Source organism: Gracilibacillus sp. YIM 98692, assembly GCF_010993965.1.
GTDB lineage: Bacteria > Bacillota > Bacilli > Bacillales > Amphibacillaceae > Gracilibacillus.
In genome coordinates, this window is the sequence record NZ_WIXM01000003.1 from 173,015 (window position 1) to 273,216 (window position 100,202).

The window sequence follows — 100,202 nt, forward strand, 5'->3', positions numbered from 1 at the left end:
CCAATAATTTTGTCCATTTCCATATAAAAAGTATGGACCATGAAAAGCTGGCAAATTAACCATAAAAATTCCAAATATCGCAAATCCTCTTGCCGCATCAATCCAAGGCAATCGTTGATGATTCGAAAAGGGTCTGACTGAACTCATTTACTTTTCCCCCTATTCAGTTAATTCTTTATACAGTTTATCTTATTCAATTGCTAAAAACTAGTATATTTTCAAATAATTATCTTTAACTTGTTTTCACACTCTTTATGACGATTCATAAAATAATTATGGAACAATGTTTGAGGTTAGGATGATGTATGATGCCAGCGGTTGTCGGTGCAGTAAAAGTAATCAATATAGGCTCTTCCAGCATTTTTCATATTGGGGATGTCTATAAAATGCAACCATACACCCAAGCAAAAACGTTTGCTGGTGGTGGATCGTTTAATACAGGTGATGGTATTCGCATACAATTAAAGAATGCACAAACTCAAATGATCGATGACGATAAGTTCGATCAAAATATAACTGGAGTTTAGTAGGTGATATATGTGCAATTAACCGTTCATCAATCCATTTATATCCATTTGCTTAAAGTAGAGAATGTAACTAATTCGTCTGTCCTGCAGATCGGAAGCTCTGGGAAAATGCAAGCTCTATCGCAGCTTTACAATACTGGTGAATTCGAAACGCTTGCAGAAGAGGCTGAAATTGAAGGTGCCCAAGAACCGTTAGTACCTCTATCTCCAACGTAAAGAAAAAAGGAATAAGGAGTGAAATAAATGAATGATCAAAATTTGTATTATTATCTCTCTCAATTACAACAACAAATGAACCAATTACACGATCATATAAACTCCTTAGAGGCCAGATTAAAGCAAATAGAGCAGTCTTCATCAAATAAAACAAATATTGAAAAGCTTGAATACCATTTTGATCAATTAAAAATCGAACGATTAGATGGTACCCTTCACATTGGCGTAACTCCTGATGAATTACAACAAATGGATGATTTCTCTCTCCCACTTCAGCAATCCATGCCTCCAACGATACAAGAGGAAATCAATCAGTACATGGAAAATGAAATACCATCCTACATCCAAGAATTAGAACAAGAATACCAACATAGTTTAGATAACCAATTTCGCCAAGCCTTAATCGATGATATCAAAAAACAGTTACCGCAGCGGATCGAATATTATCAACAAGCGAATATGCCTCCAAATCAATTACATCAGCATGTTACTTCCAATGTGAAAAATGAGATGATTCAAGGACTAAGAAAATGGTTTACTCAACATTCTAAAAAGGAGTAAGGTAATTATGAAATACGATGTCCATAATTGGAACTTAGAAGTTGGAAACATTTCTATTGTAGGTGTTTCTAGTTCTTCTTTATTTTTAGTCGGTGACAGTCATGAAATCAAACTTTCTTCTCAATTTGATACACCTCCTGAATCCTACATTGTTGGTGCACAGGTACCATTAGCAGAACCTGAAAACCAAGGAGCAGCAAATAATGAAACAACACCGGACAGCTAAAGTCAATGCCATAAAAGTTACCGGGTTATCTCGTAGTTCAATTTTCCATATAGGAGATGTCCATACAATAGAACCTGAATTAGATGCTCTGGCCGTTCAGAAAGAAGGTGGTATTTCTTCTGATAAAGGATTTGAATTAGAGAAATTTCCAATTTTCCAACGCGAATTCATTCACCTATCAGAGCAAGACGATGTTATTCAGACGACAACTCATCACCATCCATTTATTCGTACTAATAAAATGAATATAATGGCGGCATCTGCATCTGCTATTTTACAAATTGGCAATAGCAAACAAGTGAATGCTGAAGCTAAGGTTAAACATATTCGTATTATAAAAGAAGAAGAAAACTCTCCTTAAAAGAAAGGATGTGATTTGTTTGCCATCGATTGTTGGTCCGATAAAAATTAATAGTGTTGGAGGAGGCGTCGTCAATTTTGGGGACAGCTTCTATTTATCGCCAAAAAGTGCGTCAAAATCAGCTTCTGGGGCTGGAGGTAATAACACCGGTGATTTTACCAACACCAATACTGGTTTTAATATTACCAATGCAGTTGATCCTGATGCAGTTGATCAAATCGTAGGTGGTAATGCCTAAGGAGGGAAGTATTCTCTCCTTTGGCACTACATTTCTACAAGTAATCCTTTATCAAAAAAGTATAGATATTTCTCACAAACTGGTTGTTCCCATATCTCTTCAATAGCTTTGGCATATAATTCTATTTGAACCAAATATCTTTGCTTTAAACTTTCCTCTGTCATGTTATCAGATAACTGGTCTGTTTTATAATCTAACAAAATCCAACCATCATCTGTTTTAATCAGACAATCCACAACCCCTTGCAAAAAAATCCGTTCTTGCTGTTCATCCGACCAAGAAGGGTATACCTCTTTGGCAGGTAATGTCAAGCTGAAGGGAATTTCTCTTTCCACGTGTTTAGCTGTTGAAAATCTTTTACCAATATCTGTTTCAAAGAATTGTACAATTCCTGACATGTCAATAGCTTCTGCCTCATCCTCTGTTAGTAGCTCTTGTTGCTCTAATTGAGAAACAAATTCTATCACATCTATTTGATCCCATTGTTCTTTTCGAGGTATATGTTGCATTACTGTGTGCATAGCAGTTCCAATTTCTGCTTTTGACAATGTCTTTTCTTGTTGCATAAACTGTGGTCTCTTTCTTATAGGCGCTCGAAATGGTTCAATCAACTGGGCATCGCTATACATATCTTTCACTTCATACTGGCGTTTCATCTCTGTTACTGTTTGTTTAGCACGGTAAAAAGACGCGTCAGAGTATGGATATTTATAATTAAGCTTTTCATCCACTACTTCTTGCAGTGTTGAATTGTTTAACACCAGTGGCTTCCATTCATGAATCGCATTTGCTAATTCATCAATTGTTTGTCTAGTTGTTTCATCAATTTTATGAAATACACTACTATGTATTCGAGCTACATTCCAAATGGATGAATCCTTTAACAAATCTGTTGAACTAATAGACGCAAATGAATCACTTCGTAATAGCTCTCCATGCTGATGACGGATTAATGCCGCTCCTACCCAATCCAAATAAGACAATGATTCTAATCGATAATAGGACGGTAATACCCACTTGTTATCATTTAAAACACGTTCCCATTTCTTTTTCTTTTTTTCTAGGGAGGTGACTGTACCTATTAGTACAAGCTTCTCTTTTGCACGAGTTAGGGCAACATATAACACTCTCATTTCTTCGGCAAGCATTTCTCTATACATCTCTTCTTTAAAAGCATGATATATAAGAGTTGGATACATAATACGCTTTATAGGATCAATATATTTAGTGGCAAAGCCTAATTCTTTATGCAGTAAGTATTTCTGTCTTATATCTTGTTTATTAAATTCTTTGTTTAAACCGCCGACGATTACAAGTGGAAATTCTAATCCTTTACTCTTGTGGATGGTCATAATACGAACAACATCTTCTTGCTCCCCTAGTGCTTTTGCGGCACCTAAATCTTCACCTTTCTCCTCCATTCTCTCAATGAAACGCAAGAATCGGAATAATCCACGAAAAGATGTAGATTCATAACTTTTTGCTCTATCATATAAGGCTCTTAAATTGGCTTGACGTTGTCTGCCTCCAGGAACGCCTCCAACAAAGTCATAATAACCTGTCTCCTGATATATTTGCCAAATCAATTCTGATAAAGATCCTTGTCTTGCTTCAGAACGCCAAATGTTCAATCGGCTTAAAAACAATTCCAGACTACTTAATTTAGACTTATCTTGACTGCTATGCTTTCTTACATATGATTTTAAAGCTTCATAGTAAGTGGCCTGTTTGTTAGCTAAGCGAATTTCTGCTAAATCATTCTCATCTAATCCTACAATAGGGGATTTCAGTACAGAAGCTAGTGGAATATCTTGTCTAGGATTATCCACTACCTTCAATAAGCTTAACATTACTTGAATTTCAATCGCTTCTAAATACCCTGAAGATAGCTCTGCATAAACTGGAATTCCTTGTTTTTTAAACTCTTCCATAATAGTTGGAGCCCAAGTCATGGATCGAAGCAATATCACGATATCACGAAATTCTGCTTTTCTTGGTAATGCAGTTTTTTTATCTACTACCTCTATCGCTTCTTGCTCTTTATTACCAATCCATTGATTAATTTTGTCAGCATAAGCTCTTGCTTCTAATTGTGCTTTTTCAAGTTCATCAAGGCTGTCTTTTTCTTCGTCATTCAACGATTCTTTTTCTGACTCATGAAGTTCTTGATCGATGATGATACACTCCGCCTCAGGATTGGTAATTGGATACTGTTTAAAATCCATATTCCCATATACAAGTTCAGCATCTTGATCATATTCTAAGTCACCGATTTCTTTATCAAAAAGTTGTCTAAAAATAAAGTTGGCAGCATCTAATACTTGTTCACGACTTCTGAAATTTTTCGCCAAGTCAATCCGATAACCTCTATGCGCCTCTTTCGCAAAGCGGTTATATTTATCAATAAATAAAGTAGGCTCTGCATGGCGAAAACGATAAATGCTTTGTTTAACATCCCCTACCATAAACATGTTGCCTTGATAACTTTTGTCCGAAATGGAAGTCAATATAGTTTCTTGCACAATGTTTGTATCCTGGTATTCATCCACCATAATCTCTTTATATTTTTTTTGTAAATCGATCGCAACAGATGATGGTGTTTGTTCATCTTTGTCTTCTAACAAAATTTCCAAGGCAAAGTGTTCGAGGTCTGCAAAATCTACTATTCCTTTTTCTTTTTTCGCCTCTTGATAAGATTGCTTAAATGTCTTGATCATTTCCGTTAAATGTTTCACTGTTGGATATAATTGTTCCATATCTTTTAGATGATGCGTCAAATCTCTACTAAACCAATCGTTGCTTATATTGCTCCATCTGTCCTTTACTTCTTTTCTTAATTCTTTTACTTTTTCCTTCTTTTCTTCTGCACAATCCACTTTTTTTCGAGATAGTGGTTTAAACTTGCTGCTTTGAAAAACTTTTCTTGACTCTTCCCATGAGATTTGAATAGCACCACGTGCTTGTTGAATCATTTCCATATCCATATCTAAAGCATCCGCATAATGATATGGACCATCACTTTCACGAGTTACCTTTAATGCTTCTTCTATTTGTTGTTCCATTACTTCCAGTTGTCTAGTGACTTCTCTTTTTAGAATAGACAGCCATGGGAGATGAAGTTCTTCTGTCATCTCATCCACTTTATATATGTGAACCATTTGATCAAGCCAATGATCTGGATTTGGATGTTGTATGGAAAACTCATACATTTTGAGTATTAAACTTTCCACTTCCCTATCACTTCGGTCATTAGAAAAACGATCAACTACTTGAAAAAAAGCTTCTTGTTTCATTAGATCATCTGTTCCATACCAGGTTTCAAATAACTCCTCCATTACTTCTTGTCTAATGAGATCTGCTTCCAACTCATCTGCAATACGAAAGTTTGGATCTATGTCTACTTCATAGGCATATTTCCGCACTAATTCCATACAAAAAGCATGGAGAGTAGAAATCGAAGCATGTTGCAGCAATGATAATTGTTTTTTCAAATGATTTGATGTTGGTTGATTTGCTAATGCTTCTTCTAATGCTGTCCCAATACGACTTCGCATTTCTTGAGCTGCCGCATTGGTAAACGTTACAACAAGTAAAGAATCTATATCTACTGGTTTTTCTTTATTTAAAAGCTTTTGAATAATCCGTTCTACTAATACTGCTGTTTTACCAGACCCTGCAGCTGCTGCAACTAAAATATCCTGACCGGATTGATATATCGCTTCCTCTTGTTCTTGTGTCCACTGTGGCATTAGACTTCACCTCTTTTTACAAGCTCCATGATTTCCTCATCACTTAACTCCTTTAATTTTCGATAATTATTTTCTGTTAAAGTTGGATCGAATTGACACACGGAGCGATAGGAACAAAACTCGCAAGCGGTTTGCTGCTTTTGTTGAAATGGGTTTAACTTTACTTCTCCTTCTGTAATCGCAACACCTGCGTGTTCCATAAGCGTCCGAATATAAGATTGAAGCTGTGCAAAAGTATCTGATTCTGCTACTTTTGAATATTTATAAAATGCTCCCTTTTTATTTAAACCGACCGGAACAATATTACTTCTACCAGACTCAAGAGAGGTATCCATCATTTTAGCTACATCTTCTTGCTCTAATAAAAGACCTTTCATTTTAAATTTCTTAAATAACTCTTGCTCTATCTGTTCTTCGGCCATCAGATCATTAGCTGACAGCATGGGATTATGCACATGGAAATAAAGCACTCCTGCAGGTGAAGCTTGTACACCCAACCATTGTTCAGCATTATTAAGTACTACATCTAAATAGGCCAACATTTGCAACGCTAAGCCATAGTATACTTCGGATAAACTTAAACCTTTAGCACTGGATTTATAATCTATAATTCTTAAGAATAACTGTTCATTCTGTGTAGCTTGATCGACTCGGTCGATTCGTCCTCTTAACAACAAGGTGTAATCATTTGGCAATTCGATGCGTAAAGGATCTAGTTGATTGGCATAACCAAATCCTACTTCTAAGCCAACAGGTGCAAATTGACTATTCCTTGCTTGTTTACTTAGTACAAGCGTCGCACGTGCAATAATACTCTCTAATTTCTTTTGAATATACTGATAGCGATTGGAACTGTGCAAGATTTGATGTTGTAATATGGGTGATAACTGTCTTATTGCTCGATTTGCATAACGCCTGGCCTCATCATCATAAATACTTGAAAAATCACGCTCATCTTTTTGTATCCATTCTGTGATTTGTTTTAGGGCTTCGTGAAATAATTGTCCAATATCTGGTGCGTCTAATTTATATTGTCTACGTTCTTCTAAACCTAGGCTATATCGAGCAAAATGCTGATAAGAACAACGATGATACATTTCAAGTCTTGAAACACTGGCCCTTAGTTCCTTATCGTGCATTTCATTAACTGTTTGTTTCGCTAAATTAACAGGTTTATTTTGATAGAACAAACTTTGCAACACACTTTGATTTATCTTTTGATCTTTTGATTGACTCACATACCAATTCAATACATGATTCCAAATTGGATCAATTGGATAACCTCGTAATTTCCTAGCTAGCTGTGCTGTTAGAGCCCCCCTCGTTTTTTTAGGTGTGGTAACAAATCGACTAGCCTCTGTCATTTCTTCAGGGTCTTGCAAAATGATTCGTTCCTTTTGATTAGGAAATAACTCAATCACTCTTTTAATTAAAGGAGAAGGGACTTTTTGTTTGCCTTCTTCATTACTAATTGGATAACTAATATATAAATATTCAGATGGTAAAGTGAATGCTAAATAAACATAAAACCAATCATCAAGTAATTGTTGCTTACTTCCTTCTGCTAATCGAATCCCATTGTCCGCAAGCAACATTCTTTCTTCTTCTGAGATGAGACCATCACTACTTGGCTTCATTGGCCAAATTCCTTCATTTACTCCTAATAGCAACGCACATTTGATTCCTTGCATTCTTGAGCGGTCAATGGATCCAGTCACAACATGATCGACACTTGGTGGCACGTGAGAAAATTGCAACGACTCAAATCCAGATTCCATTATATTACGGAATCTTTTCATATCTATTTTTTCTTCTCCAGCTACTTCGGTCAGCTCCTCGAGCAATTGTATAACCGCTTCCCACACTTGATCTTGCTCTCTGCCTTTTTCAACTCGACCCTCTTCATCATAAAGTTGTCTAATTGTTTCAAGTTGTGTCGGAACTCCTATTTGCTCTAACCATGTAAACAAGGCAATTGCTTTATCCTTGATTGTATCTGCATTTCTTAATTCTTGATCAACACTTTCAAGGGTATGCGCTACTTGTCTTCGATAAGCATTAATTCTTTTTTGGATGTCTAATTCTTTATCTGTTTGCGCTTGCTGATCGAAGCCTTTAAAGCGCTGAAACACCCAATCTTTTTCATCTAGCCACTGCCTTCGTCCACGAACTCCATATTCAAGCACATAATTTTCTAATTCATCAATTGCTTCTTGGTTTAACTGTGCTTCCCCCGCTGGTAAGAAGCCAGTTTTCAACACTCGAAACACCGCGTCATAACGCCAATTCCCTTCTACTATATCTAACAGTGAACGAATGCATTCAATAAGCGGATGATTTAACATCGTTCTTTTGTCATCTACAAAGACAGGGATTTGATATTCTTGAAATATGGTTGTCACTAAATCGTGATATACATCTGGCTCTCGTAATAGGATAGCAATATCCTTATAACGATAATCCTCATCCCTTACTAATCTCAAAATTTCTTGTGCCGCACCCTCTACTTCAGCACGCGGGTGAACTGCTTCTGCCATCTGTACCGGTGCTTTTTTATCAAAAGGCACAGCTGGCCGACTATCGAAGTATACATCTAAATGAGTAAAAGGATCACCATCTATATCTTCTACCGAAAGCTTTAGCATATCTGTTGGAATCAGCCATTTTTGCGACATCTGTTTTAATTGTGAATATGTTTCTTTCGTTTGGTAAAATAAATCAAGGGTGGAAGGATTAACATTTTCTGCTTGATCGATAGTTAACGTAACCGTTACATTTTTTGCATTTTTCAACATTGCCTCTATTACAACAAGTTCATGAGGGGTAAAACGGTGGAAACCATCTATGTATATCTCTGTTTCCTCTAAAAAATCAGTGTTTTCTAGCTTTTCTGTAAGCAGCTGTAATTGATCTTCGCTATCAATGTAGGCTTCTTGTAACGCATGATTCAGTTGTTCATAAATATAATACAAATCATCTAACTTATGATGTAAAGCTTTTTCGCTAATAGATTGATGGCGAAATTGATCCAGATGTGTTAATTGTTCTGTTAACACATCTGGTGTAACACAATATCTTTTAAACTCTGTTATCATATCTTCCAATTGTTCGATAAACCCTTGCTTTTCAACCGCTTTTTGAAACACTTTCCAATCTGCTGTTCGCTGATCCACGATCTTTCTTAGCATCATTTGAATACCAGTGGATGTAATAAACTTTTTCGTAGCTCCTCCCTTTTGTTGCAGGACTCGCCATGCTAGTCTTGAAAAACTATACACCTGAGCGCGGATGGAACCATTCACTTCACTGCTATTTAATAAACGATATTCTTGTTGAAACGTCATTTGATCAGGAACTAAATAAATGATTGGAGGTCCTTGAGGGTTTTGACGAAGCTTTGTTTTAATTTCTTCTAAGCAAAAATCACTTTTGTTTGAAGTAGCTTGACCTATCACAAAACGTAGCAATTTCATCCACCTTCTTTTCTGCCCTTTTTCCCTATGTATCTAACCTAACCATACCAAACAAACGTTCTTTTGTCAAAAAATAAAAATAGTTACCGTTATGAATAAAGGTAACTATCAAGTAAACGCTTACTAACTATTTGACGAATTGAAAGTTCATTTGCTCCATAGGCCAATATCTAATATCTACTTTTCCGACAACGGTTTCTTGATCTATAAATCCTATTTTTCGACTATCATAGCTTTTTTTTCTATTATCACCTAAAACAAACAATTTCCCTTCTGGTACAACTGTTTTCCCTGTCAACTCTTCTAATGTGAAATCATTGGTCAACAGCCCTTCATCCGGGTTACGATATGGCTCTAAATAAGTTTCTTCTATCGATTCCCCATTTAAATAAAGCATATCATCTTGATAAGCAACGTGATCTCCAGGCTTTCCAATCACTCTCTTCACATAGTCTTCTTCTTTATTTGCATGAAAGACAATGACATCAAATCTTTCTATTTCCTTTAAATCATAGACTATTTTATTAACCATTAACAAATTTCCATCGAATAATGTAGGCTCCATAGACTTTCCATTTACTACATAGCTTGCAAATAAGTAAGAACGGAATAAGAAAGTAAGCAATGTAGCAATAAGAACAATTCGAACGATAGATATCCATTTTTTCTTTTTCATTCCCGCTCACTCCAAAGGGTCTTCTTTATTAACTAATTTACCCCATACGGAAATCATTTAATCCGTTTATTTCCATTTTTTTTATTTAAGCTTTTATTTTGTAATCTTTTCTCTATAAATTTACCAATCACCCAAAAAATTAATATGCAAACACCCACCACAATGGTTTTAACTGGATTTTGTGCAAAAGATACAATGCTATTTCCTATATATGCTACGGTGAAAATCATCACTGCTTTTCCTAGTAATACGGCAAGCACAAACTGATACAAGCTAACAGCGGATAAACCTGCAACTAAATTGATAATCGCTGAAGGGGAAAAAGGAAAACATAACAAAAGGAATAGCGGACCAAACCCATGACGTTCTAGCCAATTCATTACCTTCGACACTTGTTTATTTTTTCGAATCCATTTAAATAGGCGAATATCTTTAAAACGTCTCACTATAATAAATACAAGAACGGCTCCTGCACTAGCCCCAGTCCAAGACAAGAAAAATCCTTCCAGCAACCCATAAGCTGCTGCATTTGTCATCACAAATACGACTAGTGGTAAAAAAGGTAAAAATGCTTCCAAAAAAGGCAAGAAAAAACCCGGAATGGGACCTAAACTTTCATAGCTTTTTAGCAAAAAGTTGACCAGTTGATCATATTCATTTGCTTCAATTAATTCCTTTATCTCTTCTATATCTATATTATCTATGTTTGCAATATTATATGAATACATCCACTTAAAAACTCCTTAGAAACTGAAATTGATTTAGTTGTTCCTCTTTTATTTTAATAAAATTTCTCGCTTTTTCATAATTTTTCACTTGTTTTCCCTTATTTAAACACGACCATTATTTTCAAAACATATTTTTGTTGTATTTTTGTGCTTTTCTGCATATAATAGAACACACGTTCTTAAAGAGGAGGATATAGCTGTTGCGGTATTTAAATGATTATGAATGGAAATTAGCTTCACGTTTTCTCTTTTTATCGCTGGCATTACGTGTTATTAAATACGATTTAGAAAAACTTCAGCAGTTATCACCATTTAAAATTAACGAAATATATATAGATTTATTCCAACAGGTAGAACAATATGCAATAAAAGAAAGAAGAAAACTGCGCCAAAAAATGCAACAAGAAAAAATGCAAGTCATGACACTTGAAAAAAATGAATCTTTCACCTCTTACTTATTTATTTGTAAAGGGAAAGAAGAAACACGCAACTATTTTAATCCGGCAATTCGAAAAAAGGTAGAACAAATCTTAAAAGAATTAGTTTCTCAAGTTACCGGACTAGAAAAACAGCAAAAGATCAAATGAAGTTATAAAGTGAGACTTCCATCAGTGGAGGTCTTACGGACGATTGTTCATCATGATAAACGAGGTTGGGGCATAAGTAGTTTATTCATAGGAAAATCCGAACGATTTGAGCTGAACCCCAAAAGTTAAACCTAAAATTTAACTTTTTGGGGTCACCATAATTCACTCGAATCAGTTCGGATTTATGTTTATTGAAAATGAGTAAACAATACTTCGCTCCAGCGGGCACGGCTTTACATACTCAGAATGCAAAAACCGCTTTGCTGCGAGATCTTCAGCCCGCGTTAGTTCCACTATGGACTTAAAAAATGAGTGGTACATAGTATAATAAAATCTAAGGCTTTCGCTATATTGGGCGAAAAGCCAAGATTTCTTTACCACGGAGTCTTCGTATTTTGACTACGCTTAGTATTTGCGTTTAAATTTTTATTGATTCAATGTTCACCTTTTGAATAGGCTATTTTTATTTTGTCCCATTCTCTTTGACTATCGAAATTGCTTCTCTTTTTTGTATAGCTTTTCTGCAATAAATGGAGAAGATTGCAGCAAGTCCTCCATTTTGTTATTTAATAAGTAACGATATTGTGCAGTACGATAAAGCTGATTAATTAAAGTTGCATAAGAGGCTTCTATAATAATACTGCGCCCATTTCTAAAAACAATTCGACATTTACGTTTTGCTATATTATCGACCTGTTTGACATGTGTATGAGCAATCCAGGTACATGTTTTCTTTAAAGGGGATTCGGTTGGGAAAAAATACATACCACTTAAACGATCAATGGCAATAGGAGGTTTGTGTGTAATCCCGCTTAAAATGCGTGATCCTTCAATTAAACCTCGCAAGCTAATGCCGAACTCATGGCAAGTCATATCCATCACTTTTTGTGCACTCCAAGTTGTTTGATAGTCATCCTCTTGGTTGTATTCCATCACATTCGTAAAGAACTGACCGTCTTTTTTCTTTCCAATTACCGCTAATGTCCTCGGACTTACTTCATTTGCTGCTTTCAATAGTTGAGACATTTTTCCATTCCTCCCAAAAAAAGTTTTATTAAGAACAACTATAATGTAACAGCAATCACTAAAAACTGATATAAAAACCCCTAAAATGCATGGTTATTTGAATGATTTTTTTCTATTTTCAAAAAATTTGTTATAATTTTTACAAAAGAGGCCACTGAGTGACTGTTTTTTAAAAAATTTGAATCCAATTTTTTGAAGAAGGGACGATTTATATGTGGAAAGAATGGTTTATGAAAAAGAAAAAGCATCATCAGGAAAAATATCCGGTTAAAGATATTTCCTATCATGAGTTAAAGAGAGCCATTCGAACGTTTAGTAAAGATTTACCTCCTAAAATCCCTTTAAAAGTCATTATTAATGATGATCTATCGATTGACTATACGTTACTTGCCCCAATACTGAAAGCAATACCGAAGGACACATTTTATATGTCAAAAGAAACCTATGAAATATTTGAAGAAAAAGATTTACCTATAGCTATTGCTCTGGATCAAGTACAGCAGGCAGTTGATCAATATTTAGCACAAAAAAATGAATTACCGGTAATTGATCATGACCCATATCAAAAAGTAAATTTTTTTAAACTAGAACAGCTGCAGCTCATTCAAGAAAGACCAGACATGGATTTTTACATTACCGATCAAGAAAACTTAGTCACAACAAAAAAACCACAGTCATAACACTGTGGTTCAACCTTGTTATGCATGATATACTATTTGCTCCCACCTGCGATCCCCATCTTCTATAGTGGTCGATACTTTATCTAACAAATGGCGCAACTGTGTAAGTGTCTGATTTAACTTACGTTGCATGGACTCCACTTCCTCTGCTGATTGATTTATTTTGTCCTGAACAAACCAATCCATAATCAAACCGTCCAAAAAATAATCAGCAAATGTTAACCCACCTGAAATTTGAATGTTTGAATTAAAGGATTGCCCAATATCATCTAATTCATGGGAAAACTTACGTAATAACCGTTGTGCTTGATGTGTGGCATACTGTGCCTCATCTATGTGGCTATGCTTGATTGATGTAGATATTAATCCACCACCAAACATATCCACTGTCCCCCAGTTTTTCGCTTTATCTAAAGATGTCATGGCATCAGATAACGCAGATGATACTTGATCCCCAACCTCTAAAGCCTCTTGAATTTCCTTTTTGTCATCCTGTAAATTCCCGATTTGCTCCAGCAATGCTAAGGCTTCTTTTCCACTATCCGTATCCTTATCAAGTAAAGCATCATATTTTTCATGTAAGAGTTCTTGATAACGCACCTCGGGATTTCCTAAATCCCTAATCTGATCGTCTAATGTATGCAAATCCTCTTCTACATCCGCAACAGATGCTTTAATCTCCTGAAACTGTAAGTGTGCCCTTGCCGCTTCTTGTTTTTCTTTATCTACCTTTTCTAATTTTTTGCCTGTAAGGGTGTAAAACATATTGGTTACACTAAAACTTTCTAATTTTTCTACATCAACATTTTCTTTTTGTAAGGATTCATATCTTTCTTGCATCTGCGGCCTCAACCGCTTTAAATCCTCAACTAGTGCATTACGCTCAGTTTTCAGTCTCTTTAATTTTTTCATGTTTTCTTGTTCCGTTACTAACTTTTTATAAAATTCTTCCATTACCATCACCTCTAATGTATATACGGTTGAGGTTAGGAATTTGTTTCAGTATCCGCTATAGTATCTAAAATTCGATTCATTCGCTCCTGAATCGGGGGATGTGAATAACGTAAAGCTTTTATAAGAGGTAATGGTTTTATGTCTGTTTTAGATTGCTCTGCAAGCTGTCTATAGCTGTCCAACGCTGGTTGTAAATCTTCTGTATGGCTAATAGCATATTCGTCTGCTGCTATTTCCATTTGACGTGAAATATACAATGAAAAAGGCTGAACTAGCATGGAAACAATAGATGTTATAAATAAAAGCTTTAGTATAACTTTAAAACTTGGCATACTAGGAAAATTGTCTTGTTTAATCCATCGCTTAGATAACTTTTGTATAAATAAAAGTAAAGCTAAGCTGAACATTAAGTATAAACTAATTCCCCAATACACATGTTTATATAAGTAATGACCAATCTCATGGGCAACAATAAATAAAATTTCATTGGTATCCATTCCCTCTGTTGTAGTATCCCATAATACAATTCGGGCATGTCCGAAAATACCTGTCACATAGGCATTATATGTAGACACTTTTTCGCTTTTATTAACAGTCAGCAATGTCACATCTTCTAACCCTGCTTGGTCAGTTAAGTCTTCAATGGAATTTCGCAGTTCGCCAGTTTCCAATACTTGGAATTCATCAAATAATGGGTCAACCCAAACTGGTTGAATATACATAAAAAAAACAACAACTGGAATAGACAGCAGCCAAAACCTCCACCCCCATGTAGATTGCCATTTTTTCATACAGATCCTAGCAACTAAAATAATACTAAACAAAGCGATCCAAAATAAAACCGTGCTTATCATGGTATCTAGTATCCAAGATAAGAAGGACTGTGTTCGAATCCCTTCTCTAGTCGAAAATGAAAACCAACCAACACGAAAAGGGAGACGCAGCATAAAATCAAGTAAGATAATCGTTGTCACGAACCAAAGCGTACGGATAAATTCTGAGGAAAAACGATAAACCCATTGATATAAAGACGTTTTCTTTAACATGACATAAATAATGATGACATCAAGTGGCCATAGTGCAAAATATAAAGCATGAGAAAGTGCACCATACCGTGTGTCATCGAATGTTTCTAAAGGGTACAAGTAATAAAAATAGACAAATAAAACAAGAATATATACACCATAACCATAAAGCACTTTTTTCAATTGTCATCTTCCCATCTGTTGGTAACTTACCAATTTCGTATAAAGAGAGTCTTCCATCAGTGGGGGGCTTCATCCCCATTGATAGTTCGCGAAACTTAACAGGGTGTTAGCGTCCATTTTCCCCACTTATCCTTCTTTCATTATGTTAAGAAGCGGGGTCTTACGGACGATTGTTCACCGTGATAAAGTAAACTGACTTGTTTGAAAAAACCTCTTTCCTGCTTAATAAATGAGAGCTAAGAAATCTTCTTTTGTAATTCTTCCTAAATAGTGAGTAACATCTAAACCTTCTAAAGCCTTATCCATTACTGTCCGATTATATCGAACACCGATTAAACGATTTTCAATATCTGTTACATCTCCTACTCCAAAGAAATCACCATATATTTTACAATTCTCAATGAACCCTTTTTGAACGTCTAGGCGGACATCCACAAGTCCTCCATCAAATTTATGAGAGTGTTGAATATTGAATTTTGGAGACTTCCCATAGTTCCATTCCCATTTTTGATAACGCTCTTTCGACAACTCATGGATATTTGCACAATCTTCTTCTGTGAGTTCATATCGGGGAACATCTTGTACGTCCTCTACTTCAAAAATATGTTTTAGAATATGATTTTTTAATTCAGCCATTGGAAGCTTCTCATCCATAAATTCTGAAATATTCGCTACACGGCTTCGAATAGACTTTATCCCTTTTGATTGGATTTTTTCTGTTTTCACATTAAGAGATTTTACGACATGTTCGATTTCAGAATCATACATTAATGTACCATGACTAAACATACGTCCACGTGTTGTAAATTGAGCATTCCCTGAGATTTTTCTTCCGTCTGCAACCAAGTCATTTCGCCCTTTTAATTCAGCAGGTACACCTAAGGCTTTTAACGCCTCTACTACAGGCTCGGTAAACTTAGCGAAGTTATGAAAGCTGTCTCCATCATCTTTTGTAATAAAACTAAAATTCAAGTTACCTTGGTCGTGGTAAACAGCTCCTCCACCAGAAAGCCTGCGAACAACATGAATACCGTGTTCTTCAACATAGTCTGTATTAATCTCTTCTATTGTATTCTGATTTTTCCCAATAATGATAGATGGTTCGTTTATGTAAAAGAGTAAATATGTATCAGATTCTCCAAATTTGCTTAATACATACTCTTCTATTGCAAGATTGATATGCGGATCTGTTATGCCTTTATTGTCAATAAATTTCATGTTCATTTCACTCCTTTTTCAAGTTCATATTATTCCCATAGTATAAAAGAATAAAATAAAGAAAACAATAAAGGGTTTTTTTGCAAAAAAATTGAATTGTACTAATACAAATGGTTGATTTTTTTGCTTTGTTATAATACAATGAAAGTACAACACAGCTTTTGGAGGGATCATCATGATCAGCATAGTCGAATTCTTTCGTAACATCCCTAGAAAAAAGTGTATCAAATGCGGTCATACAATGACAGAACAAGCAGACTGTTATCACAACGTTTGTGATACCTGTAATGATCCCGCACATTAAACTGTTTAAGTCTTTTACACCCTATATCTTTCGTTTCTTTCATCCTTCTTATCCTGCTAAATAAGGATGAACATTCCCATCCAATTAATCTAGATATATGTGAAAGACGAACACCTGCAGCTATCCACTAGCTGCATTTTTTTATCTTTCATAAAAAATTCAGCCCTTTTCGCATTGTTTCTTGCTTTCTTTCACCATAGAACAAAACTGCGCAATCCGGCTCTTTGGAGAGATTATAATTTAATTTGAACAAAAAAGCAGAGTGATCGACACTCTACTTCTCTAAAAATGCTATTACTTTTTCTGCGGCACTCTCTCCTTGATCGATGCAATCAGGTATACCGATTCCTCGAAATGCACTTCCTGCTGCAAGTATGCCTGGCAGGTGCTCGTACAAGTCGTTTTCTAGCTGATCAACCATCTTTTTATGACCGACACGATATTGTGGCATTCCGTTCTCCCATCTGGATACAATCGAAAAAAGAGGATCTCCATCTATTTTCATGATCTTATTCAAATCATGTAATACAAGCTCTGTTAACTGATGATCCGATAAATGAATAACATCTTCATCACCAGGACGCCCTACATAGCAGCGTAGTAAAGCTTTACCTTTAGGTGCTGCTGTATCCGGCCATTTTTTATGTGTCCAAGTACAAGCTGTGATACGGTAATTACTATTTCTTGAAACAACAAATCCAGTCCCATCAATATCCTCTTTAATGGCGGATTGATCAAAGGCCAAGGCTACATTCGCAACAGAGGTGGCCTTCATATCAGGAAGCTGCTGTATAAATGCATAATCCTTTAATGTTTGCTTTAACACAGACAATGGAGTAGCAAAAATGACAGCATCTGATTGGATCTTTTTGCCATTCGCTAAACTCAATTGATATTTCCCATTATCTCGCATTATATACTCAACAGCCGCATTGGTTTGAATCGCCACACTGTCTAACGCTTCTTGAATAGCTGTTACCAATGTTTCTAGACCACCCTCTATACTATAAAACATACTCTTTTTCTTACCGGATAGCTTTTTCACAGCCGGCAAGGTTTTCTGTAATCCCTTAATTAAACTACCATACTTTTGTTCTAGTTCATAAAATTGTGGAAAAGTTGCCATTAAACTTAAATCGTCTAAATCACCAGCATATATACCAGATAGAAGTGGTTCAATTAGATTTTCAACTACTTCGTCTCCTAATCTATTTCTAAAAAACTTGCCTAACGATTGATCCTCAGCTGTCTCTCCCTTTGGAATAAAGAGATCCATGCCAGCCCGTAGCTTCCCTGGAAAACTAAATAAACTAGAGGATAAAAAAGGACTAATTTTAGTTGGAATACCCATGTGAGAACCTTGCGGCATGGAGTGCAATTGATCGTCTGCTAAAATATATGCCTTCCCAGTTCCGTTTTTCACAAGTTTATCACCTAAACCGACTTCTCTTGCTAATCTTTCTGCGGATTTTTTTCGAATAAGGAAGGAATCTGGCCCACGCTCGATAGTAAATCCGTCTTTTCGTAATGTTTCTATTTTCCCGCCAAGGCGTTGTCCAGATTCCAATAGAGTAACGTGATAAGGAAGGGCCTTACTGCGAATTTCTTTTTGTAAATAATAAGCAGCAGTAAGTCCCGCTATGCCACCACCTATGATTGTAATGTGCTTCATGCAGGATCATTACTTTTACATTTATGGAATACAACATTTGCTAACGTCTCAATAAATATCGGATGAACATTGGGCATTGGTGGCCGGTAATAATTTGCTTCCAGTTCATCGCACACTACTTTACATTCAAAATCGTTATCATAAAGGACCTCTAAATGATCTGCTACAAAGCCAACAGGAGCATATACAAAGGAACGATATCCTTTTTGCTCAAAAAGATCTCTAGTTAAATCTTGTACATCAGGTCCAAGCCATGGATCTGGTGTATTTCCTTCACTTTGCCAACCAATTTCCACATTTTCAACACCTGCTTCTTGCTGAATAAGTTCAGCAGTACGCTCCAATTGTTTTGGATAAGGATCCCCATCCTTCAGAATTTTCTCCGGCAAACTATGAGCAGAAACAACAAGGACCGCTTCTTTCTTTTCTTCTTCACTCATCTTCTCAAACTCACCTTGAATCGCATGCTTCCAATATTCAATAAATCCCGGTGCATCATACCAGCTTTCAACTGATTGAATATCAATGCCATACTTCTCCGCTTCTTCCTGTGCTCTTCCGTTATAAGCTTTCACACTAAATGTGGAATAATGAGGAGCTAATACGATGGAAATAGCTTGATCTATTCCATCATCTGCCATATTTTTTACACCATCTTCAATAAATGGTTCAATGTGCTTCAAGCCTAAATATGCTGCAAATTCTACATCATCTTGCATTTCATTTAATCGATTTTCAATGGCAGAAGCTTGTTCTTTTGTTATACGTGCAAGTGGTGAAATTCCACCTATTGCTTGATATCGTTCCGTTAAGTCATCTAACATTTCCTGAGAAGGTTTTCTACCATGACGAATATGGGTATAATACCTTTCAATATCTGCTTCCTTGTATGGTGTACCATATGCCATGACAAGTAAACCGATTTTTTTCTTTGCCATTTAACCTACATCCTTTCTATGCTCGTTTCGAATAAGTATGAACAAATTCAGTTAATTGCTTTAATCGAGCGGGACTGATTTCAGGTGTGACACCATGACCAAGATTAAAAATATGACTCGGATGCTTTTTCCCCTCGCCAATAATTTGCTTTGTCTTTTCTTCCACAACGTTCCAATCTGCTAACAAAAAGGCTGGATCAAGGTTTCCTTGTAATGCTTTTGTCACATCGAGTTGTCTCGCTTCACTAATAGACATCCGCCAATCAAGACCTATTACATCAACAGGCAAGTGATTCCACTCTTGAATCAGATGACTGGCACCGACACCAAATAAGATGAGTGGTACATTATTTTCTCTTAAAGCCATAAAAATTCTTTCCATAACGGGCTTGATATATGTCCGATAATCTTGAACGTTTAATGCCCCTACCCAAGAGTCAAAGATTTGAATCGCTTGTGCACCAGCCTTTACTTGTGCAGCAACATAAGTAATGGTCATATCTGCTAATTTATCCATTAAGGCAAACCAGGCTTTTGAATCACTATACATGAATGCTTTTGTTTTATGATAATTTTTAGAAGGTCCGCCTTCAATCATATAACTAGCTAATGTAAATGGTGCTCCACTAAAACCAATTAACGGCACTTGAAGCTGTTCCTTTGTTAAAAGTCTGATCGTATCTAATACATAAGGAACATCACTCTCCGGGTCAATGTCTCCTAAGTTTTCTACATCTTTTAACGACGTAATCGGATTGTCAATCACTGGCCCTATACCTGACTTAATTTCAACATCTACTCCTAATGCTGGGAGCGGGGACATAATATCCTTATATAGAACAGCGGCATCTACATTGTACATATCTACTGGTAATTTGGTGACATACGCGCAAAGTTCAGGCTGATGTGTAATTTCAAATAAAGAATATTTCTCTTTTAATTTACGATATTCCTTCTGAGAGCGGCCAGCTTGGCGCATATACCATACAGGTGTATAATCCGTCTCTTCTCCCCAAAATGCTTTTAAAATTGTATCATTAAATTTTACCATGTTTTCACCCTTTTCTTTCATCCTATTCTACTATAAATGCTTTACTTATCCCTGTATAGCATTTCTTTAAAACATTCACTAAATTGTAATTATTATAACTGAAAAATAATTATAAAAACCAAGAAATCAAAAGTCAAACTTAAGGTTCACAACATTCGACTTTTGGCCTAATCGATCAGTTAATGGGTTATAAGGTACGACATAATAATTCCCAGTTCGAAAAAACTGAAGTACATTTAACGTATATGATCCCTTACCTTGCACCTCACCTATGAAAATATCTTCTTCTTCCGTCTGTTCATACACACGGTAGATCACACGATTATCATTCCCAGCAGTCCAATGAAGTTTCCCTTGCATAAGTGCCCATCCTCCAATCGATAACTCAGCCTTTAAATCTGTAATAACAGGTAAATCAATCGGTTTTGGCAAGGACTCCACATTACTAGGCGGAGAGAACGAATCTGCTAAAGGTCTTCGCTTATCGACATCTGTTAATATTGCTTTTGTGAGCTTTGTTGGTGCGACACTACCTGCAGTCAGATAGTTTTGTTCAGTTGCCTTATCAAAACCAATCCATGTCGTCGCAACGTATTGCGGTGTAACTCCTGTAAACCATGCATCTTTTATCTTCCCATGTACTTGCGGGTGTTGTGTCGAACCGGTTTTTCCTGCTAAAGCTTTGGTATAATCACCTGCTTGAGCAGTGCCGCTTATCACCACATCTTCCATCATTTCTATCATATTCCAGGCAACTTGTGGAGAAAATACATCTACTGTCTTTGGCTCTTTTAAAGTTAGCTGTTTATCTTGATCATCATAGATGGCGGCGATACTTGTAGACTCCATCCACTCCCCTTGATGAATGAAAGGACGATAACTTTCCGTCACATCGATTGGTGTTAAACCTGTCTCTAAACCACCAAGTGCAATCGAAAGACCATTATCCGGAAGATCTATATCTAATTTTTCTAAAAAGGTTTTGCTATATCCTATGCCAATTTGATCGAATAGCCATACAGCAGGAGCGTTTTTCGACTGTACCAAAGCCTCATACATGGTAACTTCACCAGCATACTCTCCATCAGCATTTGCTACCTCATAGCCGTTTACTTCTTGCTTCTCATCTGGGAGAAAATCGTATGGCTGATAATCACCTGTTTCCATTGCCGGTCCATACACAGCTATTGGCTTCATAACAGAACCTGGCTGCATGCTGGCATGTACATAATTGGTATCACCTAACTGAAATCGTCTACCGCCAATCAATGCATTTAAATGTCCTGTTTCTTGTTCCATTAAAACAAATGCACCTTGTACTTCATCATTGGAAGCTGGAAAAAAATCATCATTTTGAAAATGTTGATAGGCAATTTTTTGTACCGTAGTGTCCATATACACTTCTATCGTGTATCCACCTCGTTTTAACGCATTTCTACTAAGGTCATAATCCCTTTCTGCCTCCATCAACACATGATCAAGATAATCATCTAACCAAGGATTTCTTTCCTCTTCCATCGGTTTTATTTTCACTGTTTTTTCTTGGTAATCCAATAAGTCTTCTGTTGAAATGACTCCTGCTTTCGCCATCTGTTCAAGAACAAGATCTCTGCGCTGTTTCGCTTTTTTAGGTTCACGATGCGGAGAATAATGATTTGGTGCTTTTACCATACCAGCTAATAACGCTGCTTCATCCACTGTCACATTCTCTATCTTTTTATTAAAATAAAATTTTGCTGCTGTGTTCACACCATATATCCCATGGGCAAAGTACACTTCATTTAAATAAAGCTCTAAAATTTTATCTTTACTATAATTCTGTTCTAAGTATAATGATGCCATCACTTCTTTTGTTTTCCGCATCCATGTCTTATCATTGTGCAAAAATAGATTTTTCGCTAATTGTTGGGTGATCGTACTTGCCCCTTCTACCTTACTCATTGCCAATATATCTCTATAAACAGCACGTGCAACAGCTGGAAAAGAAATACCAGCATGCTCATAAAAGCGTTGATCTTCAATCGATAAAAATGCTTCTTTCAAATGACCCGGCATTTGATCAATCGCAGCATACTCCCGATTTTCGGTATAAAGCTTGCCAATCACTGTTCCATCTTCTGCTACAACTTTTGATGTCTGCGGTAAAATAACTGCTTTTTCATCAAAAACAAAGCGTCCACCGAATAAAATGAATAAATAACCTAATAATGATAAAATAACCATAGAAAATAACATGATAATTATCCATTTATAACGCTTTAAAATAGCAAGCTTTTGTAACACTTCCAAACTGCAACACCACCTTTCTACTATCACTCGACAAAATAACACAATACTTTCATTTTATCACAAATTGATTTCTAATTACGATGTAAAAATGACGCTTGTGTTAAATTTTAATCAGGAAGGAGTGAAGATCAATGAATGGTTATATGACAAATGGGACATATGATTTTTTAGAAAAGTTAAAAGAAAAGCATCCCTCCTATGACATCATGGTAATGCAACAGTCCGACAAATCGATAGCCTATTATGAAGACGCAAAGCCTTCTATTTTCCAAACGAGCCGCAATTATGAAATAGTTATTCAAAAAGGGACATTTTCGAAAGAAGGTTTTGTCGTTCTTAATCATTTACCAGTAACAGATGAAGGTAGACCCATTATTGAAATGCAGTTTAAAAAACGATCTAAAAATATAGAAAACACAGCAGGTTTTCAAGCTTTTCGTCTATTACGACCAAATAGAGGAAATACGTATGTGGTGATGGTGCAATGGTATGACAAGGAAAGCTATATCACTTGGAAAAATTCCAGTTCTTTCAAACAGTCACATAGTAAGAAAGAAAAACCATCATACTTAGCTGGTCCTTCTTATTCCGAAACATTTGTGATGAAAGAAAAAGAGGAGGAATAACATTAAAACTGACTTTCCATATACTAAGCTGTTAAACAGAATTTTAAAAGCTGACCCCTTTTCGAGTCAGCTTTTTTATATCCTTTATTCATCCGCTAATACTTCTTGCTCAAAAAAGTCTTCAAACTGTTCTTGCGGTCGTTCTCCCATGATCCTAGCAGATTCTTCGCCATTTTCAAAATGGACAATCGTAGGAGTTGCTTCTATATTATAAGTATTCCATTCCGGTTCAAATTCTAATAAATTAAGTTTAACTAAATCTATGTCATATTCTTCCGCTAATGGGACAACAACAGGTGTCGTTCTCTGACAATGAGGACATGTTGGACTGTAAAAATATACCGTAACATCTTCTCCATTATCTAGTTTTTCTGCTAAATCCTCTGGAATGATTTGATTTTGATATAATTCATCATCTAACTGATCAATCGTGGCAGAATGCAAAGTAGATTTATTGTAGGGATTACCCTCTGATTGTTGTTTTTTCTGATATTGCACGACAAATGCAAGTGCAGCAAAAATGGCAACCAGCACAAGCACAAAAATAATCATTTTCTTCACTTTGATACTCTCCTTTGTTGAACAACTATAAATATATGAATACTAAAAATAATGATAAATGCTAGGAATGCTAGAAATGGAATCGTGATAAATCCAAAATAATTCACATACGTAGTCGTACACGGCACAAGACCACAAGCTTCTCCAGCAGATTGTAAACTTTTTATATGCTGTATGAGGTAATGATATGTCGACACTACAATCCCTACTCCACTCATAATTAACCCGGGAAAGGCATATCTAATATCCTTTTTATATAGAGCATATCCATATATAACCACCAATGGGTACATTAAAATTCGTTGAACCCAACATAGTTCACATGGAATAAACTTCATGACTTCTGAATAGAACAAGCTCCCAAGTGTTGCCAGAAGACTTTGTCCCCAAATAATAAAAAGCAACGTCTCCATTTTTTGTTTCATTTTAGCAAGCTCCTCTCATCCATATTATACATAGAAGGCCTGTAAAAGAAAATATATTCACCTCCTAAACAAATAGATAATCAGTGGAATGTCACATGATTGTCAGAAAGTATCTTTAAATGTAAAATGAGCAATTTTTATAGAAACACCTTAACTATTGGTTAATAGTAGCTAAATAGTATAGATATCCAACAAATATAATAGAGCAAAAAAAAAGCGTCCTATTAAATAGAACGCTATGTTCACCCTATATATTGATGATATAATTTTTTGGCTTCCGTCATATCCTTCGTACCATGTATTAGAGTTCGCCCGTCTTGAAATAAGACAAATCGATAGTCATCTACAGAAAAAGAAACCAAGTAAGGGTTTTGGAAAATATTTAAACGATTATTTTTTTCCAGAGATTTTGCCACCTGTTGTAAAGAGATCGACTTTCTCCCCTCACCTGGGCGTATTTGTACTGTATTTCTTCCACATAACACTGCTGTTTTCATTTGGTTATGATACGCCAAATTCGGATATGCCCGTTGATCAGAACAAGAAGGACACTCGCTATCCTTTAACTTGTGAACATCAAGTTCCATACGTTCGTTTTTCCACAAATCAAAAGCTATTAATTTATGAGACAATTGATCTTTATCTCCGACTAATAACTTAAATGCCTCAGTCATTTGATGTGCCACTACCATTTGGATAGCAGGACTTATAACTCCAACAGTGTCACAGGTTTCTCCTTCTTTTGGAATATGATCCATTAAGCACTGTAAGCATGGCGTCTCATTAGGAATCACAGTAAAAGTTATCCCGTAGCTGCTGACACAACCACCATAAATCCATGGCTTTTCATGTTTTTGTGTCATATCATTAATGAGAAGCCGAGTATCAAAATTATCAGTTGCATCTATCACTAAATCCACATCCGGAATGATGCTTTCTAATTCATCAACCCCTGCATCTACAGCTTGGGCATCGACTTTTACTTCGCTATTAATCTCAGCAAGTCTTGATTGTGCAGCGATTACTTTAGGAAGCTTGTTCTGAACATCTTTTTCACAAAAAAGCTGTTGTCTTTGCAAATTTGTTTCCTCCACATAATCGCGGTCAATCAAGGTAAGCTTACCAACACCTGCTCTCGCTAAGCATTCCGCACTACTAGAACCAAGAGCTCCAACTCCGACTATTAACACATGACTTTTAGCAAGCTTTTCTTGCCCTTGTTCCCCTATTGGTCGAAATAGTTCTTGTCGATGATAACGGTTAGGAGCCACTGCTGATTCCTTCTTTTGGACTGCTTGCTACAGCATAAGACTTTTTCGCTATTCTTCCAGCTTCATATCCTAATCGACCTGACTCAATCGCAAGTTTCATTGCTTCGGCCATTTTCACAGGATCATTTGCACCTGAAACTGCCGTGTTCAATAATACCCCATCTGCTCCAAGTTCCATAGCATGTGAAGCATCTTTTGGAGAACCAATCCCAGCATCCACAATGACCGGTACATTGGACTGTTCGATAATAAATTGTAAGTTTAATGGATTAATAATCCCTTGGCCAGAACCTATTGGAGAAGCTCCAGGCATGATCGCATGAGCGCCTAATTCCTCTAGTTTTCTAGCTAATACCACATCATCTGACGTATATGGCAGAACCGTGAAACCTTCTTCTAGTAAAATTTCGGTTGCTTTTAATGTTTCTACCGGATCAGGTAATAACGTTTTGTCACATCCGATGACTTCGACTTTGATCATATCACAAAGACCTGATGCATCAGCTAATCTAGCAGTTCGTACTGCTTCATCAGCATTTTTCGCTCCAGCTGTATTTGGTAGAAATTTATATTTCTCTAAATCAAGTTTCTCTAAAAAGTTAGGCTGTTCAGGATCAAATATATTCATACGACGTACTGAAAAAGTAAGTACCTCTGTATCTGAAACATCCACTGCCTTTTTTTGTGTATCAAAATCCGGATATTTTCCTGTTCCTAAAAATAAGCGTGACTGAAATTGATATGAACCAATATTTAACATATAATCATCCACCTCCAACAAAATGTACAATCTCTAATTGATCACCGTCTGAAACTTTGGTTTGCTGGTGATCTCGCTTTTTTAAAATAACTTGATTATGTTCCACAATAAGTGACTTGCCTTGCAGATTTAAATGTTCTAACAATTCTGCAATAGTATCTGGCTGTTGTTCTACTGTAACTTGATCGCCATTTATTTGTAATTGCATGTCATCACACCCTTATACATAAGTGTTTTGTTTACGCTTGATCGAGAAAGCTTCTTGATAGACAGAAGAAATAGCTTTTCCTTCTATTAAATCCGCCATAAATAAGCCAGTGATTGGAGCTAGTAAAATACCATTACGATAATGGCCAGCTGCGATAAATAAACCTTCTACTTCATCAACTTTATCCAAATATGGCAGCTCATCCTTTGTCTGCGGCCTAAATCCTGTCCATACCTTTTCAATCTCGGCATCTTTTATCTCTGGTATTAGATACATCGCTTTATCTAACAAAGAATGAATACCACCAGCGCTGACCTTTTTATCCATTTGATATGGTAATGATGTAGCTCCAATAATCATGTGTCCATCCTTTTTAGGGACTATATAACAGCCCTCCGAGAATATCGTCGCTTCTACTAAAGGTTGATCTGGCCTTACTGAAATGCACTCACCTTTAACTGGGTACATCTCTGTATCCTTTGTAAAATAACGTTGGAAATCCTTCGTCCACACACCAGATGCAAGCACCACTTTTTCTGCATAGAATGTTTCAGACTTGGTAACAACACCAGACACCTTTTCATTCTCTATTAAGAGTTCTTCAACGGAGGTATTTTCTTTTACCTCTGCTCCAAAACTCTCTGCCGCCTTTGCAAAAGCTTTGGTAACATGGATGGCAGACACTTGGCCATCCCCAGGAATATGCAAGGCTCCCTTTATTTGATTCGAGACTTTTTGTTCTCTTGCCATCATGTCATCCGGCGTCAGTACATAAGCTTCTTCACCAAATTGTTTTTGAAAAGCGGCTAACTGCTGAAGATGGTTTAATTGCTCTTCAGTTAGAGCCATTTTATACATGCCTTTTTGGATCAGTTGTATGTCAATACCTGAATATTCAAATAGTTCCTTTTCTATCTGTGGATACAATTGACGGCTTTCTCGAGCAAACTGAAATAAAGGTCCGTCTTGTGTAAATTCCACCTGAGCCCCTAACATCCCTGCTGCTGCACTCGAAGCTCCAGAAGCGACAGAGTCCTTTTCTAAAACTAGGACTTGATAGCCTCTTTTAGCTAGTTGATAGGCTATCGAGCAGCCTATTACGCCACCACCAATAACAATTTGATCATACATTTTTCTCAATGGCATCCCTCTCTCTATTGGTTAAACACTAGGAAGTAATCTTTTGCCGTTTCCACTGGGCTTTTAGCGCTCATAATACCTGACATCACTGCAACGCCGTCTGCACCTGCACTTTGAACAGATTTTATTCGTTCTGCACTGATGCCACCGATTGCCACTACTGGAATAGAGAGCGCTTCGGTTATGGCATGCAACGCCTGAATACCTTGAGGCTTGAGTTGATCTTTTGAAGCTGTTTTATAAATATGACCGAATATAACATAATCAGCTCCTAGACGTTCGGCTTCTATTGCTTCTTCTTTCGAGTGCACTGATTTCCCTATCAATAAATGAGGATATTTTTCTTTAACTAAATCCACTGGAGGACTATGAAATGCAAGCTGAACTCCCTTGCATTCTTTCATATGAGCCACATCAACTCGATCATTAATGATTAGCTTCTTAGGCGATACACCAGCTTGAACAAGACGATTGATGAGCGATATATATTCACTTGCTGTTTTTCGCTTTTCCCTTAAATGAATGTAGTAAACATATGGGTCGATTTCACGGCAAATCGATACCAGTTCTTCTTCCGTATGTCGTCCATCAGAAATCACATGTATACCATGTGCTTGCATGATCTTCCCTCATTTCTATGATCAATGACGATAAAGTGAGACTTACATCAGAGGGGCTTCCCCCCTAATGGTTAGCGAATCTTATCAGGATACTAGCGTCCGTTATCCCCACTCACACTTCTTTTATAATTCTAAGTCTTGAAGTGAAGGGCTTAGGGACAATTGTTCACCGTGATAAACCTTTAAAACATGAAAAAACCACCCATCCAGCAAGGACAAGTGGTTGTTATCGTGAGCTTTAACAGATGATTGATCATCTACGCCACTTCCCTCCGCTGGTGTTAGCCAGATCAGGTTCAAAGGGTCCGAAAAAAACGTTATCGTCTCAGCCACTTTTGGCTCCCCTAGTGTTCCCGTATATTTTTTTCACATAGATATTATAACATAATATCATCAATTTTCAATCAAACCTTTACACAATAAAGAATACTTAGGCTTAGCCAAGCCTTTGGCTACAGCAAAAGCCTTACAACGTTCAAAATATTTTCCAATTTTATGTTTATTTTCATGATTTCAGGGTAGAGATATAATGGAACATAATTGACGAAAGGGTGTTTTTCGAATATGGCACAAGATCAAGAAAAATTACAAGAATTAATCGATGGATTAAACGAAGACTTAGCAAATGAATATGCAGCAACTATTATGTACACATACCATGCATCAGTAGTTTCTGGGTTATACCGTTCCTTATTAAAACCCTTCTTTGAAGATGAAATAAATGATGAAATCGGGCATGCATTATACTTATCCGACAAAATTAAAACATTAGGTGGAACACCAACTACAACTCCAGCGAAAGTCGAGCAACTTACAAATGTACAAGATATGTTAAAAGCAACATTAAAAGCAGAGACTGAAACGATTGAACGTTATGAAAAGCGGAAAGAACAGGCAGATGAGCTTGGTTTTACAGAGCTTGTAGTCAAACTTGAAGATATGATTGCAGATGAAACAAATCATAAAGAAGAAACGGAGCGTTTATTAGCAGATGCTAGCTTCTTTAACTAATGCTCCTTTTCTCCTAAACAGACTTTCACTTTTTTAGGTGAAAGTCTGTTTTTTTTACATGATAAAGGCATAAACTATAAATAAAAGCATGCATTTTATTCCGCATGTTGTTATTATTTAAAAATGTTTTCGTAAAGAGACACTTTTCCATAGATTTATCTCTAAGATAAATCTATAAAACTATGCTATAATGAAAAGAAAAATTTCAGGGGGGGGTTAACCATGCAAGAAGCATTATTTCATGAAATAGATCAATCTTTTGACGATATGGTGAAAATGCGAAGGTATTTACATCAGTATCCAGAGCTTTCCTTTCACGAATACAAAACGGCTTCTTATATTCAAGAGCAATATAAGCAATTAGATATCCCTTTTGAAGCGAATGTGGGCGGAAACGGGGTTGTGGCTACCTTAAAAGGTGGTAAGCCAGGCAAAACGATCGCTTTAAGAGCTGATTTTGATGGATTACCAATTCAAGACGAGAAAAAGGTTGATTATAAATCGAAAGTTGACGGTGTGATGCATGCATGTGCACATGATGGTCATACAACAACTTTACTCACAATAGCACGTGTTTTCAAAAAGTATCAACAAGAACTGCCGGGAACGATTAAATTCATTCACCAGCATGCAGAAGAAGTAGCGCCAGGCGGGGCACAGCCAATGATTGATGATGGTGTTTTGGATGGAGTAGACTATGTGTACGGCACACACCTTTGGACCAATACGCCATACGGTGTTGTTCAATCATCTCGCAAACATTTTATGGCAGCTGCAGATAAGTTTACGATACACATCAAAGGTACTGGAGGCCATGGCGGTATACCACAACAAACAAAAGACCCTATTGTGGTGGGTTCTCAATTAGTTACACATTTACAACAAATTGTGAGCAGAAGAATAGATCCTCTTGAAACAGCGGTGCTTTCGATTGGAACATTTCATGCCGGAAATGCTTATAATGTGATTCCTGATACAGCAAAGATAGAAGGAACAGTGCGTACACTTAACCCATCGGTGCAACAATTTATCATCGATGAAATGGAAAAAATCATCCAAGGGGTTTGCAAGTCTTATGACGTTTCTTATGATTTTAATTATGCTAAAGGGTATCGACCTGTTATCAATCATGAGGAACATGCTGAGCTCATTTTAGATGTTGCGGATCAGTTATCAGAAGTGAATAAAGCTGAGATGATAAGCCCAAGTATGACGGGAGAAGATTTTGCTTATTATCTAGAGCACCGCCCTGGCGCTTTCTTTTTCACTGGAGCGCAAATAAAGGATGGTTTTGTCCCGCATCATCATCCAATGTTTGATTTCGATGAGCGAGCAATGGTGGTTGCAGCGAAAACTTTAATCGGTGCAACATTAAAGGCAAACGAATCATAACAAGAACTGAGAAAGTTCTCCGTAAGATGCTAAACAAGTGCTATTATGGACTGTTTTTATACGTATTTAAAAACGTCATGATAGCACTTGTATCTTTTTTTGATCTGCTTCTCGCTTTAAAATTGTCGTAAGAACCGTTCTATCTTCTATTTCGATCTTCTTCTCATATTAATATCGTCGTGAGAATGGATCTGTCAAATGTTTGTCCTGCTCCTCCGCTTTAAAAACCATGAGAGAAATTAATACTGATAATAGAGCTATCCTATACCTACTGTAAAACAAGTTGGCATCATTAGCCTTTCCATTGTTTTTGCAAATAAGTTGGTATTAAACCATACACAAACATAAGACCTGCAATAGCCATCAGAATAGTCATAAAAATATTTCCAATTACCATAAATAAGACTGTAAAGCCGACTACCTGCCAAAACATCAGTTGTTTCATCCACTTTTGAAACGATTCTTTTCTCACCTTTTCTGAAATCGGGTATAGATCTAACCAGACAATCGTGACATGATGTTTCCACATCGGAGCTATTTGCAACAATGTCATATATAAAAATAACATCGCAAAAATCCATTTTACCCAAGGATTAGGCACATAATAAATCAACAATGCTCCGATAATAAATAAACGCAAGTAAACACCTAAATACTCACCGCTTCTAACAGTGGTTAATCGATATAGATACGTATAACTGCTTGATTGTTTAAAAGGAATCCACGCAGTTAACCATTGTGCAAGCAAATGGCGTTTTTTAACTTGTGTTTCAATATGAGGAACTTCTGTAAACATATTCGCTAATCGATAAAATGAGCGCATACGTAAATAATCTCTCTCGATTAGCAAATCCCAATTTAAAGCTTTTTGTTTCCTTGCAATCCTATAGTTATAACTAAACAATGCTGCCAATAGAATGGTCACCATTACAGTAAATAACATGTCTTGCTTTAAATAGAACAAAATAATGGCTGTAATCAAAGCAAATCGTACTATTTGATCGGTCAAACGTGTTTTAGGGTCACGTTCTCTTAACATCCACCAATTAGCTATAAGACTCCACGCTTTTATAATAAGCAAAATAACTAATAAGAAACCATACGAAAAAGGTTGCCGATTTGGAAATACCGTAAAGAAAAATGGTGCAATAGCTGCCATTACTATAAAGAACAAGTATATTTGTGTGACGTAACTATAGACAAGCGTTCTGACGAAATAACTGATAAGTTGTGTTTCCGCTGGAATCAGAAAAACCACATCAGCACGTTTAAGCAACGTCTGAATAGGATTGTACGTTGTGACTGCGCCTAAAGCAATAGCGATTATCCACACTGAAGGAAAATCGGAAGGGATCGCTTCTAACCATTGTTGATAGTAAACAGACAAAGCAGAAACAATAAAAACCATCGCAATAACCAAATGACCTGTGAAAATATATCGTAAGTAACGACTAAGCTCTTTCGAATGTGCCGCCAGTCGTTCGTAAAATAATTTTTTTGGATCAAGCATAGGAATCGGCTTCCTTTGTTAATTGAATATATAAATCATCAAGGGTCGCTTTAGGACGATTAAAAGCCTCTCTTAACTCTTCCAAGGTTCCTTTTGCACGAATAACTCCATCATGTAAAATAACAAAACGATCACAGTATCGTTCCGCTGTTGCTAAAATATGGGTGGACATCAGTACACCTGCCCCTTGGTCTTTCATTTCTGTCATCAACTGTAAATAAGATTGAATACCAAGCGGATCTAACCCCACAAAAGGCTCGTCTACTATATATAAAGAAGGCTCCACTAAAAATGCACACATGATCATTACTTTTTGTCGCATTCCTTTAGAAAAATGTATTGGAAACCATTTTAATTTGTTTTCTAAACGAAACTCCTTCAATAAAGGAGTGATCCTATTTTGATAAGTTTCCTCTGATAGTTGATAAGCCATTGCTGTCAACCTAAGGTGCTCCTCTAACGTTAATTCATCATAAAGCACAGGCATTTCAGGTATGTATGAGAATTGCTGTCGGTACAATTCAGAACCTTCCTGAAATGTCTTTCCATTTATCTCGACTCTTCCCTTTTTTGCTTGCATTAATCCGATCACATGCTTTATAGTCGTACTTTTCCCTGCACCATTCAAACCAATTAATCCTACGATTTCTTTTGGAAAAACATCGAAAGAAATACCGTGAAGAACATTTTTATGTGTATAACCACCTTCTAATGTATCAATATGCAATAACGGATCCATTTACAAACTTCCCTTCTAAAGCTCTACATGCTAAAATATTACCATTTTATTAGCATTATGCCAAAAATTTAAAGAATAAGCACTTATATTTGGTCCATACTATATGGTGAAGAAGGAAATAGCACAATCGTATAAGTCCAATCATCCTTTCCGATTTCTATATCAGGCTTAAATGTGAGGACAATAAATCTTATAAAAAGCTGAATCTAAATATGGTTCAAATCTTTATAAGGACAAGTGCTACTCCTTCTTTAAAGGCAGGATACTGTTACTTTGTTAACAGTATACCTGCTATTTTTAAAATCCTTTATGAATAGCTAATGTCTGTATATTGCGCTTCTTTTAAATTCTTTATACAATAGACATAACATATGAAGAAAAGGAGCGATTTCATTGACGACACATGAGGATTGTATATTCTGTAAAATTATATGCGGTGATATTCCGTCTGCAAAAGTGTATGAAGACGATCAAGTGTATGCATTTTTAGACATTAGCCAAGTAACGAAAGGTCATACACTTATTATACCGAAAACACATACTAAGAATATTTACGAAACCAATGAAGAAATAGCCTCCGAATTATTTAGTCGTGTTCCAAAAGTAGCAAATGCAATTAAACAGGCATTTACGCCGCAAGGATTGAATATACTAAATAATAATGAGGAATATGCGGGTCAATCTGTCTTTCATATACATATTCATTTAATCCCGCGTTATGATCAAAATGACGGATTTGGCGCCAAATGGATGACAAACGAAAATAAATATACGGCGCAAGACTTAAATGATATCGCCAAAAAAATTGAAGAAAAAATATAAATGAAAATTAGGTTTGATTTACCTAAAAAAAGAGAATGTTATAATATAGAAGGGAGTGTTCGGGATGATCAATACAAAGTCATTGTTTCTAGGAATGTTAGCTGGTAGCGTTGTAAGTGCTGCTGCTACCCTTTTAAGTGCTCCAAAATCCGGAAGTGAGTTAAGATCAGACATTAAACATCAAAGTGATGAAGCGATACATTCTATTAATAAGCTTCGTTCAGAAGGCATGGATTTAAAAGAGCAAATTACTAAAACATCCAAAGAAGGTGCTGCATTAATTAAAGACTTATCTGCTGATGTAAAAGAATCCATCGAATCATGGAAAAAAACGGTAGAACCACATCAAAAAAATATCCAAAAATATCTAACTCAAATTGAAGAAAGCTTAAAAGAATTAGAAGAAAAAACACAAAATCCATCAAATGAATCGTAAAGAAAAACTTGACTTATCGCCAAGTACTGGCGAAAGCCTAAGCTTTTCTTATACTTTTAAAAATTTTAGCTACATCGAATAGGCATTCTGCTAAAATTTTTAATTTTCATAACGTGAAAATAGAAAGGCGACCATGATTTAAAAATGGTCGCCTTTTTGATATTTATAATGTAACAAGAGCAATTCATTTACCATTTCGATGTAGCGCTCTTCTTTTATTAGTGCTTGCATCGTTTTTTCTGGATCTAATTTTGGGGAAAGCTGCCCAACAAAATGTATCAGTAACTTTTCATAATTCATGAATCCCTCTTCCTGATATTCCAGAAATCGATCATAAAGCTCAGCTAGTATGTTCATTAACTCATTATATTCTTGTTCTGTGATATCTTGTTGAAATAGCAAATGGATAAAGGGGTATTGATCCATATCACATATGGAAGTCAACAATTGAATATGAAATTTCTGCTTTTTGACTTCCTTTTCCAATCCCATTGCCTTACCTCCGACTTTCGTTATCACGGTGAACAATTGTCCGTAAGTCCTCCACTTCAAGAGCTAGAATAAGTACAGAAGGATAAGTGATGGATAACGGACGCTAGCACCCTGATAAGTTTCGCTAACTATCAGTGGGGGATACCTCCACTGATAGAAGTCCCTCTTTGTATATTTATACCGTTACAAAGCAGCAGATGTCAATTTTGAAAAATGTAAACGGCTTTTAAAAATTTTTTTTGCAATATCTATTGCATTTTTACATAAAACATACTATAGTCATGAAGTGCCAACAAAAGCAAACAGATTGCTCCACTTTCCTTCTATGATGAATTAGAGGGAATAAAGAGCAATAAATGGATGGACACTAGTAAAGAAAATTATAATCTTAAAAATGATCACGAGTAAGGGGTGAGCTAATGAATTGCTGGGATTCTATTAATGTAATGAAGCAACTCGGCTTTTACCGTAGTATCATACTTTCATTATTATTTGGTTTGCTTTCGTTTATTTTATTATATTTGCCTGCAAGCCTTATACACGGTGATAGTGTAGTGCGAGATCATGGCGTAATCCCTTTAGCAATTGGGTTAGCTTTACTACCACTCATACACAAAGCCCTACACATTTTACCGTTAAAATGTTTTTATAAACATTTAAAAATTGAATGGTTTATTCAAAGAAGAATTTTTCCTGATTTTAAAGTTTGTGAAAATACGAAAACAAGTAAACCAGTATTGCTAGCAGCGTTAATAGCGCCTACTATTTTTATAACCATTCCTTGTATTACAGGTGGCTATATGTTAGAAGGTTATTATCCTTACTTCTTACTATTCGCCTCTGTCAATTTAAGTTTGTCATACATTGACTTTATATATGTTCGCCACCTAATGCGAGCACCAAAAAAATGTGTTATTTCAAATGACGGACAAGGATATGATATATTAATTCAAAGATAACCAACACTTATACCGTGTTGGTTTTTTATATCGTCTATTTTCGAAAATCCATTTATTATCAAAGATCTACTGTTCAAAAGTGTATTTTTTTGTTAAAGTAATGACAAGAGTACAAGGAGGTAAGTATGATGCTTTACGTGTTTGTCTTATTTGCAGTCATTACACTATTTATTTTTAATTCCTTAACATACAAGCTATGTTTACAAACAGAAATGTCCCAAGAGAAACAACCTAATGTTTTTAGAACCATCAACATTTTAATTACCATTTTGCTTATCTCTTCTTACATTGAAGTCATATATACATGATGAAAATGTGGAAAAAGAGTAAAATGTTTTGTTTAAACTGTCTTTTTAAAGCTAATGTATGTTATATTATTTTCGTACCATTAATTAGCAGTAAATGAATTAGGAGTGTATGAATGATGAAAAAACTAGCCATTTCAGTAACACTTGCAGCAAGCGTCTTCACATTAGCCGCTTGTTCACAAGATGACTCAGAAACAGTCGTAGAAACCGCTTCAGGAGATATTACGAAAGAAGAATTTTACCAAGAATTAAAAGCAGCTAACGGAGAAAGTGTCCTGCAACAAATGGTTTTACAAACCATTTTAGAGGATAAATATGAAGTCACTGATGATGAAGTGGATCAAGAGATTGAATCCTATAAAGAACAATATGGAGAGCAATGGGATCAGGTACTAGCTCAAAGCGGTTATGGGAACGAAGATGATTTGAAAGAAGATTTACGCATGAATCTATTGCAAGAAAAAGCAATGCTTGAAAACGTGGAAGTAACGGACGAAGAAATTCAAACACGTTATGATAGAATGCAAACAGATTTAGAAGCTAGTCATATTCTAGTAGACAGTGAAGATACGGCAAATGAAGTACTAGATAAAATTAATAATGGTGAAGACTTTGCAGCATTAGCGGAAGAATATTCTAAAGACACGCAAAGTGCACAGAATGGCGGCAGTCTAAATCAGTTTAGTGCAGGAACAATGGTTCCAGGATTTGAAGATGCTGCTTACAACTTAGAAATCGATGAGATTAGTGAACCTGTTGAAACAGAGCATGGGTTCCATATTATTAAAGTAACAGATCGCATTGAAGTAGAAGATGTGGAACCACTAGAAGACATTAAAGATCAAGTAAAAAGAGAAATTGCACAATCTAAATTTGATCAATCAACAGCACAAACAAAAATGCAAGATCTCATTGATAATGCAAACGTAGATATTAAGATAGAAGAATATCAAGACCTTTTCGAACAACCAACAACAGAAGCTTCAGCTGAGTAAATGGTCGACCCTATCTCCAATAGAGAGATAGGGTTTTTCACTTTTGACTCTTTTTCATATTTCTTAGTTAATTTATTACACAGTTGAACCAAACTGCGTAATAGTACGGGGTGAGTGTATAAACACCGCTACAGAAATATACTTCGCTTTCCGCGGGCACGGCTTCAACTTCCTCGGCAGAACCCCGCTGCCTCCGGGATTTTCAGCTCGTGCTTTTCCCGCAGGAGTCTACGTATATTTCTTCCGCTAATGTGTAGTAAGAATGATGATTTTTCTCATTTAAAACGAACACCAATACAAGCTGTGGAAAAATGCGAGACTCTTATGGGAAAGGAACAGTCTGAAGACCCCTCGGGCGAGCTTTTTGCTCGTGAGGAGGTTGAAGCGTTCCCCACGGCAAAGAAGACACTGTGAAAGCGAGTATTTTTCCACAGCGACGATTAAGCACTCATCTTTAAACGAGTGGGAGGAAAATATTTATTAGTTAATGCACAGTTTATAGATATTGTGTAAGGAGTTTATTTTAAAAAGCAGCAACTATTTATAGAACTACCTTCATTTATTATATTTTTTCAAGATCGGAGTGAGTATATATGGAACAGGGACACTATTTTTATGACCTTATCCCCATTCAGTATCAAATATCAGAAAGTGAAAAGGAGGAAATCCTAAGACAATTTCCCCCTCCTGACTTACCCGAAGAAATTTCATCCTTTAACCTATCTCTTTGCCAAAAAGGAGAAAAGGTACAAACAAGGGTATTATTAAATGATTTCGAAATAAGACAGACCAAAACAAAAAAATCCTTCCTGAAAATAGCTTTTAGTAATCAATCTGGCCATATCCCCGCAAAAATGTGGGACAATAACGGTGAAGTCGACATGATCCATCCATTACTAGAGGAAAAAGGTGTATTTGATATTCAAGGTCATGTAGATGAATTCAATGGGTTTAAAAGTGTTACGGTAACCAATGTTACACCTTGTGATATTGCCATTAATCCTTTTACTTTACTAGCTTATACGAAACAAGATTTACAGTCCTTGACTGTCGAACTATTTGCTTATATAAAAGAGTTAAAAGAGCCGTATCAAACGATTGCAAGGAACGCAATGGAAAAACTTTGGAATGCTTTTCGAATGAGCCCTGCTGCCAAAGGCTTTCACCACAATTATTTAGGCGGATTGTTAAAACATACAATTGGATTAATGCGCTTTTGCCGTTATATTATCGTCTTAGAAGAAAATCCTTTTCGTGCAGTCATGAAACTTATACATAAAGTAGAAACACAATACAAACAAGAAATATGGGAAGCATTAAAGCAAGATGAAGGAAAACCTTCATATGTCTGGAAAGATACAATTGATCATTTATATCATATGTTACAGGGTATGAGTGAACATAAATTTGATACTGTGTCTTATGATGCTATCATGACTAGCATTTTGTTTCATGACATTGGAAAACTAATCGAATATGATTATGCTGGCAGAGATTTAGATATATTTCATTACTTATATCCTACGGCACATTTTGAAAATGCCAATCGAAAACAGGCTGGAATTACCATGGATCCTTTAGGTGTCATGGTTGGGCATATTCCGTATGGGGTTATGTTATTAAATAAAATCATAGAAGACCACCATATAGAGGTAAGTATGGAAAACATTCATTTAATGTCACACTGTATACTATGCCATCATGGGCTTCCAGAATGGGGTAGCGCGGTTCGAAAGCCATTAACGATTGAGGGTTATATCATTCATATCGTTGATTACCTAGACAGCCGCTATGAAAACACAGAAGAAGATCACCTAAAATAACATATAAAATAATGGGGCAAAACCAGCTTGGCCCTTCATAACTATCCTGACATGCATACCTTCGTATTAGAACCATACTGCGCAATAGTAAAATGTAAATGGAGTACGCCTATATCTCCCTGATTTTTGGTTACTGCTATTATGACGCTCCGACAACATACTTCGCTTTCCGTGGGCTCGCCTTCAGCTAACTTGGTAAAGAAAAACCCTTTACCAAGTGGATCTTCAGCTCTCGCTGTCCCACAGGAGTCTCCGTATGTTGTCTACGCTAGTGAGTGGTACGATTTATGATTTGTTTCATTTTTTCATAGGTTTGATGATATTCTCTCACTCAAAACGAGCACCAACCTAAGCTGCGGAAAAATACGAGACTCCTGTGGGAAAGGAACAGTCTGAAGACCCCGCAGGAAGCGTTCTTTGCTTCCGAGAAGGCTGAAGCGTTCCCCACGGAAAGCGAGTGTTTTCCCGCAGCGTCGATTAAGCACTCATTGAAGACGAGTAGGATGAGTTATTGCGTAGTATATGGATATGGCGAAAGCCTTAGTTTTACTTATACTTTGATCTTAAAAATTATTACTACGCCGAGTAACTTCCCTGCTAAAATTTTATACTTTCCTAACGTGCAAAAAAGAAGCTGCCTTAAATGGTCAGCTCACGGTATGTGTGAATGCAACTTTTAAGACAGCCCCTTATGAAGATAGGTGCAGAGATTCGGAGTTTGTCCGAACGGTGGAAAAATATAAAATTTGATGCTTATTACTAAGCTCCTCTAATAGATCAAACATCTCTTTTTTCCGAACAGAGTCAAAATGCACAAATCCATCATCTATTATAAATGGTAAAGACATTGGCCCAGCAATAACTTGACTCACCGCTAACCTTAAGGCAATATACAACTGATCTTTCGTGCCTTGTGACAATTCTTCGATAGTATAGCGTAATCCAGTGTAATCCTCTACTTCTAGCCAATTCTCTTCTTTTAAAGGAATAAGTCTGACATACTGGTTCGATGTCAGTTTGCTAAAAAAAATACTAGCTTGGTCAATTACCTTTGGCATGGTCGTTTGATAAAATTCTTGTTTGGCTTGCTCTAGTTTCTTTCGTGCCACTTGATCAACAGCCCACTTTTTTGCCAGCTGCTGTAAAGCTTCTTGCTTTATAGCATATTGATGCTTCCATTTTGATACATCTTCTTTATTTTCTAACATGCTTAATGCAGACTTTTCATCACTTAGTTGTTGCCTTAAAGATTGAAGATAAGCATTTTTTCGTTTTATATCCTTTTGCAACCGCTCCATTTTTTGTTTTAAAGTGATTTCATTCTCATAATCACCATTTTTCACCTTTTCTATTTCCTGTAATTCCATCCATATTAATAAACTATCACGTAATTGCCATGCTTTTTGATTCAAGGATTGTACCTTATCTATTCTTTCTCCTTTTTCGAGAAAAGCTTCTTCCTCATTGACTTGAGCTAAATCGAAAATAGTTCCAATTTCATCAAGATACGGCTTTTGTTTGTCTAAACAATCGTTTAATTGATCGTTTATCGTTTGCAATCGCTCCTCTAAATGCATGATAGATAGCTTTCGTTGCCTCTCCTGCGATAGTTTTTCATTGATACTATTTAAATTAGCATCAACTTGATCACCTAACATACGAAAGCATAGCTCTTGCTTCTTATTGATGCTGGACTGATAATCGCTAATATCATGATCTATTTTTCGCAGTTTATGGACTTTTTCTTTTAAACTTGTTAACTGTTGATAAAGCTTTGACCAATAAGGTAGATCGATTTGAGCAAGAAATGGAAATTGTTCGACTTGATCTTGTATTTTCTGCTCTAATTGTTGCCCTCTTTGCTTCATAAAAGTAGCTCGTTCCTCTAACTTCAGCTGTTCGATCGAACTTTTTTTCCATTCTTCCGTTATCATTTCTATTTGTCGCTGAATGTGGTGTTGCTTCTCTATTACATTTCTTCGCTTTTCAATATCTTCCTCAGATAACGAATAATTCATGTGTTCACTTGGTTTCAACCATTTTTCTGTTTGACTTTGATACGTATGTATTGCGATACGTTGAAGCCATGACAAGATAAATAAGACAATACTAATGCTCATAAAGCTTAACGAGAACCATGTTATAATGGAAAGAGCAATACCTATCCATAACGTCCAGTCGGAGTACCTGCTAAGCTCTTTCTGATTACATTTCCATTGATGATAACGTTGTTCTTGTTGCTGGGCATTTGTCCTACTCACCCATTTATCAAGGTCATCTTTATACTGATTTAATTGAAGCGGATCTATCTGCTCTTGTTCCCATTCTGCCTTTTCTTTTTGTAAGTAGTCTTGCTTTTCCTTTAATGCTGCTAAATCATGCTGAACATATTGTTTTTCTATGTCTAGTTGTTCTTTTTGTTTTGCTAGATCTGACCATAATTCCTCCAAATGAAATGGAAAACTTGAATGTTGTAGTGATTGCCATTCAAGTGGAATTTGCATCACATCTAGTTTATGTTCGATATCATTTTGTAAAGACTGACGTTTCTGCTTCCAATCCCTGCATTCGTTCTCTTTCTCTTCAATTTCTTCCAAAAGCATCTTTGCTTCGTACAAATGTTGATAAGTAGTTTCTGAAAGAAGGTGCTGTCTTTTTTCGCGTATTTCGGATTCAATTTCCTTTTTATTTTTGTTTAAAAGATTTGCTTCACTTTTTAACGGAAGAAGCAGCTCTTTTAATTGCTGATAACGTTCTAATCCATTAGTAGGAAAAGTCTCTCTGCTATCTAAACGCTTGATATGTTGGCAGATTAAGTAGTATTCTTCCAATAACCTATAATTGGAAAGTTTTTTTTCAATATGTTGAACTTGCGTTTGCAGCTGTTCTACATGCTCTTCTGTTTGATAAATATCGATTTCTAGATTCTGTACATTTTTCCATCTTTGATGATAAGTAGCTTCTTCTTGTTTTGAAGCTGATAGCTGTTGTTTTAAATACTTCATTTCCTCAAACAATTGATTAATTTCCGGCTTTTTCCCAAATGGTTTAAAAAGATCTCCAGTTCTCTTTTCCAGTTCCTTTTCTGCTTGATAGATTCGATCTGAACCAGTCATGCCAACCGACAATAATACATCGTTTAATGCTTTTCTATCCAATTGTTGAATTTTTTGTAAATCCAGTGAATCAAATGTGTAAATGGCTTCAAAATCATCACGAGTTATCCTTTTAAATTGGTCATTCAACCATTGTTCATCAGCTATATCTCCATTCACAAAATAAACCATTGCTTTTCCTTTGTTACGTTTCTCTATACGCTCAATGGTCACCACGTCATCTGCTAAACCAGATACCATGACTCTTCCACCAATTTCAGCACCTTTTTTCGGTAAATAATTCTGTAATTGTTTCGGTGTTTGACCAAACAAGACATATAAGATAAATTGCCGTAAAGTCGATTTCCCAGACTCATTGTGACCCGTGATTTCAACAAAATTAGATGACGAAAAAGTGAAATGTTTGTTCTGCCATTTTCCGAATCCAAAGATATAAACTTCCCTAATATGCATCGTTAATCCCTCCCTTCTAATAACGCTTTATAAATCGATTCTTCTGCTTCTTGTAATATTTCCTTTTTTTCTTGCTCATCTAGTTTTTCCAACCATTTGCGGCCATCTTTATGATGCCACAATGGAGAGATTAAGTCAGAGAAGTCCTTTACTTCTTGAAAGGATTGGTGAATTTGATTTAAAAAACTCTCTCCCTCTTGCCATGGATCATTAGGAAATGACTGTTCTATTTTTACTTTCATGATGTATACCCAAGAAAAAGAATCTTCTATTTTGTCATGTATTATATCAATAAGATCCGTGATCCAGCCTTCCTCTATCCAATTTCGCACTTTATCTGATATATTTATTAAATGTAATTCGACAAAGACACGTCCAAACATTTTCTGCCAGTCTAATACGATTTGATCTAACTTTTCACTTGCTTGTGTCATATTAGTCCAACTAGATACATCTACTGATAACTTCTCAAAACGAATTTCCTGTAATGGTACAAAAGTTAAATCACAATCGTTTTCCGATAATGTCACCACATAACATCCTTTTTCACCCGTTTCTTTAATAGATCTTCCCTGTAAATTCCCTGGATAAACAACAGGTGGATCTTGTGAGAGGATGTTTCTTTTATGTATGTGCCCCAATGCCCAATAATCGAATCCCGCCTGCTTTAATTCTTGAAGTTGAAACGGTGCATATGGAGCATGCTCCTCTGACATCATCTGACTCATACTGCCATGCAACATCCCAATGGAAAAACAAGCATCCCGCGTGTTTTGAAATTGACTAATTTTATTTTCATAAACAGCTCTATTTATATAACTAAAACCGTGAATCGTTGCTATGGTTTGATTATTTTTGTTAAAAGGAAAGGATTCTACTTGTTCCTTTTCAAAAACAAAAACATTATCTGGAAAATGCCGAGGAAATGTTTGACTATTTATGGGATCATGATTTCCAAAGGAGAGATAAACTAAAATATCATGTTCCGCTAACTTTTGACAAGCACGAACAAATGTCATATATGCTTGGAGACTTTGTTCTTCTTGATCAAAAATATCTCCTGCCATTAAGACAAAGTCAACATGCTCATCAATTGCTTTCTCCACTAATTTATTAAACGATTTAAATGTACTGTTACGAACTTGTTCAAAAATCTGTACAGGTAAATCACTTAACCCTTTAAAAGGACTATCTAAATGTAAATCCGCACAATGAATAAATTTCACCTGATTCACTCTATCCTCTCCTTTACTCTATTCATTGTAGCAAAGCTGAAATAAGAATGCACGTTCGATTGTTTTAGTAAGTTAAAATATGTTAAGAGCATTTATATATTTATATAAAGGAGGGCTATCATGACAAAAAAGGAATGGATGTATGTTAGCATCATTGGCGCTCTTATTATGACGAATCTCGTCATGTATTCTAAGTTAGCAAATGTAGAGCGTACGTTAGAAAATATGCAGTTTGAAGTACAAAACACCAACCACTCTGTCCAAAATATATCAACTCAAGTCCATCAACAAATGAATGAAATGTTGCAGGAACAGTTATGGATCCCCAAAAAAGATTACCAAGTGATGGATGCAAATATAGAAGAAAATACTATTACTGTAAACTTTGAATGGACATTACGCGAGCTGAACGAAGATGCTGTGGTATCTCTATTATATCGTGAAGAAGGAGAAGAAAATTGGCAAGAAATACAGATGGAAAATGAAAGGGATTTAAATTACCATTTGTCTCAAACCTTTTCACTAGATAAAAATTATCAAACTCAAATACTCGCATCATCAGAAAACCATAAGAGAAGTGAAGACTTATTTTCATTAGATTTCAAAAAGCAAATGGAGCATCACATGATGATAGATGCCTTTTTGAATGTTCGTAATGAAGATGTGGTGCTTAATGTTCATATTCATAATCCAACCGATCATAAGTTTCTAAATGTGGAGAGGGAGAAGCTTTCCATACAAAAAGCATCCGCATTTCTTTATCATGAAGATGACATGATCCGTGAGATAGATCTAATGGAAAACAATCAACATGCAAAACCAGACCCTAATGCGGAAAACATTACGTATCACGAATCCATCACAATAGACGAGAAGTATTCTATGAGGGAACTCGAAGTACGTGTCTTAGTAGAGGATGGATTAGGTATGGAACATGAAAAAATAACAGATACCTTTCATTAAATAAAGGAGAGTCAACAATATGCCTGTAAAAGATATCGGATTACAATACGATAAAATAGCGGAGCAATTCGAAGATAAAAGATCGCCAACCATAGGTTTATGTTATGTCAATCAGCTTCTTTCCTATATTAAATCAAAAGAAGCGACGCCGGATGTAAAGATTTTAGATATTGGGTGCGGTACTGGATTGCCCCTCACCAAGCATATCGCAAGTCGATACAAGAGAGTTACCGGAATAGATATTTCCGAACAAATGCTGCATACAGCAAAAAATCATGTTCCTGATGCCACTTTTGTAACCGCAGACATGACTACATATACCTCACAAGAAAAATATCATGCGATACTAGCTTGGGACTCCCTGTTTCACGTATCTATTTCCAGACAAGAGGACACACTTCGGCACATCATTTCATTACTTCACAAAGATGGAGTATTTTTATTTACTACAGGCGGGAAACATGGGCAACTTACTGATTACATGTTTGGCCAATTATTTCCTTACTATTCTTTATCACAGGAACAATATATGGAGATATTAACAGAAGAAAAATGCGATATCCTGATCAATGAATGTGATGATCCTTCCAGTCATGGCCACCGTGTTTTTTGTTGCAGAAAAAGGATAACCAATACATGAGAAAGTGCGCATGCTAGAATGTTGATTCCACATGCGCACTATTGAAGCAAATTTTTTTATTCCTTTTTTGATAACTGTAATGCTTTTTTAAAATCCTTTAATGAGCTTGATTTGCCATACATCAGCACACCACCTCGATAAACTCGAGCCCCGATTAACGCAAACAAAATAATCGTGGCGATTAGGATAAAGATACTTAATCCAATTTCCCAAAAGGCAATATCTAACATGCTTGCTCTTAAGAACATCGTCATTGGTGAGAAAAATGGAATAAAGGAAGAGATAGTAACTAATGGTGAATTTGGCATACCTAGACCAAACATGGCAATCATAAATGCTGCGACAATTAATAAAATATTTGGCATTAACATTTGTTGTACATCCTCTGTTCGACTAACAAGAGAACCTAGCATTGCCGCAAGAGTCGCGTATAAAAAATATCCGAGCAAGAAAAAGATAATCGCATAATTAAACGTTGCTAAATTTACATTTGAAAAGCCAAATGCGTCAAAGAACCCTCCGACCAATTCTTCTTGTTTTTGCATAATCATGATATATCCAGTAATTAAGAAAAAGCCCATTTGCAACAAGCCAACACAGCCAATTCCTAAAATCTTGGCAAACATTTGACTAACAGGGGAAGAACTTGAAATTAAAATCTCCATCACACGTGAAGTCTTTTCATTCGCAATATCCATCGCAATCATATTTCCATAGGATATAACAGCAAAATAAAGTAAAAATAAGATCACATAAACCAGACCACGAGCTATATTTAGTTCTTCTTCTGTTTTAACAGAAGAATTCCCCTCACCATCAGCAATAATTTCTGTTTCGAAGATGAGCGGCTCATAAATTGAAGCAATCACTTCTGGATCAATACCTGCTTGGTTCGTTGCCATTTCTACTTTAATCTGCTCTAATTCATTTTGTAAACGCGTTTCCACACGTTGATTTGTATAATCCACCGCATGATAGGAAGCTTTAGGAAGTTGATCATCTGTTTGATTGATTTCTAAAACACCCACCATTTCTTCCTGTGTAACAGCTTCCTTCGCCTCTTCCAACGAACCATTATAATCTGTAATCTCAATATCTGTTCCACCTAATCTCTCATCTAATAAGGTAACAATTTCTGATTGATTTGACACGACCCCTACTCGATCCATTTCATCTTGATCAAACAGACTAATGATAGATTGTATGTTAGCCATCAGAATGATGAAGGCTAAAAATAATGCCGTTGTAATAATAAACGATTTTGTTTTGATTTTAGAAATAAACGTATGAAAGAAAACAATCCAAAACTTATTCATAGGATTCACCAGCCTTTTCAATGAAAATATCATTAAGACTTGGTTCATCTAACTCAAATTTCCTTACAAATCCCATACCCTGTATTTGCTGTAAAATATCTTGAGAAGTTTCTTTCCTTTCGATTTGACATTCCACCCCATCTGCAAAACGTTTTGTCTTTAATACACCAGGGTGGTCTTCTAAAAAGGATAAATCAAAATCTGCTTGTATCACTAAGTTTTTCTTTCCAAAAGATCGCTTGATTTCTCGTAAATTACCGTGTAGAACTGGTTTACCATGTTGCATCATACAGAGATGTTCGCATAATTCTTCTACATGTTCCATTCGATGAGAAGCAAACACAATGGATGTACCAGCTTCCTTCAAATCTAAGACTGCTTTCTTTAACAATTCTACATTGACAGGGTCTAATCCAGAGAAAGGTTCGTCTAAAATGAGAAGTTTCGGTTTATGTATAACAGCTGAAATAAACTGTATTTTTTGCTGATTCCCTTTTGATAACTCCTCTATTTTTTTATCTAAATATTGAGGAACCTTCAATTTGTCCAGCCAATGTTTTAGTTCATGTAATGCATCTTTCTTCGACATTCCTTTTAGCTTTCCTAAATAAGTTAATTGATCTTGTACTTTTAATTTTGGGTATAAACCTCTTTCTTCAGGTAAATAACCAATTTCATCGCTTTTTTGATAGTCTATCCTTTCACCGTTCCAAGTAATGGTACCAGATGTTTGATCTAATAAATTTAAAATCATACGAAATGTTGTCGTCTTCCCAGCACCGTTCGCTCCTAAAAAGCCAAATATATGATTCTCCGGAATTTCTAACGATAGATCTTCGACAGCTGTAAACGAACCAAATTTTTTCATCACACGATCTAAAATTAATGACATTTCTATCCCCCTCTTTTTCCTCATCTATACATACGTTTTAAAAAGGAAAAAGTTTCAATTAAAAAAATATCCTGTTTACTAAATGGCAAATGATCATGAGTACTCTTCTATCAACCTTCCAAAAACTTCCCATTACAGCTTAATTATTCTTTGTTGTTTTATTACACAGTAGAACCAAACTACGCAATAGTACTGGGGATGAGTGTATAAACACCGCTCCAGAAATATACTTCGCTTTCCGGGGGCACGGCTTCAGCTTCCTCGGCAGCAAGCTGCCTGCGGGATCTTCAGCTCGCGCTGTTCCCCCAGGAGTCTACGTATATTTCTTCCGCTTGTGAGTAGTAAGAATATGTTTTATTCTCACATAAAACGATTACTAATCCAAGCTGCGGAAAAATACGAGACTCCTGTGGGAAAGGAACAGTCTGAAGACCCCTCAGGCGAACGGTTTTGGTGAGTGAGGAGGCTGAAGCGTTCCCCACGGCAAAGAAGACACTGCGAAAGCGACCAAAGGGAGCTTGAGTAGATGTCGCACTTGTGCCCTAGGGTGAAAGCGAGTGTTTTCCACAGCGTCGATTAAGCACTCATCGTGAACAGAGTGAGAGGGAAACTGTTCAAAGTTACTGCGTATTATATGGATATGGTGCAATAAGGTTTATTTTAAATAGCAATAGTCTTAGAAACATCCTCATTAAAAAACCACGAAGACTTAAATTTCTCCGTGGTTTTCATCAATACTTTTCTTATTGCTCTTGTTGTCCTGGCACGCCGTAAAGTTCTTCAAGTGGTTTTGTAATAATACGACTTATATCATTTACTAACACATTAACACGTTGTTCTTGTTCCATCAATTTAGAGATATCCTCATGTTGTTGAACTAGTTCCACCACTTTTTTTGCATTTTCTACTTCTTCTTCCGTAATTTCAGCACCTTGCATTTGTTTTTGTTGTAATTCCATCTGTGTATTACGGAAATTTTCAAACATTTGCTTAGCAGATGAATCCTCCATCACCTTATCATAAGCTGCTTTCAAGTCTTTAAATTCATCACTCGCTTGAATTGCTTTCTCTAGCTCATGTGCGCTATCGTATACATTTGACATAAAAGATAAGCCTCCTAATTCTGTTTTCTCATCGGTTGTGATTTTTGCACATGGATATGAACATCATATTCGATCGTTCGCCAATATGCTCCATCCACTATAACAGAAATGCTATACATTATCCAAGTCCTACGAAAAGAAATCCTTGAATCAATCCAATAACACCACCAAGAAATGCCCCTAAATAAGTGATCCACTTCAATTCCTTTTTGGAAATGGAGAGCATCATTTGTTCAATTCTTTCAATGGGAAAGGAAGCAACCTGTTCTTCCACCATACGATTCATTTCTAATTGTTTCAAAATTTGTGGTAATTGTTGATGTAATTTATCAAACAAAGAATCTACTAAAAATGGTAAAACTTGTTTATGTATCGTCTTGGAAAATGGTTGTAAAATACTTTGAATATCCTTATTCATCCATTGATCTATCGGAATACTTGTTCTAGCTAGATGATGTATTTTAGTTTTTACGGTTGCACTTTCCAAAATATAAGAAAAATGAGCAAGATCTTTTCCTTCCCATTCACTCCATTCCTGTTGAATCAAGCGTTGAAATGTTTGATACCCATCATCTGATTTTATATAATGGATAAGAAGATGTTGTATTTTTTCAGCAAGATCTTCACTGCTAAACATCGATAATATCATATTCCCAAAAAAACCTTTTGATTCAGCATAATTCAGTATAATACGCTCCATTTGATATTTGGTTTGTGATGAAGTTAAAACACTTAATGCTTTCTGATGAGCATAAGATATGACCCCATCCACAAGTTGCTCCTTTTCTTCTTGAGAAATAGTTGACAGAATTTTTTTTAGTTTAGTATGTCGATTCTTTTTTATAAATGCCTCATATTGTTGTACAGCCATATCTCCAAATTGATTTAATATTTTTTCTTTGTTGACAGGCAACCGAAATCTATCCATGAGTTCCTGAACCGTTATCGACTTAGATAGAAACTTTTCCCACTCTATTTGTAATTGCGTTTGTACTTGCTTTTTTAATTTAGGCTCTTCCAACTTATTTTGTATACTATCCATGGTAACTAAATGATCGGAAACAAGCCTTCCTAATTGCTTTGCTAAAGTCGCTCGACGTTTTGGTATTACACCAGGGGTAAATGGAATTTTCCACTTACCTATATATTTTTGTTTATATGGACGAAATAACATTTTTATCGCAAGAGAGTTTGTTAAACCGCCGATAAAGCTGCCAATGATGATCATTGCCATAATAGTCCAAATTATTCCCACAACTTTTGCCACCTTTCCATAACGTATAACCTAAATAAGACATGCATATAATGAATTATCTTGTATAAAGGAAGGTTTTTATGATGCATACACTACGTATACGTGAATATTTTAATCCAAAAAGCAGAGTCATTGTACCACAAAAGCTTTATACTTCCTTTCAACATATTAACCAAGTACAAAACGGACCGTATCATGCATATTGTGATTGCCTTAGTCATGATCGACATCCAGATGTTGTTTATATTTCTTCTGCGTTAATGGAGCAAATTCGTTTGCAAGGCCGTTCCCATTGTCAGCTCCAAGTCATAGAAGACACATGTATCTTCGCCTATCAGCTTGGCGTTTTTATTGCTAGTATTAATCACACGAACCTGAGCTCAGCAAGGCATTTCTCTTTATATGAAGAAATGTCTCGCATTGGACAAACATTTGGTTTTGACACGATATTTTTTGGCTATCAGCATGTAGATTTAACCTCTAACAAAATAGAGGGATATCACTTTTTGGATAACCAATGGAAAAGGACGACAACCAATATCCCGCCAGTCATTTATAACCGAATACCCAATCGAAAGATGGAATCTCATCCTAAAATAAAAATAGTGAAACAAGTACTGAACACAACCTCTATTATATTTAACCCTGACTTTTTTAACAAATGGCAAATGTACGAATACTTAATGAAAGAAGAGAAATGCCGATATCTATTGCCATACACCATTTTTCAACCTTCGTTAAATACAATAGAGGAAATGATGGAACAGAACGCTGTTTACTTAAAGCCCATTCATGGAAGTAAAGGGAATGGCATTTGCCTGATCGAAAAAATAGACGACCAAATAGCCATCACAAATTATAAATCTCACACAGCATTAAAACAGTATTATCGAGATATCGATTCTTTTCAAGCAGAATATTTCCCTAAAGGATTTCAACATTACGTCTTGCAAGAAGCCATTCCTTTAATGAAACATCAAGGAAATGCGATAGACTTTCGTATTCATACAAATAAAGATGAACAAAGTAATTGGCAGGTTACCCTTATATTTGGAAAGCAAACGTCTAACAAAAGCTTTACCACTCATATTACAAAAGGGGGCTCTGTCTTACTATTGTCACAACTATTTTCTGCAAAGGAACAAAAACAAATCGAGCAAAAATTAATAGAAACAGCGATTAATTTAAGTAAAATAGTTGATCGCTCTATCCATGGGACCATTGGTGAATTAGGATTCGATATTGGAATAGACGAAGAGAAAAAACTATGGTTATTTGAAATTAATGCAAAACCAGGATGGATGGTTTTTGATCATCCGCAGTTGTCTCATTTATCTCGGGATGTTTTTTCCTCTTTATATCAATATGCCTTCTTTTTGCAAAACAATACGGAATGATCTATTTCTAAAACGGACAAACTACGGAAAAAAGGAGGGATTATTGATGGCTAAACCATCTTCTAAAAATCAAAACGATCCGAGAAATTCACATGAACTAGATGTCGATCGAATGATAAATGAGGGAATGGCTGGTGGTACCACCTATTCTCAACACGGACGTATGCAAATCGAGCAAGCGAGAAAACTCCCTAAACAAAACGAAAAATTCCCAGCTGAAACAGAGGGTGAATAAAAACAAGGGATGAGGACAATTTGTATATAAATTAATATGCAGCTACTGGGATATATCTGATTTCAATGAATATATTCCTGTTGCATCTACAGGGAGCTGATTTTTAAAATGCTCCCTTTTTTTCAACCTTAACTAGCTGATTTCTTTATAAAACATCCCCAATCTTTGTTATAATAGAAGTAAAGTATGTAATGAAAGAGGATTAATACATGTATACGCAATTAGAAGAATTGTTTACCACTATCAAAAAAACTAGCCCTAATGAAACATTAGATACAACGACATTTAAATGGTTTGTCACAAATGACAGTGAGATTATTGGCATTCCAAAAAATGAATTATCTAAACGTGAAGAAGAGTTACTCGGTATATTACTTACTCCATATAAAGCCAATCAACCACCAACAACCAGTCTAGAAAAACTATGGATGGATGTATTATTCCATCAAGAAATACCGAAATCTTTAATGGAAAAAGATTTAAGAACTTACCACTTTGTTTACTTCTCTTTATCAGATGAAGAGATCGACCCTGAATCTTTTCGAGAAGCCATACATGGCTTATTTCCCGAAAAAACACCCATTCTATGGGAAAACAATCATGAAGGGGTCATTATTCGAGAAAATCATCATGCAAATGAAGAAAAGCTCACTTATAACGAAATTATCGAAGTGTTAACAACCGATTTTTATATGGACACTCATTTATTTGTCGGTCCTACTCTATATGATATCAAACAAGCTTCTCGTTACTATCAATGGATTAAAAAATGTTATGCCCTAACGAAAAAGCGTAACTATGCTGTCATTCACTACATAGAAGCAATTCCATATCTATTATTGCATGATATCACAGATGCAGAACAAAAAATGATCGTTGAACCTATATTACATCATGTACAAGGTGATGAAGAATTATTAAAAACTATACAAGTCTTTTTAGAATCTAATTCCAATACAACATTAGCAGCGAAAAAAATGTATATGCATCGCAACAGCTTACAATACCGGGTAGATAAATTTATTGAAAAAACGGGTATTGACGTCAAAAAGTTTGATGGTTCCATAGCTGTTTACCTATGCTTACTCATGCGTTCTAAGTGGTGAAAATCCTTTTATATCAAGGGTTTTTACTTTCTATATTTATTTATGTATGCGATTTCTGTAACCGTGCACAAACTCGTCCTCATTTTTTGTGCATGATAGCTATTTACGCTTATACGAATAACTAGTAAACTAATACCCATAGATGAAACGCTTTCAAATAAATCTAGGAGGGAATACAAAATGGCAGAATTATCTCTAAGAAACATTGATAAAATTTATAACAAAGGTGAAGAAAAAGCGGTTGATAATTTCAACCTTGAAATCGGTGACAAGGAATTTATCGTTTTCGTTGGTCCATCTGGTTGCGGTAAGTCAACAACCCTACGTATGATCGCAGGTCTTGAAGAAATCTCTGGTGGAGAATTTTATATTGATGATAAATTAATGAACGAAGTAGCACCAAAAGATCGTGACATTGCGATGGTTTTCCAGAACTACGCACTATACCCTCACATGAATGTTTATGACAACATGGCATTTGGTTTGAAATTACGTAAATTTAAAAAAGACGAAATTGAACGTCGAGTAAAAGAAGCAGCTCGTATTCTTGGTCTTGAAGCATACTTAGATCGTAAACCGAAAGCCCTTTCCGGTGGTCAGCGTCAGCGTGTTGCATTAGGACGTGCCATTGTACGTGATGCAAAAGTGTTCTTGATGGATGAGCCTTTATCAAACTTGGATGCAAAGTTACGTGTACAGATGCGTGCAGAAATTCAAAAACTTCACCACCGTCTGCAGACAACAACCATCTACGTTACACACGACCAAACAGAAGCGATGACTATGGCAACACGTCTTGTTGTATTAAAAGATGGTATTATCCAACAAGTAGGTGCACCAAAAGAAGTATATGATAAACCAAATAATATCTTTGTTGGTGGTTTTATCGGATCTCCAGCAATGAACTTCTTTAACGGTACACTAGAAGAAGGAAAAATTGCTTTAGGTGATACAAAAGTAGAAGTACCTGAAGGTAAAATGAAAATCCTTCGCGAACAAGGCTATGTAGGTAAGGAAGTAGTACTTGGTGTTCGTCCTGAAGATATTCATGATGAGCCTGTATTCCTTGATGCTAACCCTGGTAAGAAAATTAAAGCTACCATCGATGTATCTGAATTAATGGGTTCTGAATCTTATCTATATTCAGAAGTAAATGGACAAGAATTCGTTGCACGTGTAGATTCTCGTACAGATATCCACGGCGGCGAAAAAATTGATTTAGCGTTTGATATGCACAAGTGTCACTTCTTTGACGTAGATTCAGAAAAACGTATTCAATAATAATTAACAGAAAGGAGCTATGCCTGAGGCATAGCTCCTTTTTATATCTTTTGCTCTTGTACTACTATTTCTTGACTCATTTGACAAGTTGAACATGTACCAACATGGATACATTGATGTTGTTTTGAAGAATCGGAGACTCCATCAATTAATTGAGCATCATTTGCTTCAATATACGGAGAGTAGTCGCCATAATAATCGACGACTTTTCCAGCATCCTCAAGAGGTGCTTCACAATTTTTGCAAGTAGCTTCAAGTCTTTCTAATCCATTGCATATTGTACATATATACATGGTTTCCTCCAAAAGGGAGACGTTTTATCTCAACGTCTCCCTTTCATGTCAAAATGACATTACTGTTGCTGCTGTCCGCCACCAAATTGTTGTTCAGCCATAGTTACTAAACGTTTTGTGATTTCGCCACCAACTGAACCGTTAGCACGAGACGTAGAATCAGCACCAAGATTTACACCAAACTCTTGTGCAATCTCCACTTTCATTTGGTCTAGAGCTTGTTCTACTCCAGGAACAACTAATTGATTTGAATTGTTAGTTGCCATTCTTAATCACCTCCTGTACCCCATATTGTGAACAGAAAGATGATCTATATGCGTTTATTATATTAGCAATTTTTAGAAATAAAGATTATTTAGGATAGGTCATTTCTTCAGGCTTAATCCACTCTTCAAATTGCTCTGCAGTCAATAACTCAAGCTCTATTGCTGCTTCTTTTAATGTTGTATTATCTGCAAAAGCCTTTTTAGCAATTTTCGCTGCATTTTCATAACCAATATGAGGATTTAAAGCTGTTACTAACATTAAGGAATCATTAAGATTTTTTTCAATCTGTTCATGATTTGGCTCTAAACCTACAACACAACGATCATTGAAAGAAAGCATACTGTCTGCTAATAATTGAGCAGATTGCAAGAAGTTATAAGCAATCACTGGTTTAAACACATTTAACTCAAAGTTACCCTGGCTTGCTGCAATGCCGATTGTTGCGTCATTACCCATTACTTGAGTGGCAACCATTGTAATGGCTTCACTTTGCGTTGGATTGACTTTCCCAGGCATAATAGAGCTTCCAGGTTCATTAGCAGGGATCGTGATTTCACCAATACCACAACGCGGACCACTTGCTAACCAGCGAACATCGTTTCCAATTTTCATTAAATCAGCTGCAAGACCCTTTAATGCACCATGAGCATAAACTAACTCATCATGACTTGTTAAAGCATGAAACTTATTTGAGGCCGAAATAAATTCTTTTTCAGTATATTCGCTTATCTTTTTCGTTACACGTTCTGAAAATTCAGGATGAGCATTTAACCCAGTCCCTACAGCAGTCCCGCCAATTGCTAGTTCTTTTACGTGCGGGATACTATTTTTAATCATCGATTCGGTTTTTTCTAACATCCGATGCCAACCACTAATTTCTTGGCCTAATGTTAAGGGAGTAGCATCTTGCAAATGTGTTCTACCTATTTTCACTACATCTTTAAACGCTTCCATCTTCTCTTTTAAAGTCTTCTCTAAAGTGGACAGTGCTGGTAAAACGACTTCTTCTAGCTTACGAACAGCTGCAATATGTAAAGCTGTAGGATACGTATCATTAGAACTTTGCGATTTGTTGACGTCATCATTAGGATGTAAAGTCAAATCACTGTTTTTCTCACTTAACCATTGGTTTCCAACATATGCAATTACTTCATTTACATTCATGTTGGATTGTGTACCGCTTCCTGTTTGCCAAACAACTAACGGAAAATGATCATATAAATCTCCTGCTAAAATTCTATCAGCAGCATATGTAATCGCTTCTGCTTTTTCTTTTTCCATAAGGCCAAGTTCACTATTCACGATTGCTGCACTTCGTTTTAGAATAGCGAATCCTTCAATAATTTCCTTTGGCATTGTTTCGTTTCCAATAGGGAAATTCTCTTTACTTCTTTGCGTTTGTGCACCCCAATACTTATCATTAGCTACCTTCATTTCCCCAATAGTATCTCGTTCGATACGATAATCCATATTTCCTTTCTCCCCCTTTAGACATTTTCTTCTTTATTGTATCAAAAAAACACCTAATACGTGTATTAATTCATAAAGAAAAACTTGGATTATCGCCAAGTCTTAATGGAGAAAGCCTTAGTTTTTCTTATACTATCAACCATAATAATTTATACTTTCTGATAGTACAACAAAAAATAGTGGCACATGCCACTATTTTGTATCAACATATGGTAGGCCTGTGCGAAATAATCCTTTTGTCTCCATTCCGCCAAGACCTTTTTCTCCTGTCATCGTATTTTTTAATACTTCATATACGTTGATTTTATCCATAAAGGGTGTATATGCTACTTTTGCTACCACATAAACAGGATCTAGTGCATGTATATTCACTCGATCTGGTGAACTGGCGAAATTGGCTCCAGCTCTAATTAAAGATTCGAAGTGTGATTGACAAGCTCCTGCAAAAATGACTAGTTGATCTAGGTGCGATGTCCAATTTCTTGCAATTCGAACAGCTTCTACAAAATGTTTTGTGTTGCGATAAGCGGATAATTCTTTTTTCGATCCTTTAGACTCAGAATAAGCATCATGACCTGTAATAACAATAATATCCGGTTGGATTTTCTCAATATACTTTTGCATCTCAAAAGGCAAATCACTTTCTGGTACATATGCCCCGTGTACTTGCAGTCCTAATCGCTGATAAAGTTCAATACACTTTTTTAAATAAAGCCGATCACCATCTAAATGTAATACCTTTACTGGTAGTTGGAATCGTTGAACGTTTCTCGGTTCTTTTTTTTTATGTTCGATATCTTTTTTATCTTTCATTAACTGATAATCCTGGCGAAATAGTCGATAGGAATATTCTTCTTTTTCTTTTATTTCTTCTTGACGTTCTCTAATATCCTCTTCTGGCAGGATACGCACATCATCAATAGGTGCATCTGCTTCTATACGTAAATCCTCCCCATGGAGTAAAACCGTTTCATTTGATATATTTTTCACACGAAACACGATATCATGCTCGTATGAATAGCGCGTCACAAGCATTCCTGTTGTAAGCTTCACTGAACCACCTCACCTAAGACTAAGCTATTATAGGCTATGATGGAAAGAATCTTTTGGTGCATGCATCAAGCAATCCCTCCTGGTATACCAGAAGGGATGCATATTTTTCTTTATTAAGGATATAGACCGAAGAATTCTTCTAAAGTCTGCTGATCTTGATAAATATCACCTGCGATATTTTCACCAACATAACGTAAATGCCAAGGCTCATAGCTATATCCGGTAATCTCTTCTTTGCCTTCAGGATATCGAATGATAAAACCATGTTCATGTGCATGATCAGCTAACCACTGTCCTTCATCCGTTTGAATGAAGCTTTGTTCTAAAACAGCCGTTAGTGCTGCAGAGGCTACATCCATCGCTAATCCTGTTTGATGTTCGCTTGTTCCAGGCTTTGCCGAAAAACGATCTGCATGCTCCTGTCCATAATGCGCCACATTATTTTCGTAAATTTGTTTTTGGCGCTCAAAGGAACGATAGCCAGATACAGCTACAAGATCCAGTCCATCTTTTTTCGCTGCATTAAATAGCTTTTCTAATGCATCTGCTGCTTCTTTTCTTAATAATCTCTTTGGACTCCCTTCTTCGGCATAGTACGATACATTTGCTTCAACTAAATTTGGTGGTTGAAATCCCGCTGGTACACTTCGTTGCTTATTAACGATCACCTGAAGACTTGTCGGATTATCTACCACAATTGGTTCGTCAGTTTGTTGATTTTGCTCTTTCTGTTGACCGTTAGAATCTTGATTTTCCTGATTATTTTCTTCACCCGAATCATTTTCCGATTGGTTATTGTCTGTATTGTTTTGATCATTTTCTTGTTCTGAATCTTTCTCTTTAGGACTGTCATCTTCTTCCTTTTGTTCGGGATCTAAAATCTTATCTGGTACTTCTTTATCGTTATTTTCAACATTACTTTTATCTTCTTGTGGACTAACGAAATAATTTTCTTCACATCCGATTAGTAATAACCCAGCTATGAAAATAATTCCCCATCCATACATGAGTTTTTTCATACTAATAATCCTTTCAATTTATAATATTCCGGCATTTCCCACTATAACATAATTCAGAAAATAAACATATAGGTGATGATTGGTGTCCACTAAAAAACCCCGCCATTAAATGACGAGGTAAAAGGATATATTCGTGTGATAAACATTTCATTGTTAACTTATTTTTATGATTCCCAAACATAATTTTGGTACTCTTCACTTAATTCCTTAAATTTTGTTTGATCATTCTGGTCTATCGATTCATTTAATTCTTCTTCTAAGCGTGCCTTATTCCAATGAAAACACAACTCATCTAGTACAAGCTGTGATGCTAATTTCAATTCATAAGGTATTTCTCTTCTCGCATTAATTCTTTTTCTTGCAGTACCTTCAAACGACTTTAAACGATAAATCACTTTTTCTTTCTTCACGAGCACGCCTCCTTTAACTTTCTATCAAATCAACCAGTTTAGAACACCTATTTAATGTGTTATTAAACTCTTCCCATATAAAACAACTTCTAAACCTATTTTTATATTTTTTATTTTATATGTCTCAGCTTGAATAATTGTGAGGGGCAATGTCCTAGAATAAGAAAAATAAAGAAAGACTTCCATCATCGGGGGTTTTTTCATCCCCCATTAAATAATGTGTTAGCTTGTAATGTGTAATCATGCTATTAGGTAGACTTTTCTAAATGAATTTTGATAAGCTTAGTAATGGTAAATCGATGCGTTTTTTTACTAACAGATAATATGGAGGCTTTTTCATGGATCAATATAATAAGTATAAAAAAGGTGAAAAAGGTGCTTGGTTAAGTATCATTGCTTACCTTATATTAGCTATTCTAAAATTAAGCATTGCCTCAATCGGGAATTCCTCTGCATTGTGGGCAGATGGGCTAAATAATACAACAGATATCATTGCCTCCGTAGCAGTTTTAATCGGCTTAAAAATTTCTCGTAAGCCCCCTGATGAAGATCATCATTATGGCCACTTCCGAGCAGAAATGATTGCCTCTTTATTCGCAGCTTTTATTATGGCCTTTATTGGTATTCAGGTATTAGTGGATACGGGCAAAGCATTGATAAACGGTCAGTTTGAACAGCCTGATATGCTTACTGCCTGGACAGCCCTTTTTGCAGCGTTTGTCATGTTTGGCGTTTATTTATATAACCTTAGACTTGGGGAAAAAATCAATAGTTCAGCTTTAAAAGCCGCAGCACAAGATAACAAATCTGATGCACTTGTCAGCATTGGAGCATTTGTAGGGATTGTTGGGGCACAATTACAATTTTTTTGGTTAGATCCATTAGCAGGAGCAATTGTTGGTATTATTATATGTAAGACAGCTTGGGATATATTCAGAGAAGCTACCCATACTTTAACGGATGGCTTTCATCCCAATGAAATAAAACTGATACAAAAAAGCATTGTCCAGCACCCTGATGTATTAAAGCTGAAGGAAGTAAGAGGACGCAAACATGGAAACCAAACTTTAATTGAAGCAACAATATATGTTGACCCATCATTGACCGTTAAACAAGGACATGATATTACCGATAACATTGAAGACATGCTATGGACCAAACATAATGTACCACACACACATATTCATATAGAACCATATCAGAAAAATTGAAGGATTGTGGTCCTTTTTAGGATCACAATCCTTCTTTTTCTAATTGATCTAATTGGTGGATTAATTGTGTTATATCTTTGAAACCATAAGCTGTTTCCTGGTACGTACCATAACCAATTGTTGTTTGTTCTTGTTCAATTTTTTTTGCACCGAGCTTTAAATAAAACTGATGTGTTGGATTGTTCGTTAATACCCATATTAATAGTGAATGATAACCTAGTCTCTTCATTTCATTTGAAAACGCTTTTAATAATAGCGCCCCTAAACCTTTCCGCTGATGTGTTGGTAATAGATAAATAGCAAAAATTTCCCCATCATAGCCAAATCGCTCTGTTCTTTCTTTTCCTCCTGAAATAAACCCAACAATTTTTCGATTTTCTTCCACTACCATGACGGGTTGTTGCTCTTTAGGCATTTTTAAAATAGTTTCCCAGAGTATAGTACGATTTTCCACCGTACTATTTGACATATCCTGTTCATTAATTAAATCTTTATACGTATCTTTCCAGCTACTTACATGTACCTCAGCGATAGACTTTGCATCATGGATATTTCCTCTTCTTATTTGATACATGTTCGACACCCTTTACTCTACTCATTAAATGGTAAAAAATAAAACAGTTAAGATCGCACTAAATACTACAAGAATAACGTGAACGCGAAGCCATGACAATAGAATTGCCACTCCTCCTGCAGCGAGTGCCACATAAGGCCTATCTGGAGTCACTGATAAAATTCCAGGAAAAATTAACGCACCAAGTGCAGCATATGGAATGGCTTGTAACCACTTATTCACCCATTCTGGAAACTGCACTAAATCTACAATATAAGCAGGAATGACTCGAGGAATAGCTGTAACTAATGCCATTCCAAGAATAATGAACCATGTCATGCGTTCTCCTCCTCTAAAACAAACACTCCAATAAGACCGCCAACTAGCGTACCGACAACGATTCCCCATCCCTGTCCAATTTCTGGACTAAGAAGAAAATTCGAAACCATGGCGGTAGCACTAATCCAAATAATACGCTTCTGTTTCCGAACAGACGGTACTAACAGTGCTATAAACATAGCATATAGAGCAACTCCCATACTTTGACTTAATGCTTCTGGTATAATCTCTCCAAGTATTCCACCAAGGAATGATCCAAAAACCCACGATAAATAAGAAGTCAAAAATATGGTTCCATAAAAATAATAACCATAGGATTGATTTACCTGTTTACGATAAATGGATGAAACAGAAAATGTTTCGTCAGTTAAACCTAGTGCAAGTGGAAATTTGACTTTCAATGAATAATGCTTAATTTGATTAATAAAGGATAAACTCATGACAAAATGGCGAAAATTCAGCACAAAAGTGGCAATAATTATTTCCATTGCACTGACCCCGAGCCCTATCATCCCTGCTCCCATAAATTGGGCTGCCCCAGCAAATACGAGCAGGCTCATGCCAGTAATCTCTCCTAATGACAATCCTGCTTGTTTTGCTAAAACGCCATATGCGATAGCAATCGGTAAATATCCAATGACAATCGGAGATCCAGCTACAAAACCATCTCGGATTTGCATCTTTTTTTCTTCTTTTTCTTCATAATCCATTTTACTAGTTAACCCTTTACTTATAAAGACTCATCATCTTGATCTGTTAAGATCATTGGACCTTCTTTAGAAATTACAATGGTGTGTTCATATTGTGCTGATCTTCCCCCATCTGTTGTGCGAGCTGTCCAGTTATTATCATCCATTTTACTTTGCCAAGTCCCCTCGTTAATCATTGGCTCAATGGTTACAACCATTCCTTCTTTCAGACGAGGGCCTTTTCCTGCTATACCAAAATGTGGAATATGTGGATCTTCATGAATAGTCGGCCCTATTCCATGTCCTGTAAAGTCGCGAACAACGGAGAAACCTTCACCCTCTGCATATTGTTGAATAGCATGTCCAATATCCCCAATACGTTTTCCTGGCATTGCTTGTTCGATTCCCTTATATAAGGAGTTTTTTGTCACTTCTAATAACTTTTTGGTATCTTCGTCTGGCTCGCCAACTACATATGTCCATGCAGAGTCCGCTAATCCTCCATTGAGATTAACCACCATATCAATGGTTACAATATCTCCTTTTACTAACTGTTCATCTCGAGGAAAACCATGGCATATTTCATCATTGATCGATGCGCATGTAGCATATGGGTAACCGCTATAACCTTTTTGTTCCGGGGTTGCACCATGGTCTGCTAGAAACTTCTCCACGAAATCATCAATCTCTTTTGTTGTTACCCCTGGTTTCATTCTATTCGAAATTTCTTTATGGCACTTTGCAAGTAGCTTACCTGCCTCATGCATCATTTCTATTTCACGTTTACTTTTTCTTGTAATCATTCCTAACTTCCTTTCTTCCCTCAACCATTGTATCTTCATAAATTTTATCATATTTTATAGAAAGTTGTGCAAAAAAACAACTTAAACCCTTAGGAAAAATTCCGACAGGTCCCAAATACCGTGCAAATGAATAGGGAAAAAGCTGGCGATAATAATCGCCAGCTTTTTGGTTTCTACTTATCTGCTTCTATCTATTAATTAGTAGCCGCCGTATCCCCAAGAAGCACCGATAATAATTAATAGAATAAAAAGCACCACGATTAGCGCAAAACCTGATCCGTATCCATATTGTTGTGCACCCATCATTTATCCCTCCTTATCATTCTTACACTTATAAGGTATGTTAGAGAAGGAGGATTGGTCCATTTATTTGAGTAAAATGGGTGATCACCTAATTACAGTAAATCCTTCACACTATAGTATTTGCCATTCTCAAGAGATTCCTCATCATCCAAACGATCTACTAATACAGCAGCAACAATATCGGTATCCCGTAATTTATGTTCTGATTTGTATGCTTTAAATTTTTCTACATCTACAAATTGACTGGGATTTGCTGAACGAATTTCTCCTTGCATATCTGTATCCATAATACTCGGATCAAATAAAACAATTTTGTTACCTGTATTTAACTGAGCTTGTTCAATGGCAACTGTGTCCGTATACCTATCTAGTCCTGCCTTCGTGCTGCAATAAGCATTCCATCCATAAACGGAACGATTTGCTGCACCTGAAGTGACATTTGCAATGACAAGCGGTATGTTTTGATCACGCCATGCGTCTAACCATAAATTCGTTACAATTATTGGCGATAATAAATTAACATGTACATGATCCACAAGTTGAGATGTGGACTGCTTCCCTGCTTGTTCAATTGGCGATACAAGTGCCGCATTTTGAACTAAATGCAGTGAATCTAACGGCTTCTCTTTTAAATGTTCAATAATCTGTTGAAAGGTATGCTCTGTTTCATCTAAGTCAGATAAATCCACATGATAATGGGTATATGTACCTGGCAAACCGGCTTCTTTTAATGATGGATTATCATGTCTTGCTAAACCAATAACATGAAATGACTTTTCCATTAACAATTTAGCAATGGATGCACCTAAGCCTTTTGAGGTCCCAGTAACCACTGCATATTTCACTTAAAACACCTCACCTGTTTATTTTTGAGCCTTGTCTAAGGCTTTTTCCATTGTTTGTATAATATCAGACACATCTTCGATACCAACAGATATTCGAACCAACCCTTTCGTAATGCCTAATTCATCCTGAGTTTCTTTTGGCAATGCTCGGTGTGAAGTGCCAATTGGATAGGATACTGTTGTTTCAACGCCTGCTAAAGTTGCCACAATTTTAATCCAATCTAAGGATTCAAAAAAGATTTCCTCATCCGCTTTACCTGTTATATCTATAGTTACGATGGCACCATTTCCTTTTTCTGAAACATATGTTGGATAATACACTTTATCAACACCAGGATGTTTGCTCATAGCTTGGGCAAGCTGCTCTGCATTTTTTACATGACGCTCCATACGAACACTTAATGTTTTTAATCCACGTACTGTTAACCATGCCTCAAACGGGCTTAGATTGGCACCCAAATTGACACATTTCTTTCTAGCAACTTCAATTAACTCTTCATCTCCTGAAAGTGCACCTGCAGTGATATCACTATGTCCACCTAGATATTTGGTTGCACTATGTACCACTAGATTTGCACCCTTATCATAAGGCTGTACTAAATATGGTGTAGCAAATGTATTATCTATCATTAATTTTAACTGATGCTTTTTTGCAACTTGCGCAACACGATCTAAATCCTCCACACGGAGCAAAGGATTCGTGATCGATTCTGTATACAATAACACCGTATTATCTTTCATGTGAGATTCAATATCCTGTTCAAATGGAATAAAACTTACCTCAATCCCAAAGTCCGTCAGTTCATTTGCTAAAAGCTCATATGTTCCGCCATATAAATCAGTGGAAGCTAACACATGGTCTCCTGCTTTTGCTACAGATAAAATACCAACCATAATAGCTGATAATCCTGAAGAAGTAGCGATGCCATCAGGTGCGCTTTCTAATTGCGCCACAGCTCGGCCTAATTCATCCGTGTTGGGATTACCAGTTCTTGTATATAGATAATCTCGATCTCCAGTGAAAAAGTTTTCTATATCCTGTAAATTTTTAAATGTAAAGGCTGATGTTTGATGAATTGGTGTTACTTTAGCAGGAATCCCTTCTGTTCTTTTCATTGTTACATGTACAGACTTTGTGTCAAATTGATGTCCCATAATCCTCTTCCTTTCTTCCCTTTACCTTTTATATCTATTTCTATCGGCAATTTCTACATTAATTCTACTTTAACGTAAACTTCTACATTTTCCAACTGTGAAATATAAAAAATATAGATAAGCTGCAATGTGATAAATGTATTCGACTTATTACGCAAAGCGATAATAAACTAAAATAAATGTTGCCAGAACAAAGATAAAGTTTAGAAAAACAAAGATAAACTGATCTATTTTCGTTTTATGCATTTTAATCGGCGGATGGTAGAAAGAGACTCCTTCAATAATAAATAATAGTAATACAATATGAATCATAGCATGGCCAATGATTTCAGTCATACCGAATAATAAACTGGTCATAATAAAAATGACAGTAACAACTAGTCCTAAGATACGATTTAATATTCCTACGACAAGTAAGTAGCCGACAACAAATTCGACAAAAGCGGCCATGACAATAAAGGTTTCCGGATCAAAACCAAATGTCGGTACGTGATGATTTATCACAATATCTAATGTCATGGAAGGATAAACCCACTTTTCAACGGCTACCCAACAAAGGCTCAGTCCTGTACCTAAATATAAAAACGGAAATCCCCAGCCTTCGTATTTTGACTTTCCAATCAACAAAACAAATATAATAGCTAAATAAAACCCGTAATCCAACATATAAAACCAGCCGAAATCAGACCAAACCGTAATAAACAACCCAAGCATTAAGACAGCAGCGACTTTCGTGGATATATGGTGTGGGATCAATAATCCTATAATAATCGCAATCATAACAGTCATTTGCCAAGTTGATGTTATTTCAAATTCTGGAGCAAACATAGAGCCTGACATCACTTGAATAATAAAAGCAAGAGCTGTTCCATATTTTAATATTTTACGTGAATACTTTCGAAACTTATTCAACCATTGATCAAGATTTCTAGCATAAGGAATCTTTAAAAAATGATCCATTACTTGAGAAAGAATTGCTAAAACAATGGCAACGATGATGGCAAACACTATAAAAAAGGGAGATAAAATTTGTTCTATTGGAACTTTCTCCGGTTCTACTTCCGCAAACCATTTCACATGAGCGTACGCCGTCGCAGGCGCAGCAACTAACAAAGAAATAATAAATGTGATAAAACCTTTTTTAAAAAGAAGCATAAGCTTGTCTCCTTTATTCAACATACTACAATCACTATAACACAACACCAGTTACTCCTACGATAAAGGCTGTATCATAAAAGGGCTGTACTCATCTATTGATAAGACAGCCCTTTTTATCATAATCTATTTTATGATATTAATGCATAGCAGCATGGCCTGATGTTAGTACCCAAATAGATCCAAATACGATAACTAATGCTAAGAATATACTATAAACCATATTGACGACATTGATCATACCTTCTTTGCCTTCTGTTACGTGCATAAACATAAATAATTGAATAAGTGCCTGAAAGATAGCTAAAATACCTATCACCCATACAATCACTGTTTTAGAGAAATCAGTATTAAAAGCAACAAAAACAGCAAGTAAAGTTAGTGCAATTGAAAGGACAAAACCAATCAGATGATTCCACGGAAAATGATTTGTTTTGGTACTCATTTACATCACCATTCCTTTCAAATACACGAAGGTAAAAATAAAGATCCATACTACATCTAAGAAGTGCCAATAAAGACTAGCAATAAAAAATTTACTAGCGGTTTTTTCTGTAATGCCGCGTCTTGCTAATTGAATTAACAACAGACTTATCCAGAATATCCCGAAGGTTACGTGTGCCCCATGAGTTCCTAATAATGTGAAAAAGGCTGCGGTAAATCCACTCGTTTGAATGGAAGCTCCTTCGTGCACATAATGAATAAATTCGTTAATTTCCATATATAAGAAGCCAGCACCTAATAATAATGTCACAATCGTCCAAACCATTAACCCGGTTTTATGGTGACTTCTCATCGAATGAATCGCTAATCCACACGTAAAACTACTCGTTAAAAGCAAGAAGGTTTCAATTAAGACATCTTTTAAGATAAAGATATCTTGACCAGTAGGCCCTCCTGCTGTGTTATGCTCGAGAACAAAATAAGAAGCAAATAGTGTGGAGAAAAGGACAATTTCAGCACCTAAGAAAACCCAAAACCCTAGTATATTCATTTGACTTTGTTGAGTTTTATATTCTAATGGCATATTATTTGCATGTGAAGTCATTGTAAATCACCTCTCCACTCTCGCTCTTCATCGGCTAATTCTTCAACAGAAATATGATAGCCGTCATCATAATCAAAGCTGTTCGCAACTAACCCTACAACAATACCGATTGATGCAAGAATTGCGAGTGTAAACCATTCAAACACTAGGAAAAATCCAACTACACCAAAAACAACTGCTAAAAAGATAGGTGTCCAAGAATTGCTCGGCATGTGTACTGGCTTTAAGTCTGATTTTTTCAACCCTGTATTCCCCTCTTTTTTCATATACCAATAGGCATCTAAACGATCTACCTCTGGTACTTTTGCAAAATTATAATGTGGTGCAGGAGAAGCAGTAGCCCACTCTAATGTACGGCCATTCCATGGATCATTTCCTACATCGCGTGATGCATATCGAAAGCTCCAGTAAATGTTATAGCAAAGTGCAGCAAAACCTGCTGCTAGAATGATTGAACCAATAGCTGAAAAACCTAACCATCCAGCCCATCCTGTGCTCGCTGAATAAGTGTACATACGACGAGACATGCCATCTAAACCAACAAAGAACATTGGCATAAACGTCATATTAAATCCAATGACAAATAACCAGAAATGCCATTTTCCAATTTTTTCATTCAATTTAAATCCAAACATCTTTGGCCACCAGTAATAAAGACCAGCAAATACTGCAAATACAACACCTGGAATTAAAACATAGTGGAAGTGTGCCACTAAGAACATTGTGTTGTGATATTGATAATCAGCAGCTGCCATTGCAAGCATGACACCTGTTACACCACCAATCGTAAAACAAGGAATAAATGCTAATGACCATAGCATCGCAGTAGAAAATTCGATTCTACCTTTTCGTAACGTGAACAGCCAGTTAAAAATCTTCACCCCAGTAGGGATCGCAATCATCATAGTTGTTAATGAGAAAATAGAGTTAACTGCTGCACTATTTCCCATTGTATAGAAATGGTGTACCCAAACAAGCATACTTAAAAAGGCAATACCAGCAACAGCATACACCATGGATTTGTAACCATACAGATTTTTTCTTGCAAACGTAGCAATAACCTCTGAAAACATCCCGAATGCTGGTAAAACTACAATGTATACTTCTGGGTGTCCCCAAAGCCAGAATAGATTTAACCAAAGCATTGGATCTCCACCGTTTGCAACGGTAAAGAAATGTGTACCAAATAATCGATCTAATGTCATATAAGCTAAAGCAACCGTGAAAATTGGAAATGCTGCCACAATGATAATAGAAGTAATAAATGTCGACCAAACAAATATAGGTAATCTCATCCAAGTCATGCCTGGTGCACGCATTTTAATAATCGTCACAACGAAGTTAATCCCTGTTGCTAATGTGCCGATACCGGCAATTTGTAAAGCTATGGCATAATAGTTGTTTCCAACCCCTGGGGTAAATTCCTTACCTGCTAGCGGAAAGTAAGAAGTCCATCCAGCATCAGGGGATCCACCAATGACAAATGAAACGTTAAATAGCATAGCTCCTGCAAAAAACAGCCAAAAGCTTAATGCGTTTAATTTAGGAAACGCAACATCACGAGCTCCAATTTGCAATGGAATCACAACATTCATTAAACCAATTAATAACGGCATCGCCATAAACAAAATCATTATGACACCATGTGTCGTAAAGATTTCATCATAGTGCTGTGCATCTAAAAATTCTAATTCTGGTCTAGAGGTTTGTGCTTTCATTAAGAGACCATCTACTCCACCTCTAAAGAACATTAAGACTCCAGAAATAATGTACATAATACCGATTTTTTTATGGTCAACCGTTGTAAACCATTCATTCCACAACCATTTCCATCGTTTCAAATACGTAATCAGTGCAATAAGCCCGATCATGGTTAATCCTATAGCAATTTGAGATGCTAAGATCAACGGATCACCTGTTACGAAAAATTCATCTAATGACATGTTCGTCACCACCTCTTTTAATGATGTGCATGATCTTCTGATTGAGAAGGTTCTGTTTTTGTTTGATCTTCGTTAGAATCTGTTTCTTCTTCCGATTTCTCATCATGACCTTCATGATCTTCATGACCGTGTGAAATACGATAAAGCTCTGGATTAAGATACTTTTCTGAACCACCATGAGCATGATCGATCCACTCTAAATGTGTATTGTTAAATGTCATACGACCAATAACAGTAGGTTCTAAAATTTCGCTATACTTTTCCTCAGTTAATGTATTAGCTGTATCATGAACTTCTTGAACCCAGTCGTTAAAATCATCTTGTGATAATGCTTGCACCTCAAAGTCCATATGTGCATAACCTTTACCGTTAAAACTTGTATTTCTTCCGTAGTAAGAACCTGGCCTATCCGCAACTAAAAATAGATTTGTCTGCATATTAGCCATCGTATATTTTTGGCCGCCAAGCTCTGGCACCCAAAACGACTGCATCGTACCTGCAGATGTCATTTTAAATTGAACGGGGTGATCAGCTGGAATATTGAGATAGTTCACTGTTTCAATATCTTGATCTGGATAACTGAAAATCCATTTCCAATCAGCTGATGTTACATGGATCACAAGCGGTTCTTCCTCTTCATATCCTTGCGGAACATCCTCTACTTCATAAATGGTTTTCGTTGTTGGAATCATTAATGCAATCACAATAATGACAGGAATCGTAAACCAAATGATTTCTAATAGGTGATTACCTTTTTCCTCTTCAGGCTCAAAGTTCCCATCATCTGATCGTGCACGATACTTCCACACAATATAACCAAATAGTGCGAATACCACGATTACGATCACTAACATAAAAATAATAGAAAAAATAATTAAATCCGTTAAACTTCTAGCTACTGGCCCTTTAGGATCAAACACAATTAAATTAGACTCACAACCAGCTAGCAAGAAAGGAATGGTTAACATCACTAACCAACCAAAGAGCTTTTTAAATCCCTTCATACTCCATGCCCCTTTCACACATGTAAACAACAAATTTATTTTGGAGAACTTTATCTAGTTTTCATTTTGGCATGCAATTATGATGAAATTATGATGAAAGAAAGAATGTCATAAATTGTTCAAAAAGTGATACGCTTCACATACTTTCACATGCTCACAAGATTTTACTAATTTGAAAATTTTCTATACTATTTGAGATAAGGATAAATAATTACAAATGAGAGTGATATGATGGAAAGAAAAACAATTTTAATTGTCGATGATGAAGTACAGATGCGCATGATGTTGAAACTTCATTTACGACAATCATTTGATGTGTTAGAGGCAAAGCATGGAAAAGAAGCCTTAGAAGTTACAAATCAAAATAAAATCGATCTTATTTTATTAGATATTATGATGCCAGAACTGGATGGAATGGAAGCATGTAAACAATTAAAAAAAGCACATCCTAAGATTCCCATCATTTTATTGACTGCGTTAAATAATACCTCTCAAAAAGTCGAAGGATTAACAATAGGAGCGGATGATTACATCGTTAAACCGTTTGAGCCCGAAGAACTGCTTGCACGTATTCAAGTTCAATTCAGACACATTCAACAACATACCAAGCAAACTAATGAAGCCATTTTAAACTTCTCAGAATGGTCGATTGACGATGTCTCTAGAACGGTTTTAGTACATGGAAAAGAATTGAAGTATAGCCCGAAAGAATTTGACTTGCTGTATTTGTTAGCTTCCAATCCAAATCGGGTATTTACGAGAGAACAATTATTAGATTTGATTTGGGGTATGGACGAAGTAGTAGATATTCGTACAGTTGATTCTCATGTCCGTTATGTACGAGATAAATTAAAAAAGGCCGGATTAACGCATCAGCCAATTCAGACCGTGTGGGGAGTCGGATACAAATTTGTAATGGAGGATCAAGATGAGATTAAATAGTGTCGTATTTAAATTAGGAGCAACCATTTTATTTCTCCAATTAATTATTTTAATTCCACTTGGATATATTATTTTGCAATTAATTTTAAATTATTCTTACAGTCAAACCGAAACACAATTAATTAATTTATCAAAAAAATATGCCACCGAAATTGAAGACCTTAGCGATACAGAAAACTTTACATTATTAGAACATCTCACCGATATGACGAGCACTAGTGCGTCTGTAGTCGATGCTGAAGGCAGTCCTATCATTCAAAAAAACTGGCATGAGGATATTACAAATGAAGTATTATCAGAAAGCCAACAAGAACAAATTCAAGATGGGAAATCCGTTGTTGAGGAGTATACTTATCATGGTGCTACTTATCTAAAAGTAGCGCAACCAATCCAAATAGAAAATCAACCAAATGCAAGTGTTGTTCTCTTTTCTTCCTTTGGACTGATTAGCAGCTCGATCCACCAAATTATTATATTAGTGCTGCTAGCAAGTCTAGGAGCAGTTATCTTAGCAATAGGGTTTACATTTTTCATTTCAAAAAAATTAGGAGCCCCCATGATTGAAATGGAAAAGGCAGCTAAACAAATTGCCGAACGAAAAGATTTCTCGTCACGAGTGCATTATCAAGCAAATGATGAGATTGGATCCTTAGCTAAGGCTATTAATCACTTATCAACAACATTAGAAAGGTACCAAACAAATCGAAATGAATTCTTTTCTAATATTACACATGAACTGAAAACACCCCTAACCTATGTAAAAGGGTATGCAAATGCGATAAGACATGAAATGTATCAGTCTGAAGATGAAAAAAATGAATTTTTAGAAATTATTGAGAATGAGACAGATCATATTAGTAATTTAATGGATGATTTAATGGACTTATCTAAAATTGAAGAAGGGAAAATCGATTTAAACTGTGAACAAGTAGATGCCAATCAGCTTGCCGAAGATATGGCAAGAAGAGCACAAATCAGGGCTTCCGAAAAAGGGTTAAACGTAGACATGATACCATCCTCTACTAATGCCTATTTGTATGCAGACAAAAGCAGGTTGGAGCAAATTTTAACAAACCTTGTCGAAAATGCGATTCGATATACAGAAAAAGGGGAAATTACCCTGCAAGTGAAAGATAAAAAAGGTGGAGTAGAACTAATCGTAAAAGATACTGGTATCGGTATAAAAAAAGAAGATATTCCTTATTTGTTTGAACGCTTTTATCGTGTCGATAAATCTAGATCTCGGGCAAACGGTGGTACAGGTCTTGGGCTTTCCATTGTCAAGCACCTCGTCGAATTACATGATGGAACGATTTCTGTTGACAGCGAATGGAATAAAGGAACGACTGTGTCCTTATATTTTCCGAAATAATTGGAGAAAATATTTTTAATATAGGTAGAAATCGAATGAACCAATGGAAAGGACGTGAAATCATGGAGTTACAATTAATAGAGATATATATTCCGCTTAATAAGCTGGAAACATTTCAAAAACGTATAGAAGATTTTCACGTCCTGGCTCAATGGAATACCGAGATTTCAGAAGAAATGCAACATATTAAAATATTAATTAAAAAAAAATATACAGAAGAGATTTTGAATTTTTTGGAAGTGAATGGAAAAGATGAAGAAACACAAGCACTTGTATATAATATTTCAACTTATATTCCACAAATTGAAGCAAGTGAAGAGGAGAAACAAAAGGAAAAAAAGGAAGAACAAAAAGAGTATACAAGAGCAAGCAGACATGAATTATATAATGTGGTCCAAACTTCAAGCAAAGTAAACCCCAATTTTTTATGGTTGATTATATTATCAGCCATTGTCGCTACTGCAGGTATTGTAAAGGACAGTGCTGCGATTGTCATTGGTGCCATGGTCATCGCTCCATTAATTGGACCATTTACGGCACTAGCTTTTTCTGCCACTCTAGGTGACTATAAGCTGATGAAACGATCTGTGATTACTTCCCTTATTGGCTTGGCGATTCCAATCTCCATTTCCGTACTATTTGGTTTATTATTTGATTTACCTAACCAGAGTGACGAATTTTTAGCTCGAACAAATATAGAATTTATGGATATAGTGGTAGCTCTCGCTGCAGGAACTGCTGGTGCAATGTCGTTTGCCAAGCGAGTTTCAGAAGCTTTAGTCGGGGTAATGGTATCTGTTGCTTTACTTCCTCCAACCGTTGTTTTGGGGATGATGTTAGGTGATGGCCAGTGGGAATCGTCTTTAACTCCTCTTATGCTTCTATGTGTTAATATTAGTGGTATTTTACTATCTGCTATTATTGTCTTTTGGACCAGTGGTATTCAGCCCATTAAGTGGAGAGAAATTCAAGAAGCCAACACTTCCAAAACGTATTCACTTGTTTTCATAAGTATTGTTATATTAATATTAGGTATCTTAATTTACATTACGAAATTTTAGATAACCTTTTATGGCATAAAGCTATCTTAACTATGCAAAAAAAGAGAGACTTCCATCAGTGTGGGGGGGTTCTTCATCCCCACTGATGGTTAGCGAAACATATGAGGGTGCTAACGTCCGTTATCCCCCACTTATCCTTCTTTCATTATACTAAGTCTTGAAGTAGGGGGATTACGGACGATTGTTCACCATGGAAAAACTAGCTAGCCCCAAATAGCAGGGCTAGCTTTTTGATTGAGACTTGCACCACATCAAGACATATTTTATAATATGAATATATGTTCATATGTGTATATAAGGAGGTTCTTACATGTCACATTCCCACGGCCATCACGGACACGGACATCATCACACGGATAATAAAAAAGCACTTACGATTAGCTTTTTATGTATTACTTTTTTTATGATAGTGGAAGTCATCGGAGGAATTTTAACAAACAGTTTAGCTCTGCTCTCGGATGCCGGGCATATGCTCAGTGATGCTTTTGCTCTCGGACTAAGCTTGTTTGCTTTTAAGCTTAGCGAAAAAGCAGCAAATGCTCATAAAACATTTGGTTATAAACGATTTGAAATACTAGCTGCCTTTATTAACGGTGTTACGTTACTTGGTATTTCCTTATATATTTTCTGGGAAGCGTACCACCGATTTATGGACACACCAATGGTTAGCCCAATGATGCTCTTCATTGCTGTTCTAGGACTTATCGTTAATATCGTGGTTGCTGTTATTCTTATGTCTGGTGGCGATACAAAAGGCAACTTAAACATGCGCAGTGCACTATTACATGTTTTAGGGGATCTATTGGGATCTGTTGGAGCGATTATTGCTGGTTTATTCATTTGGATTTTTGAATGGAACATTGCAGATCCAATTGCAAGTATTATCGTTGCTATCCTCATTTTAATTAGTGGTTATAGAGTAAGTAAAGACTCTGTTCATATTTTAATGGAAGGGACACCGAACCATTTGTCCTTCGAAAACATTGTGAATAAACTGACACAATTAGATGGAGTGATAAATGTTCATGATTTACACGTGTGGACGATCACTTCTAATTTCCCAGCATTAAGCTGTCATATGGTTGTAGAAGATAACATTGACCGAGATGCTTTATTAAAAAAAGCTTCCAACCTTTTACAAGAGGAATTCTCCATCCAACATACCACCATCCAGATAGAAGGAAAACAAGCGGAACTCATACATGATGAAGATTGCTGTAATTAATAGGGAGGGATCGATATGACTTATCAATTTTTAGACGAGGAAACTCTTTTTTTAGTATCGCAAACCTTTAAAGCATTGAGTGATCCAACCAGGATAAAAATATTGCATTTACTATTTGAACAAGAGCTTTCGGTATCTAACATTGCAGAAATATTGGATTTAAACCAGTCGAACGTTTCCCATCAATTGAGGTTTTTAAAAAATTTACGTTTAGTCAAATATAGGCGTGAGGGGAAGACCATATATTATGCCCCTGACGATGAACACGTCATGAAAATTCTACAACAATCCATTGATCATGCGACCCATCATTAAAAATCTAAGGCTTGTCGTTAAACTCTTATGACGACAGCCTTAGATTTTCATTAATTTAAAAAAGTAGCTAACTACATGGTCAACCACTGACACACAACTGTAATTTAGATTTTTCACATAACCCTTAAACACATGTAAAAGATTGAATGCGATCGAGATCAATGCCAAAGTAAACCCAGTTAAATCCAGTCCAGCGATAACCGGCGACAGAACGTCTTCCTACATAGGTTGGATAAAACCAGAAAGATTGATAACGATTTAACCAGACATAGGTAAATCGAAATAAACAACCTTGTATAGCACCTGGGTCAACCGCCATCACCTGTGGCCCTTGCCCATACAAAGATTGTTGTGGAATTTGTTGCGGTGGTGGGCTTGTTGGCGGTCCACCTGGCCCTCCTGGACCACTTGGTACTCCTGGGCTCCCTTTTCCTATTCCGCCACCTGGTTCTGGACTAGGTGTTGGTGGAAACAAATTATTTGGCAATCCACCAGGTAGAAAAGGGAGTTGACGATCAGGATCATATGGCCTTCCGTACTCATCATACATAACAGAATGATATGGATACATATTTTCCATCGAAGATTACCTCCTATTCCCTAACACTATATGACATGTAGGGAAATAGGTAATTTGTCCACATTTATTTAGGCTGATGCCCGATTTATTCATCTTTTATAAAGTGAGACTTCCATCAGTGGAGGGGGGCCTTCATCTCCCACTGATGGTTAGCGAAACTTATCTGGGTACTAGCTACTTCTTTCATTATTCTATGTCTTGAAGTCGCGGCCTTCGATTGTTCATCGTGATACTTTCCATCATGAACTTCGTGTTAATATCTATGTGCACAGTATGGACAGGATTTTCTTCCACTATCATGATTCTCTCCGCAATTTGGACAAGCGATTTGTTCCTGTAATTTGGAAAATGAAGTTTTCTCATGAACGAACTCACTTTTCATAAAAAGTGCTTCAAGTAAATCCAACATTCTTGCTAAAGCAAAAAATATAATGGCTATTACCGTCCCGATAAAAATATGAGTAATAAAACCAAAAAAAGTTCCAGTTGAAATCCCAAAAATAATCGATAAAACCACGATAAAAGCTCCAATTATATATAACAATATCACCATACAAATTCACCTCCAGAAAGTGGATTTACATTAGGAAAAGCTGGGGATGCTGCCCATTGCTAACGTCGAACGCCTTATATAGTCTAAAGTTATCGCCAAGTCCTAATGGCGAAAGCCTTAGTTTTACTTGCATCGGGAGTGAAAATGGATCATCTGTTAAGTCCGCCTACTTCCTGTAGGCAACACAGATGTCAGTACATCCTGTACAAGTACGTCCTGTGACCAACGCCGATACTAGACCGTCCTGGTCGTCGTACTTGTACTTAAAAATTTTTGCTACGTCGAGTAGCTTCGCTGCTAAAATTTTATACTTCCTAACGTGTAAAATAAAGAGCAAAGGGTAACCCTTTGCTCTTTAACGGTTCGACAAATTCTCCACAAATCCTTCATCTGTTATAAATATTTTTTGACCACCTTACCTCCATTACAAGTGAACACACACGGTTTCTCTTCAATAACTGTTTCTATATGCACTTCTCTACCCCATAATTGGAATATATAAGGCATAGTTTTTTCCAAATATTTTGTATCCAATTCTACCCCTTCATAATGATGACGAATATAAAGCTCCCCATTTTTATCATAATCACCGTCAACCACTGTTAAATAAGGGAATCCACCATTTAATCTGCTCGAAATAAGCTGATCACGAACTAACTCCCAATCTTTATCGACTATTTTATATTCTGGTCCTTTCTTTTGAAATAGATATAAGTCTTCTTTATCCACAAAATCTTTCGTCATATAGTTTCGCATAAAGGAAATATCGGATTCAATTTCACGAACTTCAAAAATCTTTTCTCTCCCTGATCCTGGCTTTGCTCCAAAACGTTTCATCTCCTCTGAAGGATTATCATATCTTTTTTCTATATCTTCAAACATTTTTACACCTAAATAATAAGGGTTGATCTGTGTTTTTGATGGCTGCACAACACTAGAGTTTAATGATGCAAACTCGATAGATTCATCACTCGTTAAATCTAACTCTCTAATGATACGTTGATGCCAATACGTCGCCCATCCTTCATTCATAATTTTTGTCTCTAATTGCGGCCAAAAATATAACATTTCCTCACGCATCATCGTTAATATATCACGTTGCCAATGATCTAACTCTTTACTATGCTCTTCAATAAATAATAAAAGATCTTTTTCCGGCTGTGGAGGAAATTTCTTTTTCTTCCTTATCGGTTTTGGAGTCAGGTCTTTTTGTGGTTCATCTAACTCCCACAAATCATCGAATTCAGTTGGTTTTCTCGGTTCTATTTCTATTTCATCATCCTCTTTATCCCAGTCTAATTTGGCCTTCAAAAGGGTAGGATCAATATGTTCTTGAATCGCCAAAACTGCATCTAAAAACTGTTCTACTTCTTTTATACCAAAGTGTTTTTCGTAACTGGAAATTCGATCAGCTGTAGCAGCCATGCTTTCGACCATATCTCTTTTCGTGTTTTGAAACCGGACATTATTCTTGAAAAAATCACAGTGAGCTAATACATGTGCCACAATCAATTTATTCTGTATTAAACTATTGGAATGTAATAAAAAGGCGTAACAAGGGTTCGAGTTAATCACTAGCTCATAAATTTTACTTAAACCTAAATCATATTGTAGTTTCATCCGATGAAACTGTTTGCCAAAGCTCCAGTGGGAAAAACGTGTTGGCATCCCATAAGCTCCAAAAGTATAAAGGATTTCTGGTGGGCAAATTTCATATCTCATCGGATAAAAATCTAAACCAAAACCACTCGCTACTTCTGTGATTTCCTCTATCGATCGTTCTAATTCTTTCAATTCTTCTTTCTTCAACATCCCACCTCCAACTGTCCCTTTGTACATTATATGAGCGCATGTCTATAGGATGAATAAAAATCCCTAATCAATCTAAAGAAAAACTTGGCTTATCGCCAAGTCCCAATGGCGAAAGCCTTAGTTTTATTTGCATCAGCTAATGTCGGTCACGTCCTGTGACCAACGCCGATACTAGACCGTCCTGGTCGTCGTACTTTGTACTTTGAAATTTTTGCTACGTCGAGTAGCTTCCCTGCTAAAATTTTATACTTTTCTAACGTGTAAAGAAAACTCGGCGATTGCCGAGCCTTTGGCGACAGCAGAGCCGTAGTTGCGCTTGTCTATCTACTTCAAATTGTCAGCCTCGTAGAATTACTTCATTGCTGACAATTTATACTTTCCTATACGGGAATAAAAAAAGCATTTTGTCAGTTTATGGGCTGACAAAATGCTTTTTTTTAAGCTAATTTTTCTATTTTTTTCTTACATTTGCAGTCTGTTAACGTATACCCTACTACTTGAAATCCTTTGCTCTTCAATAATCGAATCGCAATATTTTTTTCTAAATGATCGGACGCAATAACAAAAATGGTTTTAGACGGAATTTCGTTATAGTACCTTTTAATATATGGAACTGGCATGACAATTGCATGGGCGACAGGATCATTTGACGCTTTCTGGTAATCACGAATATCTACAGCAATTTTTTCTTGAACACCTTTTTCCTTAGGGTCCACACATGGGACGCCCTTTATCGGAACATAACGTATATATAATAAATGGACCAATGCAATGAAAAATGCGAAGCCTATCGTCCATATCCACAGCATACCGCTTTCCCCCAAATGTTAAAGAAAATTTGGCTTTCTCTCTAGTCAAATGAAAAACCAATACTTTTCTTTATATAATCTTTAAAAATACATGAATAATCTAACAATAGTATGATTATTCCATCATGTCAAGTTATTCATTTTCACCTTGAAGCTTATGCCAGTAGGAGGCAATAGTTTTCATTCCTTTTTGAAAATGTTCCAACGGGAAGCTTTCATTAGGAGAATGTAATCGGTCATCTGGAGTACCAAAACCTAATAAAACAACTGGGATCTCATAAATAGAATCAATCCATTCTACAACAGGAATTGATCCCCCCATCCTGACATACGCTACTTCTTTTTCAAATGTCTCACTATAACTTTGTGCAGCCTTTTCTATATATGGATGCTGCGGGTCTACTCTATATGCCTTGGCCGAAAGGTTCTCTCTTTTAATCGATAATTCTACACCACTTGGAACATGCTTTTCTATATGTTTTACAAGTAAGTCTTGGATATGGCTAGGTTCTTGTCCTGGTACTAACCGACAAGTCAGTTTAGTCGTAGCAGTAGAAGGAATGATGGTCTTTGTTCCCTCTCCCTGATAACCACTAAATAATCCGTTTATTTCCAATGTAGGACGACCCATTGTATGCTCTTTTGCTGTGAAACCTTTCTCTGAAACTGTTTTTGGTGCACCTGTGGTTTGAGCAAAATCCTCACTTGGAGCTTCTGAAATTAATTTTCGTTCTTCCTCTGTTATTGGTTCTACTTGATCATAAAACCCATCAACGGTTACCACTTCCTGTTCATTTTTCATAGATGCTAACAAATGTGCCATTGCCATTGCCGGGTTCCTTATGGCACCACCATACATACCAGAATGCAGGTCATTATCCGGACCTTTTAACGTAAACTCTAATCCGGTAAACCCTTTTAGTCCATATAAAATGGTAGGCTGATCTTTTGCCACCATTCCAGAATCAGAAATAACAGCTAAGTCTGCTTGAAACCTTTCTTTTTGTTCTTGCAAGAATTCATATAAATGAGCACTGCCAATTTCCTCTTCTCCCTCTATACAAACCTTTACATTGATTGGTAACTCACCAGTTGTTTGTAAATAAGCCTTTAATACAGCTAAATGCATAAAAACTTGACCTTTATCATCGCTTGCGCCACGAGCAAAGATCCTTCCCCCTCGAACCTCAGGATCAAAAGGGTCACTTTTCCACTCGTCTAGTGGATCAGGTGGTTGAACATCATAATGCCCGTATATCAGTACAGTTGGAGCGTCCTTTGCTTCCAGCCATTCTGCATAAACAAGAGGGTGACCTTCTGTTTCATGTATTTCTGCCTTTTGAAAACCCGCATCTGTTAAATAATCTTTTACAAAGGAAGCTGTCTTCTTTACATCATTTTTATGAGAAGAGTCTGTACTCACACTTTTTATCTTTAAAAATTCATGTAGTTGTTCTAAATGTTCATCCTGATGTTGTTCTATGTAACGCAAAACTTGTTCAATCATTCGCCTCAATCCTTTCCAATTATGCCCAATACCTATAGTTTAACATGTATTCACGAAATCATTCATTTGTTACTAGTTAAATTTTAAAAAATTTTCAAAGCATCCTTTGCACCAAAACAATACCCTTCATTCACCTTAAAGAAAAAAACACTTACCTCTCTTAACAAAAGCGGTAAGTGTCTAACATCAATATCATAATGTTATATGGTTAACGGCATTCCTCTTTATTCAGCAAAAACAATGTGCCATTCATCTTTGCCTTCAAGCATTCTGGAGGCAATCTGTTTGGCTCCTTCAAGACTATGGTTTGCTGCCCAGCCGCATTGGACTTCATTACATGCTGGGACTTCTGTAGCCTCTAACACATCTTGTAATGTCTTTTCTAATGCTTTTTTTACATCTTCAAAGCTATCATTATTCAAAATAGCTAAGTAAAATCCAGTTTGACAACCCATTGGACTAATATCTAATACATTGTCGATATGATTCCGAATGTTTTCTGCCATTAAGTGTTCAATGGAATGTAAACCTGCCATTTCCATGTGGTCTTTATTTGGCTGACAAAATCGGATATCATATTTATAAACTTTATCTCCGTTTTGACCTGTTGTTACACCAACTAATCGGACATATGGAGCTTTTACTTTCGTATGATCTAGATTAAAACTTTCTACATTCATTTTTTCCGGCATTATGGAATCATCCCCCGTTTCAAATTGATTGTTTTAGAAACATTAATCATAAATTATCGCTTTGCGTTCTGAATATATTGTATCATACGTTTAAATTACTTCTCTATAGTAAGAGTTACTGTTTATGGGAAAGTTTTTTATGATGCCAAAATCAAAAAAAACAGATACCAGAGCTAAATGTCTGATATCTGCCTTTTTCATTGTTATTATTCATTTCGATCTGGAAAAATGCGTTCAATCATATTACCCATACGATTAAAGAAGCCTTCAACTGGCTCACCATTGTCTGCATCATTTGCATAACGATCAGCTAAATCAAAGAAATCCGGGTTGGTAGTAATATATACATTATCGATATTATCGTTTACAGATTTTACTGTTCTTGTGATTTTATCTTCTACATTGTCATTTAAATCATCATTGTTATTTGTACGATTGTTGTCTTTATCCCAACCTGCAGCAACATATGCGTTATTATCAGTTGTTAACACATAAACGTTATCCACTTCTGGAATTTCTTGTTCGATTCTTTCAGCAGCTTCGTCTGCTACTTCATAATTATTACCGTTTCGACGAGCATTTGTACCATTGTTATCATCACGGTTTGTATTTCCATCAAACATAAATTCATTGTCGCCGTTTTGACGCTGTTCTGGATGTTGCCCTGTTGCTGGATTTTGGTCTCTATTTTGATCACGATCTAACGCTGGGTTATTTGATGTTTGATTATATCCAATTGGTTGTGTGTTATTCCCGTATTCAGGGTCATCTTGTCCGTATTCGTTACCACCACATGCAACTAAAGATAAAGTTGCTGCACATACTAAAGTTAAAGCTGGTTTTTTCAAATGCATTTACTTGATCCTCCTTGTCTTTTATGAAATCACTTTTAGTATGAGTGAAATCAAAATAATTTATCCAAATAAGCTAAATAAAATTTATGGAAAGTTGACCAAGAAAAATGAGAATGGATCAAGTAATGAAAGAAAACACTATAAGTGTAAAGGGTGGATTAATATCAGATGAACCTTATATTGAGGCTAATATAAGGAACACAGACATCCTGCCTTTTCATTTTATCCCCTCAACCAATAGAAAAACCCAAGACAATCATTCTTAGGAAAAGGGGATCTTCATTATGTATAACATGGATTATGATAAAGCACTATACTTTACGCTATGGGGACAGTGGGATGATTTATTAGTTCTAATGGTCAGAACAAAAGATGACTTACTTGCTAAAAAAATTGAACAATTTCTACACGCCTACCATTACCCCACCACCGAAGAATGGCTCATGAATACCCATGACCAACTCCTTCATTATATTGACCATGCTTTAGTTAATCAAATGACGCAAGAACATGAGCCAGTTATGTATTAATGAAAACGCACAGCAGTTTGCTGTGCGTTCCTTTTACCGTATCAGAAAGTATAAATGGTCAGCAAGGAAGAATTCTCGACGTAGTAGCCATTCTAGGAAGATAGATAAGGGCAACTAGGCTACCGCACTGCGTCATAAGGCTTGGCTAAGCCCAAGTTTTCTTTATCGATATTTATAACTTTTATGTTCGCTATTATTAATTCTTCTTTTTCTGCATGCCTGGAATATTATTTTTTATTGCTTTACTTGACTTATTTTTATCTTTCTTTATTCCGTTCTCTATCTTTTGTTTCACTTTTTCGCTTATATCCTTTTTGGGAATAGGATGATTTTGCTTTTTTTTCCTATTATTTTTAGCTGAATTATTTTCCTTCTTTTCCTTAACGTGTTGCTGCTTTTTTTGTTTAGCCTGACCAGGATTTTCTTGTGATTTATTCTTGTTATTATTTTTTGGGTTCTTGCCTTTATTCTTTTTCATTTTTTTCTCTACGGCGTTTTGACTAGCTTTCTGAGGGAGTTTTTCTTGTAGTTTTTGCTTCATTTCGTTCGCACGGTCTTGATGTTTTTGTATATTCTCCTTAGCACGTTCATTTGCTTGAGCAGGCAGTGGCGAATCATTTTTTGATTCTTCCTCTCCCTCCTCAGGCTCAACTTCTGCTTCATTAGACGATGGGGGTTGCTCCGGCACCGAATCCTCTTCCTCTACTGTGTCATCCTTCTCATTATAAAAATCTTGTATAATTTCTAGTTCATTCTCATCTAAAGTAGAGGTATCGGAGTCATCCTTTTGTTCAAGATTAGTCACCTGCATCGCTGCCACTTGTTCTTCCTGTTCCATTATATTAGCTGTAATAGCGTTCATAGAAACAGATTGTTCTTCAGCTTGATCTCTTATGTCGCTTGACACTTCGTAAATCGCTATATTGTAGTTTTGCTCGTGATAGTAATCATAAATATCCCTCAGCATCTCCGTATCTGCATTATCTTCATTAAGATAGCTAACTGCCATTAGGATAGGGTGCTCTTTCTCTATTTCATACTCATATTTTGACAACTCAATAATTTTTTCTGAAACGGATTGTAATGACATGTCCTCTGTTTCTAATTTATCTAAGATCATCTGAGCATCTGGATTGACAGCTTTCATACTTAACACTTGATACTCATTATCTATGGTTATGTTCACACTTGGGTTAATATCCATACTAACAATCGCATACACTTTATTTTCCCCTGTTGTTATGTAAAAAGGGCTTAAAATTAATAAACATGCGAGTACCATTGAAGCAAGTTTCCACCTGTTTAACGGTAATAACCCCCAAGTTTCAAACCAAGTTGAATTTTTTTCTTCGAAATTTACCTCCATGCCTATTTCCTTATTCTTCAATGGCATCGCTTTGTGGAACAGCCCATTTTGATCCATTACAATTGTGTGCCTTTTTTTATGCTCCACAATAATTCCCTTTTTCACAGATCTACCCCCTCGAGGTATTCCTTTAAATACACATAATCACCTATAAGAATAATAAATATAGTTAAAATATACTTACGGTTTCTTTCTAATGTTTTTTTACTAACTGGTACTATTTTCAAAAGCTTCTTAATTGGAATTCGTTTTTTCTTTAATACAAATTGTTTTAATTCAGGATCTTCGACTATTTTTTTCGCTACCGCAACTGCTGACTCCCTTGCATCCCGATGCTTTGGAGATATTTTGGCTAATTCTGAAAAAGAGATTTTGTATGGCTTTAATTGCTTGGATAATTCTAAAATCTCTTGCTTGCGATACCAAGATTCTTCCTCCATCTGATACACGCGCTTAGCTTCCACAATTTCTTGTGAGCTCTCCGTCAATTCTTCCTCTTCTCCCTGATCTAAAGCAGGATAGACATACTGGCGCCTTTCTTTACGGATGTAATCAATTACTTTTCGTTTAATTATTACTTGTGCAAACGATAAGAAAGATGCTCCTTTATCCTTGGAGTACATATGAATTGCTTCATTAAAGGCGATCATTCCTACACTAAACTCATCATCGCTTGATTTCTCAATGTATCGTTTGCAAACTTCTGAGACACATCTCGCAATAAAAGGTTGATATGCTTCTATCACTTCATCTAATAACTCGTTATCACCTCGCTGGATACGTGTAATTTGCTCTTCTAATGAATAATCTTTATGCATTAACTGGCTTTCCATCAACACGGATCACCACCAGTCCCTATAAATTTCGATCTGTCATGTTTATTTATGTCTGTATATGGCCAAATCTTTTGCGTAGAAAGTATTTGAATATATATCAATGGATATTCACCAACTTTTTATAGTCATGTACAAAGTATAAAGTCATGTTTATTATCTTAATGGATTAACCTTTAGGTATCTACCATTATTTATTTACAAATAATTAAATTTCATTTTCAAATCATAGGTTAATTGGCCTATATCCATTTTTATTATTTACAAATTAATTCTATATACTCATTATTTTTACATAACCCTATTTCTTTTACCTTATTTTTTCAGAATATTCTTTTAAATATAATCTCATGCGAAATATAATCAATCGGTACAGCTAATCCGACTCGACCATGTTGTTCATTTTTTTGAGTTGCGAAAATAACAGCAATAACTTCGCCATCATCGTTCATCACTGGACTTCCACTATTGCCACGGTAAATTGGGGCATCAATCATATAAACCTCTTTATCCCATTCATCTAATTGCGTTTTTCCGATAATATCTCCTTGATTTGCAATCCCATTAAATCGAAGGGGATTCCCAATAAATAATATATCTCCTAATTCAGATTTTGGCGTATTCTCTGTCCATTCTAAATAAGGAAAATCTTCCCCTTCTACTTTTAGTAAAGCAAGATCATACTCTGGATAGGTGGAAATCACTTCTCCGCTATACAATCCTTTATTAGTAAAAGCAATCGTCAACTTGCTTTGTGATTCGATCACATGATAATTGGTGATGATATATCCGTCTTCTGAAATCGCAAAACCAGTCCCTTTATTATCTTCCCCTTCAATGACCACAACAGCTTTTCGATATTCACGCACTTGATCATCCTGCATTAATGTTGTCGAAGTCTTTATAAAATCTAAGGCTGGGATAGAATACGTTTGTGGTAATATTGCTATCACTTGAATAAACATCGCTGCTGCAATCGTCCAGAAGATCCATCTTGGAAATGGTTGTTTTTTTGCTTTTCTTTCTTGCTCTAACTTTTCTTTTTCCTTTAATTTTCTCTTTTCTTCCTGTACAAGTTCATACATTTCTTCAGGGTCAATATCTTCATATAAATCCGTATCAATAATATCCCAATCTTCGTGCTTCGACCTTCCCATAATACACCTCATCTTAGAGCGTTAATATTCTTATTGTAACATGGATTAAAGGTATAATGATTGATGAAATTGTCGATTTATTTTATATTAATATTATACAGATAAAGGAGTGTTACTATGTTATTAGATGAAATCCTTACATACAATGAAAAATTTGTAGAAAACAAAGAATATCAAGTTTACGAGACAGACAAATTCCCAAACAAGCGTGCAGTTGTGTTCACCTGCATGGATACAAGGCTTGTGGAATTACTGCCAAAAGCATTGAACCTGAAAAATGGCGACGTAAAAATGGTAAAAAATGCAGGTGCCATCTTAAACGACCAGTATGATAGTACGATGAAAAGTATTCTTGTTGCCATTTACGCTTTAAAAGCAGATGAGGTATTTGTCATTGCTCATCATCGATGTGGAATGAATCATTTTGATACAGACGGTTTTCTTGAGCTAGTAAAAGACAGAGGAATCGATCAACAAACTATCGATAATTTGGAGAAAGATCCAAAAGAATGGCTAACTGGTTTCGATGACGTAAATGCTTCCGTAGAACAATCCGTAGACATTATCGAAAACCATCCACTATTACCAGAAGGAATTCCAGTACACGGACTCGTAATCGACCCAGCAACAGGAAAACTAGACCTTGTAAAGAAAGGGTATTAATAAAGGACAGTGTTTAAATCTCATTGCACAATAAACATATACTACGTAATAACTCATCCTACTCGTCTTCAATGAGTGCTGAATCGTCGCTGCGGGAACAGCGAAGACGCTGAGACCCCGCAGTGAGGAACGAGCGAGGAGGCTCAGTGCGAGGTGAGCGGAAAGCGAAGTATATTTCTGGAGCGGTATTCAGAGCTTATTTAAGGCTTATGTCGCAGTTTGGTTCTACTGTGTAGTAAAAATCCTATAGGAACTTGATAAAAAAGGGGCTGATTAAAACATTGCACAATGCGATGTTTTAAGTCAGCCCCTTTTCTTTCTATATTTATACGCCGTAATCAAATTCGTCTGGATGTTTCCCAATACGCTTTTCTATATTCATACTCGCCATTTTTTCCATGTCGTCTGAAGATAGATCAAAATCAAAAATATCGACATTTTCTTCTTGGCGTTTCTTGTGCACAGATTTAGGTATTGTAATAATTTCACTTTGGTATTGCCAACGAACAATAATCTGTGCCGGAGTTTTTCCATGCTTAGAAGAAAGTTCCTGTAAAACAGGATGATCGAAATATCGCGCTTTTCCTAATGGCGCCCATGCTTCTATCAAGATACCATGTTTTTTACAATATTCTCTTGTTTCATCTTGTTGTAATTGAGGATGCAACTCTATTTGATTCACAACTGGAGTTACTTCTGCATCTTTCATTAACTCCTCTAAGTGATGCGGCATAAAGTTACTCACACCAATGGATTTCGCCTTTCCTTCACGATAAATTTCTTCTAATGCCTTATATGTTTCTTTAAATTTTCCTGGTACAGGCCAGTGAACCAGATATAGATCTACATAATCCATTTGCAATCGGTCCAAACTACGTTGAAATGCAGCTTTTGTTTCCTCATAACCTTGTTCATCATTCCATACTTTTGTTGTAACAAAAATTTCTTCTCGTGGAATACCGCTATCTTTAATTGCTTGCCCTACTCCTTCTTCATTTCCATAAAGAGAAGCGGTATCGATATGACGATAACCAACCTCAAGCGCAGATTTAACCGATTGATAAACTTCATCACCTGCTTCTACCTTATACACTCCTAACCCAATTGCTGGGATCTCTTTTCCATTGTTTAATTTTAATGTAGATGTCAAGCTCATTAGGAAACGCCTCCTTTTCATTCGTAAACACTTACATATCCTATTCTAGTAAATAGTAGTAGATTTATAAAATAAAATGCTTATCTTTTCGATAAGCATTTTATTTAGCAACGGATTGAATGATATCAATGACTTGTTGTTTTGCTTCTCTAGATCGAAATTGTGTCATTTTTTCTTTCATATCCAGTTTATCTTTTTTCAATTGCAGTAAAGCATCATATAGAGAGTGTTTATCAAGTTCTTCTTCTTCTAGAACTCTTGCGTACCCTTGTTTTTGAAATGATTCTGCATTTACAATTTGGTCACCTCGACTCGCTTGACGAGATAAAGGAATAAGCAGCATCGGTTTATGTAATGCTAGAAATTCAAATATGGCATTAGAACCTGCTCGAGAACAAATAAGATCGGATATGGCTAATAAATCCTTTAGTTCATCTTGCACATACTCATATTGAACATAGCCTTTTCTCTCATAGTTTTCATCCACATTATTTTTACCGCAAATATGAACTATTTGAAATTGTTTTAATAAAGAGTCAAGGCTTTCTCGTACACATTCGTTTATTTTTTTAGAACCAACACTTCCCCCCATAATTAATAGAGTATTTTTATGACTGTTAAATCCAGTAAGCTTATATCCTCTTGCACGATTACCCGTGAATAATTGCTCTCGAACTACTGCACCAATCCATTCCGCTTTCTCCTCCGGTAAATAATCCATCGTTTCAGGGAAAGTAGCTAATACTTTTTGGGCAAAAGGAATCGCTATTTTATTGGCAAGTCCAGGTGTATAATCGGATTCATGAATAACAGCAGGTACACCTCGTAATTTCGATGCCACAAGAACTGGTACAGATACAAAACCACCTTTAGAAAAAATGACAGCAGGCTTCTTTTTCCCAATAATTTGATAAGCTTGTAATGTCCCCTTTAATACTTTAAATGGGTCTTTAAAATTTTCTTTAGAAAAATATCTCCTTAATTTTCCGGTAGAAACTGAATGATACGTCACCCCATCTATCTCGGAAATCAACTCCTTCTCAATCCCTTCTTTCGATCCTATGTAATCAACCGTCCACCCCTCTTTCAAAAATTCAGGTATAATGGCTAAATTGACCATTACATGCCCAGCGGTTCCGCCACCAGTAAAAATGATCTGTTTATTTTTCATGAAAATTGTTCCCTCTCTTTCTCACCACTCCATTAATAGATATGTTATAATCCTTTTACTAACAGAAAAAGGAAGAATTGTTATGTATCACACGAAAACATTAAAAGAAAAAATAAAACTCTTTATGATTATACTTATTCCTATCCTAGTCACGCAAGTAAGTATGTATGCAATGAACTTCTTTGACACGATTATGTCTGGTAAAGCAGGCGCTCAAGACCTTGCGGGTGTTGCGATAGGGACAAGCTTATGGGTGCCAATATCGATGGGGATTGTTGGTATATTAATGGCCATTTCTCCTATTGTCGCACAAATGGCTGGTGCAAAGGAAGAGGATAAAATTCCATTTACCGTACAGCAAGGAATTTATGTATCCATTTTTTTAGGATTTATCGTTAGTACTGTCGGTTTCTTCTTAATAGATCCTATACTTGGAATGATGGATTTAGAGGATCGAGTAAGACATGTAGCTAAATATTATTTAATCACTATTGGACTAGGTATCATCCCATTGTTTGTGTACAACTTACTGCGTTGTTATATAGATGGGCTTGGTCACACAAGAGTATCCATGGCGATTATCTTAATCTCTTTACCTTTTAATATTTTATTTAATTATATATTTATATTTGGCAAATTAGGTCTACCTGCTTTTGGAGGTATTGGAGCAGGAATTGCTTCCGCTTTAACCTTTTTTGTTAATCTCCTGTTATCTATATGGATTGTACACTATGTACAACCTTTTAGATGGCACCATATTTTTAAAAAAATGCTCAAACCCGATTTAAAAGAGTGGTTCGAGCAACTACGCATTGGTGTTCCGATCGGTTTTTCGATCTTTTTTGAAGTTAGTATTTTTTCAGCTGTTACATTCATGTTAAGTGTATATAGCACCTACACGTTAGCTGCACATCAAGCAGCTATTAACTTTGCATCTTTGCTTTATATGGTTCCCCTAAGTATTGCCATGACTCTAACAATCGCGGTTGGTTTTGAAATTGGTGCGAAACGTCCTGCAGACGCAAGAAACTATGCCTATATCGGCATTTCATCTGGAATCTTGATCGCTTTTATCGCTGGGGGCATTCTTTATTTGTTTGATGATCCAATTGCAAAACTATACAGCACCAATCCAGAAGTAATCAGATTAACCAAGCAATTTTTGTACTATGCGATTTTCTTTCAATTTGCCGATGCATTTGGTGCACCAATACAAGGGACGTTAAGAGGATATAAAGATGTAAACATCACCTTTTGGATGTCGCTTGTATCCTACTGGTTAATTGGATTGCCAAGTGGCTGGGCTTTTGCTAACTATACTCATTTAGAAGCATATGGTTATTGGCTTGGTTTGATTGTCGGTCTATCTGCTGGTGCAGTCACATTGTTTGCACGAATGATTCACTTACAACGTCAATCTATGCGCTTATATAATTAAGAAAAGCGCAAGCGCCTTGGTCACCCTAGGGCAATAAGTCGAGCCTCTATGTGGTGCTTTCTTACCACAAAGAGGCTCGGCTTAAGACCTCGAGGGGGTAGTCGCTGGAGCTAGACAGCGAAAGCGTAAATTTTTATGCTTTCTTATCTTATATGAAAAACCGAGCAAAATCCGCCCGGTCCTATCTGCTTATCTTACAAGAACAAATTCGCATCAGAACAAAAATGTGATATAAACTAATTGGGTATAATATACAATACGAAGTAAGTGCTAAACTCACTCTCATGTTTATTACAAATGAATTTTATACTCCCTTTCCTATTTCCGAAGATTCATGACAATTAAACGCTCTTCTGTCATTTCTTCTATGGAGTACTTTGGTCCTTCTTTGCCATTTCCACTATCTTTCACACCACCATATGGCATTAAATCCACCCGATATTGCGAGCCGTCGTTAATCATAAATCCACCAACCTCTACACGCTTTGCTGCATAGAAAGCTGTGTCAATATTTTGGGTGAAAATACCACCTTGTAAGCCATAATCAGATTGATTGATCTCTTTCAAGCACTCATCTAAATCCTGAAACCCAATCACACTAGCAACCGGTGCAAAAATTTCCTCGCAAACCACTCGCATCTCTGGTTTTACGTCTGTTAACACGGTCGGCTCTAATAAGGCACCTTCCCTTTGACCACCGTATGCCAAAGTAGCACCATCTTTGACAGCTTCTTGAATCCATTCCTCTGCTCGTTTTGCCTCTTTTTCCGAAATCATTGGTCCAACATCTGTTTCTACATTCGTTGGATCTCCTACTTTTAATTGCTTGATATGTTGAATATACTTTTCTAAAAAACTTTTTAGTACCGATGCATGTACATAGACACGTTGTACCGATATACACACTTGCCCAGCAAAAGCAAAACTCTGAGCCGCTAATGTTTGAGCCGCATAGTCTATATCTGCTTCTTTATCTACAATTACAGGAGAATTGTTTCCTAATTCCAAAATTAATCTATTAAGGCCAGTTTGCTGCTTTAACTGTAACCCTACTTCCGCACTCCCTGTAAAAGTATATAAAGCTATACGCTCATCTTTCATCAACTGTTTGCCAACAACTGAGCCAGGACCTACTACTACCTGAAGTAAACCTTTTGGAAGTCCTGCTTCTTCTAGCAGGTTTGCTAGCTTTAAAGATGAAATAGGTGTCGCACTGGCTGGCTTTAAAACAACCGCATTTCCAGCAGCAATTGCTGGCGCCACTTTATGTGCAACTAAATTAAGCGGGAAATTAAACGGACTAATGGCTGCTACCACACCAACAGGTACTTTAATTGTAAATGCAAGTCGATTTTCTGAACCAGGTGCAGCTTCTACGGGCACACCTTCCCCTTGAAGCCGTTTCGCCTCTTCTGCAGCAACTAAAAAGGTTTGAGCAGAACGGTCAATTTCACTACGGGCTTGCTTTAGCGGCTTCCCTGCCTCTAATGTTATCGTTCGAGCTAGATCTTCTTTACGTTTTTGTAATAATTCAGATGTCTTTTGCAATATCTTAAACCTCTCAAAAGGAGGCAGCTGATGTAACTCAAAAGCTTTTTTGGCACTATTTACAGCGTGATCTACTAATGGTTCATCTGCTTGTCCAACTTTAGCAAACGGCTTTTGGGCATATTTATCGTACACTTCCATCCATTGTTTACCGTCAACCCATTTTCCATCTATTAATAACGAATACGTTTCCAAATCGTACACCTCACTTTTTTATCGCGGTGAACAGTCGCCCGTAAGACCTACACTTCAAGACTTACGTGGGGATAATGGACGCTAGCACCCTGATAAGTTTCGCTAACCAGCAGTGGGAATGAACCCCCCCCACTACTGGAAGTCTCGCTTTATAAATGGTTTACCACTCACATCATATTCTAAACCATACTTTATTTCGTTGTTATTTCATTGTGTATGACTTCACTGAAGAATATTGGTAATCATGGAATTGATCTAGTAATGCTGCAGGTTTTTCCTCTAAAATAGCTAATGAATGAAACTTCTTTTGCATGAAGCCTTCTTTTACCATATGATCAAACAAATCAGCAATAGGCTGATAGTAATGATGAATATTAAGTAACCCAAAAGGTTTTTGATGAATGCCAATTTGTGCCCATGTAAAAATCTCAAAAAATTCTTCTAACGTCCCAGGCCCACCAGGCATAGCAATAAAACCATCGGCAAGCTCTGCCATTTTGGCCTTTCTTTCATGCATGGTATCGACCGTGTAAAGTTTGGTTAATTCTAAATGAGCAACCTCTTTTTTATGTAACATTTCGGGAATCACACCTATCACTTCACCGCCTTCTTTTAAAACAGTATCTGCGATGATTCCCATTAAGCCAACACTAGCCCCACCATAAATTAACGTAATGTTGCGCTTTGCTAATTCTTTCCCAAGGGCAACAGCCCCTTGACGATATACTTCATTTTCTCCCATGCTGGAACCACAAAAGACAGCAATTCTCTTCATATTGTATCTCACCTCAACCTGTATTTATCTAATTCCATGATACCGCATAACCAAAAAAGCGCAAGCAACCCGATCTATTCGACAAAATCCAATCACATCCTGCGCGTTTCTTCTTCTCGAATAAAAAGCACAAGCATTATCATAACGCTTGTGCTATTGCTTTTATCATGATGAACATCGTCCGTAATTCCACTTCAAGACTTAAAAAGTAAAAATAGGGAAATTGCGGTCGCTAGCACTCTGATAAGTTTCGCTTACTATCAGTGGGGATGAAGAAAACCCCCACTGATAGAAATCTCTCTTTATAAGAATAATCCTGCCATTGTTGCAGATAGGATAGAACCAAGGGTGGCACCAACCAATAATTTAAAACCGAATTTGGACACCGCTGCCCCTTTTTCCGTATCGATTCCCTGTACGGTTCCTGCAATGATCCCAATCGAAGAAAAGTTCGCAAAACTCGTTAAAAACACAGATACGATACCTACTGTTTTCTCCGATAGTGTATCTACTAATGGCTCTAATTCCAGCATGGCTACAAATTCATTGGTAATAATTTTCGTTCCCATAATACCACCTGCTTGGATAAGTTCGCCAGGTGCTATACCCATTAAGAAACCAATGGGAGCTAAGACATAACCCAATATTTCTTGCAATGTGATTCCTGCAAAAATTGATTGAATGATCCAGTTTACTAATTCGAGTGATGCAATAAATGCGATTAACATGGCAGCAACAATTAAAGCAATTTTACCGCCATCCAGCGCACCATTTCCCATCGCTTCAAAAAAGCTATTGGAATCTGATACATCTTTAATTTGAACATCATCATCTTCTTTATCCATATCAACAGGGGCTATAATGGAAGCGATAATTAAAGAACTAAACATATTTAACGGAATAGCTACTAACACATATTGAGCTGGAAGCATTTGAATATAAGCACCAACGATAGATGCTGATACAGATCCCATCGCAGAAGCACTAACAATGTAGAGCCTATTGTTATTTAAGTGATGAAATTGTGACTTGATAGCTATGAGTGCTTCTGATTGCCCAAAGAACATACTGTTTACAGCATTAAATGACTCCACCTTTGGTAAGCCAGTAATGGCAGAAATAATTCCCCCCAAGTACTTAATAATAAAAGGCAAAATGCGTAAATACGTAAGTACAGACAAAATGGTGGAGAAGAAAATAATAATAAGTAATACATTAAAGAAAAAGGCACCAGACTCCCCAACTTCAATACCGCCTAATACAAAGTCTACACCTTCAGAACCGAACTCAATCAGTTTGTTAAATGCTTTGGAAATGGCATTAATAATGGCTTCACCAATAGATGTCATAAACATAAACCAAGTGGTAAGAATTTGTGCCACTAACATAATAGCAACACCAACAAAATTAACTTTCTTGCGATTATTGGACATAGCATAAGCAATGGCAAGAACGATAATTATTGCTATTAACCCTAATAATATTCCCACAATCATTTCCTCCCTAATACATATTCCATACATTATCCTACTTTCCCCTTTTAAAGCAGAATAATCCCTAGTTTAGCATGAAAATCCTGTGAAACTTAAAAGAAAAAATATTTTGAATATTAGTGAGGACGAAAGGAGTTTGCCACTTGAATAAAGTCCCTTTTATCTAATTCTTTTTCACTAGCTCTATAAGTAATTTCATAAGTAATGCCTGCTTTTTCCCATGTTAATTTTTTCGAATATTTCTCGTTCACATAGTAACCTGGTATATTACCATTCATTTCTACTTTATTTGCTTTGTCTTCGTTGACTGCCATTTCATCATTAATCATTTGTATCGTTAAAATATCATTTTCCACTGTAAAAAGACTAATATCAAATGCTTCCGTTTCGCCTATATAAAATTGATCAGTGACAAGTACTTCTGCAAGGATAGGAACATATGAAGGTAATTCAGGCTGAAATGATAGACTTTCCACAGCTTGCTTCACTTCATCTTTTTCATAAGGATAATATCCTTCTGGAATGGCTTCACCCTGTCCTGTACAAGCTGAAATCAAGCATAAAATTATACTATAAGTTACTAATTTCCTAATCCATATCATACTTGTCTGTCCTCCATCATAGTTTAATATCACATTAGAGTAGACGAATATTATACCAAAAAAGTTTCATTAAACAACCAAATCTGACAAAATCCGAGCATTTTTCATTTCAACATTCGCGTAATATATAAAAGATCTTAAAAAAGGCGGAAAAAAGCTAATCATTCTTTACTTGCTTGCATAGAATAAAATAATACAAGCGGAGGAGGGGATTTGTTGGTGAAATATAATTTCGTAATAGCAGAAGAAGATTGGTCCCTCCATCGAAAAGGGTTTGATGACCAAAAAAGACACCAAGAAAAGATCAAGGAAGTATTAAAGAAAAAGTTGCCTGACATTGTTAGTGAAGAAAATATTATCATGTCCAAAGGAAAAGAAATTATTCGTATTCCCATTCGGTCATTAGATGAATACAAAATCCGCTACAGTCAATCAAAAAATAAGCATGTCGGGCAAGGCGATGGAGATAGTAGTGTAGGAGACGTAGTTGCTAAAGATCCACAAGCACAGAAAGGGCAGAAAGGGCAAAAAGGTGAAAAAGCAGGTGATAAGCCCGGCAGTGATTATTATGAAGCAGAAATTGACTTCGAAACTTTAGAGGAAGCTTTTTTTGCTGAATTATCATTACCAAACTTAAGAGAGAAAGAAAAAGATAATATTAAAATTACCGATGTAGAGTTTCGTGATATTCGTAAACAGGGATTAACAGGTAATATTGATAAAAAGCGTACAATGCTTGCTTCTTATCGTCGAAATGCTTTAGAAGGAAATCCGTCCTTTTCACCTATTTATCCAGATGACCTAAGATATAAGACATGGGATAACATTGAGAAACCAGAATCAAAAGCAGTGGTGTTAGCCATGATGGATACAAGTGGTTCGATGGGACAATTTGAGAAATATGTAGCTCGCAGTTTTTATTTTTGGATGGTTCGATTTTTAAGAAAAAAATACGAAACCGTAGACGTAGAATTTATTGCGCACCACACGGAAGCTAAAGTTGTCGATGAAGAATCTTTCTTTACTAAAGGAGAAAGTGGGGGGACAATTTGTTCATCAGCCTACCGAAAAGCTCTAGAACTAGTTGACGAAAAATATCCTGTAAGCCGTTACAATATCTACCCATTCCATTTCTCTGATGGAGACAATTTAACATCAGATAATCGCCGTTCGAAAGAAGCTGTCAATCAACTGTTAGAACATGCAAGTATGTTTTGTTACGGTGAAGTCAATCAATATAATCGCTATTCCACTCTCATGCAAGCATATAAAGATATGGAACATCCTCGATTCAAAAAATTTGTGCTTAAAGATAAAAAAGACGTATTTTACGCTATGAAACATTTCTTCAGCGAAGCCGACACTGAGAATAGTTACTCTTCTTAAAACTTATTATTTCTGAAGAAAACTAGGCGAAGCGCAGTGCAGTAGCCTAGTTGTACTTTTCTATATTCCTAAAATTATCCACTACGTCGAGATTATTTACTTGCTGACAATTTAACTTTCCTATACGGCAATTAAAAAGCACTCACCTTTCCTTTGGTGAGTGCTTTCTCTCATTCCTTAATTATCCTTCTAACAATAAGTCATATGGATCTTCCAGCAATTGTTTAATTCGAACTAAGAATTGCACCGCTTCTTTTCCATCTACAATTCTGTGATCATAGGATAATGCAATATACATCATTGGACGTACTTCAATGGAATCATCCGGCATGACTACTGGTCGCTTTTGAATCGTGTGCATTCCTAAAATTCCGACTTGTGGTGTATTTAAAATCGGAGTAGAAAGTAAGGAACCAAAGATTCCACCGTTTGTAATTGTAAATGACCCACCCTGTAAATCACTAATTTGCAATTCTTTCTTTTTCGCTTTTGTACCTAAATCTGCGATCTCTGATTCAATTCCAGCGAAATCTAATCGGTCTGCATCACGTACTACAGGTACTACGAGGCCATCATCAGTTGATACTGCAATCCCAATATCATAGAATTTTTTCAATACAATATCGTTATCTTGAATTTCTGCATTGATATATGGAAATTCTCTTAATGCACTAACAACCGCTTTAGTAAAGAAGGACATAAATCCTAATTTAATGCCATGTTTATCTTGGAAGTTATCCTTTCTTTCACTGCGCAGCTTCATCACAGCTGACATATCAACTTCATTAAAAGTTGTTAACATCGCTGCTGTTTGTTGAGCTTCTACTAAGCGATTAGCAATCGTCTTACGGCGTCTTGTCATCTTCACTCGTTCTACTGGCTTATCAAATTCTTGTTTGCTATCAGTTTGAGACGATGCTTTTTTCTCAGATTTAGAAGACTTCTGCTCTGATTTCGCCGCCTTTGATAAATTCTCTACATCCTCAGGACGAATTCGACCTAATGGGTCATTAGGAACTACTTGATTTAAATCAATTCCCAATTCACGAGCTCGTTTTCTTGCAGCAGGTGACGCCACCACTTTTTGATCTTTGCCTGCTTTTTTCGGCTCTGTCCCTGTTGCTTCTTTTTTACTTGGAGCTTTCTCCTCTTTTGTTTCTTGCTGTTTTGATTCTGATGGAGTTGATTCTTCCGGTGTTGAAGGTTCTTCCTCTTTGTCTGAAGATCCGCCAGCTTCACCGTTTTCGTCTACTTTAGCGATTACTTCACCAACCTCGACGTCATCTCCAGCCTCTTTAGCCAGCTCTGATATAACGCCACTGTAATCGGCATTTACCTCTACATTTACTTTGTCAGTTTCTAGTTCACAAATAGGATCTCCTTTTTCAACCTTGTCCCCTTCACTCACAAGCCATTCTGCAATCGTACCTTCTGTAATAGATTCTGCTAATTCTGGGACCTTAATTTCCTTCATTGGTTTCTCCTCCTTCAGACAGCTCTAATGCTCTTTCTACTAGGCGACGTTGCTCCGTTTTATGAATATGTGGATCACCAACAGATGGTGAAGATCGTTGGCACCTTCCAACATAGTGTAAGTCAATAGGTGTTTCTTCTAACATTCTGAAAAATAGTTCTTTCACAAAATTCCAGCTTCCCATATTTTTAGGCTCTTCTTGCACCCAAACTAAATCTTTAAGGTTTGGACAACCATCTATTACTTCCTGTATTTTCTTCTCAGGAAACGGATAAATTTGCTCTAAACGAATAACCTGAATATGTTCACAGGCCTCTTTATGATTTTCCATTTTCTCAGCAATATCTACCATCACTTTTCCAGTACCAATCAAGAGCCTTGTTGCTTTCTTTGAAGTTAACTCTAGACCAGGTTGCGGAATAATCGGATTAAACTTCCCATTTGAAAACTCTTCTAGGGCCGACACAACTCTTGGACTGCGCAATAAACTTTTTGGTGTCAACACTACTAATGGTCGTGAGGCATCACTATTTACGAGTGCTGCTTGTCTTCTTAACAAATGGAAGAATTGGGCACTTGTTGTCACATTGGCAACAATCCAGTTATTTTCTGCTGCCATTGTTAAAAAGCGTTCCATTCTAGCACTAGAATGCTCCGGCCCTTGCCCTTCATAACCATGCGGTAATAGCATCACCATGTTAGAACGTTCATCCCACTTTGCTCGAGCGGATGAAATAAACTGATCAAAAATTACTTGTCCTGCGTTGGCAAAATCACCAAATTGTGCTTCCCAGAGTACTAGAGTTTTTGGTGCTTTGACACTGTAACCATATTCAAAACCTAACACTGCAGCTTCAGATAACGGACTGTTATGAATATCAAAAGTTGCCTTTGCTTCATCTAATCCGTGCATTGGGCAATACGTCTCTGTTGACTCTACATCATGTAATACTAAATGGCGGTGAGCAAACGTACCACGCTCAGAATCTTGCCCAGTTAAACGTATTGGAATACCGTCTTGCAAGATGGAAGCATAAGCTAAAGCTTCCCCTACTGCCCAATCTGCTTTTTGCTCTTTTTCAAATGTCTCATGACGTTTTTTCAATATCTTTTCTAATTTCTTAAAACTTTGAAAACCTTCTGGCCTTTTTAAAAGCCCTTTGTTTAATGACAATAGATCATCTTTTGGAACAGCTGTTTCAATATCACTTAATCCATTACGCAATGCTTGAGGAACCGGCAATGCTTCAGGATTTTCATTGGTATTCTCAATCATTTCATCAAAAATACCTTGCAATTTGTTATGAACAGCTTCCTTCATTTCTTCAAAGGTTTTTTCTGTAATAACCTCTTCTTCTTGCAATAGGTTAGCATAAACATCTGCACATGTAGGATGTTTATCAATGGTTTTATATAGAACAGGTTGTGTCGCTCTTGGCTCGTCCATTTCGTTATGTCCATAACGACGATAACCTACTAAATCAATTAACACATCTTTTTGGAACTTTTTACGATAGTCATAGGCAAGAAGTGCTGCTGAAAGACATGCTTCTGGATCATCTGCATTTACATGAATAATTGGTACTTCAAAACCTTTCGCTAAGTCACTAGCATAACGTGTCGAACGCCCTTGATGTTGACCTGTCGTAAAACCAACTAAGTTGTTGGCAATAATATGAAGGGTTCCACCAGTTTGATAGCCTGGTAAAGCACTTAAGTTAAAAGTCTCTGCAACGACGCCTTCTCCAATAAAAGCGGCATCCCCATGAATAAGTATACTAAATGCCTTATTAACATCTTGTTCCGTTTTTCCTTTTTTAAATCGGAAATCTTGTGCCGCTCTTGTAAAACCTTCTACTACAGGATTTACAAACTCTAAATGTGACGGGTTATGCGCAAGCGTTATCTTAGTAGGTGAGGGTTTTTCTTCCCCAACTTCACGCTTCGCACCAAAGTGATATTTTACATCTCCTGTCCAACCATATGTAATCGCTCTTGAACCAGGAGAAGATGGTATTAACTCTTTATCAGCTGAAGGATGGAATTCAGAGAATAATTTATCAAATGGCTTTCCTAAGATATGTGTTAAAACACTTAATCTACCACGGTGCGCCATCCCCATTAAAATTTCCTCTGTTTCATCATAAAAAGAGCTTTGTACAATGCGGTCCAGCATAGGTACCATCATTTCTAATCCTTCAATAGAAAAACGCTTCTGTGCAACAAACGTTTTGGCTAAGAAGTTTTCAAAACCTTGTACGTCTACAATCTTTCCAAGCAATTGTTTTTTCTCTTCTTTTGAAAAAGAAAATCGGTATTCACCAGATTCAATATTTTCTTGGAACCAGTGACGCTCTTCATCATTATTGACATGATCGTATTCAAAAGAAATATTCCCTGCATATTGATCCATTAAATAATCAACCACATCTTGAGCAGTGTTAATCCCATCTACTTGCTTTTCCCAGACCCAATTGGAAGGAATCGCTTCCAAAACCTCACTATTAAGCTGGTAATGGGCAGGATCGACAAGCGTTGTATCACTCGATTTCCCAGCTCCCACTGGATATATATTCGCTTTCAAATGACCGTAACGCCTAATAGCCTCAACAAGCTTAATTGCTGAGGTTAAATGCCTTGCCCCTATTTGTGATGAAAAGTCACTACTCCCCTCTGGTACATCTTGTGGTTGATGAATTGACTTTTTAGGTGCTCCAAATTGATCAAACATCTGTCGTAAAGATGGATCAACAGAGTCCTTATTCTCCATGTAAAGCTCATACTGTTCTTCTAAATAGCCCATGTTAGGACCGTGAAATTTTTTCCAGAATCTCTCACTGGATTCCTGCTGTGTCACGTCTTATACCCCCATTAGAAGTCACTTTCTCCTGCTTACTTAACTCCCATCCAAATGTCTTAATGAGAAATCATTACATCAATTAATATAACCTATTTTTCCTAGGGAAACAACATAAATGAGCCGATTATTTTAATTCTTTTAAAAAAAGTTCTGAAACCGCATCAGCAAGGCGTTAAAAGAGCCTAGATAAAGGGCTTCCCTCTCTTCGAAAATAACCTCATACACAATATCCATAAACTGTGCATTAACTATTAAATATTTTCCTCCTACTCGTTTAAGGATGAGTGCTTAATCGTCGCTGTGGAAAAATACTCGCTTTCACCCAAGGGCACAAGTGCGACATCTACTCAAGCTTCCTTTGGTCGCTTTCGCAGTGTCTGCTTTGCCGGGGGAGGGGGGAACGCTTCAGCCTCCTCACAAGCAAAAAGCGCTCGTGGAGTGACCCCCATTTATTGGACACTTTTTACGCTACTTGTTCAAACTGAGCTCGATATTTGATCG

Annotated in this window: 99 protein-coding genes and 1 riboswitch (1 of these 100 cut by a window edge); of the genes, 34 read left to right on the plus strand and 65 right to left on the minus strand. The window is 36.3% G+C overall.

Annotation, left to right across the window (positions count from 1 at the left end; all coding sequences use genetic code 11):
* Positions 1-147, minus strand: the beginning of a protein-coding gene (locus GHD00_RS05285; protein WP_163537102.1) for a DUF418 domain-containing protein. It extends 1,020 nt beyond the left edge of the window; the window shows 147 of its 1,167 coding nt (coding positions 1-147); its start codon is at positions 145-147; its stop codon lies beyond the left edge, outside the window.
* 161 nt (positions 148-308) lie between these two features.
* On the opposite strand from GHD00_RS05285, the gene GHD00_RS05290 reads away from it, so the two are divergent.
* Genes GHD00_RS05290 through GHD00_RS05315 form a run of 6 tightly spaced genes read left to right on the plus strand, consistent with a single transcriptional unit; the run spans position 309 to position 2,129 of the window.
* The gene (locus GHD00_RS05290) at positions 309-527 is read left to right on the plus strand and encodes a spore germination protein (protein WP_163537103.1); all 219 of its coding nucleotides are present in this window, start codon (positions 309-311) and stop codon (positions 525-527) included.
* Positions 528-539: 12 nt separating this feature from the next.
* Positions 540-743: a spore germination protein GerPB gene (locus GHD00_RS05295; protein ID WP_163537205.1), complete on the plus strand. Its 204-nt coding sequence runs from the start codon at positions 540-542 to the stop codon at positions 741-743.
* Positions 744-770: 27 nt separating this feature from the next.
* Positions 771-1,304, plus strand: coding sequence for a spore germination protein GerPC (gene gerPC / locus GHD00_RS05300; protein ID WP_163537104.1), 534 nt, complete (start codon positions 771-773; stop codon positions 1,302-1,304).
* A gap of 7 nt (positions 1,305-1,311) precedes the next feature.
* Positions 1,312-1,530, plus strand: coding sequence for a spore gernimation protein GerPD (locus GHD00_RS05305; protein WP_163537105.1), 219 nt, complete (start codon positions 1,312-1,314; stop codon positions 1,528-1,530).
* Complete coding sequence (locus GHD00_RS05310; RefSeq protein ID WP_163537106.1) at positions 1,508-1,891, plus strand: spore germination protein GerPE; 384 nt, start codon at positions 1,508-1,510, stop codon at positions 1,889-1,891. Before GHD00_RS05305 ends, GHD00_RS05310 begins: the two co-directional genes overlap by 23 nt.
* 19 nt (positions 1,892-1,910) lie before the next feature.
* The gene (locus GHD00_RS05315; RefSeq protein ID WP_163537107.1) at positions 1,911-2,129 is read left to right on the plus strand and encodes a spore germination protein; all 219 of its coding nucleotides are present in this window, start codon (positions 1,911-1,913) and stop codon (positions 2,127-2,129) included.
* 26 nt (positions 2,130-2,155) lie between these two features.
* On the opposite strand, the gene addA is transcribed toward GHD00_RS05315, so the two are convergent.
* The 4 genes from addA to GHD00_RS05335 form a co-directional block, all read right to left on the minus strand.
* Positions 2,156-5,878 (minus strand): helicase-exonuclease AddAB subunit AddA, encoded by a 3,723-nt coding sequence (gene addA, locus GHD00_RS05320; RefSeq protein WP_163537108.1) that lies wholly within the window; start codon positions 5,876-5,878, stop codon positions 2,156-2,158.
* The gene (gene addB / locus GHD00_RS05325) at positions 5,878-9,351 is read right to left on the minus strand and encodes a helicase-exonuclease AddAB subunit AddB (protein WP_163537109.1); all 3,474 of its coding nucleotides are present in this window, start codon (positions 9,349-9,351) and stop codon (positions 5,878-5,880) included. The genes addA and addB overlap by 1 nt, the downstream gene beginning before the upstream one ends.
* Positions 9,352-9,478: 127 nt before the next feature.
* Entirely contained in the window at positions 9,479-10,027 is a 549-nt protein-coding gene (gene lepB, locus GHD00_RS05330; protein ID WP_163537110.1) for a signal peptidase I, read from the minus strand.
* A 53-nt stretch (positions 10,028-10,080) separates the two neighbouring features.
* Positions 10,081-10,755: a TVP38/TMEM64 family protein gene (locus GHD00_RS05335; protein WP_163537111.1), complete on the minus strand. Its 675-nt coding sequence runs from the start codon at positions 10,753-10,755 to the stop codon at positions 10,081-10,083.
* 200 nt (positions 10,756-10,955) lie between these two features.
* On the opposite strand from GHD00_RS05335, the gene GHD00_RS05340 reads away from it, so the two are divergent.
* Entirely contained in the window at positions 10,956-11,342 is a 387-nt protein-coding gene (locus GHD00_RS05340; protein WP_163537112.1) for a YhjD family protein, read from the plus strand.
* Positions 11,343-11,828: 486 nt separating this feature from the next.
* Here GHD00_RS05340 and GHD00_RS05345 read toward each other — a convergent pair whose 3' ends face one another.
* On the minus strand, positions 11,829-12,368 hold the full coding sequence (locus GHD00_RS05345) for a competence protein ComK (RefSeq protein WP_163537113.1): 540 nt from the start codon (positions 12,366-12,368) through the stop codon (positions 11,829-11,831).
* Positions 12,369-12,580: 212 nt separating this feature from the next.
* Between GHD00_RS05345 and GHD00_RS05350 the strand changes: the two genes are divergently transcribed.
* Positions 12,581-13,048, plus strand: coding sequence for a DUF3939 domain-containing protein (locus tag GHD00_RS05350; protein ID WP_163537114.1), 468 nt, complete (start codon positions 12,581-12,583; stop codon positions 13,046-13,048).
* An 18-nt stretch (positions 13,049-13,066) separates the two neighbouring features.
* On the opposite strand, the gene GHD00_RS05355 is transcribed toward GHD00_RS05350, so the two are convergent.
* The 3 genes from GHD00_RS05355 to lplA all read right to left on the minus strand — a co-directional run bounded on the left by GHD00_RS05355 (position 13,067) and on the right by lplA (position 16,428).
* Entirely contained in the window at positions 13,067-14,002 is a 936-nt protein-coding gene (locus tag GHD00_RS05355; RefSeq protein ID WP_163537115.1) for a hypothetical protein, read from the minus strand.
* Positions 14,003-14,034: 32 nt separating this feature from the next.
* A complete protein-coding gene (locus GHD00_RS05360) occupies positions 14,035-15,201 on the minus strand; it encodes a M48 family metalloprotease (RefSeq protein WP_240468608.1) in 1,167 nt (388 codons plus the stop codon).
* Positions 15,202-15,432: 231 nt separating this feature from the next.
* The gene (lplA, locus tag GHD00_RS05365) at positions 15,433-16,428 is read right to left on the minus strand and encodes a lipoate--protein ligase (protein ID WP_163537117.1); all 996 of its coding nucleotides are present in this window, start codon (positions 16,426-16,428) and stop codon (positions 15,433-15,435) included.
* A 175-nt stretch (positions 16,429-16,603) separates the two neighbouring features.
* On the opposite strand from lplA, the gene yhfH reads away from it, so the two are divergent.
* Positions 16,604-16,732, plus strand: coding sequence for a protein YhfH (yhfH, locus tag GHD00_RS05370; protein ID WP_163537118.1), 129 nt, complete (start codon positions 16,604-16,606; stop codon positions 16,730-16,732).
* A 274-nt stretch (positions 16,733-17,006) separates the two neighbouring features.
* On the opposite strand, the gene hemY is transcribed toward yhfH, so the two are convergent.
* The 4 genes from hemY to GHD00_RS05390 all read right to left on the minus strand — a co-directional run bounded on the left by hemY (position 17,007) and on the right by GHD00_RS05390 (position 22,676).
* Complete coding sequence (gene hemY / locus GHD00_RS05375; RefSeq protein ID WP_163537119.1) at positions 17,007-18,404, minus strand: protoporphyrinogen oxidase; 1,398 nt, start codon at positions 18,402-18,404, stop codon at positions 17,007-17,009.
* Positions 18,401-19,342: a ferrochelatase gene (gene hemH, locus GHD00_RS05380; protein ID WP_163537120.1), complete on the minus strand. Its 942-nt coding sequence runs from the start codon at positions 19,340-19,342 to the stop codon at positions 18,401-18,403. Before hemH ends, hemY begins: the two co-directional genes overlap by 4 nt.
* Positions 19,343-19,358: 16 nt before the next feature.
* Positions 19,359-20,393 (minus strand): uroporphyrinogen decarboxylase, encoded by a 1,035-nt coding sequence (gene hemE / locus GHD00_RS05385; protein WP_163537121.1) that lies wholly within the window; start codon positions 20,391-20,393, stop codon positions 19,359-19,361.
* A 126-nt stretch (positions 20,394-20,519) separates the two neighbouring features.
* Positions 20,520-22,676, minus strand: coding sequence for a transglycosylase domain-containing protein (locus GHD00_RS05390; RefSeq protein ID WP_240468609.1), 2,157 nt, complete (start codon positions 22,674-22,676; stop codon positions 20,520-20,522).
* Between the two features lie 137 nt (positions 22,677-22,813).
* Between GHD00_RS05390 and GHD00_RS05395 the strand changes: the two genes are divergently transcribed.
* Positions 22,814-23,308, plus strand: a complete 495-nt coding sequence (locus GHD00_RS05395; protein ID WP_163537122.1) for an antibiotic biosynthesis monooxygenase family protein — start codon at positions 22,814-22,816, stop codon at positions 23,306-23,308.
* A gap of 84 nt (positions 23,309-23,392) precedes the next feature.
* Here GHD00_RS05395 and GHD00_RS05400 read toward each other — a convergent pair whose 3' ends face one another.
* The 7 genes from GHD00_RS05400 to GHD00_RS05430 all read right to left on the minus strand — a co-directional run bounded on the left by GHD00_RS05400 (position 23,393) and on the right by GHD00_RS05430 (position 28,293).
* A complete protein-coding gene (locus GHD00_RS05400; RefSeq protein ID WP_163537123.1) occupies positions 23,393-23,869 on the minus strand; it encodes a thioredoxin family protein in 477 nt (158 codons plus the stop codon).
* The gene (locus GHD00_RS05405; protein ID WP_163537124.1) at positions 23,866-24,294 is read right to left on the minus strand and encodes a disulfide oxidoreductase; all 429 of its coding nucleotides are present in this window, start codon (positions 24,292-24,294) and stop codon (positions 23,866-23,868) included. Before GHD00_RS05405 ends, GHD00_RS05400 begins: the two co-directional genes overlap by 4 nt.
* Positions 24,295-24,536: 242 nt before the next feature.
* Positions 24,537-25,565: a MoeB/ThiF family adenylyltransferase gene (locus GHD00_RS05410; protein ID WP_163537125.1), complete on the minus strand. Its 1,029-nt coding sequence runs from the start codon at positions 25,563-25,565 to the stop codon at positions 24,537-24,539.
* Positions 25,555-26,325: a thiazole synthase gene (locus GHD00_RS05415; RefSeq protein WP_163537126.1), complete on the minus strand. Its 771-nt coding sequence runs from the start codon at positions 26,323-26,325 to the stop codon at positions 25,555-25,557. The genes GHD00_RS05410 and GHD00_RS05415 overlap by 11 nt, the downstream gene beginning before the upstream one ends.
* Positions 26,326-26,329: 4 nt before the next feature.
* On the minus strand, positions 26,330-26,533 hold the full coding sequence (gene thiS / locus GHD00_RS05420; RefSeq protein WP_163537127.1) for a sulfur carrier protein ThiS: 204 nt from the start codon (positions 26,531-26,533) through the stop codon (positions 26,330-26,332).
* A 12-nt stretch (positions 26,534-26,545) separates the two neighbouring features.
* Complete coding sequence (thiO, locus tag GHD00_RS05425) at positions 26,546-27,664, minus strand: glycine oxidase ThiO (RefSeq protein ID WP_240468610.1); 1,119 nt, start codon at positions 27,662-27,664, stop codon at positions 26,546-26,548.
* 23 nt (positions 27,665-27,687) lie between these two features.
* On the minus strand, positions 27,688-28,293 hold the full coding sequence (locus GHD00_RS05430) for a thiamine phosphate synthase (RefSeq protein ID WP_163537129.1): 606 nt from the start codon (positions 28,291-28,293) through the stop codon (positions 27,688-27,690).
* Between the two features lie 250 nt (positions 28,294-28,543).
* Positions 28,544-28,649, minus strand: a riboswitch (TPP riboswitch).
* 208 nt (positions 28,650-28,857) lie between these two features.
* Between GHD00_RS05430 and GHD00_RS05435 the strand changes: the two genes are divergently transcribed.
* Together GHD00_RS05435 and GHD00_RS05440 are read left to right on the plus strand one after the other, a co-directional pair.
* Positions 28,858-29,304: a ferritin-like domain-containing protein gene (locus GHD00_RS05435; RefSeq protein WP_163537130.1), complete on the plus strand. Its 447-nt coding sequence runs from the start codon at positions 28,858-28,860 to the stop codon at positions 29,302-29,304.
* Positions 29,305-29,526: 222 nt separating this feature from the next.
* Positions 29,527-30,696, plus strand: coding sequence for an amidohydrolase (locus GHD00_RS05440; RefSeq protein ID WP_163537131.1), 1,170 nt, complete (start codon positions 29,527-29,529; stop codon positions 30,694-30,696).
* A 292-nt stretch (positions 30,697-30,988) separates the two neighbouring features.
* Here GHD00_RS05440 and GHD00_RS05445 read toward each other — a convergent pair whose 3' ends face one another.
* Both GHD00_RS05445 and GHD00_RS05450 read right to left on the minus strand, forming a co-directional pair.
* Entirely contained in the window at positions 30,989-32,206 is a 1,218-nt protein-coding gene (locus tag GHD00_RS05445) for an ABC transporter permease (protein ID WP_163537132.1), read from the minus strand.
* A complete protein-coding gene (locus GHD00_RS05450; protein ID WP_163537133.1) occupies positions 32,199-32,945 on the minus strand; it encodes an ABC transporter ATP-binding protein in 747 nt (248 codons plus the stop codon). Before GHD00_RS05450 ends, GHD00_RS05445 begins: the two co-directional genes overlap by 8 nt.
* A 393-nt stretch (positions 32,946-33,338) precedes the next feature.
* Between GHD00_RS05450 and GHD00_RS05455 the strand changes: the two genes are divergently transcribed.
* Together GHD00_RS05455 and GHD00_RS05460 are read left to right on the plus strand one after the other, a co-directional pair.
* Positions 33,339-33,767, plus strand: a complete 429-nt coding sequence (locus GHD00_RS05455; protein WP_163537134.1) for an HIT family protein — start codon at positions 33,339-33,341, stop codon at positions 33,765-33,767.
* 64 nt (positions 33,768-33,831) lie between these two features.
* Positions 33,832-34,203 carry a YtxH domain-containing protein gene (locus GHD00_RS05460; protein ID WP_163537135.1) on the plus strand — a complete coding sequence of 124 codons (372 nt, stop codon included), beginning with the start codon at positions 33,832-33,834 and terminating at the stop codon, positions 34,201-34,203.
* Positions 34,204-34,341: 138 nt separating this feature from the next.
* Here the strand turns inward: GHD00_RS05460 and GHD00_RS05465 are convergent, their stop codons facing one another.
* Entirely contained in the window at positions 34,342-34,695 is a 354-nt protein-coding gene (locus GHD00_RS05465) for a DUF1878 family protein (RefSeq protein ID WP_163537136.1), read from the minus strand.
* A gap of 419 nt (positions 34,696-35,114) precedes the next feature.
* Between GHD00_RS05465 and GHD00_RS05470 the strand changes: the two genes are divergently transcribed.
* The 4 genes from GHD00_RS05470 (at position 35,115) to GHD00_RS05485 (ending at position 38,780) form a co-directional block, all read left to right on the plus strand.
* A complete protein-coding gene (locus GHD00_RS05470; RefSeq protein ID WP_163537137.1) occupies positions 35,115-35,654 on the plus strand; it encodes a DUF3267 domain-containing protein in 540 nt (179 codons plus the stop codon).
* Between the two features lie 128 nt (positions 35,655-35,782).
* On the plus strand, positions 35,783-35,962 hold the full coding sequence (locus tag GHD00_RS05475) for a hypothetical protein (RefSeq protein ID WP_163537138.1): 180 nt from the start codon (positions 35,783-35,785) through the stop codon (positions 35,960-35,962).
* A gap of 113 nt (positions 35,963-36,075) precedes the next feature.
* Positions 36,076-36,957, plus strand: coding sequence for a peptidylprolyl isomerase (locus GHD00_RS05480; RefSeq protein ID WP_346427615.1), 882 nt, complete (start codon positions 36,076-36,078; stop codon positions 36,955-36,957).
* A 593-nt stretch (positions 36,958-37,550) separates the two neighbouring features.
* The gene (locus GHD00_RS05485) at positions 37,551-38,780 is read left to right on the plus strand and encodes a hydrolase (RefSeq protein WP_163537139.1); all 1,230 of its coding nucleotides are present in this window, start codon (positions 37,551-37,553) and stop codon (positions 38,778-38,780) included.
* Between the two features lie 689 nt (positions 38,781-39,469).
* Here GHD00_RS05485 and GHD00_RS05490 read toward each other — a convergent pair.
* The gene (locus GHD00_RS05490) at positions 39,470-42,349 is read right to left on the minus strand and encodes an ATP-binding protein (protein ID WP_163537140.1); all 2,880 of its coding nucleotides are present in this window, start codon (positions 42,347-42,349) and stop codon (positions 39,470-39,472) included.
* A 2-nt stretch (positions 42,350-42,351) separates the two neighbouring features.
* A complete protein-coding gene (locus tag GHD00_RS05495) occupies positions 42,352-43,584 on the minus strand; it encodes a metallophosphoesterase family protein (RefSeq protein ID WP_163537141.1) in 1,233 nt (410 codons plus the stop codon).
* Positions 43,585-43,704: 120 nt separating this feature from the next.
* Between GHD00_RS05495 and GHD00_RS05500 the strand changes: the two genes are divergently transcribed.
* Positions 43,705-44,547, plus strand: coding sequence for a hypothetical protein (locus GHD00_RS05500; protein WP_163537142.1), 843 nt, complete (start codon positions 43,705-43,707; stop codon positions 44,545-44,547).
* Positions 44,548-44,566: 19 nt separating this feature from the next.
* Positions 44,567-45,187: a class I SAM-dependent methyltransferase gene (locus GHD00_RS05505; protein ID WP_163537143.1), complete on the plus strand. Its 621-nt coding sequence runs from the start codon at positions 44,567-44,569 to the stop codon at positions 45,185-45,187.
* Between the two features lie 56 nt (positions 45,188-45,243).
* Here the strand turns inward: GHD00_RS05505 and GHD00_RS05510 are convergent, their stop codons facing one another.
* From GHD00_RS05510 to GHD00_RS05525, 4 genes are all read right to left on the minus strand, one after another.
* Positions 45,244-46,503 carry an ABC transporter permease gene (locus GHD00_RS05510; protein WP_163537144.1) on the minus strand — a complete coding sequence of 420 codons (1,260 nt, stop codon included), beginning with the start codon at positions 46,501-46,503 and terminating at the stop codon, positions 45,244-45,246.
* The gene (locus GHD00_RS05515) at positions 46,496-47,395 is read right to left on the minus strand and encodes an ABC transporter ATP-binding protein (protein ID WP_163537145.1); all 900 of its coding nucleotides are present in this window, start codon (positions 47,393-47,395) and stop codon (positions 46,496-46,498) included. Before GHD00_RS05515 ends, GHD00_RS05510 begins: the two co-directional genes overlap by 8 nt.
* 743 nt (positions 47,396-48,138) lie before the next feature.
* Positions 48,139-48,498 carry a YlbF/YmcA family competence regulator gene (locus GHD00_RS05520; protein WP_163537146.1) on the minus strand — a complete coding sequence of 120 codons (360 nt, stop codon included), beginning with the start codon at positions 48,496-48,498 and terminating at the stop codon, positions 48,139-48,141.
* Positions 48,499-48,616: 118 nt separating this feature from the next.
* Positions 48,617-49,753, minus strand: coding sequence for a DUF445 domain-containing protein (locus GHD00_RS05525; RefSeq protein ID WP_163537147.1), 1,137 nt, complete (start codon positions 49,751-49,753; stop codon positions 48,617-48,619).
* An 83-nt stretch (positions 49,754-49,836) separates the two neighbouring features.
* Between GHD00_RS05525 and GHD00_RS05530 the strand changes: the two genes are divergently transcribed.
* From GHD00_RS05530 to GHD00_RS05545, 4 genes are all read left to right on the plus strand, one after another.
* Positions 49,837-51,150 (plus strand): YheC/YheD family endospore coat-associated protein, encoded by a 1,314-nt coding sequence (locus GHD00_RS05530; RefSeq protein ID WP_163537148.1) that lies wholly within the window; start codon positions 49,837-49,839, stop codon positions 51,148-51,150.
* A 46-nt stretch (positions 51,151-51,196) separates the two neighbouring features.
* On the plus strand, positions 51,197-51,385 hold the full coding sequence (locus GHD00_RS05535) for a hypothetical protein (protein ID WP_163537149.1): 189 nt from the start codon (positions 51,197-51,199) through the stop codon (positions 51,383-51,385).
* A 209-nt stretch (positions 51,386-51,594) separates the two neighbouring features.
* Positions 51,595-52,491, plus strand: coding sequence for a PucR family transcriptional regulator (locus GHD00_RS05540; RefSeq protein WP_163537150.1), 897 nt, complete (start codon positions 51,595-51,597; stop codon positions 52,489-52,491).
* Between the two features lie 180 nt (positions 52,492-52,671).
* Positions 52,672-53,772, plus strand: coding sequence for an ABC transporter ATP-binding protein (locus GHD00_RS05545; protein ID WP_163537151.1), 1,101 nt, complete (start codon positions 52,672-52,674; stop codon positions 53,770-53,772).
* A gap of 41 nt (positions 53,773-53,813) precedes the next feature.
* On the opposite strand, the gene GHD00_RS05550 is transcribed toward GHD00_RS05545, so the two are convergent.
* From GHD00_RS05550 to GHD00_RS05575, 6 genes are all read right to left on the minus strand, one after another.
* Complete coding sequence (locus GHD00_RS05550; RefSeq protein ID WP_163537152.1) at positions 53,814-54,065, minus strand: hypothetical protein; 252 nt, start codon at positions 54,063-54,065, stop codon at positions 53,814-53,816.
* A 59-nt stretch (positions 54,066-54,124) separates the two neighbouring features.
* Complete coding sequence (locus GHD00_RS05555; RefSeq protein WP_163537153.1) at positions 54,125-54,331, minus strand: alpha/beta-type small acid-soluble spore protein; 207 nt, start codon at positions 54,329-54,331, stop codon at positions 54,125-54,127.
* An 85-nt stretch (positions 54,332-54,416) separates the two neighbouring features.
* Complete coding sequence (gene fumC, locus GHD00_RS05560) at positions 54,417-55,802, minus strand: class II fumarate hydratase (RefSeq protein WP_163537154.1); 1,386 nt, start codon at positions 55,800-55,802, stop codon at positions 54,417-54,419.
* Positions 55,803-55,994: 192 nt separating this feature from the next.
* On the minus strand, positions 55,995-56,855 hold the full coding sequence (gene yabG / locus GHD00_RS05565) for a sporulation peptidase YabG (protein WP_163537155.1): 861 nt from the start codon (positions 56,853-56,855) through the stop codon (positions 55,995-55,997).
* 113 nt (positions 56,856-56,968) lie between these two features.
* The gene (locus GHD00_RS05570) at positions 56,969-57,874 is read right to left on the minus strand and encodes a M15 family metallopeptidase (RefSeq protein WP_240468603.1); all 906 of its coding nucleotides are present in this window, start codon (positions 57,872-57,874) and stop codon (positions 56,969-56,971) included.
* A 164-nt stretch (positions 57,875-58,038) separates the two neighbouring features.
* The gene (locus GHD00_RS05575; RefSeq protein WP_163537156.1) at positions 58,039-58,284 is read right to left on the minus strand and encodes an IDEAL domain-containing protein; all 246 of its coding nucleotides are present in this window, start codon (positions 58,282-58,284) and stop codon (positions 58,039-58,041) included.
* A 338-nt stretch (positions 58,285-58,622) separates the two neighbouring features.
* Here GHD00_RS05575 and GHD00_RS05580 point away from each other — a divergent pair, with 338 nt between their 5' ends.
* Entirely contained in the window at positions 58,623-59,495 is an 873-nt protein-coding gene (locus GHD00_RS05580) for a cation diffusion facilitator family transporter (protein ID WP_163537157.1), read from the plus strand.
* A 22-nt stretch (positions 59,496-59,517) separates the two neighbouring features.
* On the opposite strand, the gene GHD00_RS05585 is transcribed toward GHD00_RS05580, so the two are convergent.
* From GHD00_RS05585 to qoxA, 12 genes are all read right to left on the minus strand, one after another.
* On the minus strand, positions 59,518-60,069 hold the full coding sequence (locus GHD00_RS05585; protein WP_163537158.1) for a GNAT family N-acetyltransferase: 552 nt from the start codon (positions 60,067-60,069) through the stop codon (positions 59,518-59,520).
* Between the two features lie 24 nt (positions 60,070-60,093).
* Entirely contained in the window at positions 60,094-60,387 is a 294-nt protein-coding gene (locus GHD00_RS05590) for an AzlD domain-containing protein (RefSeq protein ID WP_163537159.1), read from the minus strand.
* Positions 60,384-61,097, minus strand: coding sequence for an AzlC family ABC transporter permease (locus GHD00_RS05595; protein WP_163537160.1), 714 nt, complete (start codon positions 61,095-61,097; stop codon positions 60,384-60,386). Before GHD00_RS05595 ends, GHD00_RS05590 begins: the two co-directional genes overlap by 4 nt.
* Positions 61,098-61,117: 20 nt before the next feature.
* Complete coding sequence (map, locus tag GHD00_RS05600; protein WP_163537161.1) at positions 61,118-61,879, minus strand: type I methionyl aminopeptidase; 762 nt, start codon at positions 61,877-61,879, stop codon at positions 61,118-61,120.
* A gap of 198 nt (positions 61,880-62,077) precedes the next feature.
* On the minus strand, positions 62,078-62,182 hold the full coding sequence (locus tag GHD00_RS05605; protein WP_089741197.1) for a YjcZ family sporulation protein: 105 nt from the start codon (positions 62,180-62,182) through the stop codon (positions 62,078-62,080).
* A 92-nt stretch (positions 62,183-62,274) separates the two neighbouring features.
* Complete coding sequence (locus tag GHD00_RS05610) at positions 62,275-63,027, minus strand: SDR family NAD(P)-dependent oxidoreductase (protein ID WP_163537162.1); 753 nt, start codon at positions 63,025-63,027, stop codon at positions 62,275-62,277.
* Positions 63,028-63,045: 18 nt separating this feature from the next.
* The gene (locus GHD00_RS05615; protein ID WP_163537163.1) at positions 63,046-64,182 is read right to left on the minus strand and encodes a trans-sulfuration enzyme family protein; all 1,137 of its coding nucleotides are present in this window, start codon (positions 64,180-64,182) and stop codon (positions 63,046-63,048) included.
* A 150-nt stretch (positions 64,183-64,332) separates the two neighbouring features.
* Positions 64,333-65,337, minus strand: coding sequence for a DoxX family membrane protein (locus GHD00_RS05620; RefSeq protein WP_163537164.1), 1,005 nt, complete (start codon positions 65,335-65,337; stop codon positions 64,333-64,335).
* 139 nt (positions 65,338-65,476) lie between these two features.
* Entirely contained in the window at positions 65,477-65,782 is a 306-nt protein-coding gene (qoxD, locus tag GHD00_RS05625) for a cytochrome aa3 quinol oxidase subunit IV (RefSeq protein WP_163537165.1), read from the minus strand.
* Positions 65,783-66,385 (minus strand): cytochrome aa3 quinol oxidase subunit III, encoded by a 603-nt coding sequence (qoxC, locus tag GHD00_RS05630; RefSeq protein WP_163537166.1) that lies wholly within the window; start codon positions 66,383-66,385, stop codon positions 65,783-65,785.
* Positions 66,382-68,328: a cytochrome aa3 quinol oxidase subunit I gene (qoxB, locus tag GHD00_RS05635; protein WP_163537167.1), complete on the minus strand. Its 1,947-nt coding sequence runs from the start codon at positions 68,326-68,328 to the stop codon at positions 66,382-66,384. Before qoxB ends, qoxC begins: the two co-directional genes overlap by 4 nt.
* A 17-nt stretch (positions 68,329-68,345) precedes the next feature.
* Positions 68,346-69,332 (minus strand): cytochrome aa3 quinol oxidase subunit II, encoded by a 987-nt coding sequence (qoxA, locus tag GHD00_RS05640; RefSeq protein ID WP_163537168.1) that lies wholly within the window; start codon positions 69,330-69,332, stop codon positions 68,346-68,348.
* Positions 69,333-69,563: 231 nt separating this feature from the next.
* On the opposite strand from qoxA, the gene GHD00_RS05645 reads away from it, so the two are divergent.
* The 5 genes from GHD00_RS05645 to GHD00_RS05665 all read left to right on the plus strand — a co-directional run bounded on the left by GHD00_RS05645 (position 69,564) and on the right by GHD00_RS05665 (position 74,247).
* Positions 69,564-70,274 (plus strand): response regulator transcription factor, encoded by a 711-nt coding sequence (locus GHD00_RS05645; protein WP_240468604.1) that lies wholly within the window; start codon positions 69,564-69,566, stop codon positions 70,272-70,274.
* On the plus strand, positions 70,261-71,646 hold the full coding sequence (locus GHD00_RS05650; protein ID WP_163537170.1) for a sensor histidine kinase: 1,386 nt from the start codon (positions 70,261-70,263) through the stop codon (positions 71,644-71,646). Before GHD00_RS05645 ends, GHD00_RS05650 begins: the two co-directional genes overlap by 14 nt.
* Before the next feature lie 35 nt (positions 71,647-71,681).
* Positions 71,682-72,707: a TIGR00341 family protein gene (locus tag GHD00_RS05655; RefSeq protein WP_240468605.1), complete on the plus strand. Its 1,026-nt coding sequence runs from the start codon at positions 71,682-71,684 to the stop codon at positions 72,705-72,707.
* Positions 72,708-73,017: 310 nt separating this feature from the next.
* The gene (locus tag GHD00_RS05660) at positions 73,018-73,932 is read left to right on the plus strand and encodes a cation diffusion facilitator family transporter (protein WP_163537171.1); all 915 of its coding nucleotides are present in this window, start codon (positions 73,018-73,020) and stop codon (positions 73,930-73,932) included.
* Between the two features lie 15 nt (positions 73,933-73,947).
* Positions 73,948-74,247, plus strand: a complete 300-nt coding sequence (locus tag GHD00_RS05665; protein ID WP_163537172.1) for an ArsR/SmtB family transcription factor — start codon at positions 73,948-73,950, stop codon at positions 74,245-74,247.
* Positions 74,248-74,371: 124 nt separating this feature from the next.
* Here the strand turns inward: GHD00_RS05665 and GHD00_RS05670 are convergent, their stop codons facing one another.
* The 7 genes from GHD00_RS05670 to GHD00_RS05700 form a co-directional block, all read right to left on the minus strand.
* Positions 74,372-74,818 (minus strand): hypothetical protein, encoded by a 447-nt coding sequence (locus GHD00_RS05670; RefSeq protein ID WP_481810375.1) that lies wholly within the window; start codon positions 74,816-74,818, stop codon positions 74,372-74,374.
* 262 nt (positions 74,819-75,080) lie between these two features.
* Positions 75,081-75,380: a zinc ribbon domain-containing protein gene (locus GHD00_RS05675; RefSeq protein WP_163537174.1), complete on the minus strand. Its 300-nt coding sequence runs from the start codon at positions 75,378-75,380 to the stop codon at positions 75,081-75,083.
* A gap of 393 nt (positions 75,381-75,773) precedes the next feature.
* Complete coding sequence (locus tag GHD00_RS05680) at positions 75,774-77,189, minus strand: SpoVR family protein (protein ID WP_163537175.1); 1,416 nt, start codon at positions 77,187-77,189, stop codon at positions 75,774-75,776.
* A gap of 440 nt (positions 77,190-77,629) precedes the next feature.
* Positions 77,630-78,001: a rhodanese-like domain-containing protein gene (locus GHD00_RS05685; RefSeq protein WP_163537176.1), complete on the minus strand. Its 372-nt coding sequence runs from the start codon at positions 77,999-78,001 to the stop codon at positions 77,630-77,632.
* A gap of 133 nt (positions 78,002-78,134) precedes the next feature.
* Positions 78,135-79,508, minus strand: a complete 1,374-nt coding sequence (locus GHD00_RS05690) for a dipeptidase (protein ID WP_163537177.1) — start codon at positions 79,506-79,508, stop codon at positions 78,135-78,137.
* 224 nt (positions 79,509-79,732) lie between these two features.
* Positions 79,733-80,200: an S-ribosylhomocysteine lyase gene (locus GHD00_RS05695; RefSeq protein ID WP_163537178.1), complete on the minus strand. Its 468-nt coding sequence runs from the start codon at positions 80,198-80,200 to the stop codon at positions 79,733-79,735.
* Positions 80,201-80,406: 206 nt separating this feature from the next.
* Positions 80,407-81,054, minus strand: a complete 648-nt coding sequence (locus GHD00_RS05700; RefSeq protein ID WP_163537179.1) for a YhcN/YlaJ family sporulation lipoprotein — start codon at positions 81,052-81,054, stop codon at positions 80,407-80,409.
* A 284-nt stretch (positions 81,055-81,338) separates the two neighbouring features.
* Here GHD00_RS05700 and GHD00_RS05705 point away from each other — a divergent pair, with 284 nt between their 5' ends.
* The gene (locus GHD00_RS05705; protein ID WP_163537180.1) at positions 81,339-81,584 is read left to right on the plus strand and encodes a YhdB family protein; all 246 of its coding nucleotides are present in this window, start codon (positions 81,339-81,341) and stop codon (positions 81,582-81,584) included.
* Positions 81,585-81,780: 196 nt separating this feature from the next.
* Here the strand turns inward: GHD00_RS05705 and GHD00_RS05710 are convergent, their stop codons facing one another.
* From GHD00_RS05710 to GHD00_RS05720, 3 genes are all read right to left on the minus strand, one after another.
* Positions 81,781-83,055 carry an anti-sigma-I factor RsgI family protein gene (locus GHD00_RS05710; protein ID WP_163537181.1) on the minus strand — a complete coding sequence of 425 codons (1,275 nt, stop codon included), beginning with the start codon at positions 83,053-83,055 and terminating at the stop codon, positions 81,781-81,783.
* Complete coding sequence (gene sigI / locus GHD00_RS05715; RefSeq protein ID WP_163537182.1) at positions 83,052-83,783, minus strand: RNA polymerase sigma-I factor; 732 nt, start codon at positions 83,781-83,783, stop codon at positions 83,052-83,054. The genes GHD00_RS05710 and sigI overlap by 4 nt, the downstream gene beginning before the upstream one ends.
* Before the next feature lie 323 nt (positions 83,784-84,106).
* Positions 84,107-84,940, minus strand: a complete 834-nt coding sequence (locus GHD00_RS05720; RefSeq protein WP_163537183.1) for a S1C family serine protease — start codon at positions 84,938-84,940, stop codon at positions 84,107-84,109.
* 117 nt (positions 84,941-85,057) lie between these two features.
* Between GHD00_RS05720 and GHD00_RS05725 the strand changes: the two genes are divergently transcribed.
* Complete coding sequence (locus GHD00_RS05725) at positions 85,058-85,603, plus strand: beta-class carbonic anhydrase (RefSeq protein WP_163537184.1); 546 nt, start codon at positions 85,058-85,060, stop codon at positions 85,601-85,603.
* 325 nt (positions 85,604-85,928) lie between these two features.
* Here the strand turns inward: GHD00_RS05725 and GHD00_RS05730 are convergent, their stop codons facing one another.
* Entirely contained in the window at positions 85,929-86,759 is an 831-nt protein-coding gene (locus tag GHD00_RS05730; RefSeq protein WP_163537185.1) for an aldo/keto reductase, read from the minus strand.
* A 100-nt stretch (positions 86,760-86,859) separates the two neighbouring features.
* Entirely contained in the window at positions 86,860-87,930 is a 1,071-nt protein-coding gene (locus GHD00_RS05735; RefSeq protein ID WP_163537186.1) for an undecaprenyldiphospho-muramoylpentapeptide beta-N-acetylglucosaminyltransferase, read from the minus strand.
* 82 nt (positions 87,931-88,012) lie between these two features.
* Between GHD00_RS05735 and GHD00_RS05740 the strand changes: the two genes are divergently transcribed.
* On the plus strand, positions 88,013-89,368 hold the full coding sequence (locus GHD00_RS05740) for an MATE family efflux transporter (protein WP_163537187.1): 1,356 nt from the start codon (positions 88,013-88,015) through the stop codon (positions 89,366-89,368).
* A 318-nt stretch (positions 89,369-89,686) separates the two neighbouring features.
* Here GHD00_RS05740 and GHD00_RS05745 read toward each other — a convergent pair whose 3' ends face one another.
* The 4 genes from GHD00_RS05745 to GHD00_RS05760 all read right to left on the minus strand — a co-directional run bounded on the left by GHD00_RS05745 (position 89,687) and on the right by GHD00_RS05760 (position 93,981).
* Positions 89,687-91,111, minus strand: a complete 1,425-nt coding sequence (locus GHD00_RS05745) for an aldehyde dehydrogenase family protein (RefSeq protein WP_163537188.1) — start codon at positions 91,109-91,111, stop codon at positions 89,687-89,689.
* 202 nt (positions 91,112-91,313) lie between these two features.
* Positions 91,314-91,886, minus strand: coding sequence for an LOG family protein (locus GHD00_RS05750; protein ID WP_163537189.1), 573 nt, complete (start codon positions 91,884-91,886; stop codon positions 91,314-91,316).
* A 302-nt stretch (positions 91,887-92,188) separates the two neighbouring features.
* A complete protein-coding gene (locus GHD00_RS05755; RefSeq protein ID WP_163537190.1) occupies positions 92,189-93,376 on the minus strand; it encodes a NupC/NupG family nucleoside CNT transporter in 1,188 nt (395 codons plus the stop codon).
* Between the two features lie 119 nt (positions 93,377-93,495).
* On the minus strand, positions 93,496-93,981 hold the full coding sequence (locus GHD00_RS05760; protein WP_163537191.1) for a hypothetical protein: 486 nt from the start codon (positions 93,979-93,981) through the stop codon (positions 93,496-93,498).
* Positions 93,982-94,197: 216 nt separating this feature from the next.
* On the opposite strand from GHD00_RS05760, the gene yhbH reads away from it, so the two are divergent.
* On the plus strand, positions 94,198-95,367 hold the full coding sequence (yhbH, locus tag GHD00_RS05765; protein WP_163537192.1) for a sporulation protein YhbH: 1,170 nt from the start codon (positions 94,198-94,200) through the stop codon (positions 95,365-95,367).
* Positions 95,368-95,548: 181 nt separating this feature from the next.
* On the opposite strand, the gene odhB is transcribed toward yhbH, so the two are convergent.
* Together odhB and GHD00_RS05775 are read right to left on the minus strand one after the other, a co-directional pair.
* Complete coding sequence (gene odhB / locus GHD00_RS05770; RefSeq protein WP_163537193.1) at positions 95,549-96,841, minus strand: 2-oxoglutarate dehydrogenase complex dihydrolipoyllysine-residue succinyltransferase; 1,293 nt, start codon at positions 96,839-96,841, stop codon at positions 95,549-95,551.
* On the minus strand, positions 96,828-99,698 hold the full coding sequence (locus GHD00_RS05775) for a 2-oxoglutarate dehydrogenase E1 component (protein WP_163537194.1): 2,871 nt from the start codon (positions 99,696-99,698) through the stop codon (positions 96,828-96,830). The genes odhB and GHD00_RS05775 overlap by 14 nt, the downstream gene beginning before the upstream one ends.
* Positions 99,699-100,202: the final 504 nt, after the last annotated feature.

Excerpts from the sequence above, each read along its gene's own strand:
- GHD00_RS05660 (WP_163537171.1), top strand. The coding sequence starts at position 73,018 with ATGTCACATTCCCACGGCCATCACGGACACGGACATCATCACACGGAT.
- thiS (WP_163537127.1), bottom strand. The coding sequence starts at position 26,533 with ATGCAATTACAAATAAATGGCGATCAAGTTACAGTAGAACAACAGCCA.
- GHD00_RS05430 (WP_163537129.1), bottom strand. The coding sequence starts at position 28,293 with ATGCAAGCACATGGTATACATGTGATTTCTGATGGACGACATACGGAA.
- GHD00_RS05490 (WP_163537140.1), bottom strand. The coding sequence starts at position 42,349 with ATGCATATTAGGGAAGTTTATATCTTTGGATTCGGAAAATGGCAGAAC.
- GHD00_RS05615 (WP_163537163.1), bottom strand. The coding sequence starts at position 64,182 with ATGGGACATCAATTTGACACAAAGTCTGTACATGTAACAATGAAAAGA.
- GHD00_RS05465 (WP_163537136.1), bottom strand. The coding sequence starts at position 34,695 with ATGGGATTGGAAAAGGAAGTCAAAAAGCAGAAATTTCATATTCAATTG.
- GHD00_RS05520 (WP_163537146.1), bottom strand. The coding sequence starts at position 48,498 with ATGTCAAATGTATACGATAGCGCACATGAGCTAGAGAAAGCAATTCAA.
- lepB (WP_163537110.1), bottom strand. The coding sequence starts at position 10,027 with ATGAAAAAGAAAAAATGGATATCTATCGTTCGAATTGTTCTTATTGCT.
- GHD00_RS05530 (WP_163537148.1), top strand. The coding sequence starts at position 49,837 with ATGCATACACTACGTATACGTGAATATTTTAATCCAAAAAGCAGAGTC.
- GHD00_RS05735 (WP_163537186.1), bottom strand. The coding sequence starts at position 87,930 with ATGAAAAATAAACAGATCATTTTTACTGGTGGCGGAACCGCTGGGCAT.
- thiO (WP_240468610.1), bottom strand. The coding sequence starts at position 27,664 with ATGTATGATCAAATTGTTATTGGTGGTGGCGTAATAGGCTGCTCGATA.
- GHD00_RS05395 (WP_163537122.1), top strand. The coding sequence starts at position 22,814 with ATGAATGGTTATATGACAAATGGGACATATGATTTTTTAGAAAAGTTA.
- GHD00_RS05480 (WP_346427615.1), top strand. The coding sequence starts at position 36,076 with ATGATGAAAAAACTAGCCATTTCAGTAACACTTGCAGCAAGCGTCTTC.
- fumC (WP_163537154.1), bottom strand. The coding sequence starts at position 55,802 with ATGGATTATCGTATCGAACGAGATACTATTGGGGAAATGAAGGTAGCT.
- GHD00_RS05690 (WP_163537177.1), bottom strand. The coding sequence starts at position 79,508 with ATGATTGAACAAGTTTTGCGTTACATAGAACAACATCAGGATGAACAT.
- GHD00_RS05585 (WP_163537158.1), bottom strand. The coding sequence starts at position 60,069 with ATGTATCAAATAAGAAGAGGAAATATCCATGATGCAAAGTCTATCGCT.
- GHD00_RS05740 (WP_163537187.1), top strand. The coding sequence starts at position 88,013 with ATGTATCACACGAAAACATTAAAAGAAAAAATAAAACTCTTTATGATT.
- GHD00_RS05475 (WP_163537138.1), top strand. The coding sequence starts at position 35,783 with ATGCTTTACGTGTTTGTCTTATTTGCAGTCATTACACTATTTATTTTT.
- sigI (WP_163537182.1), bottom strand. The coding sequence starts at position 83,783 with ATGGAAAGCCAGTTAATGCATAAAGATTATTCATTAGAAGAGCAAATT.
- GHD00_RS05705 (WP_163537180.1), top strand. The coding sequence starts at position 81,339 with ATGTATAACATGGATTATGATAAAGCACTATACTTTACGCTATGGGGA.
- GHD00_RS05655 (WP_240468605.1), top strand. The coding sequence starts at position 71,682 with ATGAACCAATGGAAAGGACGTGAAATCATGGAGTTACAATTAATAGAG.
- GHD00_RS05510 (WP_163537144.1), bottom strand. The coding sequence starts at position 46,503 with ATGAATAAGTTTTGGATTGTTTTCTTTCATACGTTTATTTCTAAAATC.
- GHD00_RS05445 (WP_163537132.1), bottom strand. The coding sequence starts at position 32,206 with ATGCTTGATCCAAAAAAATTATTTTACGAACGACTGGCGGCACATTCG.
- GHD00_RS05485 (WP_163537139.1), top strand. The coding sequence starts at position 37,551 with ATGGAACAGGGACACTATTTTTATGACCTTATCCCCATTCAGTATCAA.
- GHD00_RS05725 (WP_163537184.1), top strand. The coding sequence starts at position 85,058 with ATGTTATTAGATGAAATCCTTACATACAATGAAAAATTTGTAGAAAAC.
- GHD00_RS05545 (WP_163537151.1), top strand. The coding sequence starts at position 52,672 with ATGGCAGAATTATCTCTAAGAAACATTGATAAAATTTATAACAAAGGT.
- GHD00_RS05460 (WP_163537135.1), top strand. The coding sequence starts at position 33,832 with ATGATCAATACAAAGTCATTGTTTCTAGGAATGTTAGCTGGTAGCGTT.
- GHD00_RS05515 (WP_163537145.1), bottom strand. The coding sequence starts at position 47,395 with ATGTCATTAATTTTAGATCGTGTGATGAAAAAATTTGGTTCGTTTACA.
- GHD00_RS05760 (WP_163537191.1), bottom strand. The coding sequence starts at position 93,981 with ATGATATGGATTAGGAAATTAGTAACTTATAGTATAATTTTATGCTTG.
- GHD00_RS05540 (WP_163537150.1), top strand. The coding sequence starts at position 51,595 with ATGTATACGCAATTAGAAGAATTGTTTACCACTATCAAAAAAACTAGC.
- GHD00_RS05620 (WP_163537164.1), bottom strand. The coding sequence starts at position 65,337 with ATGCTTCTTTTTAAAAAAGGTTTTATCACATTTATTATTTCTTTGTTA.
- GHD00_RS05505 (WP_163537143.1), top strand. The coding sequence starts at position 44,567 with ATGCCTGTAAAAGATATCGGATTACAATACGATAAAATAGCGGAGCAA.
- qoxC (WP_163537166.1), bottom strand. The coding sequence starts at position 66,385 with ATGACTTCACATGCAAATAATATGCCATTAGAATATAAAACTCAACAA.
- hemE (WP_163537121.1), bottom strand. The coding sequence starts at position 20,393 with ATGGTAAAATTTAATGATACAATTTTAAAAGCATTTTGGGGAGAAGAG.
- GHD00_RS05580 (WP_163537157.1), top strand. The coding sequence starts at position 58,623 with ATGGATCAATATAATAAGTATAAAAAAGGTGAAAAAGGTGCTTGGTTA.
- GHD00_RS05305 (WP_163537105.1), top strand. The coding sequence starts at position 1,312 with ATGAAATACGATGTCCATAATTGGAACTTAGAAGTTGGAAACATTTCT.
- GHD00_RS05685 (WP_163537176.1), bottom strand. The coding sequence starts at position 78,001 with ATGCTGTGGATATGGACGATAGGCTTCGCATTTTTCATTGCATTGGTC.
- GHD00_RS05555 (WP_163537153.1), bottom strand. The coding sequence starts at position 54,331 with ATGGCAACTAACAATTCAAATCAATTAGTTGTTCCTGGAGTAGAACAA.
- hemY (WP_163537119.1), bottom strand. The coding sequence starts at position 18,404 with ATGAAGCACATTACAATCATAGGTGGTGGCATAGCGGGACTTACTGCT.
- hemH (WP_163537120.1), bottom strand. The coding sequence starts at position 19,342 with ATGGCAAAGAAAAAAATCGGTTTACTTGTCATGGCATATGGTACACCA.
- GHD00_RS05595 (WP_163537160.1), bottom strand. The coding sequence starts at position 61,097 with ATGGATTATGAAGAAAAAGAAGAAAAAAAGATGCAAATCCGAGATGGT.
- GHD00_RS05535 (WP_163537149.1), top strand. The coding sequence starts at position 51,197 with ATGGCTAAACCATCTTCTAAAAATCAAAACGATCCGAGAAATTCACAT.
- gerPC (WP_163537104.1), top strand. The coding sequence starts at position 771 with ATGAATGATCAAAATTTGTATTATTATCTCTCTCAATTACAACAACAA.
- GHD00_RS05355 (WP_163537115.1), bottom strand. The coding sequence starts at position 14,002 with ATGGAAGAATTTTATAAAAAGTTAGTAACGGAACAAGAAAACATGAAA.
- GHD00_RS05570 (WP_240468603.1), bottom strand. The coding sequence starts at position 57,874 with ATGAAAAAACTCATGTATGGATGGGGAATTATTTTCATAGCTGGGTTA.
- GHD00_RS05310 (WP_163537106.1), top strand. The coding sequence starts at position 1,508 with ATGAAACAACACCGGACAGCTAAAGTCAATGCCATAAAAGTTACCGGG.
- lplA (WP_163537117.1), bottom strand. The coding sequence starts at position 16,428 with ATGAAATTTATTGACAATAAAGGCATAACAGATCCGCATATCAATCTT.
- GHD00_RS05650 (WP_163537170.1), top strand. The coding sequence starts at position 70,261 with ATGAGATTAAATAGTGTCGTATTTAAATTAGGAGCAACCATTTTATTT.
- odhB (WP_163537193.1), bottom strand. The coding sequence starts at position 96,841 with ATGAAGGAAATTAAGGTCCCAGAATTAGCAGAATCTATTACAGAAGGT.
- GHD00_RS05335 (WP_163537111.1), bottom strand. The coding sequence starts at position 10,755 with ATGTATTCATATAATATTGCAAACATAGATAATATAGATATAGAAGAG.
- addA (WP_163537108.1), bottom strand. The coding sequence starts at position 5,878 with ATGCCACAGTGGACACAAGAACAAGAGGAAGCGATATATCAATCCGGT.
- GHD00_RS05470 (WP_163537137.1), top strand. The coding sequence starts at position 35,115 with ATGAATTGCTGGGATTCTATTAATGTAATGAAGCAACTCGGCTTTTAC.
- GHD00_RS05435 (WP_163537130.1), top strand. The coding sequence starts at position 28,858 with ATGGCACAAGATCAAGAAAAATTACAAGAATTAATCGATGGATTAAAC.
- GHD00_RS05695 (WP_163537178.1), bottom strand. The coding sequence starts at position 80,200 with ATGCCGGAAAAAATGAATGTAGAAAGTTTTAATCTAGATCATACGAAA.
- GHD00_RS05670 (WP_481810375.1), bottom strand. The coding sequence starts at position 74,818 with ATGTATCCATATCATTCTGTTATGTATGATGAGTACGGAAGGCCATAT.
- GHD00_RS05665 (WP_163537172.1), top strand. The coding sequence starts at position 73,948 with ATGACTTATCAATTTTTAGACGAGGAAACTCTTTTTTTAGTATCGCAA.
- qoxD (WP_163537165.1), bottom strand. The coding sequence starts at position 65,782 with ATGAGTACCAAAACAAATCATTTTCCGTGGAATCATCTGATTGGTTTT.
- GHD00_RS05645 (WP_240468604.1), top strand. The coding sequence starts at position 69,564 with ATGGAAAGAAAAACAATTTTAATTGTCGATGATGAAGTACAGATGCGC.
- GHD00_RS05350 (WP_163537114.1), top strand. The coding sequence starts at position 12,581 with ATGTGGAAAGAATGGTTTATGAAAAAGAAAAAGCATCATCAGGAAAAA.
- GHD00_RS05605 (WP_089741197.1), bottom strand. The coding sequence starts at position 62,182 with ATGGGTGCACAACAATATGGATACGGATCAGGTTTTGCGCTAATCGTG.
- GHD00_RS05750 (WP_163537189.1), bottom strand. The coding sequence starts at position 91,886 with ATGAAGAGAATTGCTGTCTTTTGTGGTTCCAGCATGGGAGAAAATGAA.
- map (WP_163537161.1), bottom strand. The coding sequence starts at position 61,879 with ATGATTACAAGAAAAAGTAAACGTGAAATAGAAATGATGCATGAGGCA.
- GHD00_RS05500 (WP_163537142.1), top strand. The coding sequence starts at position 43,705 with ATGACAAAAAAGGAATGGATGTATGTTAGCATCATTGGCGCTCTTATT.
- GHD00_RS05550 (WP_163537152.1), bottom strand. The coding sequence starts at position 54,065 with ATGTATATATGTACAATATGCAATGGATTAGAAAGACTTGAAGCTACT.
- qoxB (WP_163537167.1), bottom strand. The coding sequence starts at position 68,328 with ATGTCATTAGATGAATTTTTCGTAACAGGTGATCCGTTGATCTTAGCA.
- GHD00_RS05415 (WP_163537126.1), bottom strand. The coding sequence starts at position 26,325 with ATGTTAAATATTGGTTCATATCAATTTCAGTCACGCTTATTTTTAGGA.
- GHD00_RS05590 (WP_163537159.1), bottom strand. The coding sequence starts at position 60,387 with ATGACATGGTTCATTATTCTTGGAATGGCATTAGTTACAGCTATTCCT.
- yhfH (WP_163537118.1), top strand. The coding sequence starts at position 16,604 with ATGATCAGCATAGTCGAATTCTTTCGTAACATCCCTAGAAAAAAGTGT.
- GHD00_RS05700 (WP_163537179.1), bottom strand. The coding sequence starts at position 81,054 with ATGCATTTGAAAAAACCAGCTTTAACTTTAGTATGTGCAGCAACTTTA.
- addB (WP_163537109.1), bottom strand. The coding sequence starts at position 9,351 with ATGAAATTGCTACGTTTTGTGATAGGTCAAGCTACTTCAAACAAAAGT.
- GHD00_RS05720 (WP_163537183.1), bottom strand. The coding sequence starts at position 84,940 with ATGGGAAGGTCGAAGCACGAAGATTGGGATATTATTGATACGGATTTA.
- GHD00_RS05730 (WP_163537185.1), bottom strand. The coding sequence starts at position 86,759 with ATGAGCTTGACATCTACATTAAAATTAAACAATGGAAAAGAGATCCCA.
- GHD00_RS05290 (WP_163537103.1), top strand. The coding sequence starts at position 309 with ATGCCAGCGGTTGTCGGTGCAGTAAAAGTAATCAATATAGGCTCTTCC.
- GHD00_RS05450 (WP_163537133.1), bottom strand. The coding sequence starts at position 32,945 with ATGGATCCGTTATTGCATATTGATACATTAGAAGGTGGTTATACACAT.
- GHD00_RS05345 (WP_163537113.1), bottom strand. The coding sequence starts at position 12,368 with ATGTCTCAACTATTGAAAGCAGCAAATGAAGTAAGTCCGAGGACATTA.
- GHD00_RS05405 (WP_163537124.1), bottom strand. The coding sequence starts at position 24,294 with ATGAAACAAAAAATGGAGACGTTGCTTTTTATTATTTGGGGACAAAGT.
- qoxA (WP_163537168.1), bottom strand. The coding sequence starts at position 69,332 with ATGAAGGGATTTAAAAAGCTCTTTGGTTGGTTAGTGATGTTAACCATT.
- GHD00_RS05675 (WP_163537174.1), bottom strand. The coding sequence starts at position 75,380 with ATGGTGATATTGTTATATATAATTGGAGCTTTTATCGTGGTTTTATCG.
- GHD00_RS05440 (WP_163537131.1), top strand. The coding sequence starts at position 29,527 with ATGCAAGAAGCATTATTTCATGAAATAGATCAATCTTTTGACGATATG.